The sequence below is a fragment of the Burkholderia territorii genome (assembly GCF_902833055.1).
GTDB classification, from domain to species: domain Bacteria; phylum Pseudomonadota; class Gammaproteobacteria; order Burkholderiales; family Burkholderiaceae; genus Burkholderia; species Burkholderia territorii.
Window position 1 is genome coordinate 972,747 of the sequence record NZ_CADFEJ010000001.1, and the last position, 81,873, is coordinate 1,054,619.

At 62.9% G+C, this 81,873-nt stretch carries 69 protein-coding genes and 4 pseudogenes (1 of these 73 cut by a window edge); 28 read left to right on the forward strand and 45 right to left on the reverse strand.

The genetic code is table 11. The annotated features are described in order from the left end of the window. Positions 1 to 749, reverse strand: partial view of a LysR family transcriptional regulator gene (locus HW466_RS04235; protein ID WP_059808188.1) — the 5' portion only. Its footprint begins 205 nt before the window's first position; only the first 749 of its 954 coding nucleotides appear in the window; its start codon is at positions 747 to 749; the stop codon falls past the left edge of the window. A gap of 157 nt (positions 750 to 906) precedes the next feature. Between HW466_RS04235 and HW466_RS04240 the strand changes: the two genes are divergently transcribed. The 3 genes from HW466_RS04240 to mmsB all read left to right on the forward strand — a co-directional run bounded on the left by HW466_RS04240 (position 907) and on the right by mmsB (position 4,882). Then, positions 907 to 2,226: an MFS transporter gene (locus tag HW466_RS04240; RefSeq protein ID WP_151006022.1), complete on the forward strand. Its 1,320-nt coding sequence runs from the start codon at positions 907 to 909 to the stop codon at positions 2,224 to 2,226. A 125-nt stretch (positions 2,227 to 2,351) separates the two neighbouring features. Beyond that, the gene (locus tag HW466_RS04245) at positions 2,352 to 3,878 is read left to right on the forward strand and encodes a CoA-acylating methylmalonate-semialdehyde dehydrogenase (RefSeq protein ID WP_059869433.1); all 1,527 of its coding nucleotides are present in this window, start codon (positions 2,352 to 2,354) and stop codon (positions 3,876 to 3,878) included. Positions 3,879 to 3,991: 113 nt separating this feature from the next. Beyond that, entirely contained in the window at positions 3,992 to 4,882 is an 891-nt protein-coding gene (gene mmsB / locus HW466_RS04250) for a 3-hydroxyisobutyrate dehydrogenase (RefSeq protein ID WP_174905635.1), read from the forward strand. A 96-nt stretch (positions 4,883 to 4,978) separates the two neighbouring features. Here mmsB and HW466_RS04255 read toward each other — a convergent pair whose 3' ends face one another. Together HW466_RS04255 and HW466_RS04260 are read right to left on the reverse strand one after the other, a co-directional pair. Beyond that, positions 4,979 to 5,311 (reverse strand): hypothetical protein, encoded by a 333-nt coding sequence (locus tag HW466_RS04255; protein WP_059450859.1) that lies wholly within the window; start codon positions 5,309 to 5,311, stop codon positions 4,979 to 4,981. 108 nt (positions 5,312 to 5,419) lie between these two features. Next, entirely contained in the window at positions 5,420 to 5,869 is a 450-nt protein-coding gene (locus tag HW466_RS04260; protein ID WP_174905636.1) for a hypothetical protein, read from the reverse strand. Between the two features lie 310 nt (positions 5,870 to 6,179). Between HW466_RS04260 and HW466_RS04265 the strand changes: the two genes are divergently transcribed. Continuing rightward, positions 6,180 to 6,944: a DUF4397 domain-containing protein gene (locus HW466_RS04265; protein ID WP_059450857.1), complete on the forward strand. Its 765-nt coding sequence runs from the start codon at positions 6,180 to 6,182 to the stop codon at positions 6,942 to 6,944. A gap of 51 nt (positions 6,945 to 6,995) precedes the next feature. On the opposite strand, the gene HW466_RS04270 is transcribed toward HW466_RS04265, so the two are convergent. Then, positions 6,996 to 7,553, reverse strand: a complete 558-nt coding sequence (locus HW466_RS04270; protein ID WP_151006514.1) for a DUF3005 domain-containing protein — start codon at positions 7,551 to 7,553, stop codon at positions 6,996 to 6,998. A gap of 180 nt (positions 7,554 to 7,733) precedes the next feature. Here HW466_RS04270 and HW466_RS31800 point away from each other — a divergent pair, with 180 nt between their 5' ends. The 4 genes from HW466_RS31800 (at position 7,734) to HW466_RS04290 (ending at position 10,946) form a co-directional block, all read left to right on the forward strand. Continuing rightward, a complete protein-coding gene (locus tag HW466_RS31800; RefSeq protein WP_239006117.1) occupies positions 7,734 to 7,913 on the forward strand; it encodes a hypothetical protein in 180 nt (59 codons plus the stop codon). A gap of 298 nt (positions 7,914 to 8,211) precedes the next feature. Next, on the forward strand, positions 8,212 to 8,358 hold the full coding sequence (locus tag HW466_RS04280; RefSeq protein ID WP_170296770.1) for a hypothetical protein: 147 nt from the start codon (positions 8,212 to 8,214) through the stop codon (positions 8,356 to 8,358). Positions 8,359 to 8,523: 165 nt separating this feature from the next. Continuing rightward, complete coding sequence (locus HW466_RS04285) at positions 8,524 to 9,696, forward strand: LysR family transcriptional regulator (protein ID WP_174905637.1); 1,173 nt, start codon at positions 8,524 to 8,526, stop codon at positions 9,694 to 9,696. A 251-nt stretch (positions 9,697 to 9,947) separates the two neighbouring features. Then, the gene (locus tag HW466_RS04290; RefSeq protein WP_174905638.1) at positions 9,948 to 10,946 is read left to right on the forward strand and encodes an ABC transporter substrate-binding protein; all 999 of its coding nucleotides are present in this window, start codon (positions 9,948 to 9,950) and stop codon (positions 10,944 to 10,946) included. A 72-nt stretch (positions 10,947 to 11,018) separates the two neighbouring features. Here the strand turns inward: HW466_RS04290 and HW466_RS04295 are convergent, their stop codons facing one another. Then, on the reverse strand, positions 11,019 to 11,411 hold the full coding sequence (locus tag HW466_RS04295; RefSeq protein ID WP_059950599.1) for a phage protein NinX family protein: 393 nt from the start codon (positions 11,409 to 11,411) through the stop codon (positions 11,019 to 11,021). Positions 11,412 to 11,612: 201 nt separating this feature from the next. Between HW466_RS04295 and HW466_RS04300 the strand changes: the two genes are divergently transcribed. The 6 genes from HW466_RS04300 to HW466_RS04325 all read left to right on the forward strand — a co-directional run bounded on the left by HW466_RS04300 (position 11,613) and on the right by HW466_RS04325 (position 17,476). Then, positions 11,613 to 12,680, forward strand: coding sequence for an ABC transporter substrate-binding protein (locus HW466_RS04300; protein WP_059507188.1), 1,068 nt, complete (start codon positions 11,613 to 11,615; stop codon positions 12,678 to 12,680). 14 nt (positions 12,681 to 12,694) lie between these two features. Then, positions 12,695 to 13,537 (forward strand): ABC transporter permease, encoded by an 843-nt coding sequence (locus HW466_RS04305; RefSeq protein ID WP_059773283.1) that lies wholly within the window; start codon positions 12,695 to 12,697, stop codon positions 13,535 to 13,537. Positions 13,538 to 13,570: 33 nt separating this feature from the next. After that, positions 13,571 to 14,395, forward strand: a complete 825-nt coding sequence (locus HW466_RS04310) for an ABC transporter permease (RefSeq protein WP_151005934.1) — start codon at positions 13,571 to 13,573, stop codon at positions 14,393 to 14,395. Between the two features lie 39 nt (positions 14,396 to 14,434). Further along, a complete protein-coding gene (locus tag HW466_RS04315) occupies positions 14,435 to 15,277 on the forward strand; it encodes an ABC transporter ATP-binding protein (protein WP_151005936.1) in 843 nt (280 codons plus the stop codon). Between the two features lie 144 nt (positions 15,278 to 15,421). Continuing rightward, entirely contained in the window at positions 15,422 to 16,366 is a 945-nt protein-coding gene (locus tag HW466_RS04320; RefSeq protein ID WP_059507184.1) for a TauD/TfdA dioxygenase family protein, read from the forward strand. 162 nt (positions 16,367 to 16,528) lie between these two features. Continuing rightward, positions 16,529 to 17,476, forward strand: coding sequence for a TauD/TfdA dioxygenase family protein (locus HW466_RS04325; RefSeq protein WP_059847333.1), 948 nt, complete (start codon positions 16,529 to 16,531; stop codon positions 17,474 to 17,476). Between the two features lie 72 nt (positions 17,477 to 17,548). Here HW466_RS04325 and HW466_RS04330 read toward each other — a convergent pair whose 3' ends face one another. Continuing rightward, positions 17,549 to 19,210, reverse strand: coding sequence for an ABC transporter substrate-binding protein (locus HW466_RS04330; RefSeq protein WP_151005938.1), 1,662 nt, complete (start codon positions 19,208 to 19,210; stop codon positions 17,549 to 17,551). 354 nt (positions 19,211 to 19,564) lie between these two features. Here HW466_RS04330 and HW466_RS04335 point away from each other — a divergent pair, with 354 nt between their 5' ends. After that, the gene (locus HW466_RS04335) at positions 19,565 to 19,972 is read left to right on the forward strand and encodes a DUF427 domain-containing protein (protein ID WP_059507181.1); all 408 of its coding nucleotides are present in this window, start codon (positions 19,565 to 19,567) and stop codon (positions 19,970 to 19,972) included. 209 nt (positions 19,973 to 20,181) lie between these two features. After that, positions 20,182 to 21,174: a sulfonate ABC transporter substrate-binding protein gene (locus HW466_RS04340; protein ID WP_059507180.1), complete on the forward strand. Its 993-nt coding sequence runs from the start codon at positions 20,182 to 20,184 to the stop codon at positions 21,172 to 21,174. Between the two features lie 12 nt (positions 21,175 to 21,186). Here HW466_RS04340 and HW466_RS04345 read toward each other — a convergent pair whose 3' ends face one another. The 4 genes from HW466_RS04345 to HW466_RS04360 form a co-directional block, all read right to left on the reverse strand. After that, positions 21,187 to 21,771, reverse strand: a complete 585-nt coding sequence (locus HW466_RS04345) for a putative glycolipid-binding domain-containing protein (RefSeq protein ID WP_151006345.1) — start codon at positions 21,769 to 21,771, stop codon at positions 21,187 to 21,189. Between the two features lie 151 nt (positions 21,772 to 21,922). Further along, positions 21,923 to 23,080, reverse strand: coding sequence for an iron-containing alcohol dehydrogenase (locus HW466_RS04350; protein WP_151006346.1), 1,158 nt, complete (start codon positions 23,078 to 23,080; stop codon positions 21,923 to 21,925). Further along, a complete protein-coding gene (locus HW466_RS04355) occupies positions 23,077 to 23,412 on the reverse strand; it encodes a putative quinol monooxygenase (protein ID WP_060105186.1) in 336 nt (111 codons plus the stop codon). Before HW466_RS04355 ends, HW466_RS04350 begins: the two co-directional genes overlap by 4 nt. A 266-nt stretch (positions 23,413 to 23,678) precedes the next feature. Further along, entirely contained in the window at positions 23,679 to 24,395 is a 717-nt protein-coding gene (locus HW466_RS04360; RefSeq protein ID WP_151006341.1) for an SDR family oxidoreductase, read from the reverse strand. Between the two features lie 134 nt (positions 24,396 to 24,529). Between HW466_RS04360 and HW466_RS04365 the strand changes: the two genes are divergently transcribed. The 4 genes from HW466_RS04365 (at position 24,530) to HW466_RS04380 (ending at position 28,045) form a co-directional block, all read left to right on the forward strand. Beyond that, the gene (locus tag HW466_RS04365) at positions 24,530 to 25,543 is read left to right on the forward strand and encodes a LysR family transcriptional regulator (protein ID WP_174905642.1); all 1,014 of its coding nucleotides are present in this window, start codon (positions 24,530 to 24,532) and stop codon (positions 25,541 to 25,543) included. 204 nt (positions 25,544 to 25,747) lie between these two features. Continuing rightward, positions 25,748 to 27,136 (forward strand): nucleobase:cation symporter-2 family protein, encoded by a 1,389-nt coding sequence (locus HW466_RS04370; RefSeq protein WP_151006339.1) that lies wholly within the window; start codon positions 25,748 to 25,750, stop codon positions 27,134 to 27,136. 97 nt (positions 27,137 to 27,233) lie between these two features. Beyond that, positions 27,234 to 27,656, forward strand: a complete 423-nt coding sequence (locus HW466_RS04375; RefSeq protein ID WP_059944044.1) for an NUDIX hydrolase — start codon at positions 27,234 to 27,236, stop codon at positions 27,654 to 27,656. Between the two features lie 86 nt (positions 27,657 to 27,742). Then, on the forward strand, positions 27,743 to 28,045 hold the full coding sequence (locus HW466_RS04380; RefSeq protein ID WP_174905639.1) for a hydrogenase maturation factor: 303 nt from the start codon (positions 27,743 to 27,745) through the stop codon (positions 28,043 to 28,045). Between the two features lie 50 nt (positions 28,046 to 28,095). On the opposite strand, the gene HW466_RS04385 is transcribed toward HW466_RS04380, so the two are convergent. From HW466_RS04385 to HW466_RS04460, 16 genes are all read right to left on the reverse strand, one after another. Beyond that, positions 28,096 to 28,308 carry a hypothetical protein gene (locus HW466_RS04385; RefSeq protein ID WP_151002924.1) on the reverse strand — a complete coding sequence of 71 codons (213 nt, stop codon included), beginning with the start codon at positions 28,306 to 28,308 and terminating at the stop codon, positions 28,096 to 28,098. A gap of 506 nt (positions 28,309 to 28,814) precedes the next feature. Continuing rightward, entirely contained in the window at positions 28,815 to 29,942 is a 1,128-nt protein-coding gene (locus HW466_RS04390) for a porin (RefSeq protein WP_239006118.1), read from the reverse strand. 194 nt (positions 29,943 to 30,136) lie between these two features. Beyond that, positions 30,137 to 31,078, reverse strand: a complete 942-nt coding sequence (locus tag HW466_RS04395) for a DUF1177 domain-containing protein (protein ID WP_151002926.1) — start codon at positions 31,076 to 31,078, stop codon at positions 30,137 to 30,139. Between the two features lie 47 nt (positions 31,079 to 31,125). After that, a complete protein-coding gene (locus HW466_RS04400) occupies positions 31,126 to 32,751 on the reverse strand; it encodes an OPT/YSL family transporter (protein ID WP_203385195.1) in 1,626 nt (541 codons plus the stop codon). Positions 32,752 to 32,941: 190 nt separating this feature from the next. Then, a complete protein-coding gene (gene pepE / locus HW466_RS04405) occupies positions 32,942 to 33,694 on the reverse strand; it encodes a dipeptidase PepE (protein ID WP_414127690.1) in 753 nt (250 codons plus the stop codon). Between the two features lie 56 nt (positions 33,695 to 33,750). Then, positions 33,751 to 34,419: an AroM family protein gene (locus HW466_RS04410; protein WP_059773256.1), complete on the reverse strand. Its 669-nt coding sequence runs from the start codon at positions 34,417 to 34,419 to the stop codon at positions 33,751 to 33,753. A gap of 98 nt (positions 34,420 to 34,517) precedes the next feature. Beyond that, entirely contained in the window at positions 34,518 to 35,291 is a 774-nt protein-coding gene (locus HW466_RS04415) for an IclR family transcriptional regulator (RefSeq protein ID WP_059869408.1), read from the reverse strand. Positions 35,292 to 35,465: 174 nt separating this feature from the next. Further along, positions 35,466 to 36,266, reverse strand: a complete 801-nt coding sequence (locus HW466_RS04420; protein WP_151002974.1) for an ABC transporter permease subunit — start codon at positions 36,264 to 36,266, stop codon at positions 35,466 to 35,468. A 5-nt stretch (positions 36,267 to 36,271) separates the two neighbouring features. Beyond that, positions 36,272 to 37,237 (reverse strand): ABC transporter permease subunit, encoded by a 966-nt coding sequence (locus HW466_RS04425; protein ID WP_059773246.1) that lies wholly within the window; start codon positions 37,235 to 37,237, stop codon positions 36,272 to 36,274. Then, the gene (locus tag HW466_RS04430; protein WP_151002928.1) at positions 37,234 to 38,388 is read right to left on the reverse strand and encodes an ABC transporter ATP-binding protein; all 1,155 of its coding nucleotides are present in this window, start codon (positions 38,386 to 38,388) and stop codon (positions 37,234 to 37,236) included. Before HW466_RS04430 ends, HW466_RS04425 begins: the two co-directional genes overlap by 4 nt. A 61-nt stretch (positions 38,389 to 38,449) precedes the next feature. After that, positions 38,450 to 39,931 carry a DUF3138 family protein gene (locus HW466_RS04435; protein WP_151002930.1) on the reverse strand — a complete coding sequence of 494 codons (1,482 nt, stop codon included), beginning with the start codon at positions 39,929 to 39,931 and terminating at the stop codon, positions 38,450 to 38,452. Positions 39,932 to 40,024: 93 nt separating this feature from the next. After that, entirely contained in the window at positions 40,025 to 41,143 is a 1,119-nt protein-coding gene (locus tag HW466_RS04440; protein ID WP_151002932.1) for an extracellular solute-binding protein, read from the reverse strand. Between the two features lie 12 nt (positions 41,144 to 41,155). Then, positions 41,156 to 42,736 (reverse strand): hydantoinase/oxoprolinase N-terminal domain-containing protein, encoded by a 1,581-nt coding sequence (locus HW466_RS04445; RefSeq protein WP_151002976.1) that lies wholly within the window; start codon positions 42,734 to 42,736, stop codon positions 41,156 to 41,158. Continuing rightward, positions 42,733 to 43,824 carry a DUF917 domain-containing protein gene (locus tag HW466_RS04450; RefSeq protein WP_151002934.1) on the reverse strand — a complete coding sequence of 364 codons (1,092 nt, stop codon included), beginning with the start codon at positions 43,822 to 43,824 and terminating at the stop codon, positions 42,733 to 42,735. Before HW466_RS04450 ends, HW466_RS04445 begins: the two co-directional genes overlap by 4 nt. Positions 43,825 to 44,059: 235 nt before the next feature. Further along, positions 44,060 to 45,631 carry a PucR family transcriptional regulator gene (locus tag HW466_RS04455; RefSeq protein ID WP_170296598.1) on the reverse strand — a complete coding sequence of 524 codons (1,572 nt, stop codon included), beginning with the start codon at positions 45,629 to 45,631 and terminating at the stop codon, positions 44,060 to 44,062. A 385-nt stretch (positions 45,632 to 46,016) separates the two neighbouring features. Continuing rightward, positions 46,017 to 46,658: a response regulator gene (locus tag HW466_RS04460; RefSeq protein ID WP_151002938.1), complete on the reverse strand. Its 642-nt coding sequence runs from the start codon at positions 46,656 to 46,658 to the stop codon at positions 46,017 to 46,019. 386 nt (positions 46,659 to 47,044) lie between these two features. On the opposite strand from HW466_RS04460, the gene HW466_RS04465 reads away from it, so the two are divergent. Further along, positions 47,045 to 47,368: a flagellar transcriptional regulator FlhD gene (locus HW466_RS04465; RefSeq protein ID WP_151002940.1), complete on the forward strand. Its 324-nt coding sequence runs from the start codon at positions 47,045 to 47,047 to the stop codon at positions 47,366 to 47,368. Beyond that, positions 47,365 to 47,976: a FlhC family transcriptional regulator gene (locus HW466_RS04470; RefSeq protein ID WP_151002942.1), complete on the forward strand. Its 612-nt coding sequence runs from the start codon at positions 47,365 to 47,367 to the stop codon at positions 47,974 to 47,976. Before HW466_RS04465 ends, HW466_RS04470 begins: the two co-directional genes overlap by 4 nt. Positions 47,977 to 47,987: 11 nt before the next feature. Here the strand turns inward: HW466_RS04470 and HW466_RS04475 are convergent, their stop codons facing one another. Beyond that, positions 47,988 to 49,799 carry an ATP-binding protein gene (locus tag HW466_RS04475; protein ID WP_151002944.1) on the reverse strand — a complete coding sequence of 604 codons (1,812 nt, stop codon included), beginning with the start codon at positions 49,797 to 49,799 and terminating at the stop codon, positions 47,988 to 47,990. 1,119 nt (positions 49,800 to 50,918) lie between these two features. Between HW466_RS04475 and HW466_RS04480 the strand changes: the two genes are divergently transcribed. Continuing rightward, on the forward strand, positions 50,919 to 51,788 hold the full coding sequence (locus tag HW466_RS04480) for an alpha/beta hydrolase family protein (RefSeq protein ID WP_059847569.1): 870 nt from the start codon (positions 50,919 to 50,921) through the stop codon (positions 51,786 to 51,788). 89 nt (positions 51,789 to 51,877) lie between these two features. On the opposite strand, the gene HW466_RS04485 is transcribed toward HW466_RS04480, so the two are convergent. Together HW466_RS04485 and HW466_RS04490 are read right to left on the reverse strand one after the other, a co-directional pair. Beyond that, positions 51,878 to 52,141 (reverse strand): hypothetical protein, encoded by a 264-nt coding sequence (locus HW466_RS04485; protein ID WP_151002946.1) that lies wholly within the window; start codon positions 52,139 to 52,141, stop codon positions 51,878 to 51,880. A gap of 270 nt (positions 52,142 to 52,411) precedes the next feature. Beyond that, positions 52,412 to 53,302, reverse strand: coding sequence for a LysR family transcriptional regulator (locus tag HW466_RS04490; RefSeq protein ID WP_059773215.1), 891 nt, complete (start codon positions 53,300 to 53,302; stop codon positions 52,412 to 52,414). A 341-nt stretch (positions 53,303 to 53,643) separates the two neighbouring features. On the opposite strand from HW466_RS04490, the pseudogene HW466_RS04495 reads away from it, so the two are divergent. Together HW466_RS04495 and HW466_RS04500 are read left to right on the forward strand one after the other, a co-directional pair. Further along, positions 53,644 to 54,186 (forward strand): annotated as a pseudogene (locus tag HW466_RS04495) (recombinase family protein); the annotation flags it as partial. A gap of 423 nt (positions 54,187 to 54,609) precedes the next feature. After that, on the forward strand, positions 54,610 to 55,887 hold the full coding sequence (locus HW466_RS04500; RefSeq protein WP_151002948.1) for an MFS transporter: 1,278 nt from the start codon (positions 54,610 to 54,612) through the stop codon (positions 55,885 to 55,887). Positions 55,888 to 56,037: 150 nt separating this feature from the next. On the opposite strand, the gene HW466_RS04505 is transcribed toward HW466_RS04500, so the two are convergent. The 12 genes and pseudogenes from HW466_RS04505 to HW466_RS04555 form a co-directional block, all read right to left on the reverse strand. Further along, entirely contained in the window at positions 56,038 to 57,204 is a 1,167-nt protein-coding gene (locus HW466_RS04505) for a porin (RefSeq protein WP_151002950.1), read from the reverse strand. A gap of 369 nt (positions 57,205 to 57,573) precedes the next feature. Next, positions 57,574 to 58,278, reverse strand: a complete 705-nt coding sequence (locus HW466_RS04510) for a response regulator transcription factor (RefSeq protein ID WP_059773203.1) — start codon at positions 58,276 to 58,278, stop codon at positions 57,574 to 57,576. A gap of 69 nt (positions 58,279 to 58,347) precedes the next feature. Next, positions 58,348 to 60,252, reverse strand: a complete 1,905-nt coding sequence (locus HW466_RS04515; protein WP_151002952.1) for a tetratricopeptide repeat protein — start codon at positions 60,250 to 60,252, stop codon at positions 58,348 to 58,350. Further along, positions 60,249 to 60,638, reverse strand: a complete 390-nt coding sequence (locus HW466_RS04520) for an H-NS histone family protein (RefSeq protein WP_170296599.1) — start codon at positions 60,636 to 60,638, stop codon at positions 60,249 to 60,251. The genes HW466_RS04515 and HW466_RS04520 overlap by 4 nt, the downstream gene beginning before the upstream one ends. Continuing rightward, positions 60,635 to 61,810 carry a DUF2827 domain-containing protein gene (locus HW466_RS04525; RefSeq protein WP_239006120.1) on the reverse strand — a complete coding sequence of 392 codons (1,176 nt, stop codon included), beginning with the start codon at positions 61,808 to 61,810 and terminating at the stop codon, positions 60,635 to 60,637. Before HW466_RS04525 ends, HW466_RS04520 begins: the two co-directional genes overlap by 4 nt. Beyond that, a complete protein-coding gene (locus HW466_RS04530; RefSeq protein WP_151002957.1) occupies positions 61,807 to 62,364 on the reverse strand; it encodes a hypothetical protein in 558 nt (185 codons plus the stop codon). The genes HW466_RS04525 and HW466_RS04530 overlap by 4 nt, the downstream gene beginning before the upstream one ends. Positions 62,365 to 62,369: 5 nt before the next feature. Beyond that, positions 62,370 to 63,500, reverse strand: coding sequence for a DUF2827 domain-containing protein (locus tag HW466_RS04535; RefSeq protein WP_151002959.1), 1,131 nt, complete (start codon positions 63,498 to 63,500; stop codon positions 62,370 to 62,372). Next, positions 63,500 to 64,639, reverse strand: coding sequence for a DUF2827 family protein (locus HW466_RS04540; protein WP_151002960.1), 1,140 nt, complete (start codon positions 64,637 to 64,639; stop codon positions 63,500 to 63,502). Before HW466_RS04540 ends, HW466_RS04535 begins: the two co-directional genes overlap by 1 nt. Before the next feature lie 257 nt (positions 64,640 to 64,896). Beyond that, the gene (locus HW466_RS04545; RefSeq protein ID WP_151002982.1) at positions 64,897 to 65,577 is read right to left on the reverse strand and encodes an OmpA family protein; all 681 of its coding nucleotides are present in this window, start codon (positions 65,575 to 65,577) and stop codon (positions 64,897 to 64,899) included. 93 nt (positions 65,578 to 65,670) lie between these two features. Then, positions 65,671 to 73,092, reverse strand: coding sequence for an ESPR-type extended signal peptide-containing protein (locus HW466_RS04550; protein ID WP_481968795.1), 7,422 nt, complete (start codon positions 73,090 to 73,092; stop codon positions 65,671 to 65,673). Next, positions 73,075 to 73,836, reverse strand: a pseudogene (locus HW466_RS32390) (ESPR-type extended signal peptide-containing protein); the annotation flags it as partial. The gene HW466_RS04550 and the pseudogene HW466_RS32390, both read right to left, overlap by 18 nt. 650 nt (positions 73,837 to 74,486) lie before the next feature. Further along, positions 74,487 to 75,518 carry an EAL domain-containing protein gene (locus HW466_RS04555; protein ID WP_170296600.1) on the reverse strand — a complete coding sequence of 344 codons (1,032 nt, stop codon included), beginning with the start codon at positions 75,516 to 75,518 and terminating at the stop codon, positions 74,487 to 74,489. Between the two features lie 585 nt (positions 75,519 to 76,103). Between HW466_RS04555 and HW466_RS04560 the strand changes: the two genes are divergently transcribed. Beyond that, complete coding sequence (locus HW466_RS04560) at positions 76,104 to 76,661, forward strand: recombinase family protein (RefSeq protein WP_059771867.1); 558 nt, start codon at positions 76,104 to 76,106, stop codon at positions 76,659 to 76,661. 353 nt (positions 76,662 to 77,014) lie between these two features. On the opposite strand, the gene HW466_RS04565 is transcribed toward HW466_RS04560, so the two are convergent. From HW466_RS04565 to HW466_RS04580, 4 genes are all read right to left on the reverse strand, one after another. Further along, complete coding sequence (locus HW466_RS04565) at positions 77,015 to 77,674, reverse strand: hypothetical protein (protein WP_151002964.1); 660 nt, start codon at positions 77,672 to 77,674, stop codon at positions 77,015 to 77,017. A gap of 55 nt (positions 77,675 to 77,729) precedes the next feature. Next, positions 77,730 to 78,050 (reverse strand): hypothetical protein, encoded by a 321-nt coding sequence (locus HW466_RS04570; protein WP_059794568.1) that lies wholly within the window; start codon positions 78,048 to 78,050, stop codon positions 77,730 to 77,732. Positions 78,051 to 78,101: 51 nt separating this feature from the next. Beyond that, complete coding sequence (locus tag HW466_RS04575) at positions 78,102 to 78,851, reverse strand: hypothetical protein (RefSeq protein WP_151002966.1); 750 nt, start codon at positions 78,849 to 78,851, stop codon at positions 78,102 to 78,104. 222 nt (positions 78,852 to 79,073) lie between these two features. Next, positions 79,074 to 79,664 carry a DUF4189 domain-containing protein gene (locus tag HW466_RS04580; RefSeq protein WP_151002968.1) on the reverse strand — a complete coding sequence of 197 codons (591 nt, stop codon included), beginning with the start codon at positions 79,662 to 79,664 and terminating at the stop codon, positions 79,074 to 79,076. Positions 79,665 to 79,979: 315 nt separating this feature from the next. Between HW466_RS04580 and HW466_RS04585 the strand changes: the two are divergent. Together HW466_RS04585 and HW466_RS04590 are read left to right on the forward strand one after the other, a co-directional pair. Continuing rightward, positions 79,980 to 80,204 (forward strand): annotated as a pseudogene (locus HW466_RS04585) (xanthine permease XanP); the annotation flags it as partial. Positions 80,205 to 81,566: 1,362 nt separating this feature from the next. Further along, positions 81,567 to 81,873, forward strand: a pseudogene (locus HW466_RS04590) (type II secretion system secretin GspD); the annotation flags it as partial.

Sequence of the window (81,873 nt, forward strand, 5' to 3'; positions counted from 1 at the left end):
CACGGCAGGATCGCGAGCGCGCCGCCCTGCAGCGCGGCGAACACCTGCGCGATCACGCTCGTCGTGCGCAAGCCGGCGGCCGCGCCCGGCACCGCGCGCTCGAGGTACAGCAGCTCGCTGCTGAACGCGAGATCGTCGACGTAGCTGATGAACGCATGCTGCGCGAGATCGTCCGTGCAGGTGATCGGCGCGTGGTTCGCCAGATAGTCGCGCGTCGCATAGAGCCGCAACTGGTAGTCGCACAGCTTCGTGGCCACGTAAGGCCCGCGTTCGGGCCGCTCGAGCGTGATCGCCAGATCGGCCTCGCGCTTCGGCAGGTTGACGAAATGCGGGACCGGCAGCAGATCGACCGTCACGTGCGGATGCGCGACGCGAAACCGCGCCAGCTGCGGCGCAAGGAAAAAGCAGCCGAACCCTTCGGTCGACCCGATCCGCACGTGGCCCGACAGCGCCTCGCCGGTATTCGCGACCTGGTCGCACGCGGACTGCACGGTCGTCTCCATCGCGTCCGCATACGCGACGAGCCGCTGCCCCTCGGCCGTCAGCGTGAAACCGCCGGAGCGCGACTTGTCGAACAGCAGCGTGCCCATCGCGGTCTCCAGCGCGCGAATGCGCCGTGCGACGGTCGTGTAGTCGACCCCCAGGCGCTTCGCCGCCCCGCTCGCGCGCTGCGTGCGGGCGACTTCGAGAAAGAAGCGCAGGTCGTCCCAGTTCAGGTTGCCGGAAACCGGCTCGGTGGCGTGTCGCATCGGCGGGAAAAAGGGGCAGGAGTCTCCGGGCCGGCCGTCGATATGCAGAAATGCACATCCAACCGGTTTTCTTGTCGGTACATCGTGGATCTGCGCATAACTATACTCGACCGTGACCTGCGGACCATGAGCCGCGGGCAACAAATACGGAGACACCATGCAGACGCGATCCACCCTCGATGAGCATGCAGCCATCGCGACGCCGGCGCCCGCCCGCACCGCGAGGCACTACCTGCTGGCCGGCTGGGCCAGCATGGCCGGCACCACGATCGAGTGGTACGACTTCTTCCTCTACGGCACCGCAGCCGCGCTCGTGTTCAACCGCATCTTCTTTCCGTCGCTCGACCCCGTCGTCGGCACGCTCGCCGCGTTCGGCACGTTCGCGGTCGGCTTCATCGGGCGGCCGATGGGCGGCATCGTGTTCGGCCATTTCGGCGACCGCATCGGCCGCAAGTCGATGCTGATGATCACGCTGCTGCTGATGGGCGTGCCGAGCATGATCATCGGGCTGATCCCGTCGTACGAGCGCATCGGCTACTGGGCCGCCGCGCTGTTGATCGCGATGCGCTTCCTGCAGGGGATGGCGGTCGGCGGCGAATGGGGCGGCGCGGTGCTGATGGCGGTCGAACACGCGCCCAAGGGCCGCAAGGGGCTGTTCGGCAGCCTGCCGCAGACGGGTGTCGGGCTCGGGCTGATCCTGTCGTCGGCCGCGATGGCCGCGGTGGCCGCACTGCCGGAAGCCGACATGCTGTCCTGGGGCTGGCGCGTGCCGTTCCTCGCGAGCATCGCGCTCGTCGGCCTCGGCTGGTTCATTCGCGCGAAGGTGCCGGAATCGCCGGACTTCGAGAAGGTGCAGCGCCAGGGCAAGGCCGAGAAGTCGCCGGTGACGGCCGCGCTGCGCCGCCATCCGCGCGAGGTGCTGACGATCGTCGGCGCGCGCGCCGCCGAGAACACGTGGTTCTACATGGTCGTCACGTTCGCGCTTGCGTATGCGACGCAGCAGCTGCACTTGCCGAAGGCCGAGATGCTGCACGCGATCACGGCCGGCGCGGCGCTGTCGCTGGTCACGATGCCGCTGTGCGGGCATCTCAGCGACCGCATCGGCCAGCGCCGGATGTTCGCGATCGGCCTCGTGCTGATGTGCGCGTTCGCGGCGCCGTTCTTCATGATGCTCGGCACGCAGCAGACGTCTTACGCATGGTGGGCGATCGTGCTCGGCCTCGGCGTCGTGTTCCCGATTCTCTATGCGCCGGAGTCGCTGCTGTTCGCGCAGCAGTTCCCGGCGGAAATCCGGTACAGCGGCATCTCGCTGTCGGTGCAGCTGGCCGGCGTGATCGGCGGCGGCTTCGCGCCGATGATCGCGACGTCGCTGCTCAAGGCCGGCGGCGGCCAGCCGCACTACGTGATCGCGTACCTCGTCGGCTTCGGCGTGTTCGCGCTCGTGTGCACCGCGCTGATGCGTCCGGCACGGACCTGAGCGCATCGGCCGCACGCCGGCCCGCCTTTACCCGTTTTCCATTCGACCTGCCGTCCGCCGTCGCCCGACGCGCGACGGACGCAGGCCACCCTTTTTCCTCGCATCACCGTTTCCCGGAGATTTCCATGAACGCCGCAGTTCCCCAGACCACCCTCGCCCTGCCCACCGCCAAGCTGCTGATCGACGGCGCGTTCGTCGAGTCGCAAAGCACCGAATGGGGCGACATCGTCAACCCCGCGACGCAGGAAGTGATCGGCCGCGTGCCGTACGCGACGCTCGACGAGGTCGATGCCGCGATCGCGTCCGCGCAGCGCGCGTTCCAGACCTGGAAGACGACGCCGATCGGCGCGCGGCTGCGCATCATGCTGAAGTTCCAGGATCTGGTGCGCCGCAATCTCGAACGGATCGCACACACGCTGACTGCCGAGCAGGGCAAGACGCTGCCCGATGCGCAAGGCGACATCTTCCGCGGGCTGGAAGTGGTCGAGCACGCGTGCTCGATCGGCACGCTGCAGCAAGGCGAGTTCGCGGAGAACGTCGCGGGCGGCGTCGACACCTACACGCTGCGCCAGCCGATCGGTGTGTGCGCGGGCATCACGCCGTTCAACTTCCCCGGCATGATCCCGCTGTGGATGTTCCCGATGGCGATCGTGTGCGGCAACACGTTCGTGCTGAAGCCGTCCGAACAGGATCCGCTGTCGACGATGCAGCTCGTCGAGCTCGCGATCGAAGCCGGCGTGCCGCAAGGCGTGCTGAACGTCGTGCACGGCGGCAAGACCGTGGTCGACCGCCTCTGCACGCATCCGGACATCAAGGCGATCTCGTTCGTCGGCTCGACGCGCGTCGGCACGCACGTGTACAACCTCGGCAGCCAGCACGGCAAGCGCGTGCAGTCGATGATGGGCGCGAAGAACCACGCGGTCGTGCTGCCCGATGCGCATCGCGAGCAGTCGATCAACGCGCTGGTCGGCGCGGGCTTCGGCGCGGCCGGCCAGCGCTGCATGGCGACGTCGGTCGTCGTGCTGGTCGGCAACGCGCGCGACTGGCTGCCCGATCTGGTCGAGAAGGCGAAGGCGCTGAAGGTCAACGCCGGCGCCGAAGCCGGCACGGACGTCGGCCCGGTCGTGTCGAAGGCGGCGAAGGCGCGCATCCTGTCGCTGATCGACGCGGGCGTGAAGGAAGGCGCGACGCTGCTGCTCGATGGCCGCGACGTGAAGGTGCCCGGCTACGAGCACGGCAACTTCGTCGGCCCGACGATCTTCTCCGGGGTGACGACGGACATGTCGATCTACACGGAAGAAATCTTCGGACCGGTGGTGGTCGTGATGGAAGTCGATACGCTCGACGAAGCAATCGCACTCGTGAATCGCAACCCGATGGGCAATGGCGTGGGCCTCTTCACGCAGAGCGGCGCGGCCGCGCGCAAGTTCCAGAGCGAGATCGACGTCGGCCAGGTCGGCATCAACATCCCGATTCCGGTGCCGGTGCCCTACTTCAGCTTCACCGGCTCGCGCGGCTCGAAGCTCGGCGATCTCGGCCCGTACGGCAAGCAGGTCGTGCAGTTCTACACGCAGACGAAGACGGTCACCGCGCGCTGGTTCGACGACGACGCGACGGCTGGGGGCGTGAATACGACGATCGCGCTGCGCTGAGTGCGACGGATGGCGCCGGGTCGAGTGTTGGAGCGCTGGGGCCGGTCGACCGCGAAGCATGGGACCGGACTAAGCGCTAAAGCGCCAAGTCCGGTCGACACAGGAACCTGTACATGGAAATTGCATTCATCGGACTCGGCAACATGGGCGGCCCCATGGCCGCCAACCTGCTCAAGGCCGGCCACGCATTGACGGTGTTCGACCTCGACAAGAACGCAGTCGACACCGCCGTACACGCCGGCGCGACGGCCGCTGCATCGCAGCGCGACGCGGCCGCTCGCGCATCGCTGGTGATCACGATGCTGCCGGCCGCGCAGCACGTGCGCGAGGTTTATCTCGGCGACGACGGCGTACTGGCCGGCGCGCGCGCCGGCGCGACGTTCGTCGACTGCAGCACGATCGATCCGGGCACCGCCTGCGCGGTCGCCGACGCCGCCGCGCAGCGCGACTTCCCGCTCGCCGATGCGCCGGTGTCCGGCGGCACCGGCGGCGCGCAGGCCGGCACGCTGACCTTCATGGTCGGCGCGGAACGCGCGCTGTTCGAGCGCATCCGCCCGGTATTGCTCGACATGGGCAAGAACGTCGTGCACTGCGGCGGCACGGGCACCGGGCAAATCGCGAAGATCTGCAACAACCTGCTGCTCGGGATCTCGATGATGGGCGTATCCGAAGCAATGGCGCTCGGCGCCGCGCTCGGTATCGAGCCGGCCGTGCTGGCCGGCATCATCAACACGTCGACCGGCCGCTGCTGGAGCTCGGACACGTATAACCCGTACCCGGGCGTGAATGACGCGGCGCCCGCCGCGCGCGGCTATTCGGGCGGCTTCGCGGCGAACCTGATGCTGAAGGATCTCGGGCTCGCGACCGAAGCCGCGCGTGGCGCACGGCAGCCGGTGTGGATGGGCGCGCTCGCGCAGCAGCTTTATCAGTCGATGAGCCAGCAGGGGCTCGGCACGCTCGACTTCTCCGCGTGCGTGAAGCTGTACGAAGCGCAGCCCGCGTGACGCGGCCCACGGACGTGCGCCGACCCGCGATGCCCGTCAACGGCATCGCGGGTCGATTCACTTCCGTAACAGCGCGGGGAGCTGGCGGCGCGGCGGTTATCCGCGCGGGTTCGACGCCGTCTCGAAGGTCGGATGGCACTCGAACGCGAGTTCCGAGCGCGCGTCGACGCGGCTGCCGCCGGTCACCGACTCCTGCTTCAGGCTCGCGCGCATGCCGCGCTGCGTGCAGTAGTTGGTCGCTTCGTTGACCGCTTTTTCATGGGCGTCGGCCCATGTCGTCGACACGCCGAGCGTGCGGGTCGTCACGGTGAAGACGTTCGGGTTCGACGTCGCGGTCACGTCGGAAGCGGTCGAACACGCGGCGAGCAAGCATGCAGCGGCCGCGATGGTCAACCCTCGCAGGGATCGAAAAGGTACAGGGATGGACATGGGGGCAAGCGCGCGTCGATTCGACGGCATTGAGCAACATAGGCGACAGTATGCCTGCTGAATCGCCGGAGATCATGCCCTTTTCGGTGAACACATTGTTTCGAATGGTTAAACGATCGCTGCATCGGGGCAAAATGTGCGGCCCGAAAACGCGACCATGCGCCCGTTCTCATCGGCCAATACGGGCGCGCGGCCGCAGCGATGCCAGTCGCCTCGCGGATTGGCGCCGACGTTCCCGACGGGCTCGACCGCAGCCGGCGGAATCGCGTTCGCATGCGCAATCGCTGACGTCGGCGGCTTCGCCTTCGCTTGCTTCATCGGCTGGCTGCGCGACACGCTCGATGCGATAAGCGCGGGCCCGCATGGCTTCGTCGCGTGCATGCCGATCCCTCGTGCGCTCGCGTATCCGGCGAAACTGCTGAACCGCTGATTCACACCACGCACCGCGCGTTGTACTGCGATGCACGCCGCGCGCGATTGAACGGCCACCTTCATATCGATGCGCACGCAACGATATGCGCGCAGAACGTCTGCCCCATCCTCGCGAATCGCGAGCAACGCACAACGGACCGCGTTTGAAACGGTTTGCTGCGCGTGTCGCTCTCTTCATCGCTGCGCCGCCTTTTTTACAAGCGCGCCGTCTCGACTCACACGATCGGACGCCGCACGCAACTGCGGCTCCTGTTCACACCTCGGCCATACGGACGCCTGCGCCGAATTCGCCATGCGGGCACGTCGCTTGCGTCATCCATGCGCCCGCCGCCCCGGCGGACGGCAATTTCTTCCTTCAATCCGGCGCTGCGTACCGCGCGATCCGTCGCGCGGCGACACCGCATCGCAATCAGGTTCCCTGAACGAGAGGACGACAATGAAATCCATTCGAACGATAGCGGCCCTGTGCTCGGTCATTTCCGTGCTCGCGGCCTGCGGCGGAGACGGCAACGACGTCGGCACCGAACTCGGCATCTCGAAACCGCAGGCGCGCTTCATCAACGCGGTGCCGGCCGGCCCGAATCTCGACTACTACCTGAATGCGAAGGTCGATGCGTCGGGTGTCGCGTACAAGGGCGTGACCCGCTATCACGACATCGACTCCGGCACGCAGACGGCGAGCTACGACGTCTCCGGCACGACCGCGACGGTCGCGTCGCAATCCTTCGGCGCGGCGAACGGCCATCACTACACCACGATCGCGTTGCCGAGCACGTCGTCGGCGATCTCGGTGATCGACGATCCGTTCGACAAGAAACTGCTGTCCGACAAGGCGCGCGTGCGCAGCTTCAACGCATCGCCGAATGCACAGAACCTCGACGTGTACGTCGTGCCTCCCGGCACCGACATCAACTCGCAAAGCCCGACGCTGGCGGGCGCCGCGTACCAGAACGCCGTGCCCGCATCCGGACAGGACTCGGTCTACCTGAACGGCGGCAATTACCAGGTGATCGTCACGACCGCCGGCAGCAAGACGCCGATCCTGACGACGGCGCCGGTCAACATCGGCAACAATGCCGACTGGCTGCTGGTGACGATCCCGTCGGGCGGTATCGGTGACGTGACGCCGAACGACGTGCACGTACTCGTCGCGCAAGGCAACGATGCGGACACCTCCGCGCAGGAACTCGGCCCGCAATAACCGCCAGCCGCGGGCCGCCGCCCGGCGGTCCGCGCGGCGGCCCTTGGTATGTCAGTCGATCCGCTCCAAGCGGATCACGTGCTCGGCACGCGTGCCGTCGCCGTGCTCGACATCGACGTCGCCCACATGCCGGACGCGCCAGCCCGGCCGCGTCGCGATCTGCGGCATGTTGCCGCCCGGCCGGCTTTCGATGCCACCGAGGCCTTCGTCCGGCGTGTCGACAGCGTCGTCGAGCGATGCGTTCGAATAGATCACGTTGTCGTGCCACTCGGTCGCGCCGGTGCGCGCCTCCATGCCCTTGCCGTCGACGTCGACCGTGTTGTCCGTCATCGCCATGTTGGCGTTGTCCAGCGTGACGATCCGGCCGGCCGCACGACGCACCGGGTCGCCGCTGTCGACCGCATGCGCGTCGACGTCGATCGGCGGCAGGCCGGTCGGCGTTTTCCCAGCAACCGCCTCCGGCGTCAGCGGCCGCTTCGCGGCCTCTGCGGTCTCTGCGGCCTGGGTCGCCGCGTCCGGCATGTCGCCGGCCGCCGGCGTCTTGACTGGGCTCTTCTCGATCTGTTTGCGCTGCTGTTCCGGGATTGGATTCGATTCCGCGTTCTGCATCGCACCTCCTGTTCCCCACCGCGTGCGCCGGCATGATGCGGCCGGCGCCGCTCCGGGAATCGCTACAAACGTCCTTGCAAATCTTTCACGCGCAGCGCACCGGCCCGCGCGTCCGCGGACGCACCTACCGGAACGCCGTCACGGCGGCATGCGGGCGAACTGCCGCGCACGCCGCCCGCCGTGGTCAATCAGCCGCCGCTTGCGCCGGCCGGCCCGGATGCCGCGCCCGGCATGCTCGCCGCACTGCCGGCCGCGCCGCTGCCCGGCATGCCCGATGGCGCAGTCGACGGCGCCGGCGCCATGCCGCCGGTGGCGCTCGTGTCCGAGCTCGCGCCGGTGCCGGTGTCGCTCTTTTTCTGACAACCCGCCCCGGCCGCCAGACCGGCGATCAGGATGCCGGCGAAGACGGCCCGCGATACGTGACGAATGGAATATCGCTGCATGACACCTCCGCTGATGTCGATGTGGATGGAGCCCTTCAGTACGCAATTCGCATGCCGCGCGGTCAATCCTTCCCCATTCATTTTTCAAATGACATTCAGCCGAATATTTAATTTCCCATCGCCGCGACGGCCGCCCATACTCGCGAACATATCCGCGACATAACGCCTGCGGCCGCGCCGCCGGTTCGCGCCGCGTAAATGGAAGGAGACGACGCGTGCCGCCATTCAGCGCGAGGACGCCGTTCCGCCGGCTGCTCGACGCGGCCAGCACGGGCAACGTGTACCGGCTGACTGCCGATCGCAAACGGCAATACGACGCGTGCCGGGACGATCACATCGGCGTCGCCTGCGCTCGACACTGAACGCCGCATTTGGAGTGCGCTCGATGAGAATCCTTGCAGTCAACGCCAACACGACCGGGTCGATCGCCGACGCGATCACCGCGCGGGCGCGCGCCGCGTCCGAAGCGGATCGTCAGCCGGCCGGTCGCCTTCGCCGAATGACGGCCCGCGCAAACGCGTAGCGACATGCGGGACGCTCCGGGGCCGAACGGCCCTCCGCTCGACGCGTGCGACGCCACAGGCGCGCTCGACGTGCTGGACGCGCGGCTGATGCGCATCCTGCTCGTGCTGCTCACCGAGCGCACCGTATCGCGCGCGGCCGTGCGTCTGAACATGTCTCAGCCGGCGACGAGTGCCGCGCTCAAGCGCCTGCGCACGCTGCTCGGCGATCCGCTGCTGGTGCGCAGCCGCTACGGGATGGTCCCGACCGAGTTCGGCGCGCGGCTGATCGAGCCGCTGCGCAACGCGCTGCGTGTGATCGACTTCATCCGCAACCAGCAGCCGACCTTCGATGCGCGCACGTCGGTGCGCACCTACCGGATCGGCTGCCCCGACTACCTGAACGTGCTGTTCGTGCCGAAGCTCGTCGCGCTGTTCCGCGAGCGCGCATCGAACGCGCAGCTCGTGTTCCATCCGCTCGGCGACGGTTTCGACGACGAGCGGGCGCTCGCCGACGGCGAACTCGACGTCGTGATCGACAACCGCCCGGCCCGCTCGTCGCGGTTCCGGCAGGACGACCTGTTCGACGATCGCGTCGTATGCCTGATGCGCGCGACCCATCCACTCGCACGACGCGGCGCGATGACGCCCGCCGAATTCGCGCAGGCGCCGCAGCTGTGCCCGACACCGTCGTGGCTCGAAGCATCCGGCGCGATCGACCGGCAGCTCGAACGCGTCGGACTGCAACGGCGGATCGTCGTCACGCTGCCGCACTTCGAACTCGCCGCGCATGCGCTGGTGCGCTCCGATCTGATCCTCACCACCACGTACCGGCTCGCGCGGCACTACGCGAAGCTGCTGCCGCTCGGCGCGGTTGCGCTGCCGATAGAGCCACCCGACATCGTGTACCGGATGACGTGGAACGAAGCGGGAACTTGCGTGGAGGGCGTGCGCTGGTTGCGCGCGCTGATCGTCGAAGCGACGCGCGGCTGGCTCGATGCGGAAGCCGCACGACCGGCCGTCGCGGCGGTCGCCGCGAACGCGGATGCGCTCGCGCGAACGAATGCGCCGCTCGCCGATGCCCCGGCCGAACCGACGCGGCGCGCACGCCGCCGGCAAGTGACGCATTGCGGCGCATCGCGGCGACCGCACGTCGCGCGTGCGGCACGCATCCATCGCGTCGCAACGAAGTCGCGCTGAAATCGCGGCTTGCGTCACGCATCGCGCATCGGTTGCGCAAGCAACGTGTATGCAACGACGGCGGCAGCGTGCGCGAGCACGCCGCTCATCGTCAGCGCGGCGGCGAATCTTGTCGCGAAAGCCGCGGGCGCCGCACTGGCGCGAACGAGCGAATAAGCATTTCGCGATTCGATGTTTGCCGGCGCGAAACCGATTCCGTAATCTGCCGGCAACCGCGCGGCCTGCGCGCGGCTCACCGAGGACCGCCGCCGATGACTTCTCCCGCCGCCCCGGCTCGCCGCCGCGCCCTGCTTCGCGTGGCCGCGCTGGCCGCCGCACCGCTGGCCGGCACCGCCGCACTGCCCGTGCGCGCGGCCGGCCCCGACCTGTCGAACGTCACGCTGGTGCTCGGCGACCAGGCCGGCGGCCTGCGCGCGCTGGCCGAAGCCGCGCGCGTGCTCGACGGCGTACCGTACCGGTTTCGCTGGGCGAATTTCCAGGGCGCGGCGCCGCTGTTCGAAGCGCAGCGCGCAGGCGCGATCGATCTCGCGCCGGCCGGCGACCTGCCCGTGTTGACGGCCGCGCTCGGCGATCCGGCGCTGCGGATCGTCGCGACGCGTGTCGGCTCGCCGACGTCCCTCGGCATCGTCGTGCAGCCCGATTCGCCGGTGCGTACCGTCGCCGATCTGAAGGGGCGCACCGTCGTCGTGTCGTCGGCGCGCGGCAGCATCTCCCAATACCAGCTGTACGGCGCACTGCGCGAACACGGTCTCGCACCGGGCGACGTCGACGTGCGCTTCGTGTTGCCGGTCGATGCGTTCGCCGCGTTCGAGGCCCGGCAGATCGGCATCTGGGCGACCTTCGATCCGTACTACGGGCATGTGGTGCGACGCGGTGCGCGCGTGGTGCGCGACGGCAGCGGCATCAACTCGGGACTCGCGTTTCTCACGTCGCCGGTCGATACGCTGAATGAACGCGCGAAACGCGCTGCGCTCGCCGACGTGCTCGCGCGGCTCACGCGCGCCGGCCAGTGGGCACTGGCGCACCCCGTCGATTACGCGGCCGTCTATGCGTCGCTCACGCGCCTGCCGCGCGATGCGGCCGCCGACATCGTCCGCCGCGCGCCGCTCGCGCAGCGCGGCGTCACCGGCGCGGACATCGACGTGCTGCAGCGCGTCGCCGACCGCGCGGCGGCGGATGCGATCCTGCCTAAACGGGTCGACGTCGCATCGATCGCGATCCGGAATCTGGCTGCGCCTGAGGCGGGCTAGGACGGCAAGCGGACGCTTCGGGTTCGCGCGATTGCCACCATGGCGTCAATGACGGATGTCATGTCGAGTTCGTCATGCCGGAGGCGCCGCGCCGCGCGGCCGCGTCATGTCCAGATCCGGCACGTCGTCGCCGAACGTCGAGGCGACCAGCGTGCGCATCGCGGCGATCAGCAGCGTCGGCCCCGACTGGTTGAACGTGCAGCGCTCGCCCGCGGCCGGCACCGCGCGATGCAGCACGGCGCGCCACGGACCGTGCGCACCGTCGCGCTCGAACGCGGCGAACGGCAGCCGCTCGACGATCGGGCCGCCGTCGACCCACGACAACGACGGCGCAAACGGCACCGGCGCGCCGCCCGGCTCGCGAACCACCGTGCAACCCGACGCGTCGACGCGCGGCCCATCGTAATCCTCGGCCATCGCCACCCAGTAATCCAGCGCCGCGCCTGTCAGGTCTTCGACTTGCATGACCGCCTCCGCTTCATATTGGGCCGCGACATCGCAACCGCCGCGCGCGTCGCGTTTCCTCGCCGCCGTCTTTGATCCGCCGCGTCAACGCGATAAGCATAGTTCAAATCGTTGCTTGTCCGCGCCGGGAGCGTCCTCGAGAATGACTGAACGGGCTCGCGCCCGGTTTCGTTTTCCTAACGTTTCCACTCCGATCGATCCATGCTTCCACTGCGTCTGCTGCGATCGCTGCTGATCGCCTCCGTCTTCACGCTGCCGGCCGCCGCCGCGCACGCGGACAAACCCGCTCTCATCCGCATCGGCGTCGCTCAGCAAGGTGCCGGCGATCCGCCGACCTTCGGCGGCTCGTCCGCCGCGACCGTGCAATTGCAGCAACTCGTCGAAAAGGAATTCGCGGCCGACGGCATCAAGGTGCAGTGGCTGTTCTTCAAGGGCGCCGGCCCGGCCGTCAACGAAGCGATCGCCAACAAGGCACTCGACTTCGCGTACCAGGGCGACCTGCCCGCCGTGCTCGCGCGCGCCAACGGGCTCAAGACGCATCTGCTGCTCGCCACGAGCGTCCGCTCGGGCGTCAAGATCGCGGTGCCGCCCGATTCCGACATCAAGTCGATCAAGGACCTGAAGGGCCGTCGCGTATCGATCTTCCGGGGTACGAACCTGCAGCTCGTCGCCGACAACGCGCTCGCGAAGAACGGGCTCGACGAACGCGACCTGCGCGTGACCAACCTCGACACCGCGAGTGCGCTGGCCGCCCTGGCGTCGAAGGGCATCGACGCGTCGGTGAACGACTATCAGCTGTACAAGCTGCGCGACGCGGGCCTCGCGAAAATCATCTACGAATCGCAGAACGACGGCCCGCAGTTCACGCGCCAGACACACCTGCTGGTGCTCGACGACTTCGAGCGCGCGCATCCGGACATCGTGCAGCGCGTGGTCGACGCGGTCGTGAAAGGCGCGCACTGGTCGTCCGACGAAGCCAACCGCGATGCGCTGTTCAGGCTGTGGGCGAAGAGCGGCGTGCCGGTGTCGTCGTGGCAGGCCGACTATGCGAACCAGCGCCTGAAGGATCGCCTGTCGCCGCTGATCGACCCGTTCCTGGTCGCGCGCTACAAGGCTGTCGCACAGGATGCGTTGCGACTGAAGCTGATCCGCCAGCCCGTCGACGTCGACGGCTGGTTCGAGCCGAAGTATCTCGACAACGCGCTGCGTGCGCAGAAGCTCGAACAGTACTGGCCGCGCTACGACGCGTCCGGCAAGCCGCTGTCCTGAACCGGAATCAGCCGATGAGCGACACCGCGATCCCGATCCCGTCGTCCGACCCGCATGCGCTCGGCGCGTCGTCGCGCCGTCGCGCGGCCGTGAAGCGGCTGGCGTGGCTGCTCGCGCCGTGGGCGCTGCCGGCGCTGCTGTTCACGCTATGGAGCGTCGGCAGCGCGCGCGGCTGGATCGCGCCGCAGATCCTGCCGCCGCCCGATCAGGTCTTTCAGGCACTCGCCGAACTCGCGGCGAGCGGTGATCTCCTGCGCCATACGCTGATCAGCCTGCAGCGTGTGCTGGTCGGTTTCGCGGCCGGCACGCTGCTCGGTTTCGCGATCGGCGCGGCGCTCGGCCTGTCGCGCACGTTCGAAGCATACGTACTGCCGAGCTTCAATGCGCTGGTGCAGATTCCGGTGCTCGGCTGGCTGCCGTTCCTGCTGCTGCTCGTCGGCGTCGGCGAGCCGCTCAAGTACCTGCTGATCGCGCATGCGGCACTGGTGCCGGTCACGCTGAGCACGTTGCAAGGTTTTCGTCAGGCGCCCGCCGCGCTCGACGAGGTCGCGCGCGGATTCGGCTACACGCGCCGCCAGCGCATCGCCCACGTCGTGCTGCCGGCCGCCGTGCCGACGCTCGCGACCGGCGTGCGGCTCGCGTTCACGAAATCGTGGCTCGCGCTCGTCGTCGTCGAGCTCGTCGCGTCGTCGGAAGGACTCGGCTACCTGATCGTGTACGGCAGGCAACTGTTCCAACTCGATCTCGTGATGGCCGCCGTCGTCGTGGTCGGCGCGGTCGGCCTGCTGATCAACCGGCTGCTCGACGCGCTCGAAGCACGCCTGCGTCGCGGCGTGCCGTCCGCGTTTCGCGGCTGACGCTGCACGTCCCGCTTCCCGAGGAGTCCTGTCATGCCGCATTCTGCGACGCCGATACCGCACGAAGCGCAGCGCGCCAACGTCGAGACACGACGCCGCCACGCGCCTGACTGGCGCGGCCTCGTGCTGCCGCTGGCCGCCGTCGCGATCTGGTGGGCGATCGCGTCCGCGCATCTCATCAACAGCGGACTGCTGGTCAGCCCCGCCGACGTGCTGCGCACCGCATGGACGCAGGTCGCGAGCGGCGCGCTGGTCCGCGCATTGTCGGCGTCGCTTGCGCGCGAAGCATGCGGTTTCGCGATCGGCGCGACGGGCGGGCTGCTGCTCGGTGCCGCGCTGGGGCTGTCGCGTATCGCGACGCGCATCGTCGGCCCGAGCTTCGACACCTTCAAGCAGATCTCGCTGTTCGCGTGGATCCCGCTGATTTCCGTCTGGTTCGGCCTCGGCGACATCGCGAAGGTCGTGTTCCTGTCGCTCGCGGCGCTGCTGCCGGTCGCCGCGCATACCTGCGACGGCATTCACGCGATGCCGCGCGCGTATGTCGACGTCGCCCGCGCGCTGCGCTATTCGCGGCTTCAGCTCGTGCGCCACGTGATCCTGCCCGCCGCGCTGCCGTCGATCTTCACCGGGCTCTACCTCGGCCTGATCTATTCGTGGCTCGCGACGCTCGGCGCCGAATACCTGCTCGTTGCGGGCAGCGGTATCGGCAACACGCTGATCGACGGCAGCGAGCAATTCCGCATGGATCTCGTGCTGTTCGGGATCGTCGTCGTCGGCGCGACCGGGTGGGCGCTGAACGCGCTCGCCCGCGCGATCGAGCGCAAGGTGCTCGCGCAGCGCGGCGACCTGAGCGCCTGATCGTCCTTTTTTCCCGTGACTTCCTACGCCTGCTCCGCCATGACGACCCTTGCCTCCGATTCGCTCGACATCCTTCACGTGAGCAAACGCTATGCGCAGCGCGGCGCGACGCTCGCCGTGCTCGACGACGTCTCGCTGCACGTGCGCGCCGGCGAGTTCGTCACGATCGTCGGCGCGAGCGGTTGCGGCAAGTCGACGCTGCTGCGGCTGATCGCTGGTCTCGACACCGACTACGCGGGCGAGATCCGCGCGGGCGACGAGGTCGTGCGCGACACGTCGCTGCAGCGCGGCATCGTGTTCCAGGACCATCGGCTGTTCCCATGGCTTACCGTCGCGCAGAACATCGAGGCCGCGTTGCGCAACGCACCGCTGGATGCGCGGCAGAAACGCCGCGCGGTTGCCGATCACATCGCGCTGGTCGGGCTGGATGGCTTCGAGCACGCGTATCCGAACCAGTTGTCCGGCGGCATGGCGCAACGTGTCGCGATTGCGCGCGGCCTCGTGAACCGTCCCCGCGTGCTGCTGCTCGACGAACCGTTCGGCGCGCTCGACGCGCAGACGCGCGCTCGCATGCAGAACGAACTGCTGCGCATCTGGGAACAGGAGCGCATCACGATGATCCTCGTCACGCATGATGTCGACGAGGCCGTCTATCTCGGCGATCGCGTTGTCACGATGGCGCCGCGCCCCGGCCGCATCGAGCGCATCGTCGAGGTCGCGCTGCCGCGCCCTCGCCGCCGCGATTCGCCGGAATTCGCGCGGCTGCGCGCCACGGTGCTCGCCGATTTCGACGACGGCGACGACGATCGGCCGGGCGGCACGCCCGCGTGGGCCGATACGCCGCATGCGCACCGGATCGGCGCATGGCGGCTCGCATGGTAGGCGCACGCGCACGCGTCGTTGCATCGCACTTCCGCGCATATCGATCGGTCACGCACGCTAAGGTTGTGACGATTGATCGGTTCCGGTTCCGCGCGGTCCCTGCTTGAATGGAAGCCCGAACGCCCTCACCTCAGGAGACCCCCGATGTCCGAAGTCCAGCACGCCGCTCACCCGTCATCGCACGCCGCGCCGCGCACGGCCGTCGCCCCGCTTCAGCTTCGCCAGGTCGCCGGCCGGATCGGCGCCGAAATTTCCGGCGTGCGGCTGTCGGCCACGCTCGACGATGCAACGTTCGACGCGATCCACGCCGCGCTGCTGCGCCACAAGGTGCTGTTCTTCCGCGGCCAGCGCCATCTCGACGACGCCGCGCAGGAAGCGTTCGCGCGCCGTTTCGGCGACACGGTCGCGCATCCAACCGTGCCGTCCGTCGACGGCAGCGCGCATCTGCTCGAACTCGATTCCGCGCACGGCGCGCGCGCCAACTCGTGGCACACCGACGTGACCTTCGTCGACGCTTATCCGAAGATCTCGATCCTGCGCGGCGTCGTGATTCCGCCGGTCGGTGGCGACACGGTGTGGGCCAACACGGCCGCCGCGTATGCGCATCTGCCCGACACGCTGCGTACGCTCGCCGATACGCTGTGGGCCGTCCATACCAACGCGTACGACTACGCGTCGACGCACGTGCATGCCGATGAAACGCAACTGAAGCGCTACCGCGAAGTCTTTACGTCGACCGTCTACGAGACCGAGCACCCGGTCGTGCGCGTGCATCCTGAAACGGGTGAACGCACGCTCGTGCTCGGCCACTTCGTGCAGCGGATCAAGGGCCTGTCGACGCAGGATTCCGCACATCTGCTGCAGGTCTTCCACGAGCACGTGACGCGCCTCGAGAACACCGTGCGCTGGAGCTGGCAGGAGGGCGACGTCGCGATCTGGGACAACCGCGCGACGCAGCATTACGCGATCAACGACTACGGCGATGCGCGCCGCGTCGTGCGCCGCGCGACCGTTCATGGCGACGTGCCGGTCGGCATCGACGGCCGGCAAAGCGTCGTGCTGAAAGGGCCCGGTGCCACGCTGCAGTAATGCATGTCGGGCACGAACGGCAACGCGTCGCCGTACGTGCCCGAGCGGCGGCCCACGCCACGTTACCGGAAACCAGACCATGCATCCTCGCCCGCCGAACCGGCTCGCCAGCCTGTCGCGATGTCGGCCGTTCGTTCCGTCCACTTCCGCCAGGAGCGTCGCATGAGCGCCCTACTCGAACCCGCCGGCCAGCCGGTCGACGTGATTCCGCTGTCCGCCCACATCGGCGCGGAGATTCGCGGCGTCGACCTGACCCAGCCGCTGACCACCCCGCAGATCGCCGCGATCCGCCACGCACTGCTGAAATGGCGCGTGGTTTTCTTCCGCGAACAATTCCTCACGCACGAGCAGCACGTCGCGTTTTCCGCGCAGTTCGGAGAGCCGACCGTCGGCCACCCGGTGTTCGGGCATGTCGAGGGATACCCCGCCGTCTATTCGATCGGGAAGCACCGCAAGGCGACGCGCTTCGAAGGCGAGCCGGTGCGGCGGCCGTGGACCGGCTGGCATACCGACGTCACCGCGGCCGTGAATCCGCCGTGGGCGTCGATCCTGCGCGGCGTGACGATCCCGCCGTACGGCGGTGACACGCAGTGGACCAATCTCGTGCGCGCGTACGAGACGCTGTCCGCGCCGCTGCGAGGCTTCGTCGACGGGCTGCGCGGCATTCACCGCTTCACGCCGCCGGCCGGCGCACGCGCGACGGGCGCCTTCGACGAAGCCATTGAGCGCCGCCCGCTCGTGACCGAGCACCCGCTCGTGCGCGTCCATCCGGAGACCGGCGAGCGTGCGCTGTACGTGAGCCCGAGTTTCCTGAAATCGATCGTCGGGCTGACGCCGCGCGAAAGCCAGGCGCTCCTCGAACTGCTGTGGGAACACGTGACGCGGCCCGAATTCACGATCCGCTTCAAGTGGGAAGCGCGCAGCATCGCGTTCTGGGACAACCGCGCAACCGCGCATCTCGCGCCCGTCGACATCTTCGATCTCGACTTCGATCGCCAGCTTTACCGCACCACACTGATCGGCGACGTGCCGGTCGGCCCGGACGGACGGCCATCGGTCGCGCTCGAAGGCTCGCCGGTGGAAACGGCGGCGGCGGTCGCGCTCAACTGACGCGCGACGCACACACGGACCGGCACGCCGGTCCGTTATCGCGAGCACATCGATACATCGACCCGCCGCGCCTCACTCCAGCCACACACCATCGAACCGATGCCCGCCGAGCGGCGAGAACGTCACGCCGTGCACGCGTTTCGAGATCGGCAGCGATACGATCGACGTCGCGATCGGCGTGAACGGCACCTGATCCTTGAACACGACCTGAGCCTGTTCGTAAAGCGCCGTGCGTTTCGCGACGTCCGCGTTCGAGCGCGCCGCGTCGACCAGCCGCTCGAAATCCGCGTTGCACCACTTCGCGAGGTTACTGCCGTGCACCGCATCGCAGCCGAGCAACGTGCCGAGCCAGTTGTCCGGGTCGCCGTTGTCGCCCGACCAGCCGTACAGGATCGCATCGTGCTGCCCGTCGTGTTTCGCGCGGCGGTTGTACTCGCCCCATTCGTAGCTGACGATCTTCGCGCGCACGCCGATCCTCGCCCAGTCCTGCTGGATCAGTTGCGCCATCAGCTGCGCGTTCGGGTTGTACGGGCGCTGCACCGGCATCGCCCACAATGTCAGGTCGAAACCGTTCGGGAATCCTGCATGCGCGAGCAGCGCCTTCGCGGCGGCGAGGTCGCGCGGCGCGTCCTTCAGACGCGGGTTGTACGACCATTGCGCCGGTGGCATCGGGTTCGTCGCGATCGTCGCGTCGCCGTTGAACACGGTCTTGATGATGGCCGCCTTGTCGATCGCGATGTCGAGTGCGCGCCGCACGTCGACGCGATCGAGCGGCGGATGCTGCGTGTTGTACGCAACGAAGCCGACGTTGAAGCCCGTCCCCGAAAACAACGTGAGCGCCGGGTCGCGCCGCACCGTCTCGAGATCGGCTGGCCGCGGGAACACCGACACCTGACACTCGCCGGCCGTGAGCTTCTGCAGGCGCACGGCGGGATCGGGAGTGATCGCGAACACGAGATGCGCGAGCTTCACGTCGTCCGGCTTCCAGTAGTCGGGGTTCGCGTCGTAACGGATCGTCGCGTCCTTCTGGTACGCGCGCAACTGGAACGGCCCGGTGCCGACCGGAAACTGGTTGATGTCGGCTTCGCGATGGCGCGCCGCCAACCGGGACGCATATTCGGCCGACAGGATCGACGCGAATGACATCGCCAGATTGCGCACGAACACGACGTCCGGCGACTTCAGCACGAAGCGCACCGTATCGTCGTCGATTTTCTCGATGCGCTCGATGTTGCGGTCGAATCCGAGATCGCTGAAGTACGGGAAACTGACCGGATAAGCCTTGCGGAACGGGTCGTCGGGGTCGAGCATCCGGCGAAACGTGAACACGACGTCGTCCGCCTGGAACGGCCGCGTCGGCTTGAACCATGCGGTCGTCTGGAACTTCACGCCGCGGCGCAGGTGGAACGTGTAGACGCGCTGGTCGGGCGACGCGTCCCAGCTCGTCGCGAGCGACGGTTCCAGATCGAGCGTGCCGCGCTTGAACTGCACGAGCCCGTTGTAGATCGTGTACGTGCTCGCGTCGAAATCGGTGCTGGTCGTGTGCTGGCCGGGATCGAATCCGGCCGGGCTGCCTTCGCTGCAATACACGAGCGTCTTGCCGGCCGGCGCCGCGAAAGCGTGCGTGTGCGCGCCGGCGAGCAGCAGCAACGCGGCCATGCCGCGCAGCGCTGCAATGGCAACGGATGCGCGCCGCGCACGATGCGCGGCGAACGGGATAAATGGACTGTTCATGATGGCGGTCGAGAAAGACTGTCATGCGAATGACGACCGCCGATCTTCGCGCGCCATCCGCCAATCGCTTACCAATTAATTGCGCGTTGCTTATCGCGGTGGATGCATCCCGCTGCCGCTGCATGGAAATATCCACGCGAGCGCCGGGGACATGCGGGCGACGCCGGCTGCCGCGCGCCGCTGCGGGCCGCGCGGCGACGCCACTCGCGGCACCGCCTTCCGGCCCTCTGCAGGTTCTCCGGAATTGGCGCATCGTATCGGCTTGGTCAACGCCGCAATGCGCGCGAGCAACCCGCGCGCACGTTGCGACGCGGCGTGCTTGTCGGCGCGCTGCACCTTCCTGGAGGATCCACGATGTCGATCAACCCCGATACGCCCTCTCGTCCCGTGAAGTCGCCGGGCCCCGATCATCCGATCACGATCGAGCCGCACCCGTTGCGCGTCGTGGTCAAGGTGGCCGGCAAGGTCGTCGCCGATACGCGCCGTGCGCTGGCGCTGCGCGAGGCCACCTATCCCGCCGTGCTGTACGTTCCGCGCGAGGACGCCGACATGGCGCTGCTGCAACGCACCGACCATGCGACGTACTGCCCGTACAAGGGCGATTGCGCGTATTACTCGATTCCCGCCGGCGGCGAACGCGCGACCAACGCAGTGTGGACGTACGAGCATCCGAACCCGGCCGTCGAACCGATTCGCGCGCATCTCGCGTTTTACCCGGATCGCGTCGACTCGATCGAGGAAAGCCCGCTCGGCGCCGATTGAGCGCGGCGGCGCGCTCGCGGCCCGTCGTTCACGTATCGTCCCGCCGCTGATTTGCATATGCGGATTCGTTGGTTGGCCGCCGATTCGCGCGGCCTTATCGTCGTGCATCCGGCGCGGGCCGGCCGGATGCGTGCATGCCTGCATCCAGCCTCGCCCGTGCCAAGCGCGCCGCAAGCGCAGCCCCGTGAACCCGCCAGCAGGACGCCTCGATGAACGACACACAGCACGCAGATCTTGAAACGCCCCCGGCAAATCCGCGCCGCCGCCAGTGGCTGCACGGCGCGGCCGCCGGACTGGCCGGGCTCGCGCTCGGCCCGCTCGCGGGCATGCCCGCACTGGCCCAGGGCAACGACAAGCGGCTGCGCATCGGTTTCCAGAAATACGGCAACTTCGTGGTCCTCAAGGCACGCGGCACGCTCGAGAAGCGGCTCGCGAGCCAGGGCGTGACCGTCCAGTGGCTCGAGTTCCCGGCCGGGCCGCAGTTGCTCGAAGGGCTGAACGCGGGCGCGATCGACGTCGGCACGGTCGGCGAGACGCCGCCGATCTTCGCGCAGGCCGCGGGCGTCGATTTCGTCTATCTCGGCAACGAGCCGCCGGCGCCTCACGGCGAGGCGATCGTCGTGCTGCCCGATTCACCGATCCGCACCGTCGCGCAGTTGCGCGGCAAGAAGGTCGCGTTCAACAAGGGTTCGAACGTCCACTATCTGCTCGTGAAGGCGCTCGAGCATGCCGGCCTCGCGTATGCCGACATCCAGCCGATCTATCTGACGCCCGCCGACGCGCGCGCCGCGTTCGTGCAGCGCAGCGTCGACGCGTGGGTGATCTGGGATCCGTATCTGGCGGCCGCCGAACGGCAGCTCGGCGCACGCGTGATCGCGAACGGCGACGGCCTCGTGCGCAACACGCAGTACTACCTCGCCGCGCGCAAGTATGCCGCCGCGCAGCCGCAGGTGCTGCGCACGCTGCTCGACGAAGTCGACGCGCTGGATCGGTGGGCACGCGACCATGTTCCGGAAGTCGCCGCGCAACTGTCGCCGCTCGTCGGCCTCGACGCGCCGACGCTCGAAGTCGCGCTCAAGCGCACCGGCTACGGCGTGCAGCCCGTCACCGATGCGACGCTCGCGTATCAGCAGAACATCGCCGACGCGTTCAGCGCATTGAAGCTGATTCCGGGCAAGGTGACGGTCGCCAACGCACGCTGACGCGCCGCCGCGTTACGGTGCATGCGCCGCGCCGATGCGCCGCCACTCGTCGTAATCGGTGACGAGGCCCGCGTCGTCCACCGCGATATCGGCCGCGTACGCGCCGCTCTCGTAGCGGTAAACACGCTCCGCCGTGCGCGCATAGCGTTGCTCGCCGCGCACGATCTCGAACGCCGGAAATCGCAGCCAGGCCGTGTGGATGACGGCCGACGCACCGACCGCCAACCGGAGACGCCGGATCGGCAGCGTATTGGTCGACGGACTGAAGCCGAGATCGATGTCGGTCGCGCCCGCGAGGGCCGGCGCGTCGACGCCGTCGATCGTCCAGCGGCCTGCGTTGCATTCGATCGAGAGTCGCCGGGGCGCCGCCGCGCCGAGCCAGTACGCGACGTGCACCGATCGCGTCAGCCAATCGGCGCCGCATGCGATCGCATAGTCGACGCGAAACGGCGTGCCGTCGATCGCGCCGGCGACCGCGCCCGACAGGTCGATGCCCGTGCGCGTCTCGACGAGCCGGCACCATTCGGCCGCGTGCCAGGCCTGCGTGATCTGCCATGCGACGCATCGCGTGCGCGCTGCTTCTTCCCATTGCGTCATGTCGTCTCTCGTCGGTTTCATCGGTCGTTGGTGCGCGCTTCCGGATCGATGCGCACCTTCGGTATCGCTGCCGCCGCCTCGGCTCCCGCCAACGATCGGCATCACGGGCGAGATTTCAACGAGCACCCGGCGCGCAGTCGCGCGCGGCGCGTCACCACGCCTGCCGATAGATCGCCAGCGCGTCGGCTTCCGTGACTTCGCGCGGATTGTTCACGAGCAGGCGCGTCTGCAGCATCGCGTCCGACGCCATCCTCGGCAAATCGCCCTCGCCGATGCCGACTTCGCGCAGCGTGCGCGGAATGCCCGTCGCGACGATCAGTCGGTCGATCTCACCGATCAGCGCCTGCGTCCTCGCTTCGTCGCTGCCCGTCGCGGACGGCGCGACGATGGCCGCGAGCTCGGCATACAGCGGCGCGGCAGCCGGCGCGTTGAAGCGCAGCACGTGCGGCAGCACGAGCGCATTCGACAGCCCGTGCGGCACATGGAAAATACCGCCGACCGGGTACGCCAGCGCATGCACGGCCGCGACCGGCGCGTTCGCGAATGCCTGGCCGGCGAACATCGCGCCGACCAGCATCGCCTCGCGTGCGTGGCGATCGCCACCGTAGTCGCAGGCCTTCAGCAGATTGCGCGACAGCAGCGTCAATGCCTGCACGGCCAGCATGTCGGATACCGGATTCTTGAGCCGCGACGACGTATAGGCTTCGATCGCATGCACCATCGCGTCGATGCCGGTCGCGGCCGTTGCCGCGCGCGGCAGTCCGAGCGTGAGCGCGGCGTCGAGGATCGCGACGTCCGCGAACAAATGCGGCGACACGACGCCCATCTTGCGCGCCTCGCCGACCGTGACGATCGACACGGCCGTCACTTCGGAGCCGGTGCCGGCCGTCGTCGGCATCTGCACGAGCGGCAGCCGCGACGTTGCAACCTTGTCGACGCCGTACATGTCGGCCAGTGCCTGCCCGCCCGGCGCGAGCACCGCGATCAGCTTCGCGACGTCCATCGACGAACCGCCGCCGAGTCCGAGCACGATTTCCGCATCGGCCGCCACGGCGCGCGCGGTCGCCTCGAGCACAACGTGCTCGGGCGGATCGGCGATCACGTCGTCGATCACGGTCACCTGCCAGCCGTGCGCGGCGAGGCTCTCCAGCGCGGGAGCGAGCACGCCGCTGCGATGCAGGAACGCGTCGGTGACGACGCACAGCCGCACGAGCGCCGGAAAGCGTTCGCGCAACAGCGCGCCGAGCCGGCTCGCGGCGCCGAATTCGACGATCTGCGTCGGAACGGTGCGGAATTGAAACGGGTTCATCGGGCGTCTCCGGGTGGTGTCGCCGTGCCGGTGTCCGGTTGCACCATGTAGGACGTCACGTCGCGACGATCGAGCAACGGAATGATCGCGCCGACGCCGATGCGCTGGAAATGCGGCGTTTCCCGATGCACGTCGAGGCCGTCGGCATCGCGGTAGCGCTCGAGGATCACGATATGGTCGGGATCGACCGGCGACCGGAAGTACGCGTAGTCGATGTTCTTCGGCTCGGTACGCGTGGCTGGCGCGAGTTCGGCCAGCAGTTCGATCACGCGATCGCCGTTGCCGGGTTTCGCGAAGAAATGCGCGATGACCTGCAGGTAAGGTTCGTTCATGCTGCGCTCCGTATTCGCCAGCGGCCCGTCATGACGGGCCGTCAATCACAATGCACGGGTTGCTCGTCGAAGATCGCGGTCGGTCGCCCGACACGGTAGCGATACCCCGACGTCGCATTGTATTGATTCGGCGCCGCGCGCGCAGCGCGTCGTCACGCACGCGGCGGCAACGCTCCGCGAACGGCACGCGCCAGCCCCGCCGAATGCCGGCGCGGCGCCCTGACCGGCCGGCTTTCCTCACGTCGCGGGCCCCGCTGCGCAGGCCGCTACCACGGCACGGTGCGCCCCAGGTAATCGAGGTATTCGAGCCCCGGGCGCCGTTGCTTGCCGATCAACACGTTCACGAGGCTCGGCACGCTTTCGTCGATCGTCAGCCTCGCATCCGGGCCGCCGAGTTCCGTGCGCACCCAGCCCGGCGCCATCAGGACCATCGCGCGCGGCGTGCCGGCCTGGCGCGCCGCGAAACTGCGCATGAACTGATTCAACGCGGCCTTGCTGCCGCGGTAGACCTCGCGCATTCCGGTCACGTTGTTCGCGACGCTCCCTTGCCCCGACGACATCGCGCCGATAAGGCCGTCCGCGACCACGAGATCCTGCAGCACCTCGATCACGCGCATCGGCGCCAGCGCATTCGTGATCATCACGCGCACGAATTCGTCGACCGCGACTTCGCCGATCGTTTCGTTCGGATCGTTCGTCGTGCCGGCGTTCACGAACAGCATGTCGAAGCGCCTGCCCGACAGGCGCGCGCGCAGCGCGGCCAGTTGTTCCGGCTCGCAGATGTCGAGCGTCTCGATCTCGAGCCGTCCGTCGAAGCGTTCGGCGAGCGCGTGCAATTGCGTGCGCCCCGATGCCGCGCGCACGGTGCCGGTCACGTGCCAGCCCTTGTTCAGGAATTGCTCCGCCATCGCGAGCCCGAGGCCGCGCGAGGCGGCAACGAGCAGGATCGATGGTGTATTCGGATTCGATATGGTCGCTTGCATTGGACTTCACCTTTGCCGGAGTTCGTCATCCGGCGACTATAGGCGCGCATCGTCACATGCACCAGACGCATCGAATGCAATCGATAGTTGCACCAAACGCGCTGTCATGTCGCGCGATGTCGTATGCTGTCCGGATGGAAGACATCGACCTGAACCTCGTCACCGCACTCGACGTGCTGCTGACCGAAGGGAGCGTGACCGGCGCCGCGCGCAGGCTCGGGCTGAGCACCTCCGCGATGAGCCGCACGCTCACGCGACTGCGTGCCGCAACGGGCGATCCGCTGCTCGTGCGCGCCGGACGCCGGCTCGTGCCGACACCGCACGCATCGGCGTTGCGCGATCGCGTGCATGCGATCGCGAGCGATGCGCGTGCCGTGCTTCGTCCGGCCGCGGCCGACATCGACATGGCCACGCTGTCGTCCACCTTCACCATCCGTGCGGCCGCGTCGTTCATGGACATGCTCGCCGGCCCGGTGGTCGCCGCGATCGGCGAAATCGCACCCGGCGTGCGCGTGCGTTTCGTCGCGAGGCTCGACCGCGATCCGGGGCCGCTGCGCGACGGCACGGTCGATCTGGAAATCGGCAAGCGCGGCGACGACGCGCCCGAGCTGCATACGCGCGAGCTCTTTCACGACGAACACGTCGCGGTGGCGCGCGCCGAGCATCCGCTGTTCGCGGCGGCCAGGATCACGCCCGCCCGCTACGCGGCCTGCCGTCACGTCATTGCATCGCAGCTCGGCGATTTCAGCGGGCCGGCGAACGATCCGGCACACACGCCTACGGCCGCCCATAACGTGCAGGTCGTGGTGCCCGGCTATCCCGATGCGATGCGCGTCGCGGCCGGCACCGACCTGATTGCGCTCGTCCCGCGCTCGAGCCTCGGCAACGCATTCACGCCGGGGCTCGCGGACGCGCTGGGGCTGCGCAGCTTCGCGATACCGGTCCGCATGCCCGAGATCCTGATCTCCGCGCTCTGGCATCCGCGGATGCAGCACGACCCCGCGCATCGCCGTCTGCGCGACGTCGTCATCGACGTGTGCAAGCGCGCGTATCCAGCGACCCGCGCACCGCGCGCACCGGCCGGCGGCACCAAAACGCACGCCGCAGGCAACACCCGGGGCGCCCATCAGCCGGCCCGGCGTTCATGATGGAGCGGATTCCCGCACCGCCCGGCCCGCGGACGGCCTGGCACGCGCCACGCCGCACGCGCTGACGAACCGGGCGCCGCCGCGTATTCGACGACACGGCTTCCGCACGGCGTTCCCCAATCCGGCCATTGCGTCGCGCCGGGGGGCGTCGGCGAGCCCTTCGGCTAAAATGCCGCACTTTCCATCCTGTCCGGCCCGCTCGCCATGCAACCCGCCTCCTCCGCCCGATCCGCCTCCCACGGCGCCGACGACGCAGAGTCGTCGCGCGACCTCGTCTATGGCCCCAATGACCGGCCTGCGCCGATGGTCGCCTTCGTCGCCGCGCTCCAGCACCTGTTGGCGATCATCGTGCCGATCGTCACGCCCGGCCTGCTGATCTGCCAAGCGCTCGGCGTATCGAGCCGCGATACGACCCTTATCGTGTCGATGTCGCTGGTGATTTCCGGTATCGCGACCTTCGTGCAGTGCAAGCGCTTCGGCCCGCTCGGCGCCGGCCTGCTGATCGTGCAGGGCACCAGTTTCAACTTCGTCGGCCCGCTGATCGCCGGCGGCAGCGTGATGGTCAAGCAGGGCACGCCGGTCGAGACCGTGATGGCCGCGATCTTCGGCGTCGTGATCGCCGGTTCGTTCGTCGAGATGGGCGTGTCGCGCATCCTGCCGTTCGTGAAGCGACTGATCACGCCGCTCGTCACCGGCATCGTCGTGTTGCTGATCGGCCTTACGCTGATCAAGGTCGGGCTCATCAGCATGGGCGGCGGCTACGGCGCGATGGCCAACGGCACGTTCGCGAGCGCCCAGAACCTGACGCTGTCGTGCCTCGTGCTCGGCACGATCATCCTGCTGAACCGCGTGCCCATCGTGTGGGTGCGCAGCACCGCGCTCGTGATCGCGCTCGTGATCGGCTATGCCGCGGCCGCCCTGCTCGGCCGCCTCGACTTCACGGGCGTACGTCAAGCCGCGCTGTTCCAGGTCCCGACGCCGCTGCACTTCGGCATCGGTTTCTCGTGGTCGCTGTTCGTACCGATGCTGATCATCTACCTCGTCACGTCGCTCGAGGCGATCGGCGACGTCACGGCCACCAGCAAGATCTCGAAGGAGCCGGTCGAGGGGCCGGTGTGGATGCGGCGGATCAAGGGCGGTGTGCTCGTCAACGGCGCGAACTCGCTGCTGGCCGGCGTGTTCAACACGTTCCCGAGCTCGGTGTTCGCGCAGAACAACGGCGTGATCCAGATCACCGGCGTCGCGAGCCGCCACGTCGGCATCTGGATCGCGGGCATGCTCGTGGTGCTCGGGCTGTTCCCGGTCGTCGCGGGCGCGCTGCAGGCCGTGCCGGAGCCCGTGCTCGGCGGTGCGGCGATGGTGATGTTCGGCGCGGTGGCCGCATCCGGCATCAACATCCTGTCGGGCATCCACCTCGATCGCCGGGCGCTGCTGATCATCGCGGTGTCGCTCGCGCTCGGCCTCGGCGTGTCGCAAGTGCCGGACATCCTGAACAGCCTGCCGCATGCGCTGAAGAACGTGCTGGAATCGGGCGTCGCGACGGGCGGCATCTGTGCGCTCGTGATGAACTGGTTCCTGCCGGAACGGAAGTAACGCTTCGGTCTCCATGACGACGCGGCCCGACGGCGGGCCGCGTCGCACTCCACGGCCGCTGGTTGGCCGGGCGCCCGACTGTCGCTAGAATCGGGTCATGCCTCAAGCCCCCGTCTCCACGAATACGCCGGAAGCCAGCGCGGTCCCCTTCAAGGAACGCGCGACCATCGTCTGCTACCGCGAAGAACAGGTCTTGCTCGTTGCGCGCGTATCGTCGCGCTGGGCGTTGCCCGGCGGCACGATCAAGCGCAGCGAAACGCCGCTCGAGGCTGCCCATCGGGAATTGCTGGAGGAAACCGGCATTGTCGGCCAGAACCTCGTCTATTCGATGCAGTTCACCGGGCTCGCGAAGGTGCACCACGTGTTCTTCGCAGAAGTCGGCGCGGAGCAGACGCCCCAAGCGAGCAACGAGATTGAAAGGTGCAAGTGGTTTCGGATCGACAACGTCGATGCGCTGCGGGCGAGCATCCCGACGAAGCGCATCGTCGAACTCGTCTATCGGCACGAAATCCTCAAATAGGTAGACACCCCACCCCCAACCGCTCGCGCGAGCCGATATGATGCGCGCACGGTCCGTCGTCGCGTTCCCTTTCGAGCGAGCTGCAGATGAACAGTGCGTACACCTACCGCGGATACACGATCGATGTCCGCTGTGAATTCCGGCTGGACCCGCCGCGCGAGCACGCGCCGCCGCCCGGCGCGCTGCGGTTCGGGTTCGTCGCGATCGTGCAGGTTCGCGCGGCCGGCGTCGCGCCGCGCCTGCTGGCGCCAGTACGGCTGGGCGACGAGGGCGGCCGCCTGTTCGACGACACACGCGAGGCGTTGCGCGCGGGTCGCGCGGCCGGCGAAATCATCGTCGACGACCTGTTGGTCGATTCCGGCTCGGTCGACGGGCGGGCGCACTCCTGAACCGGCGTATGGTCTGGGACGTTCTGCGCGGATCGACGGTGCGACGATGCTCAGTTCGGGCGCTTTCGGCGTAGTTCGTGCGTGGAATAGACGACGAGGAAGATCCCCAGCATCGCGACGCCGGATGCGAGAAAGTCGTTTGCGGTTCCCGCGCTGTTCAGCGATTTCGGGAAAATACCGAGACTCAGTCCCGCGGCAGCCAGGAGCACGCCCGCCGCCACACCCCATACCGGTCCGGTGGTCTTTTCGATTGTGTTTTTCATACAGCATCCGTCTACAGTCGTTGCCTGAACGGCGGCGGCGCATCGCGCACGCGGCTATCGCTCTTGCTTCGACTATAGCCGCGAAATAATCGGGGCGGATTCAGTGCTTTCACCGATCAAGTTTTCGCCGATTGCGAAATGGACCCTGGACCAGCGACTGGCCACGTGCTTCGCAGATCCGGAAACCGACTCGTTCTCCGTGTTCCGGAATGCGCGCCATTGGGTCGCGAATAGCGAGCGGTCGAGAAGCCTGGCGCCTTACGGTCGGGCGCGGAGAGGCAAAGAAAAGTAATTGTGACGGTACGAGGCCTGCGTATGCGGGCTTTGTCACAATCTCTGCACGACGGGCCTGGCGCTGGAGAAGGCCGCCAGCTCCCCCAAACATCGCTCACGTAGCCCAGGTCACTCGCCGTCGATCAAAGATGGCTCCTGACAGACGGCCACCCATATCGGGCCCGCTGCAAGCAGACCCGCACCGTTCGCGCGATGCGGGTCTCCATGCACACTTAGAAATCGTGGCGCAACCCGATACGTGCCGCAGTTTGCGTACGACCTGACGACGGCGTGAAACTGTAGCCGATCACCGCATCGACACCCTCGGACGCGCGAACCCAATCCACACCGGCGTAAATATCCGTTGCCTTCGAAAGCAGGTAGTGTGCCCCAGTGGCTACCTGATGCCAGTGATGGCCTTCGAATGTCGTGTACTGGTAACCTGCGATGAGAGAAAGCGGCGCACTGACCTGATAAATACCGCCGCCTTCATAGACCAGCATCGAAGACGAGTTGCCGTAGCCTTTAAAGACGGTGTCACTGAAGTCGCCCTTGACCGTGAGACTACCGAACGCATATTGAGCGCCAATCCCGAAACTTGACTGTGAGTCGACCTTGAACGGCGTGCTCGAGTACTGGCTCTTTACCGCACCGGTCGCCGGATCGACCGTCGCGACCGGCTGCCCGAGCATTGTCTTGACGCCGATTTGTGCGTAAGGATCAAGGCCGGCAAGACCTCGCGGCGAGTTCAGGCGCGTGTAGTTGCCTCCTGCCGAAAAATCGCCGGCCGTATACGTCGCGCCCACGCTCCATGCACTGCCGTCACGGAAGTTGCCCGCCGTGTTGCTGAAGGAATACATCCCTCCGACAACGAATCCGTGAAAGTCGTTGCTCACGAATTTGACTGCGTTGTTCATATTGTCGCCACCCTGGCGATCGAAGTCGCCCTGATGCACGCCATAACCATTGGCAAACGCGCTGACGTTGTAATTCGACGTGAAGTCAAATGCGAAATCCCGTTGGTTTCCGAGCGTCAACGTACCAATGTCATTGGCCAGCCCGACATATGCAGCGCGCCCGAACAGCGCACCGCCCTGGCGAAGCTTGCCCGAGCCAAGCCCGAAACCGTTTTCGAGCCTGAACACGGCCTTGTTGCCTCCTCCGAGGTCCTCAGTGCCCTTGAACCCCAGACGATTGGCGTACGACACGCCATCGTCGAACAAATACGCATGTGCGCCCCCGGTGTTACTGACGTACGTCAGCCCGGCATCCAGGATGCCGTAGATCGTTACCGAACTTTGCGCGAACACGGGCACACTTGCCAGCGCGCACATGGCGCCGGCGATTGCATTCCTCTTCATCGTCATCCTCACCTTTTCGATCATCTGCTCAGGAGCAGCTTCTCCAAACCCGTTACAGTCGTTTGAAACTCGTATATTGATAAGTAGTATTGATTGATACACACGAATCTACATTAGTCTCCCCCACTTCCGAAGCGGATGCTCACGTCGTCATGTTCAGAGCAGCGCTCCGCCTGCCGCCAATATCCGGCACGCTATGCGTCGTTCGAAATTTTCAGATGCGCGAGGGATCCATATAGTTCGACAAGCCGGGAATACTCCGCGGCATCGTAGAAATTGCATTTTCCGCGGCCAAACTCCTTGGCCACTTCGACGATGAACTTGACGGTCAGAGCGATGTCGGTTTCGTGACTCGCCCCTGTCCCGCATCCCGGGACCATACTTTCCGTCGTGATCGCGACGCCGACGACCGGCGCACTCGTGGCGACCGAGGGCTGCAGAATGCTGTTGAGGTGATATACCCCATTGCCATACGGCGTGATGTCCTGCGTCGTGACTGGAAACGTCACGGCCGGTCTCCCGCTCGTGATTTCCATAATCCGGAGCAAGTCTTCCGATACGCGCAGGATGTATCCGTCCTTCACCGTGGGCGAAATCGCGTAGCCTTTGTGATTGATGATGCGATTTCCCTTCGTCGTGTCGACCGACAGCACTGCGTCCATCTCCGACCACACCTCATGGGCATTGAACACTTCCGGAGGAACCGGCGAATCCATGAAATCCACAGGTTCGCGAGGCAGCGTCGGCGCATTCGGGCAAATGTGCGTGGTAACGAACACGTCGCCATCGAGCTCGTCTTCATGCCCGCGCATCTTGGCGAGCTTGAGTGCCGATGCAACCGCGGCGATCGCCCCGTCGGCGTCGGAGACCAGCCCGATGCGCGACGGCCGCGCACCAATGCCGCCCAATCTCCCGACGATGCCCAGACTTGGCGCAGTTCCGCCTTTACGTTTTCCGCGTTTTCCCGGGATGGTGATCTTGACGAAGTCCGTTGATCCTTTGTCGCCAGTGAATTTCGAGGCCTCCACGACGACGCCATGACGGCAATACTGCGCGAACAGATCGGTAACCGTTTGGCCCGACGCGTGACCGCTGTCCAATGCTTCAAAGACTTCCAGGGTTTGGGTGAGACTCATCGAACTTCTTCCATTCAGGTTTCTTTCAAGGATTTTTCTTCAAAGGCTCAGCCTGCACGGCTCGCGATCAGCGATTCGCCAAAGCTGTAGAGCGCGTCGCCCGCGATCATTCCCGCCGCGAAGACTTCCATCCGTTTCTGCGTCTCCACGCTGGCTTTCCGCTCGATGACGATTCGTACCGCAAGGCCGACCAGTACGGCCCAGCCGGCCGCCGGGTAGGCGATCAGCAAGCCTGTCGCAAACAGCACACCCAACTGCCGTTTCGGGCCGCCCAACAGTTGAAGGGCTGCGCCAGAGAGCGACCACAGAATCAGCGCGTGCATGACCGTGGGTGCAATTCCCGCCTTGATCGTGGCGACATAGACCTTCGCAACGGGCGGCACCTGACCATGCGCAAAGAAAATGAAATGGGCGACGTAGGCCACAGGAATTGCAATCACGAACGCGATCATGGCGGCCAGCAGCTGCTGACGCCGCCCTGCAAGTTCGAAAGCGGGGTCTTTTCCTTCACCACGCAGCACGAATCCGGCTTTCAGGTCGAAGCCCATATCTGCGAATGCGGGACCCGTCGCCGCCGAAAAGCCGCAGAGCACGACGAGCGCGACAGGAGGAAATCCGATCAGCATGCCCACGAGCAGCGTAATCAGTGCGACGGCAAAGGCCGGAAACCAGCCCGAGTGCATCGCCGCGATACCCACGATCAACTCGTGTACGAAGGCTGCAAAAGCAGCATAGGCGATGAATGCAACCAGCATTCCGGGCGACATGCCTGCATAGAGGCCACTTCCCAACGAGATGAGCGCGGCGAGACCAACGTAAGCGATTCCCCCGAATTCAATGGCGCTGCGAAAGCTTGGGACGGAAACAGCGGAAACGCGACCACCGGCTTCGCGCGTGGACGACTGCGGCTTCTTGTCTCGGATCACCAGCCAGAACACCTGAAGCAAGGCGACGAGACCCGCTCCGATCATGATGCCGTGCGGGATGTATGCCTTGCCGATCTCCAGTCCAAAGAGTGTCTGCGAGTATCCACCGACCAGAAAGCCGACTCCCAGCATGGCGAGCGCCCAGATGTTTCCGATGAATGCCGTGCCGAAAACCGACATAGGAATTCCCAGCCACGAGCCGAGCAGCCCGACTCCCAGCCCGGCACCCAACCAGCGCGCCTGCTTGCTGTCCGGATCGCCAGCCTTGATCGCCTCGGCCGCTGCGACGCCAAGAGGCCATGCACCGGCCTCCGGGAAGATCTTGGTGCCGAACATTCGGTAAAGCATGTATCCGTCCAGCAGCATGGCGAGTGCGACACCAAAGAACATCGGGACGATGAGATCAGTCCTTCCCATTACGAACGGAATGGCAATCGGCAGCAACAGGCTGTTTGCAGCACCAAAGGTGGCCGAGGAAATGGCGCTCTGCGCCAGGTTCTGGACGTGCAGCGACTTGTAACTCGAGAACATCTGCAACGGGATGCGAGCGCAAATCATCGCGACAAGCGCGCCGATGATCGACGTGACCGGCGTGACACCCACCTTCACCAGCAACTCCATGCCGATCACGGCACCAAATACACTTAAAACTACAATCAGGACGAGCGTTGCAGGCGACAACGCCGATGGATGCCGCATCTGATTTTCACCGTCATCCGGTGCGGTATCGATTGTGGTTGTTTCCATGATGACTTTCCAAAGTTGAAGGACAAATTCGACAGGAACACCGTCTTGCGTGGAGACGGCATCCAGAATGTATTTGGTCGACGTACTATATGGACTGCAAAGTAATATGCATACGATTTCGAAACTGCCGGGACCGCTCACCTGAAATGGAAAAACCGCTTCTCGTTCCCGTCAATGGAAGACACGCCCATCACCTCTGCGAGATCGACCAGCTTCCGTCGATCACCGGCCCCTTGATGTAATTGAGATTAAATATCTCCTGCGCCGGCAGCACGGCGACTCTCCGTTGATCGAGGAAATGCTGAGCGCCTTGATCACCGATCACCATACCCGCGGCACCATCGACGAGCAGTGCAGTGCCCTCCGGCAGTGCAACGACATGCTCGTTCGGATTGATCGCAAGAAACTCGGCGATTCGCTCCTCCCGGCTTTCGCCGTTGTGCCCCGCGATCTTTCCGCTGATGAAATGCGGATTGACCTGAAAATGAACCAATCCAAGTGCACGCAACGTCGGCGGCTGGACAATCGGCATGTCGTTTGTCGTGCGGATCGTCGGGCAAGCAACATTGCAGCCGGCACTCCAGCCGACGTACGGCATGCCGTTGGATACACGCTCCCGAATGACGTCAACGATGCGTTCGTCATACAGTCGCTTGAGCAGCGCGAACGTATTGCCGCCACCGATCACGATCGCCTCAGCCTCGGAAATCGCCTGGAGAGGTTGCCTTCGATGAATCGATTCGAGTTCGAAGCCCCATTGTTCGAAAACGGGCCGGACCATTTGTTCGTATTCGTCGTAGGTCGACGTAATGCCACCGGCATAGGGCACAAACAGGACGCGCTTCGCACGTCCGTTCAACAGCAAGCCGATCTGCTCACGCGCATGCTCGAGATACCCGAGTCCACCCTTACGCGAACTGCTCATCAACAGAAGATGTTTCAATTTCGTTTTCCTAAATTAGTACGTCGCCCCATGAGATGCATGGACAGCATCCATACTCACAACATTTCGGCGATGCATTTTGCCACCAGCGTATTCGATAAAATCACCGGGCACCCCGCCTCTCGCGCCGCATGCGTACGATGACGCTGTTCGTATCCCATGCAGTCGAGCACGAGAATCCGGGCGCCGCGTCCACGCAACGTACGTGCAGCGATGGACAATTCCCGGAAGTCGTCGGTATAGGGAGACGCTGCCGCGTATTCGGCTGGCGTCGACAAAATTCGCCACTTCGACCCTTCCGTTTCGATCTGCTCGGGAAGCGGCACGACGACCCCGACCTTTTCGGATCGTGCGAGCGCGCCGACGATCGGCGGAATCATCTTGTCCGGCTCGAACAAACGCGCCCGCTTGCACGAAAGCCCATCGAACTCACCCGTGCAAAGCAACAGGATTGCGTCGCATCCCTGCTCTTCAAGCCGCATGATCTTTTCCTGCAGTGCGTTGCCGACGGCCTCCTTGTCAAGGACCACGGCCGTACCGTCGGCAATGCGCGTCACCAGTTTCCGCCCGCTCCCGCACGGTGCGAAGCGCGCATCTATTTCATCTTTCGTCAGTCCATCCAGGGCCCCGGCATGGACGCACTTCACGCCGCGCGGCATTGCCGCCTCAACGATTGACGCGATATTTGTCCGCGGCGCCTGGCCGATCGTCACCGTAGCAAGCATCCAGTTACCCAATCGTTCATCAACCAAAGGAGCATCGTTTCCGGATTAGTTCGACCCCCGAAATGCGCAGAGCGCTTACAGGGAGGAGCCTCCCGCCGCTAAGCGGCCGATACCGATCGTGTCGACCAGAACGGGTCTCCCACGGTGCGGCCAAGCTGGGATGCCTGCTCCCGCGCCATCGCAGCCAGGCGGTCAACCTCGGTCGGCGAACTCATCGTGAGCGGAAACGCGAGACTGAACGCCAACGACTCGCCACTGGACGGATCGCCGACTGCGCATCCGACAGCCCCGATCCCGGGTAACGATTCGTCCAGCGCGACCGAAAAACCGGTGCGCCGCGTTTCCGCGACCCGCCGCATGAGTTCGTCGATGGAGTTCGGGGCGGCAGACGAAGCGGGGGGCAACCCATCGGGGAACAAGCGCACGATGGATTGGTCGGTCTCGCGCGCCAGGAGTGCCCGGCCCGTCGAACCGGCCCAAGCGGGACCGCGTTGCCCCGGAAATGTGACCATGCGCAGCGGATGAATACCCGGATGGACACGCAGCACGACGACTTCCTGCTTGTCGAGCACCGAGATGTAGCCCGTGTGCCCCGTCTGCTCGCACAATCCGCTCAGCGCCTTGTCCATCATGCTGAGTAATGGCGTCGACGCCCGGACCATATGCGCGAGCTCGAGCAACATCAAGGCGGGACCGTAGGCAAGCGTTCCCGGGTCGCGCTCGAGGAGCATCTGCTCGCCCATTTGCTTCAACAAGCGCGATGCCGAACTCTTCGGCATACCGAGGTGCTGAACAACATCGCTGACCGTGACGGCCCGGCGCAGCCGAGTCAGTAGCTGCAGGATCGCGCTGGCGTTTTCGAGAGAGCTCATCTTTGGTTCCGTATTTTGGAACTACGTTCCACAATAAGAAACATAATGGCGAGAACCTCCCTAGACAACCAGTAGTAGTTTCCCGAACGGCCGGCACACGGTCCGACCTTGCTTCGATCCCGCGTCTGAATGGAGCCTCGGCGGACCCATCGACACATGAATGCGTCTACCCTTTCATCGCGCAAATCGACCCTGCTTGCGCTTGATGCCACTCGCCGTCAACACGATCAGCGATACGACAACGATCATCACGGTAGCCAACGCGTTCATCTCCGGATTCATGCCGAGACGTACGCGCGAGAACACCACCAGCGGCAGCGTGGTCGCACCCGGCCCGGAGAGAAACGCCGACAGAATGAGGTCGTCGAGCGAAATCGTGAACGACAGCAGCCATCCGGATACGACCGCCTGAACTATCGCCGGCAGCGTCACATGGAAAAAAGCGGCGACCGGCCCTGCCCCCAGATCCAGCGCGGCCTCCTCGATCGCGATATTCAGCTCCTTCACGCGCGACTGAACGATGACCGCGACGTATGAAACGCACAGCACCGTATGCCCGATCGCCATCGTCACCCAGCCTCGTCCGGGCGGCCAGCCGAAACACTGCTCGAGCGTGACGAACAACAGCAGCAATGCGATGCCGAGTACTACTTCAGGGATGACGAGCGGTGCATTGATCAGCAGCGAGAACGCGGGCCGCCCGCGAAAGCGGCTGAATCGCGCGAGAGCGAAGCCCGCCCATGTACCGATCAGGATCGACAGGCATGCAGTGGTCAGTGCGATCTTCAGCGAAAGACCGGCCGCATGCAGCAGTTCATCGTCGTGCATCAGCGCGGCATACCATCTCAACGATGCGTGGGACCATACGCTTGCCAGCTTCGAATCGTTGAACGAGTAAACGATCACGCTCGCGATCGGAGCGTACAGGAATGCAAATCCGAGAACGAGCACGAGCACGCTCGCCTTTCCAGTCAAGTTCTTCACGCCGTACCTCCACGCTCGCGGCTCTGATAATGCTGAAATGCGGCGATCGGCACGAGCAGCAACACCATCATCGCAACGGTAATGGCTGCCGCCGCCGGCCAGTCCATATTGTTGAAGAACTCGTCCCACATCAACCGCCCGATCATCAACGTGCCCGATCCACCGAGCAGCTCCGGAATCACGTATTCGCCGACCGATGGAATGAACACCAGCAGGCTGCCGGCAACAATGCCGTTTCGAGCAAGCGGGATAGTGACGCGAAAGAACGCCTCCACCGGCCCGGCGCCGAGATCGTAGGCCGCCTCGAGCAGGCGCATGTCCATCTTCATCAGGTGCGCGCACAACGGCATGATCATGAACGGGAGGTACGAGTACACCATTCCGATATAGACGCCGATATCGGTGTGATAGAGCCGTAGCGGCGACACGATCAGCCCGATTGCCATCAGGGTTCGGTTCAGTATGCCGTCGTCCTTGAGAAGGCCGCTCCATGCATAGACCCGCAGCAGGAACGACGTCCAGAATGGCAACATCACACCAAGCAGCAGGACGTTCCTGCGCGCCGGCGACGCTCGCGAAATGCAATACGCGAACGGAAAACCGAGCACGAGGCAAAGCGCGGTTGAGATCGCCGCGATTTTCAGCGAACTGAAGTAAGTCGAAACATAGAGACTGTCCGCCAGCACGTCGGCGTAATGCCGCAGGCTCAATACGATCCGAACCAACGAATCCGACACGACGAACGTGTCCGTATAGGGCGGGCTTCGAAGCGCGACGTCCGAAAAGCTGATCTTGATGACCAGCAGAAACGGAATGGCGAGCGCCGCAGTGAGCCAGGCCGACGGCACGGCGATCGCGATGCTGCGCCGACTCGGCACAATCGATCCAAGCCACGCCGGTACGCGTTGCAGTGCGCCCGGCAGCCGGCGGTGCCACGTCAATTGAATGCGGGAAGTATTCATGCCGTCAGCACCATTACATCGTCGGCGTCCCAGCATATGGAGACCTCTTGCCCCACGACGGGCAGGGGTTCTCCCGTCACGCCCGCGACTGGCACATGCGACACCACGGTCTTGCCGCCTGGCAGCGCGACATGGAAGCTCGAATAGTCGCCCATGTAAACCGCATCGACGATCGTACCGTCAGCACAGTTTCGTTGACCGGCGATCCGACGACGCGAGATTCTGACTCGGGGCGGCCGTATCGAAACGGCGACCGCCATGCCACGCGTTCCCGCGATGCCGTGGTCGACGTAGATTTCCGACTCGACTTGCTCGCAGCGGATCACCGCATGATCCGGGCCGAGCTCGCGCACGGTCCCTTCGAGAATGTTGGTCGTGCCGATGAAAGTCGCCGTGAACCTGCAGTTCGGATACTCGTAGACGTCGCGAGGCGTTCCTGTCTGCACGATGTTTCCGGTGCTCATGATCGCGAGGCGGTCAGCCATCGCCATGGCCTCCTCCTGGTCGTGCGTCACCATGATGCAAGTCACGCCGACCTTCTCGATGATCTTCACGAGTTCCAGTTGCGTCTGCTGGCGAGTCTGCCGATCCAGTGCCGACATCGGTTCGTCGAGAAGCAGAAGCTTCGGCTGTTTTGCCAGCGATCGCGCAAGCGCGACACGCTGCTGCTGCCCGCCGGACAGCTGGTCGGGCCACCGGCTCGCGAACGAAGTCATCTGCACCAGCTCAAGCATCTGCATGACGCGCTCCCTGCGGGCAAGCCGGGTCATCTTTTCCCATTTCAGACCGAATGCGACGTTCTGCGCGACGCTCAGATGCGGAAACAGCGCATATGACTGAAACATCATGTTGACTGGCCGCCGATATGGCGGACATTCCGTAATGTCCGTTCCATCGACGAGAATACGGCCCGAAGTCGGTGTCTCGAAGCCGGCCAGCATGCGCAACAACGTCGACTTTCCGCATCCGGAACTGCCCAGCAATGCGAACAGTTCGCCCTTGCCAACGCAGAGATCGACTTCGTGCACGGCAACCGCATCGCCGAACTTCTTGACCAGTTTCTCGATGCGGACGAAACCCGCGTCGCTGCGCGGCGGCTCGCTTATGGTGGTCGGCCGCTGAAACAGCGGTGCGGCATCGGTGAGATTCATGGAGTACCCGTTTAACTGAAAATGAAATCGGATTGGGTCGGTACGCGTGTCATGCGCGATGTCAGAACGTATAGACCAGCGTCGTGCCGATCACGTCATTGCTCTTTCGCCAAGAGCCGTCCGCGCGCTGGAACACGCTCTTGTTTGCCCAGTCATGGCGGTATTCGACCTTGATCGTGTAGTTCACGGCCGGGTAGAACATCAGGTCGAATGCGACGTCCTGCCGATTCGCCCCGCGACATTCGAGTCCGTTGTCGCTCGACGCGGCCAGACAGGACGGGTCGATCCCAAAGCCGTTCAGCCCGTCGGTTCCGGGCGAAGCGACGCCTGCCAGCGCGCTGCCGCCAACATAGGTGTTCCCGCCGCCGCCACCGTTGCGACTGTCGTTCAGATAATCCCAGCGCAATGCGACGCCCATCAACCCGATCGTCGGTAGGTGCCACTTACGCGTGTACAGCATGGAAAGCCCCCACCACGTCGCGTCCCGTCCGTTCCATGCGGCATGCTTCTGCTTGCCGACGTCGATTTCCGCGTTGAACGTGGTGTCCGCGACCGCATAGGTCGCATCGATGTCCATGAACATGTACGTCGAAAACGGCGACGCAGTCGTACAGTTGTAGCCGAAGCCCCCGGACGCGCAATCCCCGCCGGCATTGCCCGAATAGATCGCCTGCCGACCGATCGCGCCTGCCCAGCCAACGTCCCAGGCCCCCTTGCTGCGATCGATCCGCCAATTGATCATCGGCGTGAGACTCGTATGCAGGCGTCCGCTCGAATCGGAGGCGGTGGCCGCGTGCGTCAGGTTCTGTGCATTGCCGATGATCACCTTCCAGCTGTAGTCGCCCTTGGACCCGTTATATCCGGCGCCGACGAAATAACCCGGGATGCTGAAGTCGTACAGGAGGTTGTGCGTCAGCGTGGGCAACAGGTTGGATTGCTGCGATTCATAGCCTGCGACGCTCGGCATGAGGCCGAACAGGAACTGATTGGTGTCATCGTGCGGGATCGTTACAAACGCCGTATTGAAAATGTTGTTTCCCTTGGCGCCGTCGAGCGTCGTATTGCCGGCGCCGCGATTGGGCTGAATCTGGATTTCGGCTGAAGGTGCGGTAGGCCCGACCCCGAACGTCTTCTTGATGTCGAGGTACACATCGCCCATGTTGCCGCCATAGTACGTATACCCGCCGTTGTGATCGAGAAACGAGACACCGCCGCTGCGCGCATTCCGGTTGTACAGATACATCGGATCCAGATAGCCGGTGATCGACAGGCCTGCGATCGGCCCCTCGCTCGCCGCCGTACTCAGCGTCTCGACCTGCAGGTTCTGTCTGGCCACTTGCTGCTTGAGGTCGGAGAATTCTTCCTCGGAAACACCACGGTTCGCGTCGCCTGGCTTCACAGGGGCATCCTTCGCGGCACGCTCCAGACTCTCGACCTTTCTTTGCAATACCTGCAACTGCGCCTTCAACTCGTCGACGACCGTGTCCGCGTGGGAAACGGCCGGCATGCAGGCCATCAGCAGCGCTCCAATCCGCTTCTGCATCTCGTGCCTCCTCACCCTTAAATTATTTCGTTATGCGTATTAACAAGCATGGCATTCATTCCGTGAGACGCCGTCATGCGGCGTCGCGTCTGCCTATCGCCCGGCCTTCAGTTCGAGGTAGTCCCGATTGATCTGACGCATCAGCGAAATCGGCAGCGGCTTCTCGAGCGTCACCCGCTTCATGTCCTCGGGTGGTGGAAAGATGGCCGGATCATTCATGATCTTCGGATCTATCAGCGGACGCGCGGCGCTGACCGAGGTCGGATACTTGATCTCGTTGGTTTGCGCCGCCGATACATCCGCACGCAACATGAAATCGATGAACTTCATCGCGTTGTCCTTGTGCGGCGAACCCACGGGAATGGCGAACATGTCGACCCACAGCGGCGCGCCCTCCTTCGGAATGACGAAGGTCAGATCGAATTTCCGCCCCGCGGCCTTCGCCTGGAGCTTCGCCGTTTGCGCGTCGCCGGAATACGCCACGGCAGCGCACACGTCTCCGCCTGCGAGATCCGCGATATAGCTGGACGAACTGAACTGCGTAACGTACGGGCGAATCGCCTTGAGTTTGTCCAGCGCGGTCTTGAAATCCTTCGGATCCTGCGTACCGGGATCGAGTTTCGCGCCGAACAACGCGTCCTGGAAGGTCTCGCCACCGTTGTCCTGCAGCGAGACTCCGCACGACTTCAGCTTGGTGGCCCACTTCGGGTCAAAGATCATGTCCCAACTGTTCAGTGGAGCGTCCGTACCCGCGCGCTTCCTGACCTCGGTCAAGTTGTAGGCGAGCCCCGTGATCCCCCACACGTACGGCACGCCATATTCGCCCTTGGGGTCGTTGACCTTGATCAGATTGACGATCTGCGGATCGAGATTCTTCAGGTTCGGCAGCTTCGCCGGATCGAGCCGAGCAAACAGGCCGGCGTCCTTTTCCTTCGCGAAGTAGTTGTTGCTCGGCACGACGATGTCGTAGTCCGACCGCCCGGCAAGCAGCTTGGTCATCAGCGTATCGTCGGTGTCGTAGACGTCGTACGTCACCTTGATGCCCGTCTCCTTCTCGAACTTCTCGACGGTGCCCGGCGCGATGTTTTCCGAGAAGTTGTAGACATGAAGCACCTTGGCCTCGTCGGCGTGCGCCGTCGTGCAGCAGATCGCCGCCGTGATCGCGCATGAAACTGCCGCAAGGTTCGCCTTCAGACTGAATCGAGTATGCATGGCTGTCTGGACCTATTGACGATGTGAAGGGTTCGCCGACGACACAAGGCGGCCGGCCACCTTGAACCGGATTCGCGTTGCATTGCCCGGGAGATAGGAAAGCGGCACATCCTCCTGCTCGAGGATCTCCACCGTGGCCGGATCGGCACCCGCATGAACGGCGGCCCGAATCGCTTCGTCGCGCAAGGACGCCAGCGTCTCGTCGCGGCTGTCGTCGCGCATCGTCACGATGCGATCGACCTCGCCGCTGACATCGCCGATCGCGACGCCGATTGCGTTGGCCGCACCGAAGTTGGCCGGGCGGATAACTTCGTCGGCACCGTCGATGCGGTCGGGAAACAGCGCGCTTCCGCCGCCGACCAGAATGACCGGCAGCGGCGCACCGCTGGTCCTGATCCGGTCAACACCGCTCGCCAGTTGCCACAGCACCGTGTTGAAGGCAGTGCGGCAGAAGCCGACTGACACGTCGGGCACTCGGTCGCCGATGCAAAGTCCGGTGCCGAGAACCGACGCGACATCGGTCAACGTCAGCGTCGATCCGCCGAACACCATCGCTTCGCTGGTCAGGCGATAGCCGACACTTTGCGGGCCGATCACCGGTACACCGTCCGGGCCGCGCCCGATTACCGTGCCGCCGCCGATGCCCAGCGAAATGATGTCAGGCATCCTGAAGTTGGTCCGCACGCCGCCGATGTCGACAGCGAGCGCGGACTGTCGCGGGAATCCCTTCGTCAACATCCCGATGTCCGCCGTGGTGCCGCCGACATCGATGACGATTGCATCCTTGCGCCCCGACAGAAACGCCGCGCCCTTCAGCGAATTGGTCGGCCCGCATCCGATCGTGAGCACCGGAAACGCACGGGCGACATCGGCCGACATCAGCGTGCCGTCATTCTGTCCGATCATCGCGCGCGCATGGTCGAGTCGCGTCGCCTTGAGCGCGTTGCCGAACCCGGCGATGACGTCCTCGATCACGTCGCCCAGCGCCGCATTCAGGATCGACGCGTTCTCGCGAGGCAGGAAACCGACCGATCCGGTCCGGTGCGAAAGCGTCACCGGGATCGCGCCGAGTTCATCCGCTACCCACTGCTCGACCAGGCGCTCCTGTTCGGGATTGATGTTGGAAAATACGCCGCAGACGGCAATCGCATCGACGCAGCCGCGCCATTGGCGAACGGTGCTCCGAATCTCGCTCTCGACGAGCCTGCTGAGGAGACGGCCGTCGTATTCGTAACCTCCGCCCACGATGCGCCATTGCAAACCGACGGCCGCCGCGAGATCGCGCGGCCAGTTGGCCAGCGGCGGCACGGACGCGGACGATGGGCCGGCCAGCCGAAGCAACCCGACCCGCCGCAACCGCTTGCGCTCGACGATCGCATTGGTGCAATGCGTGGTGCCCAGCATCGCCAGCCCAATCTCGCCGCTCGCAATGCCGGTCTCCGACAGCAACTGCTCGATGGCGGCGCGCACGCCGCCGAACACGTCGACGGTCGTCGGCACCTTCGCCGTCGCGATGCAGGTCAGGTTTTCATTCAGGATGGCGGCGTCCGTATTCGTGCCGCCGACGTCGATTCCAATTCGATAGGCGGTCATGCGCGCCTCCTTGCGATCGATTCGACCGGCTCGTAATCCACTTCGTAGCCGAAGTACCGGGGGCCGGTCGTCCGGACGCCCTCCTCGGTGCGCCATTGGTCGTGACACGGGCAGGCAAGCAACGCGACACGCATACCGTACGTCAGCGTTTCAGTGGGAATGGCATGTCCGGTTTCATGATCGACGAGCGTGATCAGGTCGGGCGTGGTCGCCAGCACACCTCGCGCATCCCGCGCGACCAGAAACTCGTTCTGGAAATTCACGGTCACGCTGCGCCCGGTGTCCTGCTCGATGCCCGCGATCTCCATCGAGCCGCGCGTAAATCCGCCCGTCGTGCGACGCTTCAGGTCGACGATCTTCCCTTCGATCAGCAGGTAGCCATTCAGCGCGTCGGCCAGACCGGTCGCGACGTTGCCACCCTGACGGTCTCCTGCCCGCGAAATCAGCCGACCGATCTCCTCGGCCAGCGTGATCGTGCCCGGTATCGCGCACCGGCGCACTTCCTCCCCGGTCAGGGGAAAATCGCACGCGGTTGCGTTCGCACCCATTGCGTCCACCAGCGGACGGCACAGACGCTCCCCCCATTCGCCGTCGCTCGGATACACGGTCACGCGATTGCCACGTTCGTCGGCGAACGTGGCGATGCGTGCAGCGAGACCATGCAGATGAAATGACACCATCTGATATTCCGGAAAGGCGCGCCCCATTGCATCCGCATCGATGACTGGCAGCCGGCGTCGCGCCGCCAGGATAAGCGGCACCAGCGAATTGCCGCCGCCGATCTCGACGGGCATCGTCGCGAACGCCCGTTTGCCGAGCGCGGCCTGCATATCGTCGAACACGATGTCCAGCTCGCGCCCGGACGGGAGTTTTTCGATCGAGACCGAGGGGGCGCCCATCATCGATGTCGGCAGAATCAGCGCGCCGGCTGGTACCTCGTTCACGTCCAGCAGTTCGATCGGGCCGCTGCGGCGAATTTCGTCGAGCGCGATGTAAAGCCCGATCGCCGTATCGCCACCGCCGCCGGTACCCAGGACTGCTGCCCCCAGCGCGATGTTTCTGACCGCGTCTTCATCAAGCTGCCGCATGCATGCCCCCTGCCGCAGCGCCCCGTCGACTGCTCGGCTCGCCTGTTTGTCGTTCCATTTCTTGAGTGCCCCTCTGGTTCTCGGTTGAATCGCCACGCTGGATGCAAAGTGCATCCGACAGCGTGGAACCGAGAATCGGGCGCCAAATTACGACGGTCACTAGACAAGATGTGCAGCGGGATGCCGATCGTTTATCCCTCGGGGATAACGGTCAAACTTGCGGGGCGCAGCCGAGTCAGCCGGCGTTGCGAGACAGCTTCAGCGCGAAGTGCAGCGCGAATTGCGCACCGTCCCGGATGGGCACGGAACCGAGGATCTGCTCGATCTTGTCCAGTCGATATTTGAGCGTCTTCGGGTGAATACCGAGACGATGGGCCGCCAGTTTATGCGACTGCCCCGCATCGAAGAATGTTTCCAGCGTGCGCACGAGTTCGCTTTCCTGCGCCCGGTCGTGACTTGCGAGCGCGCCGACCATGCTGTCGACCCAGCGTCGCGCGGCCGGCTGCGCTGCGACCTGGCGGAACAACACGTCGAGCGCAACATCGTCGTACGCGACCGGGCCGTCGGCCAACGCGGCGGCATCGAGCGTCAATACCGACTGCGCATCGAGCACGCTTCGATACAGATCCTGCGCAGAGTCGACTGGTGCGCCGCACGCGATCCGCCAGTTGTCGCGGCCGGTATCCGCGAGGCCCGCCCATATCCGGCGAAGCAGCAGATCGATCGCCTGCCGCGCACCGCCGAACGATGAACCGCTCGGAATCGATGGTAGCCAGAGCAAGCGTCCGTCCCACTCGAACACGAGCGGCTTCGATTCGATTGCATAGATCGCCCGCCAGATCGCCCGGCCTCTTGCGTCGAGCGGTGTCGACGTATCGATCGATGGCAGCGCCGGTTCGAACAGAACCGCAACGCTCAGCGACGACAGATCGAGAGACTTCGCCAACGCCAGCGCGTTCGCCCGCTCAACATCGCCCGCGGCAAGCTGCACGAGCCACTCCCTGAACGGTTCGGCGTAGGCTTCGTCAGCCACACGCTGTTTCGTCAGTTCCATCGTCAGAAGTGCCGCCGCCTGTTCCATCGTTGCAACTTCCAGCGGGCTGGGCTCCAGGCCGTCCGGCACATTCACGATCAGGTAGCCGTCAACCGGCGCATCGGGCCTGCGGCCAAGGGCGACCATCCACGCGGCGCTCCGGACGACCGGCCTCGTCGGGACGATGGATGCCGGCAGATTGGCGGCGATGTCGGCGGCATTCCATTGGTCAGACGATGCATAAAGCACGCCACGATCATCCAGCACGGCGACCGAGCGTCGCAGAACACGCGCGAGCAACGACACGAGTGTATTCAAACCGCCGCCATTCAACATCTCCTTCAACAGTTGCTGCTGAATCGCACCGGCTTCGCGCGCGACGTAACCGTCCTCGCGTTGAACGGCGCAGACGAGCGGGGTCAGGATTTCCGCGTAATCCACGCTGAGCGGGAGCTCAAACAGCGGCATCGAGAGTTCGTCCGCCATCCGCAGCACAGCCGGTTGCAACGGATCGATCAAGCCGACCTGAACCACGAGTGCCGCACAACCGCCGCGGCTCAATTGCCTGATCAGCGCAACCTGCCGATTCGTATCGCCGTCCGTAAAACTCAATGTCGTCAGAAACAGATGCCGGCGAATATCCCAGTCCTCTTCATGCTCGGTGACCGTCTCGAGTACATTCACATGATTCACCACATTCGCCAGGCCGCGCTGTCCGGCGATCAGGCGCGCCTCCTTCATCCCGCCGATGCGAGACGCCTCGTCGACTGTCATTCCCATATCGTTCCCCCATCTGTTCCGGTTCGGATTGCTGCGGCTTCTGGAGAACCGGTGCTCCGCCGCGAAGTGCCGGCATGATACCGAGCCAATAGGCGTTTGAGGACTCTCCGGGCGTTGGGTACCGGAATCTGGAACCAGAGTGGCTCAGGGCAGGCGGGCGCAAGCGAGCTTGATGCCCGAGGCCACCGACATGCGGATGGTCGATTGCGCGGACGAGTGACTGTGCAACAAGACGACTGGGGGATGCGCCGGCGGGGGCATTTCCGGGACCCGGTTCCGAATTCGCGGATTGCAGTCAAATGAACAGCAGGCCGTTACATGCAATTCCGAGCGATACGCCCTGAATCCGCGATGTCCCGAAGATGCAACTGCGCGGGCCTCACAGGAGACCGGCCTTTCTCGCAGCAGCCGCTGCCTGCGTGCGGTTAAGCACGTTCAGTGCCCTGAATATGGCCGTAACGTGAGCCTTGACGGTCTTCTCGGATAGATCCAGCTTGTCCGCGATGACCTTGTTGGGGACGCCATCGGCGAGATACCGGAGTACTTCTATCTGTCGCTGTGTGAGCAGGCCACTGGCGGGGGACGGCGCCAAATTCCGCGAGTCGTCGGCACTCGGCGAAAGCAGTTCATCGAGCACGAGCGGCGGCACGTAGCGCTCGCCATTCAACACCATCTTGATCGCAGACAGCACCGTATGCGGGCCGGCCGATTTCGGAACATAGCCAAGTGCCCCGCGCGCGAAAGCGGCGCGCACATCGCCCGGGTCTTCAGACGTCGACAGAACAATAATCTGCACTTCCGGACGAATACCTGCAATCGTAGAGATCGCTTCCAGGCCATTCATCCCGGGCATCCTCAGGTCAAGCACGACAGCGTCTACCTCGCTATCCTGACCGAGAATTTGCATGGCTTCGTCCGCATTGCCGACCTGAGCGACAGTCAGGTCTTCATCGTTCTGGCACAGCAGGGCCGCTACACCGTCCCTGAGGACAGGATGATCGTCGACGATGAGTATCTTCATTGCAATCGATCAGACGAATAACCGATAGAAGGAAAGGTCTTAAGACCTTCGCCCCATTCAGACCTTCACTATTAATCTTAGAGGCTAAAGTCGTAATGCCTCAGTCTTATTTCAACTTCTTTCTTCGTTAGCCCAACGTCGCGTTTACATTTTCATGGAAATTGACAAAACTGAATCTCGTCAGTGCCTAATGCGAGTCGACTTGTGCCCAAACCGGGGAATATCGATAGCCCATGCCATTTCGCAAATGCAACATCAGGCGCCGAACATGCCGCGCGGTGCGGAAACCGATCCGGCTACTTGTCACCTATGGACTCCACGACGACGGCCTCAGGTTTACCGGCCGAACGCCATTGCCTCGATATTCAATTCAATAGGAGCGAATCGTGACCATTATCGACGCCGGCGACGCAGTATGCGAATTGAATATGTCGTATCTGTGGCTTGCGCAGCGCCTGCTGCAGGAAGATCGTGCGACAGGCATGTTTCGCCTCGGTGTGACGGCTGATATGGCCGCCGCGCTGGGCTCGCTATCAATGAAGCATATGATCGACCTTGCGTCGTCAGGACAGTTGGTTTGTGTGCCGCGCCCGGAGACGCACGATGTGGTGCGGGCACTGACGCGGCCCGCTCCTCCCGTCGACATCGGGCGCCTGCATGTCGCCATGACGCTGGCAAGCAGTTGGCCGGACGCCGAGGACGCTGCATGAGTCGCAAGGTCGAGCTGCCGAAATTGGCCGATGACGCGAAGTTGGTGATGGACGCGGTCGTACTGATCCGGCTGGGCGCGCGCCTCCCGATGCTTCAGACGGAGATTGCGCTTACGCATAATCGGCTTGCTCGCCTGTATCGTGAAGTAACGGGTAACTTCGCGACGAAGGGAATGCTGCCGTTTTCCACCGACTGGTACATGACCTGGATGGCGAATCTCCACTCGTCTCTCTTCTTCGGGATTTACCGGTTTCTCCTGAAGGAAGCGGGTTGCCGCCGACTCGATGCACTCGTCAAGGCGTACCGCGAGTACACGACTTGCTGCGAGATGATCCGATCCGGGCCAGTGCTTTCAGTGACGCGTGCATGGATGCTGGTGCGCTTTGTCGACGGCGGCGTATTGGATACCGTTCGGCGTGTCGAATGCGGCGCCCGATTCATCGCGTATTGCCACGGCGTTCGCCATCGTCCGCGCTGTATTGGATGCCATCTGCCGGCGCGTGCGGGCAAACGCGCTGGTGACGTGTGCCGGCGAACTGATGGAGACGGGCAAGATCGGTCAACCCGGCCTGCACGCGAACGCGGGCGTCGCTCAGCGAGCGATTAAGGTGTGTTTCGCTAGCATTCGTCGCTCCCGGGCTCCGCGCGCACGCCGGCCGCGATGAGATTGCCGATCGCGGCACGCAACTTGCCGTTCGGGATCGGTTTGTGCAATAGCAGGCAACCACTGGCATGCGCCTCGGCAAGCCGCTCGGCCCCCGTGTCACCACTGATCAGCATTGCGGGAATTTCCGCGTTGTATTCGGTGCGCAGTCTTTCGATGACTTTCAGGCCGTTGGTGCCACGGAGGCGGAAGTCGCAAACGATCAGGTCCGGGCGCTTGGAACAGGCAGATAGTTGCTCGACTGCGTCTTCATCGGATTCCGCGGCAATCGTCTCGTAACCCCACATGCCGAGCAGTCTTGACATCCCCTCGCGAATCGCGGGCTCGTCATCCACGATAACGACGAAGCCGTCAGCCTGAGTGAAATCGCGGGAAATTGCGGGGGACGTACTCGGTTGCCGGGGTGTCTCGTTCGAGCGATCCAGCCACAATTCGAAGCAGGACCCTCGACCGGGCTCCGAGCGGACGGCAAGACCACACTCCATCAGATCGACCATGCGACGAACTATTGCCAGACCCAATCCGAGGCCTTTACCGCGATCACGCTCGGGATTGTCGATCTGGTAATACTCCTGAAATATCAGGTCAAGCTGATCGTGTGGAATACCCCGACCGGTGTCCCATACTTGTATCGCGATGCGTGCTCCTCGACGGCGACAGCCAACGACTACCCTGCCCGAATCCGTGTAGCGTATTGCGTTCGACACGAGATTGCGCACGACACGTTCGAGTAGCACCGGGTCGGTATCGACGATCGCTCGGCATGGCACGCGCGATAGCCGGAGATTTTTTTCCGATGCGTCCAGTGCATGGTCGTTGCATACGTGCGCAAGCAACGGATCGAGCCGGAACGGCCGCCTGTGCACCTCGATTACTCCAGCATCGAGTCGTGAGACATCGAGCAGAGCACCGAAAAGCATGTTCAGTGTATCTGTCGACTGCTCGATCCGAAGGAGAATTCGCTCCTTTTCGGACGCGGTCGTCGCACCGCGCAGCGCGCCGACCAGCAGACTCAGCGCGTGGGACGGTTGACGCAGATCGTGACTCGCCGCTGCAAGAAAGCGCGATTTGGCCAGATTCGCTTCTTCAGCGATGTGCTTCTGGCGCAGCAAATCGTTCGCAAGCTGCTTCGCGGTTTCGTTGCGCGCACGCAAATCGGTCGCAAGCTGCTCGGCCTGGAAGCGCAAGCGGATGTTTTGGGTCGCACTTCGGTTGGCAAGCAATCCGAGGTAGGCGATGACACAGATGAACAGGAACATCATCGGAGTGGTCGCCTGCTGGACCTGATTGACCGAAAACGCAGCGACAAGGACATACGGAACGGTGGCCGGCAACAGGAATGCAAGAAACGCGGGAAAATAGGTGCCAAAGACCGGCACCGCGCCAGCGACGACGCCGAGTGTGGCGGTCACGGCAAGACTCTCGACCTCGAAACCGCCTCCGCTCGCGAGCTTGATCGACGACCAGCCCCAGCCAATGCCAGCCGCGGCACTACATGCAGTGAAGGCCATCGCCCATCGTGATCGAAGACGTGCCTTCATCGTCGAGCGGAAATAACGCCAGGCCAAAATCGCATGGACGACGGAACAGCCAACGATGTACGCAACCCACGCGGGGCCGGCAAACGGGTCGAGGTGTCCCAGTCGACTCAGCGAAATCGCGAGCGTGGCGGCAAGGAGCGTTCCGCCGGACACACTCAACGTCACAGTGCTATAGACGATCCTCACTTGCTCCGCAGCGATCTGATTCTGTGGATGCGTCTCCATTTGATGCGCTCCGTTCCCTTCATGCCGGATTCCATGCATCGCTTCCACGAACAGCGTCGATCAACACGCCTTGCCCGACGGCTCGCGCCAGTTCAGCCCTGCGATCAGTATGGTTCGCGCAACCCGACTGATCCCCGGCGCTGCGTTCCAGTACACTAAATCACATCGGCGTACAAGAAAAACGCAACGACGATAGCCAGTACTGCGATCCAAGTTATATTGACAACGATCAGGATATTGCGTCGCCGCCACGCCACATTCCCGATCGGATCAACACGGCGACATCTGGGACACGGTTCCATCGTTCTCGGGTCCAGCAAGTGGTGACATGCCGGGTTCGGACAGTACCTTGCATCGCTTCGTCTATTGCTCATACTTATACTTCCAACTCGGATCCGATTCGCAACCGTATCTTATTCACCTCACATTCTTTCTATTGCTCGAGAACACACTGTCGAGCACGACATTTCATGCGATCCGAAATTTGTCTGGATATTCGAACGTTCGTATGGACAACGAATGTGAGAGAAGACTCAGTGAACCGGCCTAACATCAGTGTGCATCGAAAAACATGAATATCCAAAAGCTCCTGCGGTTCGCGGACGACAAGGGCGGGACACTCTCGGTTTCCAGACAGCCTTCAAGGCCGTCGGACACGTCGATGGATAATGAAAGCCGAACGTGACAATTCATGACAGTCGGCCTGCGATCCGAGAGGTATGCTTGTCCTTGCAATGATCCCCCATCGTTGCATGTCCATGTGGTGTGTGTCCGTGAACCACCGAACCTTCCCCCGGGTTCGGTGGTTCTTTTTTTGCCGCGTCGACTATCCGCGGCCGGGCAAGCGGTCGCTCGGGTTCACTATGGCCTTGCACGCACGAGGGCCGGACCGTTGACTCGTGCAATGGAAAGACTGCGCGCTGGAAATCGATGGACCATATTTCAATAGCCAACTTGAATGGCACGTTTGCATTTTTCCGAAGTCAACATCACGTGGCAGTCACCATCCAGTTCTACCGGCTCAGCGGCCTCTTGCGCCGCCAAGTCGAGACCTTCAGGAGGGATAGGACAGTGCGGAAAGAACTTCGGAGTCCATGGCAGAAGCGAATCGGAACGGCTCTGGCAGCCATGCTCGCCGTCTGTGTCGCACCTTGCGCTTCGGCGGCCATCGATCGGCAGGACGTTCGGCCAACAGCCACCGACAGTACAATTACCGCCGGTATCCAGCCGCATATCGTCTATTCGCAGCGTGGAAACGCACCGGGGCCGCTTCTGGTCTTTATTCCCGGAACCGGCGGGAAGACGCCTAAAACGGCGGAGACCGAACAGGCATTCATCGGGGCAGCGCTCGCCCACGGCTATCGGGTGATCATTCTGTCGTACATCGATACACCAGCGATCGCGCAGGTCTGCACCAAGCGCGTTCTGGCAGATGACCCGTCCTGCGCGGAGCACGTACGCCAGAAGCGCGCATTCGGTGACGACACGACGTCGCGAATCGACGATGCGCCGCAAGATGCCATCGTTCATCGCTTGACTGCCCTGATTCGATATCTTGCCGCGCGCAATGCTGGCGAACACTGGGAGCAGTATCTCGCGGGCGAACGGTTGAACTGGCGCGCGATCGTGCTGTCCGGGCAATCGCAAGGCGGGGGAATGGCGGCCTACATCGCGAAACGTATCCCGATCCGCGGGGTGATCGATTTCTCGGGCGGTTGGGACATGCGCTCCGACAACGATATTGCGTCGTGGTATTCCGCGCCGAGTGCAACGCCGCCGGACCGCTGGTACGGAACCTACCATGCTGACGAAAGGTTCGCGTCGGCGATTGCGGCGTCATATCGAGCGATGGGTATACCGGTATCGCATCAATTCTCGCTGAGCGAACCCGTTCGTCGTCCTGATGGAAAAAACCCGGGGCACGGCGAGGGAGCAAGCAATCCGGTATACCTCGGGATCTGGGAAACGATGCTGACCGGGCTCGAGTGACGCTAGCGACGCGGGCGACATCGCAGCATCCGCGCTCGGGCTTCCAAAGCTTACCGGCCATCGTGTCCGGCGAATAGAGTGGGCGCCAGTCACTTATCGCAGCCAGCCACCGGCACCGGTCGATCGTGTCCGATTCGCATGCAACGGATGCCGTGTGATTCGATATGTTGCTCGATCCACCAGCCAGGAAACAACGCTCCCGCCAGCGAATGCGGCATCACGAATCGAACCGTCCGATCCGCCGCCGACATCGAATCGCGCGCTTGCGGGCGGCTGCCGTACAACTCGTCGATGACGCGCTCCGCCACATCCGGTAACTGCTCACCGGTCTCGCGCCCGGACTGAAACGTCAAGGCCGGCAACGGACGCGGCTATCGCACCGGGATAAACGATTCACGTTCCGTTATCCATCTCGTCTAGTGACTCTCCAAGTCGAATGATCGATTCTCGCTGCTGGGCGCCACATGCGATGCAGGCCGGCGCAATGACACCCATCACGAAACAGAGAGACGCTCGAACAATGGAACAACCGAAGAACGGACCGGGAAATCGACCTCAGACCACGCCCCCGCGATCCCGATCGGACAATTGCCGGCGCGGCGTCCATAACATCGGCAGACCAGTCAATCGGGGTCGCGCAACCGGTCGTCAATGAATGGGCGAATGATCTTGGACGCCATGGGCAATGTGCGCCCCTTCAGCGAGACCCACGAAAAATGCGCGTCGATATTCAACGCCGGCTGAGTGGGAATTTCCGCCAGCCCCGGTGCCGCATGACGCACGCCAATGACGATGGTATCGCTCAAACGCGCCAATTCGAGCAGATTGCCCAGCTCCCCGCATTGCAGATTGAACAACCGGTCCGGGTGGCCATCCGGACCGAATCGTTCCATCAACGCACGCCGCGTCGCTTCGGGCACGATCGTGCTGGCGATCTGGTAGCGCTTGAGGTCGGTCAAGGTCGCGGGCAGATTGCCTTTCAGGATCGGATGCCCCGGACGACACATGATCGCCCCTCTCATGATGCCGATGGGCTCGACGGTGAGATCGTGATCCGCGGGAATCGCTCGCGAATCCGCGATCAGAATGTCGAGCGAACGTTCGCGCAAAGCCTTCAGCAGTTGCTCCGGTTCCGTTCGCATGATCTGCAGCTTCAAATTCGGCTGATGTTTCGCAACGTATAGCAGCAGTGGCGTCATGAGGATAGCGCCCGGCCCGGGCCCCATGCCGATCGACAGACGCCCCAGCGACCCCTCGATCATCTGGGCCGCGGAGTCGGTCAACGCATCCGCATTGGCGCAAATCACGCGCGCCTGCTCGAGGACGAGTTGCCCGAGCGGCGTCACCTCGACCCGATGACCGATGCGATCGAACAACGCACCGCCCAGCTCCTCTTCGAGTGCGCGAATGCTGCGGCTCAGCGCGGGCTGGGTCAAAAAAGCGGCATCGGCGGCACGGCTGAACGAACTCAGTTCAGCGAGCAGGATCACGTGCCTCAATTGGGTGAGCGTCATGACGGTCCACCATAACTCAAACTCATCATATTTCGCAAAACAATGCATTGGACGTCAATTTTGCCTCACCGTAAGCTTGCCCTGCCCTCGGGAAATACACGGAGACCACGACGCATCATCCTTGGGGACAGAGCTCGAGTACGCCGTGGATCTTGCGATGACGGTTGACGCTCATTGCCGAAACAGGTCCTGTCCGTTTCATGATGTTCGTGAAACGGCCATTCGCGATCGATACCGGATTCTCCGGCGACGACGTCAAGCGAGAAGCGGAATCCGAACTAGCGGGGTACTCGGTCGTGAACTCTGCTCGGTATCGAACGGACAATATTCAGGATATCGAAATGAAAGTAGGTTACGCCCGGGTATCGACGGACGAACAACATCTCGACCTGCAGTTGAACGCGCTTCAGCAGTCTGGTTGCGACCAGATTTTCTCTGACCGCGGCATTTCCGGCGCCCGAACCGACCGCCCGGGGCTGCAACATGCATTGGCGGCGCTGCGCCCCGGCGATACGCTCACCGTCTGGAAGCTCGATCGTCTCGGGCGCTCGCTCAGCCACCTCGTTTCAGTCATCGGTGAATTGAACCTGGCCGGTGTGCGTGTCGTCTCGCTGACCGAAGCAATCGATACGCAATCGTCGGCAGGCCGATTCACGTTTCACCTGATCGCCGCCCTCGCCGAGTTCGAGCGATCATTGATCAGTGAACGAACCCGGGCAGGTCTCGCCGCGGCACGCATGCGCGGCAAACGGCCGGGGCGACGAGCAATACTTGACGCAGAAAAACTCGAGCAGGCACGGGCGATGTTGACGCATCAGTCGGAAGCCGCCGTCGCACGGCGATTCAAGATTCATCAGCGAACGCTGCAGCGCATGCTTAAAGCCACGCGCGACATACGCGGTGCAACGGCGCTGCCGGGCAATGCGAATCGTGCAGACTGTGGCGCACCCTTTTACGAGTGCCCAATCTGCAAGCAAGCGATCATGAAAGCGGAAAACATTGAGTCATCTGGGTACACACGGGCAAAAGGCCTGCGACGCAAGACAGAATTGCCGTTGTCCGGCATATCGGTCGCGGGCGTCGCCGTTCGGACACGCCTTGAATGCGGAGCCGCGTCAATATGCGGCTCCCCGTCGTGTGTCGCTGCGATCACGTGACCCGACAGGGCCTACACCAATACGATGGCGAGCAAGCGCAAAGGCAGCCGACCGCCGCTCCTCTTCACGACGTCCATTTAGCCGGTTACGCGCCGTACACCTGCGTTCGCGGCATACCACGCCGACCTGATCCGATTCAAGACAGTCACCATGGCCCATTCCGTATCGTCCCCGCAGTTCGCACGTCGAGTCAGCAAGAAACTCGTCGTGGCCACGGTCGCCGGCAACGCGATGGAGTTCTACGACTTCGTCACCTACGCGTTCTTCGCGATTTATATCGGCAAGACCTTTTTCCCGGCGTCGACGCCGTCGGCAAGCCTGTTGTTGTCCGTCGCGGTATTCGGCGTCGGCTTTCTTGCCCGCCCGTTGGGCGGTGTTCTCATCGGCGCGTTCGCCGACCGTGCGGGACGCAAGCCGGCGATGCTACTGACGATCGGACTGATATCCATCGGCACGCTGGGTCTTGCACTCACGCCGGCCTACTCGTCCATCGGCATGGCCGCTCCGGTCATCGTGGTTGCGTGCCGACTCGTGCAGGGCCTCGCCCTTGGCGGCGAGGTCGGTCCATCCACGGCCTATCTGATCGAGATCTCCCCGCCGACGCACCGGGGACTCTACACCAGTTGGCAACTCGCGAGCCAGGGCATGGCAGTACTCATTGCCGGAGTCATCGGGTTGGCGGTGATCCTGTGCCTGACGCCGGAACAAACCCAGGCATGGGGATGGCGATTGCCGTTCGCCGCAGGTTTGCTGCTCTTGCCGATCGGGCTGTTTCTGCGCCGGTATCTTCCGGAATCGCTGCCGCGTGACGCGCACGTTGCAAACGAAGCCGGACTCGCAGCGCTCAAGCAGCACCGCAACATCATCGTGCTCAGCATGTTGGCCATCCTCGGCGGCACGATCGCGACCTACGTGATCAATTTCATGACCACATTCGCAATTTCCTCGTTGAAGCTGTCTCCCGCTGTCGCGATGAGCGCAACGATCGTCAACGGTCTTTTCACGCTGGTATTCAGCGTGCTGGGCGGATGGATGACGGACCGATGGGGACGCAAACCCGTCATGCTTTGGCCGCGCCTGATCGCTTCGTTGCTCGCCGTACCGACGTTTCTATGGATGACCGAAGCGCCATCGCTCGGATCTCTGCTCGCTTCGACGGGTTTGCTGACGATGCTTTCCTCGATGAGCGGATCCGCAGTCATTATCGGCATACCCGAAATGCTGCCGCAGCGCATACGCGCAACAGGATTGTCGGTCGCCTACGCGCTCAGCGTCTCGGTATTCGGCGGATCCGCTCAATTCGTGGTCACCTGGCTGATCAATATCACCGGAAACGCGATGATGCCTGCATGGTACATGTTCGCCTCGGGCCTCATCGCCGTCGCCGGCACGATCGCGCTGCCTGAATCACGGGGTCGTTCGCTTTGACCTCGCGAGCGTCTTCCACGCGCCGGCCGCGTTGCCTTCGTTTCATCTGGCGATCGGAATTGGTTCGCGCAACAAAAAACCCTGATGCACAAGATGCGCATCAGGGTCACGCATGACACGACGCGATCAACGCGTCGCATCGCCATCACATCAGAATTTGTGTCGGATACCGACACGTGCCACGACCTGCGAAGTTCCCGTGGAATACCCGCCGGCGCCCGAGACACCAACAAGGCCGTCCGTCCCGCTTGAACCTTTCTGATAAACCGCCTGCGCATACAGATCGGTGCGCTTGGACAGGAAGTAGTCGGTCATCAGGCCGACCGTATGAAAATTCCCGCCGGCCCGATCGCCGTTCGCACTAAGCGTCAAGCGCGTGTAATCGTACATTGCCCCAAGCGCCAACGTAGGCATCACGAAATACTGCACATTTCCTTCCACGTTCAGGAATCGAGCATACGCCGTCGGCGTCTGCATCAACGACTCGCTCGCCATCACGCCTAGGGTCGCCGGACCCACTGCATAGCTTGCGCCGATTCCGCCTGTACGCTGATTCGCGAACGCGACAGTCACGGCTTTCCCGGCCGCGGCGCTGGCGAGGCCACTCAACAAGCCCGCGAACGGAATACCGTCGGTCTGCGCGCCCGCCGAATTGATTGTGGCCCCGTTCTTCAGATCGAGATAGGCGGCAGCAACCGTGAACGGGCCGTTCGAATAGCGTGCACCGACGCTCCATGCACGATTGTTCGAGAACTGCGTCGAATTGCTGAAGCCATACAAGCCGCCGAACTGGAAACCGCCGTAATTCGCACTCGTGTACTTGACCGAGTTGTTGATGCGGAACGAGTTGTCCGTATTGTCGTTGTCGAACGGATGCGAGAAGAACGCGCCGCCCCAATTTCCGTTGGCGGTCATTGGTCCGAGGTAATCGACGACCGAATCGTACTGGCGACCCAATGTGACCGTGCCGGCGTTCGCCGACGAGAGGCCGACATACGCCTGTCGGCCGAACATGCGACCGCCTTGACCCAGTGCACCGTTGCTGGCATTGAACCCGTTCTCCAGCTGGAAAATAGCCTTCATGCCGCCCCCGAGATCCTCGGTACCCTTGAGTCCCCAGCGGCTGCCTTGCAACACACCGCTCTGCAGCGCAAACACGTTGCCGCGAGTCACGTCGCCATTCGCGCCAGCCACCGCGACGTTGTTCGTATAGCTCAACCCCTCGTCAATGATGCCGTACAGGGTGACGGAGCTTTGGGCGTGCGCGAGACTGGAAAATGCCCCAACGGCCGCCAGCGCGATAATAGACTTATTCATGATGATACGGTCTCCGAATTAAGTATCCGACTCGATGCAACAGAAATGAACCTGACTAGGCGGAACCGATGTTAGCAAAGACAATTCCGCTTCCAAACCGGCCCGTTGCACGCGAGCATCGGACTGTCAAACATTGTCACGCTCGCCTTCTGATCTGGAGATCAAGATCGCGCTGCCGGATAATCAACCCACCGAAGTCACGCGCTTTGGTGCGCGACGCTCAAGTGCGAGCGGCGTCGCGTGCGTTATCTCCAAGTTGAATCCGCGGCAACTCATGTTGCTGCGGCTTTTTCTTCGCGCGTGAGATTCGAATAACCGCGCGCGGCTCGGCCTGATGCACGCCCCCCTCGTCGTGTCCCGGGACGCCGTTCAATCCGGTTTAACTTTAATCGCCCGCTCCAGCCGATATCCGTATCCATAAAGCGATATAAGCCGATAGCCGCATTCCGGCCGCAGGCCGAGTTTCGTTCGCAATGAAGACATGTGTGTGTCGATTGTCCTCGACGATACGTCGGTGACTTGTTTCCAGACGATGTCGATTATGTGTGCGCGCGACAGGGGCCGATCGAAAAACTGGAACAACAGCAATGCGAGATCGAACTCCTTCTGCGTGAGGGCCACGGCGGTGTCACCGACATACGCCTGCTGCTGGTTCATGTCGAAACGAAACTGATCGAATTCGCGCGTCGCATTGTCAGTGTCGACCGAATATGTTCTGCGCAATAGCGAGGCAATTCGTGCGCGCAGAATCGTACCAGACACCGGTTTGACGACGTAATCGTCGGCACCGGCATTGAGGATATGTGCAATGCCGTCTTCCTCGCTCCGACAGGTCATGAAGATGATCGGCAGCCTTGCTCCGAACGGTTTCGTGCGCACCCATCTCAACACGTCCTCTCCGGACACGTCCGGAACGTTCCAGTCGAGCACCAACAGGTCAAACGTCTCGCGCTGAAGACGCCGCATCAGCGCCTTGCTCCTGGAGAATTCGTAGCAGGTATGTCCTTCGTCCGACAGGGTGCGATTGACGAACTCCGTTTGCATCGGATCGTCATCGAGGATGGCAATTCTCATGGCGATTTGTAAAAGCACACGATCTCTTTCTGCATGATCCGTCAGGTTTCCGGATCATGCGCATTTGGTTCAAGAAAACAAATGACGTACGCCATACAACAACCATCTCGCCGCACTCGTTTTCGGCTCCATCGTCGATTCGTCAGCCGATGATCGCGCATCGCGCAACCGTGATTCGCCTCGTCTAAATTCGGAGAGATGCCGAAGGTCGTTCGCCACCCGTTCGATGACGGGTGCCCACTTCCGGTACTCGGTCTGCCGATATAACGTCAGGCTCGGATACCACGGGCTGTCCGCACGCTCCGTCATCCATACCCAGTGCGGATTGACGTCGAGCAATAGCCAGGTCTGCACGCCTAGCGCCCCGGCCAGGTGAGCCACCGACGTGCACACCGTAATCACGAGATCCAGCGTCGACAGCAACGCAGCCGTATCGTCATATGAATGCAGCTCGACGGTCGGATCGGTGATGGCCATCCCCGCTTCACGCATCGCGCGGAGCTCATCGGATGCATCCAGTTGCAAATTGACGAATTCGATTTCGTCGATGTCCTTGAATGCGTTCGCGTAAGCGAGCGGCTCGATCGAACGCAGCGGATTGCGTCGGTGAATCCGATTTCCGCTCCATACCAGCCCGACACGCAACCGGCCATCGTTCGCCCCACGGCATCGCCCGCGCTCGAGCGCGCCGGGATCCGGCTTCAGGTAATGCGTTGCACCGGGCAATCGGTCCATCGTGACACCGAGTGCCCGAGGCAGACTGGCAAGCGGCAATTCGAAGTCGAATACGGGTAGTACAGACACATCGTGCGGAACGATCGCATCGACGATGCCCTCGAGGGTACGACTGAACAGCGACAGGAATTGCGCGAAACAGCAGTACACGAGCTTGCCGCCTTCTGCATGAACACGTTCCGCGAGTTGCGGCACGAAGCGCATGAACTGAATCGCGTCGCCGTTTCCCTGCTCTCCCCAGACAAACAACGTCTTGCCGTTCAGCGATTCACCGGTCCACCGCGGCACCGGCAGGTCCGGCGACACGTCGCGCAGCTCCGGCGAGCCAAGCCAGCGCGCTTCGTGGTTCGCCCATCCCTGCACGTAATCACCTTGCAGCAATTGCAACATCGCCATTGCCCAGATGATCGACGGATTATTCGGATCGAATTGATGGGCACGGTGAATCGCATCCAGCGCCGCGCTCCACTGCTGCCTCTCTTTAAGTACCTGAACGTGGGTAAGCAGCGCGACCGGATAGTCGGGCGCCAATGCACAGGCTCGCTCCGACGCCACTTCGCTGCCGGCCAGATCATGCTGCTCGAGCAGGGCGAGCGACAGGTTGTTCCATGCCAGCGCATTCGACGGTTCACGCGCGACCAGTGCCTCGAGCAAGGGCTGCGCATGCAAAAAGTCGCCGAGTTCGATATGCGCGGCCGCAATGTTGTTTTGCAGCATCGGCATCGCCGGGTCGAGTTGCTCGGCGCGCGCGTACGCTGCCAACGCTTCACGGTGCCGTCTTGCACGCTGATGCAGCAATCCGAGATGGAACCATCCCGACGCGCTATGCGGCGCCGCCTCGCAGAATCGCTCGGCCAGGTCGACCGCGTTCGTTTGGTCCAGATGCCGAGCCAACAATTCGATCCACTCGAGAATCCACGGCTCGCCCTCTACCCCGCTCTGATAAGCCCGTGCATACCACCTGCTTGCCTGAGCCCAATCCTCCGACGCAGCGGCCTGTCTCGCACGTTCCACCCACGCCGGTGCATAGTCGGGGTCCAGCACCAACGCGCGTTCAATGAGTGCATCGGCGTCGGCCTCGCGTCCGCGCATGCGCATGACCCGGCTCCCGGCGATCAAAAGCGGCGGATCAGACACGTTTGTCGCGGCGACCTCATTGAAGAGACGCGATGCACCGATCAGGTCGCCCTGATCGAGCAGTCGGTCGATCAGCGCTGAAAGCGGTTCATGTGTCGTCATTGTTCCTCCCTGTTGTGTGCACGTCGCAGAGCGTCGGGGTCATCGTCAATCAGACTCGCATTCGGCGTCGCCCCCTGCTCGTCGCCGGTACCGGGAATCCGGTATCGTTCGCGATCCTCGCCGACCATCCAGGCCGGCGGCCGCCCTCGTCCGCTCCATGTTTGTCCCGTCGCCGGATTCCAGTATTTCGGTGCCGGTCTTCGGCTTCTATCGAGCGTGCGTGCATTGCGTGGTATCACTTCGAAGTCGAAGCCGAACTCCTGGAGCACCGCACGCACGCGCGCGGCCACGAGATTCTCCAGACGGTCCTTTTCCATCGCACGCTCGCGCTCGATTTCGCTCTTCAGCTTTTCGTATCGTTCGAGCAAAGTCCGATAGCGACTCATGATGTCCCCTTCATCAAGCATTCGGTTCCGGCAACTTGCAGCAACAGTTCGTCGTAGCGCGCCACCACCTGGACATCGGTCGACAAAAAGCGCCCGATACATCGTCTTTGGCGAGCCCGGTATTCCTCCCACTCCCGGTCGTGATGTCGAATCGCCCGTACGAGTTGACGCGCGCCTTCGTCGACATCCTGACCGGCGTAGTAATAGCCCAGGTCCCGGCACAAATGCGCGTTGTGCACGAACGGATAGCCTTTCCAGCACACGTCGAAATAGAAATAGTTCAGCGCGAGCCCCCACTGATGGGACACGACGATGTCGGTATGCTCGGCAAGAAATCGTGGCGTTTCGAACAGGCCGACGAAGCTGGCCTTGCGATCGCGCACGATATCCAGGTAATTCGCGACGCCGATGAATTCGGGACGATGCAGCGCCAGATGCTGCGCGTTCGTCACGTGAAGGTGGCCAATCTCCTGCCCCACGGCACGATAGGCGTTTTCGACGATCAGTATCGGATACAGGCAGAACTTGAGTACATCGATGTTCGCCTCCATCACGGACAGCCGTCGCGGTCCGCTGGCCGGCCGGTATTCGCCATCGTTCGGCAGATCGCGCGTACGGGCATCGATACACATCGGGTCCCAAACGAACGGCACTTCCCGGATCGGACATCGACGCAACGTCTTGAAGAAATGCAGGCTCGTCTCGACCACCTGCGGGATCACCCACACCTCGTCATAGCGCTGGTTGATAAAGACGGAATCGCACATCCGGCGATCGAAGATCATCGCCTCCATCATCTGCACGTACTCCGGGCCGCAACAATAACTGACGAGCCTGGTCCCGCGCGCCTTCAGATAGTCGGTCTGGTCGGCATTGATCTGGCCACCCAACTCGATCAGAACGTCGAGATCATCCTTGACGTCCTCGAAGTGCCTTACCGGGTAGCGTTCGAGGTCCCATGGCAGTTTCGACGTGATCGCGACGGACGTCGTGTTGACCAGCATCACACGATGACGCAGCGGCGAGTGCTGGAATACGCGCATCAGATACAGTGCGTTCTGCTTGATGCCATTGACCCAGAGGCTTTCCGCCTCATCCTGCAGGCCGATCGTGACGCCGATGCGAAGCGATCCCCGCATACTCCCGCGATGCGGCGACGTTGTCGTGTTCATTGCGCGGCCCCCCACTGGAATTGCACCTGACGGCGCAAGATGAGGCAGGAAGGCGGAGCATCGACAAGAACGACCGTTTCTTGCGGATGCGACGAATCGGTATAGACCGTGACGGATTTGACGAGAGGAGTGGCCCGATAACCGGCCAGCTCGGCGCGTGCGACCTGCGCACAGGACAGCGGTGCACTGGAAATCCGCTCGGCCAGCACCGAACAGCCTCCCGTCACACCCGGAACCGTGACAAGCGACAACAGCGCCGAGGATGTCGGAAATTCGATGCCCGACAGCGAAAAGAACGGCCCGATGTCGGGATTCGTGCGCTGCCAGTCGAGCAGCACATCGGCCCGGTGCGCGTGATCGAACACCCGCGCCGACACCTGAGCGACAGCGTCGTAGCAGCGACGAACGCCGATTTCCTGCGCGGCATGTGCAAGGACCGTGACCGGCGCAGCGGGCGGCGGCACGGCAGGCGCCGGCTGCGCGAGTACTGCAACCGCACCCCCCGACACAGCGAGCGCAACGACGACCAGAGTAAATAAAGTGCGGGTGGCCATGTGTATTACCCTCCGCTGAAGACCGACTCGATCGCCGCTGTGTATTGCTCGACGTTCGCGGGCAGTTCCGGGTCCAGCGATGCCAGAAACGCTCGTGCGGTGCGCCGATAGTCCTCGAGCCGCAAATCGTGCTCCGCGAACGCGCGACGCAACGCGAGCGCGCCCTGTCGACAATCGAAGCCGTCATAGCGGTACCCGCAATGGCCGAGCAGCGTCGAGTTGTGAATCAGCGGGAAACCACCGTGCAGTGCCTCGTAGTACAGATAGTTCTGCGCGTTCTCCCACTGATGCGAAACGATCGCGTCGGCCTGGGCGGGCAAGATGTCATACACCGGCAACCTCGGTTCGAAACTGGCGCGCCCCTGCCGGGTCAAGTCGAGACCGAGGGCAAAGCCGACAAACGCCGGATCCTCCTTCAGCGTCATTGCATTGAAGACGCGCAAGTAATCAATGAATTCAGGATCCTGTCGATGTGCGACATCGGCGATCAGCATCGCGAGATGCGCGGTCTTGACCATGCAGATGTTCGGTTCGAGCACGGCAATGCGCCAGCGAGCACGCCCGGGCACGTAGTCCAGCGTTCTGTCGACGTCCACGCCCTTCATCGATTGCTCCAGCAGCACCGGGCTCCACAAGTGTTGCATCGCTTGTACGCGTGCCCGCGAGCCGGCCTCGTAGTAGCCGGTGCAGGTCTTCTCGAAAGCCGGCAGCGTCCAGACCGCGCTGTACGGCGTGCCCGACAGCGACAGCCCATGTGGCTTGCCGAACATCATCCGTTCGATGTCGATGACGTAATCGTTTGCGACACGCATGCCGATCACGCGACCACCTCGATCACGAAATGACCGCGCCCAGTCGGGATTCAGCTGCGCGCTCAATTCGATCACCACGTCGAGCTTCTCTCTCGCGGTATCGAGGTCGATCACCGGTGCGGGCGAAAGCGCGAGGAACGAGGCCGCTTCCGCCGGGCTTCCATCGCCGCCGTTGACCAGATATACCTCGTCGACCAACGGCGAGCGCCTGAGCAGCATCGCGAGGAAATAGACATTCTGGAAGATGCCGTTCTCCCAGATCGATTGCTGGCCGGTCCGCAGAAAAATCGTGACGCCGACCTTCACCCGCATGGGATGGGACATCACGCCTCCCTGCCGCGACCACTCGCGGTCACGTTCAGCAACTGCTGGAAGTAGCGCGCGCCGTTTTCTGGCGAGTGCGGATGGAGTCGCGCCAGGAATGCGCGCGCGCCACGCACGTAGTCGGCATGATTCGCGTCATGCTGTAACGCCGCGCGGACAAGCGCGTGGGCCCCGGCCGACACGTCGAATTCCGGGTAGTAGTAGCCGAGCGCGCGCAGCCACGTCGAGTTGTGAATCAACGGATATCCACCATACAGCGCATCCAGATACAGGATGCTCTGATCGTTCTGCCACTGGTGCGCGACAACCGTGTCGGACAACCGACTCATGTAGCCCGCGAAATCCTGCCGATGATCGACGTAGACGCGCTCCTCGCGGTGGAGATCCAGCGCGTTGCGCATGAACGAGAAGGTCGGATGCTGTTCGAGATGAGCGGCATTAAGGACCCTCATCTCGGCGATCGCGCCAGGCTCGGCTCGAAACGCCGCGTCGCAAATCAGCATTGGCACCATGCAGCACTTCATGACGGAAACATTGGGCTCGAAGATCGCCACACGCAGCGCCCGCGGCGCGGCATGTTGAGTCTCGACCGGCACGTATCCGAATTGCTGCCCCACCGCATTCAATGCGTTCGCGCGATGATCGACGAACATCGGATCCCACAGGAACGGCACTTCATGGACCGGACACCGATGCACGGCTTCCAGCATCGGTCCGAAAATGCGGTCTTTCGGGAATATCCAGATCTCGTCACATCGATCGGCGCGCGCGACATATCCGCCGCGCTGAAAGATGCTCGGCTCGATCAACCCGACATACGGTTGCCTGCAACACAGATGGACGACCTTCTTGCCGCGCGCGCGCAGATGGTCGAGCCATGCGATGTCGAGGCCGGCGCTCATTTCGATGACGACGTCGACGAGCTCCGTTGCTTCGTCTGGACGCACCATCGTCAGGTCCGGCATCAGTGCCTCGCCGTCCGCCGGCATGCACGGCTCGAAGCCACAATTGAGCAGGATCACATCCCGAACTGCCGGCAGCCCACGCAACAGCTTGGCCAGGAAGAATACGTGCTGCGCCAGTCCGTTGGCACAAATGGTGTCGCCGGGCCGGGGGGCCCATGAAATTCCAATTCGCATCGTGTTTCGTCTCGCCCTCGTGGGGCGTCCTCGTGTTTTTCTCGAAACAATTTCTACAGCGATACCGCTACTTCAACTTCCGACTGAATCGCGCGTCACCATTGCGGCGACCGGCAACGCCCGAGCACCGACGCCCTCGTCTCGTCGGCATCGAATAAAAAGGAGGATCGGATCGGGGAAATCCGATCCTCAAGCCCCAAACATTCTCCGGAACGCACGAGGATTCGTCCGGAAACAATCCAGCCCGGGGCAGCACATCAGTTTTGTTGCAATACGATCTCGACACGACGGTTCCGCGCGCGACCGCTGGCCATGCTGTTCGTTGCGACGGGATTCGCCTTGCCATATCCGTGAACCTCGAATTGCTTCGCGTTCAACCCGTGCGCCTGCAGATAGCGCGCGACCGTCTTCGCACGCTGCTCGGACAGCCGGACGTTGTATTCACTCGAGCCGACGCCGTCGGTATAGCCATTGACGGTGACCGTGCCGAAGACAATGCCCTTCGCCTCCGAGGCCAGTTTGTCGAGTTGCGCGGTCGCGACCGGTGTAAGCGACGCGTTGCCGGTTTCGAAGTTCGCATCGCCCGACAACGTCATCTGCCGCGGTGGCGTTTGGTCGACAGGCGCGGATACCGGTGCCGGTGTCGAGGCGCTCGCACCGCACTGGAACGTCAGCAGACGGGTGTTCGGCTTGCCGTCCGACGTCGTGGATGCGAGCGGCGCATCATCCTGGACCGGCCGCATCGGCTGATCGCGACAGATCTCACGCGCCTTGCTGTAGCACGTTCCTGCTCCTTCAAGCAGTCCGTAGCAACTTACCCGGTAGGTCTTCTGCCCGTCCTGCCGATCCACCGACCACGCGCTGAAGGTCGGGCCGGACGATGACGAGCATCCCGCCAGGGTAGCCAGCGCCGCAATGCAGAACATTGCCTTATACATGTCGTACCTCATGTTTCATGTCTTGTTTCGGCGATTCCCGATCGCTCGCATGCGCGACGGGACCCGAGCAATGCTCGGCCCCCGCCGATCGCATCACCACTGATAGCCCAGTCCAACGCCGTAGGTGCGACCCGCGCTACTGGCCCCGACCCCGCCCTTGAGTTTCAGGTTCTCGGTAATCCGTGCCGTGAATCCGAGAGCAACGGCACCGTAGCCTTGATACGTCGCAGCACCGATGCCGACAGAGATCGTCTTGCCCAAGTCGACGTCCGGAATCATCGTCAGCGCGGTTGCGCCGGCGACGCCCGCGTAGGCCGTCCGCGCCACCGTGTTGATCGATCCCTGCACCGCATTGAGCTGCGACACGTTCACCGCGTCGGTCGGATTGACACCCGGCCCGACATTGGTGATGCGGCGCTCGCTCCCCGACGCACCGACCGATACCGTGTTGGCCTCGCCTGCGATCGAGCCTGCGCCCAGAGCGACCGAATTCGGTGCGGTGGCGTTCGCGCCGGAGCCGAGTGCGACGCTGTTCTTGCCGCTGCCCAACGCATTCGCACCGATCACCGTCGCACCGTCTCCGGAAGCGTTCGCACTGGCGCCGACTGCCGTCGCATTCGCGCCCGATGCCGTCGCGTTGACCCCGGCCGCCATCGCATTGATACCGGTCGCGCCATCGTTGGCGTAGTTGCCCTGCTGCGTCCCGTTGTCGTTCACGCTGTAGTAGTGCGCCCGCGTCGACGTAACCAACGTCGACAGCGAAGTCGCTACACCCACGGCCGAGCTGACGCTCGTCGACAGTGATGAAAGGTTGCTGTCGGTCGTGGAAAGTCCCGTCGACAGCGAACTGACCGCGCTGTTCGTCGTGCTTAACCCTGTCGACAGCGAGCCAACCGAGCTCGACATCGACGTCGACAGCGATGTCACGCTGCTGTTGGTCGTACTCAACCCCGTCGACAGCGAACTGACCGCGCTCGACGTCGACGTGGACAACGACGCGACGTTGCTGTTCGTCGTCGACAACCCTGTCGACAAGCTGCCGACCGCGAGATTGGTCGCGTTCAATTGCGAGCCGTTGACCGCGTCCGTGCTCGTCGCACTCACCCGACCGGCAGCGACGTTGGTGATCTGGCGTTCCGCGCCCGGCGCACCGACGCTGACTACACTGGTCGGGGTGGCGCCGGCGTAGGAATACACATTTCCGGCCACGATGCCGCTGGCAATCGGGTTCGGTGCCGAGGTAATCGACCCGGAACCCAGCGCAACGTCACCCGGATTCGCAGTGGCGGTCGCGCCGTTGCCGATCGCCACGCTTCCGGTCGTCGCTCCCGCCGTGCCCGCCACCGCATTCTGGCCGAGCGCAACCGAACCCGTGCCTTGTGCCGTGTTCGAATTGCCGATCGCCAGCGCACCGTTGCCGCTCGACGTATTGTTCGCGCCAACCGCCACCGCACCGGTTCCGGTGGCCGTGTTCGGATCGCCAAGAGCAACCGCTCCGCTACCGTTGGCCGTCTGACCTTCACCCAATGCGATCGCACCGGTCCCCGAAACGACCGTCGAGTTGTGACCGCCGACGATCGAGCCCGGGCCCGCCGCAGCCGACACGGTGTTGCCGTCGCCGATCGCCACGGTCGACGCCGCGGACGCCGTCGAACCATTGCCCACCGCCACGCTCTGCGTACCCGCCGCATTGGCTGCGTTGCCGATGGCGGTCGCGGCTCCGCCGCTTGCCGTCGCGCTCGTGCCGGCTGCCATCGCGTTGATGCCGGTCGCGCCATCATTCGCATAGTTGGCCTGCTGAACGCCGTTGTCGTTCACGCTGTAGTAGTGCGTGCGTGTCGTCGAGACCACCGTCGACAGGGAGGCCACGCTGCTATTCGTCGTGGACAGGCCCGTCGACAGCGAGCTGACACCGGTGGACAGCGAGCTTCCGATCGTCGAGGTCGAGGTCGACAGCGACGCGATATTGCTGTTCGTGGTGCTCAGGCCCGTGGACAGCGAGCTTGCCACCGTCGACGTCGAGGTCGACAGCGACGCCACACTGCTGTTCGTCGTGGACAGACCCGTCGACAACGAGGCGACGTTGCTGTTGGTCGTGCTCAGGCCGGTAGACAGTGAACTCACTGATGTCGAAGTCGACGTGGACAGCGAGCTGATCGAGCTCGTTGCCGAGGACAAACCAGTCGACGTCGAAGTCGACAGCGAAGCCACGGTGCTATCGGTTGAGCTCAGACCCGTCGACAGCGAGCTGATGCCGGTCGAAGTCGATGTGGACAGCGAACTGATCGAGCTCGTTGCCGAGGACAGGCCGGTCGACGTCGAAGTCGACAGCGAAGCCACCGAGCTATCGGTCGAGCTGAGGCCCGTGGACAGCGAGTTGATACCCGTCGAGGTCGACGTGGACAGCGAGCCAATCGAGCTGGTAGCCGACGACAGGCCGGTCGACGTCGAAGTCGACAGCGATGCCACCGAGCTATCGGTCGAGCTGAGGCCCGTCGACAACGAGTTGATACCCGTCGAGGTCGACGTAGACAGTGAGCTGATCGAGCTGGTAGCGGACGAGAGGCCCGTCGACGTGGAAGTCGACAGCGAAGCCACCGTGCTGTCGGTCGAGCTGAGGCCCGTCGACAACGAGTTGATGCCGGTCGAAGTCGAGGTAGACAGTGAGCTGATCGAGCTGGTAGCCGAGGACAGGCCCGTCGACGTGGAAGTCGACAGCGAAGCCACCGAGCTATCGGTCGAGCTCAGACCGGTCGACAACGAGTTGATACCCGTCGAGGTCGACGTAGACAGCGAGCTGATCGAGCTCGTTGCCGACGACAAACCAGTCGACGTCGAAGTCGACAGCGAAGCCACTGAGCTATCGGTCGAGCTGAGGCCCGTCGACAGCGAGTTGATGCCAGTCGAGATCGACGTAGACAGTGAGCTGATCGAGCTGGTTGCCGAGGACAGACCGGTCGACGTCGAAGTCGACAGCGATGCCACCGTGCTATCGGTCGAGCTGAGGCCCGTCGACAGCGAGTTGATGCCGGTCGAGGTCGAGGTGGACAGCGAGCTGATCGAGCTGGTAGCCGACGACAGGCCCGTCGACGTGGAGGTCGACAGCGAAGCCACCGTGCTATCGGTCGAGCTCAGACCCGTCGACAGCGAGTTGATACCCGTCGAGGTCGACGTCGAGAGCGACGAAATCGAGCTGGTGGCCGACGACAGGCCGGTCGACGTGGAGGTCGACAGTGAAGCGACGGTGCTATCGGTCGAGCTGATGCCCGTGGACAGCGAGTTGATGCCAGTCGAGGTCGACGTGGACAGCGAGCTGATCGAGCTGGTTGCCGACGAGAGGCCGGTCGACGTCGAAGTCGACAACGACGTCACCGAGCTATCGGTCGAACTAAGTCCCGTTGACAGCGAGGCAATGCTGCTCGTCGTACCCGATACCGTCGTAGACAGGCTATCGACAGCAAGATTGGTCGCGAACAACTGAGACCCGTTGATCGCATCAGTGCTCGTTGCGCTCACCTGGCCCGCGGCGACGTTCGTGATTTGACGCTCCGCGCCCACCGCACCGACACTCACCACGCTGGTCGGATTGGTGCCAGCATAGCTGTATGTCACGCCGCCCACAGTGCCGGTCGCGGTCGGATTCGGTGCCGCCGTCACCGAACCGCTGCCCAGTGCCACATCACCCGGGCTGGCCGTCGCGATCGCGCCATTACCAATTGCCACGCTTCCGGTCGTCGCCCCGGCCGTACCAGCCACCGAGTTCTGACCCAGCGCGACCGACCCGGGACCTTGCGCGGCGTTCGTACTGCCGATCGCCAAAGCGCCATTACCTGCTGCCGTGTTATTCGCGCCCAGCGCAATCGCGCCTGCCCCGGTCGCCGTGTTCGGATCACCGATCGCTACAGCACCGTTACCATTGGCCGTTTGACTCTCGCCCAACGCAATCGCGCCCGTGCCGGACACGACGGACGAATTGTGGCCGCCGGCAATCGAGCCGGCACCGGCCGCTGCCGATACCGTGTTGCTGTCGCCAATTGCCACTGTCGAGGCCGCGGCCGCGGTCGAGCTATTGCCGATTGCAACACTCTGAATCCCCGCTGCGTTCGCGGCATTACCAACCGCGGTGGCCGCGTTGCCACTTGCCGTTGCATTGATTCCGGACGCGAGAGCGTTGACCCCCGTCGCGCCATCATTGTTGTAGTTGCCCTGCTGGACACCGTTGTCGTTGACGCTGTAGTAATGAGTGCGCGTCGCCGAGACGACCGTCGACAGCGAAGCCACCGAGCTATCGGTCGAACTCAGACCGGTCGACAACGAGTTGATACCCGTCGAGGTCGACGTGGACAGCGAGCTGATCGAGCTGGTAGCCGAGGACAGGCCCGTCGACGTGGAAGTCGACAGCGAAGCCACCGAGCTATCGGTCGAGCTCAGACCGGTCGACAACGAGTTGATACCCGTCGAGGTCGACGTAGACAGCGAGCTGATCGAGCTCGTTGCCGACGACAAACCAGTCGACGTCGAAGTCGACAGCGAAGCCACCGAGCTATCGGTCGAGCTGAGGCCCGTCGACAGCGAGTTGATGCCCGTCGAGATCGACGTAGACAGTGAGCTGATCGAGCTGGTTGCCGAGGACAGACCGGTCGACGTCGAAGTCGACAGCGATGCCACCGTGCTATCGGTCGAGCTGAGGCCCGTCGACAGCGAGTTGATGCCGGTCGAGGTCGACGTGGACAGCGAGCTGATCGAGCTGGTAGCCGACGACAGACCGGTCGACGTCGAAGTCGACAGCGATGTCACCGAGCTATCGGTCGAGCTGAGGCCCGTGGACAGCGAGTTGATACCCGTCGAGGTCGACGTGGACAGCGAGCTGATCGAGCTGGTAGCCGACGACAGGCCGGTCGACGTGGAGGTCGACAGCGAAGCCACGTTGCTGTTCGTCGTGCTCAACCCAGTGGAAAGCGAACTAATACTGCTCGTCGTACCTGAGACTGTCGTCGAAAGGCTATCGACGGCAAGATTGGTCGCAAACAACTGAGACCCGTTGATCGCATCAGTGCTCGTTGTGCTCACCTGGCCTGCCGCGACATTCGAGATCTGACGCTCTGCACCAGGCGCACCCACGCTTACAACGCTCGTGGGTGTCGTGCCGGCCACCGAATAGGTTGTTCCGGCAACGGTCTCCGAGGAGGTCGGATGCGGCGCGGCTGTCACTGAACCCGCCCCCAGGGCAACATCCCCCATGCTGGCGCCTGCTGTAGCAAACCTGCCAATGGCGATCGACCAGTCTTGCGCGGCCGTCGATGCGGCACCGAGCGCCACGGAAGCAGCGCCAAGCGCACTGTTTGACGAGCCAATCGCGATTGCATTGTTGGCAGCAGCGTTGTTGTATGCACCGATCGCCACCGCATCCGTAATAGAAGCGGAATTACCCAGGCCCATAGCCACCGCGCCATTGCCGCTCGCCGCCGATATTTGACCGATTGCTATGGCGCCAACTCCGTTCGCGTTGGCACGTTCGCCAACCGCGATACTTCCAGTTCCAGCCGTAGTTGCCGAATCTCCGACCGCCACACTTTGATCACCGCCTGCATTCGTGGCATTACCAACCGCCGTCGCGGCCATGCCTCCGGCCAACGCGTTGGTTCCCGCAGCAAGTGCCTGAGCACCGGTCGCTCCGTCGTTGTTGTAGTTGCCTGTATGGACACCGCCGTCGTTGATGCTGTAGTAGTGAGTGCGTGTCGCTGAAACCACCGTCGACAACGACGTCACGTTGCTGTTCGTCGTGCTCAAGCCTGTCGACAACGAGCTGGCCGTCGTCGACGTCGAGGTCGACAGCGAGGCGATCGAACTGGTCGCCGACGACAGACCGCTCGACGTGGACGTCGACAACGACGTCACGTTGCTGTTCGTCGTGCTCAAGCCCGTCGACAACGAGCTAGCCGTCGTCGATGTCGAAGTCGACAGCGACGTGATCGAACTGGTTGCGGACGACAGACCACTCGATGTAGACGTCGACAACGACGTCACGTTGCTGTTCGTCGTGCTCAAGCCCGTCGACAACGAGCTGGCCGTCGTCGATGTCGAAGTCGACAGCGAGGCGATCGAACTGGTCGCCGACGACAGACCACTCGATGTAGACGTCGACAACGACGTCACGTTGCTGTTCGTCGTGCTCAAACCTGTCGAAAACGAGCTTGCCGTCGTCGACGTCGAAGTCGACAAGCTGGCAATGCTCGACGTCGTAGTGCTGGCAACTGCATAGAGCTGACTACCATTGATCGCGTCCGTGCTGCTCGCGCTGACGAGGCCCGCTGCGACGTTCTGAATTCGGCGCTCCGTTCCAGGCGCGCCAACACTCACCACACCTGCGGCGGAACTGGCACCAGCATACGAACCGAATGTTTGACTTCCGATCGTCGTGCTGCTGACTGTACCGGTGCCACCTGTTGCAGCGGTCGCAGTACCGGCAGTGACCGCATTTTGACCGAGCGCGACGGAACCCGCCACGTTGGCCGTAGCGGCATTCCCCAACGCAACGGTGCCTACCGTCGAGGCCGTACTGGAATCACCTATCGCGATCGACGCTTGACCCGTAGCCGTATTGGCATTGCCGATCGCGACCGCGCCTTGTCCGTTCGACGAATCATTTGCACCAAGTGCAACCGCGCCCGTACCGATCGCCGAGTTCGGATCACCGATCGCGACGGCACCATTACCCGTCGCCGTTTGACCACGGCCAATCGCGACAGCACCGCCGGTCGTCGTCGAGCTATTGGCCGTCGTTCCGCTGGAGCCGATAGCGACGTTCTGCCCCGTCGCACCGGAGATAACACCGTCACCTTGCGCAATCCCGAACGCGCCGCTCGTCGTCGCACCGCGTCCGATTGCGATACCCGATGTCGCGGTCGACGCAACATTCGATTGACCGCCAATGGCAATGGAATCCGACGCAGCCGCCTGCGCGCCCGAAGTGGCATTGCCGCCGAGCGCGACTGCCCCGGCTCCGCTCGCGGTCGTTGCTGGACCAATCGCTGTCGCATTGGTCGCGTTGGCAAGCGAAGATGAACCGATCGACGTCGCGCTATTGGCAACAGCCTTCGACTGGTAGCCGACCGCTGTCGCACTCTGGGCCGATGCGGTGTTGAAATTGCCAATCGCCGTAGCGTTGGATGCGCCCGCTGTATCTACAAGCCCGACAGCGAGCGCGCCCAATGCCGTTGCGGTCGAATTTTGGCCCAGTGCATTCGCCCCTTCGGCCGATGCATTCGACAGAAACCCCAACGCCATGCTGTTGGCTGTCGTCGCCGTAGCGGCCTGCCCAATCGCGATACCGCCTCCCTTCGCTGACACATCGCTTGCGGCTGAAGCATACGCAGCGGTGCCAATCGCAATGCTGCCGTCCTGAACCGTTGCACGTGCGCCGTCACCCATGGCGATACTCGACGTGGATGTCGCGGTGGCTAGCGCGCCAACCGCCACTGACTTTACGCCAGATGCAGTCGCCGCTTCGCCCAGTGCACTGGCCGACGTACCAGACGCCAGCGCTCCTTGGCCGAAGGCACTTGAAAATCCAGCCGACGCCGTGCTGAAATCACCAACTGCAACTGAATCGCCTCCGGTCGCAGCTGCATGGCTGCCGACCGCGGTGTCGCGAGTGATCGATGAACCCGAAACGCCGGCGATTGAAGCCGTGCCGATGGCAGTATCCTCGGTGTTGTACGATACCGCTGCGCCGACGCCCCCGTTCTGATTGACGCCACCAATTGCAATGGAAGCATTTCCGGCAGCACTTGCTCCGTAGCCCAATGCGCTGGCTCCCAAGCCGCTAGCCGTCGCGTCCAGGCCGACTGCTGTGCCCCATTTGGTGGAATACGCGCTCATACCCAATGCAACCGCACCGTTACCAACGGCGGTCGTAAACGAGCCAAAGAGGGTCACGCCTAAATAGGAGGCCCCTCCACCGTTCGCATTACATCCAGCCACGGTCGAATACGTGCCGTTTCCGTCGATCGCGCCTGTATTGGTTGGCAACGAGCGCGAACCATCCGGACTCGTCCCGGTACCACTACTGCAGACCCCACTCGTGAAACCCGCGATCACGACGGCGTAGCTCCCTTGCCCCGCAGCAAGAAGCAATGCGGCAATCATCAATTTGGCAACAGACGACCGTTTGCTTTTGCCGCGCGCGGTGTCCAGTTCAGATGCTGCGACCCACGTTCCCAGGGCCTCGTTCCAGACGGTGCGATATGTATGATTCATGGTATGTCGATGCTTGGTAGACTCGAACAAGAAGGCTTGCCGGTCTGTATGCCGTCATGTCTTCAAAATTATTCAAAGCAGTACGAACTATTTGTTTCCGTTCGATCTTATTTTTGACGACTGTTAATCGAACCTCTCGCCAGCGGACTTAACTATTCACGCCCAACGAGCTCGCAGTTTCGCCAGAGCGCCACGTATCGACGGAACGACATTTCATTCCAGCGTCACGGCCGATACCGATCATTTCCTGAAGCAGAACCTCATCTTCCCTGCATCGCATACCTCGCACGCACTGGAGCTTTCGCGTCAGACCTTGCGCGATGGCCGATCCCGATCCGTAGAAGCCGGCCGCCATTCCCGCGTCGCAAGCTGCCTTCACGATCTCCGTATCCCCATCGGGCATACAGCATTCAGCAATCGCATGCAGACACGATCGAATGTTCATCATCAAGCGTTCACGCCGTACTTCGTAGCAACGTGATTCCAGACAGTCGCATTCAGTGCCATCGGACTCCGGATCTCCCGAAAATCCGAGCCTGGCTTCAATATCAGGATCCACTCCACTGCCCTCATCACCGTTACGCGAATTTCCCGCTCATGTCGGTCGACCACCGAATGGGCAAGCGGCTTATTCGGCAACCTTCACCGATTCAATCACCTTGCATCCATTTCGCCCCGACGTCGCAAACCAGCGCCTTGTCGACCGCGTCTCGCACACCGAGCACCACGACGTCATGCGCCATGCTTGCGCCGAGTTGCACGAGATGCCGAAGGCGGTCGCGTGCCGACTGACTCCATCGGGCCGACGCGATGAACGCCGGCGCGATCTTCACGATGTCCGGCTCGGGAATGACCATTCCCACATCGACGCCGTAAGCCACCCCGTAGTCGTCGATTGCGATACGGCAGCCAAGCACCCTGAGCCGATCTAGAAAGGTACGCGCGCTTCTGCCGGCCACTCGCGCCCCCTCGCTCACCTCCACAACCAGGCGCTCGGCAAGTTCCGGCGAGCGAGTGAGCCGCTCGAGCAAGCTCTCCCACAGCAATCCCGATACGAGGCTCTGCTCCGACAGATTCACGCCGATGCTCAATTGCGGCGAGCTCGCGAGCAAGTCCAGTGCGCGCGCTACCACATAGCGATCGAAGCAACCCATCCGTCCCGCGCGCGCCATGCTCGGCAGATACACTTTCGGTGACGACTTTCCTTCGCTGAATGCACGGCACCAAGGCACGCACTTGAAATAAAGCACCTTGCGACTGTCGTTGGGCGCGTGCACCGCCGACATCACCAGTGAAATCGCATCGCTCTTCATCGCACGCAACACGGTGTCCACCGTCGCCAAATCGGCTCGCGTCGGCACCCCCATACTGGGTTTGACGCTCCGTGCCTCGGCCATTCGCGCGACATCGTCATCGACCCACGTCGCGCGCAAGTTGGCGAGCCATGCTGCTTGCGAGTGCGGCGTCGTTCGCCCGCTCAATCGAAGCAGCCAGCTTTCCGTTGGAGCCTCCGCCGTCAAACGATCGGCATCGGGGTCGTGCAACACAATCTCGGATATCAACAGATGTCCATCATCTGTCTTGCGCACCCGTGCAACGTCGCCAAACAGTTTCCGCGCCCGCTCACCGAGTTCCAGATCGATGGCCTCGACAAACGAACGCCCGAAACGGCTGACCAACATAGGTCGATTGACGACCCTTATGAACAATGCGCAACCCATCTCCCTACCTCCCCGACGATGCCGAGCCTCTCATAGACCCTCATTTGTTATCCGATGCATGCGTTGCCTCGCCGCATCCGCGCTTAACTGAAAGCAATGAAAGACACAAACGGACGTTTGCATCAGAGTTACAAAAAAAAATACCGATCTGCGCAAACGCCCGTGGTTGCAGGGTCGAACTTCTGTAAGCCTTGTCGGACAAAAACGTCCCTTTCCGTCCAGTAATATTTGCCCGAAGACGCCGGAATTCACCATTCTTTGCAATCTATGGCCAGTGACGGCGCGCCGGCGGCCACAATCGCCGCCTTTCATGAAATCAACTTCCGCCGACGCACAAAGGAATACGGGCTGTGAAGAAGCATGTTTGTTGTGTTTTCCCGACCCAGCGGGAATCTGGGTATGTTCGTCGGATGATATTGACCGCGTGTCTCGTCTCCGCCATGCCTGCTTGGCTGTCATCGTCGGACGCAACGTCATGATGGGCAGAGCACATGTAAGTGAATGCACGGACACACAGACGGCGAATGAAGCATGCGGAGCCCGGTCATGAATATCGGGTATGCCCGTGTGTCAACGGACGAACAGAGTCTCGGACTTCAGATCGATGCGCTCACGCGCGCGGGGTGCGATGTCGTTTTTTCCGACCAAGGTATTTCGGGTGCCGACTTTCAACGCCCCGGCCTTGACGCGGCTCTGGCAAAAGTCATGAAAGGCGACACGCTCGTCGTGTGGCGCCTCGACCGGCTAGGCCGCTCATTGAGCAAGCTCATTGATCTGATCAACTTCCTGGCCCGTCGTGGGGTGGACTTCAATTCGTTAACCGAATCAATTAATACGGCGTCGCCCGGCGGGCGATTGGTCTTCCACATGATGGGCGCTCTTGCGGAATTTGAGCGCAGTCTCATCAGCGAGCGTACACGTGCCGGATTAGCTGCCGCGCGCGCGCGAGGCAAGCAACTCGGACGTAGGAGGCATATGACGCCTGATCAATGTGCTCACGCAAGCGTACTCCTCGAGACACAAACGATCATGGAGGTCGCGGCGCACTTCAACGTTCATCCTCGGACGCTCAAACGCGCGCTCAACGCAAATGTCGACAGCTGAAGATTTCGCGCACACACTCGAGACGTCGATCGCGCTCGGTCCTGGCGACAGGCACGCATTTTCGTCGACCGAAATCGACGATTTCGTTTGCTGGCGAGCGGGTGCTCGCAGTAGCGTATTGACTGAAGCTGCCCCGTGATGAAGACGGTCGATGAGCGGCGTGTCCCATGACGTACGCACCGGCCAGGGCTGCCGGATTCGTTAAAGGGAGAAATATGAGAATCGCGTTACTGGACGACGATCCAAATGAGATTGACTTCGTCAATCGAATGCCGGTCGCAGATGTCGAATGCAACAAGGCAATTGATTGCTATCGGGCGAGTGCGTTGCCCCGGCCCGCCGTGTTTCGTCCGCTAGATGCGTTCATACCAGGGAAAGATCTGCGCGCCTGCCGCTAAGGACTCGCCACGCTGTTCCGCGTTCCGCATAAGGATCGTGAGTTCACGCAGCCTCTCGGAGGAAACTCTGCCCTCTTCCGAATGCTCACTGCAATCGCCTCGGGCCTCGCCCCAAAACTTCGTGCGGCGGGGTCCATCGATGGAAATGTCAGATGCAATCCCGCACACTACCGACTTCAGATTTGACGTAGACGGTAGCGCGTTGTCTGTCCCTTTCGTCTGCATACGTGAGAGCCAGCGAATGGCTGTCGCGTCACTGTCGCTTCGATTCACCACACTAAAAATGTAATGCGAATCGTCCGACTCGCCTGTCCGGAGCAGCACGGTGCTCAGAAACCCTTTCGCAAAGCCAATGGTCGTGAACTGCCAATCGGCATCGTGATCAACGAGATCATCCGTGACGGTTTGCAGCATCGAGTTGCGATCCGTATATCCCGCATAGCCCTTCGGCGCGCCGGGGTAGTAGTGAAAACTCAGGGTTGGCGCCTTCACCGGCCTCGATTTGAGCGCTGTTGCTCGCCTTTGCTGGATGTATCCGCTGATTCTCAAGGCACCGACAAACGCAATAAGTCCCGCGCTTGCCCCGACCAGGATGACGACAATCGTCTGCTTCATGGTTGCGTCCCGGATGTCGAGTTCGTCGGTTTCGCCGCACGATCTCCGGACAAGCTCATTTCTGACTCGCCGCGCGTTGCTCGTTCGGGGCGCTTCGATTGTTCAATGAGCGCGCGTACGTATCGTCTGCCCCAAGATTCAGGGCAATGGCTGCGTCAAAGAGTGACGAGAGGGCTGCTTGATCGTCGCCCGCCGCGCAGGTTTTTTCGATTTCGCCGATGCGCCGTTGCTGATCGTCATAGACCCGTTGGTCAATGGTCTTGTCACCAAGCGCTTGGTCCACCTGGATTTTGTACGTCGCCAGGCTCGCCGTACATTTGGGTTTCGCGCACGCAAAATTGAGCAGGCACAGTAAAAAAATCCAGTAAGGTTTCATCGACCGACAACCTCCGACATCCGGAAATAATTTTCACCGCCTCGCGAATGGCTACAAGGACTGGTCATCGATAGCCACCAGTTGCCAGCATGATTCCGATCGCTGGAAGAGATAGCGGACCTTTTTGTCGGAATCCGATCCAGAATAATCGACATGACCGGTTGTTTTGCTATCCTGGGCAATACGAACCAATTTCCCTTCCCGCCTGGCACGTTCCATGTCCATCATCAGCGGAAAGGGCATCTTGTTCTCGGTGACTTGCTTCGTCACAGGTTTTGGCTCCGGCTGAGCGGCGGCATCGATGCTGGTGACCGCAACAGGCCAGCGCGTAAAGTGAGACTGGATGGATATTCTGCTCGCGAATTTCCTGGCGAAGGTTTCGAATTCGCCGGAGGGGCACGTTCCCGGGTCAAGCAGGGGCGGTGTTTGATTGACGTGTCGAGTCGAGCGTCCATCCTTCGAACCGGCAACCCGCCTGACCGACAACACCTTTTCGACGATGCGGCTATCGCCTTCCATTCTCGTTATTGCCGTGGCGTCACACTCCGAGTTCTGACCGCATTCGCGTTGCATTTTGGCTTCCGCGTCGGTATCCGCCTCGAAGAAGCAGGTCGGCTTTCCGTCCTTTTCCAGCGAGGAGCCAGCCATACCAGAGCCGGAACTGAAGACGCCGCTGCAAGTGAAGCGCGTCGATTGAGGCGCAGCCACCGCTGCCCCGATCAGTCGAGGGCCGACCGCGGCTGCTCCGACAACGAACGAGAACGTGAAGGCGGCGCCGACCAGAAAGCGAGTACGTTGCATTACATTGACCCTCTCTATTGTTTTTTTTACTCTCACCGAAAACCAGAGATGCTCTTGCAGAAGATAGGCAAGACATAAGGTGTTCCAACAATGCCGGGCATGTTTTCCACCTTGTACCCTTCAGTCGCTCTACTTCTCGAAAGAATCGAGTGTCGACCCGGATCACCCTATTTCGCTTCCAAAAAATTCTCGTTCGGGATGCAGCAGGAATAATTTTTCCTGTCAATAAGACGGCAGACTACAAGAGGTGTTTCTGACCGAGCAGTCCACATCTCCTGCACTTTTACACAAATTCATCGCCCCTCTTTCGACCGTCTGCAATCCCAGCTTCTTCGGGTCGTGCGCGTTCATGTCTGCGATCGTTCGATAATAGTATGTACTCCTTTTTCCATATGCCACCCCCCAACAGCCATTGCGCACTTCGATTTTGATTTTGCAGTCTTCATGTCCGCAATCGCGCAACGCTTCATTTCTTGCAGCCATTGCACTACTGCTGTCCTCGGATCGGCCGCCATTTCCTTTTAGTCCTTTGCCGTCGTCAGCAAAGGCTCCGAAGCTCTCTTCCCAGACGCCCGTCTCATAGCGAAGCGCACCGCTTCCGCTCTCGGGTACTTGACGTGCAGCCGAAGGAGACCTTTGCCTCATTGATGAGGAAAACTCATCATCGTCCGGGACTCCACCACATCCAGGCTGTCCCGGCACCGACCCCGCGGCACAACCCGGAAATTGCAGCACGCCACCCTGCGACGTAGGTTGTGCAAAAGTAATGGAAGGAAGCACCGAAAGCAGCACGATAAACAGAAAATTCTTCATGTCGAATCGTCTCCACCTGTATTTGAAAGGCAAGCCGTATCATATTTTGTGTCGGCCCTGTGCCAAAGGATTCACAATACGGCAAGTGATAGCCCCGGCTCCATCGATGCTTACAAACAGTAGCATCGGCTCGGGCCCCTTGAAAGCAGTCTGACAATATTTGACTGTCAAAATCGATGGCCGGATTTTTAGCCATGCCGTCCGGGCAAACGGTCGCCGTTCGTCGTCGAATGACACGTTACGTACGCACCCGTCGTGGCAACAAGGTGAAGCCGATCAAATGCCGCACTTTCCATCCTGTCCGGCCCGCTCGCCATGAAACCCGCCTCCCCCGCCCGATCCGCCTTCCGCGGCGCCGACGACGCAGAGTCGTCGCGCGACCTCGTCTATGGCCCCAATGACCGGCCTGCGCCGATGGTCGCCTTCGTCGCCGCGCTCCAGCACCTGTTGGCGATCATCGTGCCGATCGTCACGCCCGGCCTGCTGATCTGCCAGGCGCTCGGCATATCGAGCCGCGATACGACCCTTATCGTGTCGATGTTGCCTTTCCTCAATAAACGGGAGAACGAAGTGAAGAAAGGGGTTATCGCATTGCTCGCAGCAGCGAGCGTGGTCGGCGCGCTCAGCGGATGCGTCGCATACGTTCCGGGCCCACCGGTCGTCGTCGCGCCGCAAGGCGGGCCGGGGAACGGGTTCTGCCCGCCCGGACAGGCAAAGAAAGGCAATTGCTGATTGCATGAGGCCCGCGTAAGCGGGCCTTCCATTTTCAACGGCTCGGCAACGGGTACGAGGCGAGTCCGATCAACGCCGCGCCAGCCACGATCGCCGGTTGGGACAAAGGATATGCGGTCTCGGAGCACGTCCGGTTCGGTTCATCGCGCGCTACCCTTTGCGTCAGACCTCAACGGCGAACGGAACGTGCTCGAAATACTCCATGCAATGTTGCTGCCTACGAAGCGTAGCGCCCGTAATCGAGACTGCAACGATGACTTGTTCCGCAGGCGCTGATTGCCATCGCGCACGCGGTGGCCAAATCGCCGAAAACCCATGTGGCGGAAGGCAGCAGACCGCAACCATCGCTCGCGGAGACCGCCAAGTGAGACTCCCGCAGTTGCAGGTAGCCTCCTACCCACAATCCTGCCCAAGTTTGGCTCCCCGGCATTCCGATATGAGCGGGAACGCGTAACCGCAAAAGGATGCGAGCGGTTTCCACCAAAATGTCGCCTAACAGTGCCCTTCCGGGACCCGGCTGCATTCGGGACGCTCGCGACGAGCCACCACGATGCCGGTATGTGTCCCCGCTAAGTTCAATTGTCGGGTTTCCCCTGGAATGCGTGTGGTGTTGCCTGGGTACTGAATGCCTCGGCATCCGCCACGGTATTTTTTGGACAGCCGATTCAGCACCCTTATGAAACGTTCCCTAATGGTCCGCTTCCAGCTTTCACAAACGAAAATTTGTCGAACTGAACGGGATAGTAGCTCGACAGCACGCCGACGCGTGACTCAGGCAAGCTACAGTTGATACAGCAAATGGACATCTTCGCCTTCCTTATACGACCACCGGTGAGTGCAGATCCGTTCAAATCGATGAAACCCGCAGGCCGTCCGTGCAAGCGGACGCTTCAACAACAAGAGCCTCGACGCCTTGACCTGCATCCAAAGAACGTTCGTCACGCACACCATTTGCGGATGAGTCGAATCCATCACCATGCGGACGGAAGTTATCCTGCCCTAGGTCGCTATTTTTAAATATATTAAATCTGATTTCATTTTTCCCATCATCTCCCGTTACAGCATCAATTAGATCTTTCCAAACGCATAGTCATGCTAAGCTCTATCGCGTCTCGTGATTAGCTCGATACTCTCCTTTTGTTTTGATAACGCAAGGCAAGGCAACATCCAATGACAACCAAACGTCGCCCTTTGCGCCGTATCGCAAGGATACTTTCGTCTGTTTATGTAATCGCGATATCTCTTAACCCGCTCCCAAGTAATGCCCAGGTCACGCTCAATTTCGTGAATGCGGATATCGGTCAAGTCGCGAAGGCGATCGGCGCGACGACCGGCAAGACCATCATCGTCGCCCCCCGCGTGAAGGGGCAGCTCAATCTCGTGGCAGAACGGCCGGTGCCGGAAGACCAGGCGCTGAAGACGCTGCAGTCGGCGCTGCGCATGCAGGGCTTCGCGCTCGTGCAGGATCACGGCGTGC

What these genes read in the sequence shown, in the direction of transcription:
- HW466_RS04570 (WP_059794568.1), bottom strand. Translation starts at nt 78,050, where the DNA reads ATGAAACCTTACTGGATTTTTTTACTGTGCCTGCTCAATTTTGCGTGC.
- HW466_RS04505 (WP_151002950.1), bottom strand. Translation starts at nt 57,204, where the DNA reads ATGAATAAGTCTATTATCGCGCTGGCGGCCGTTGGGGCATTTTCCAGT.
- HW466_RS04255 (WP_059450859.1), bottom strand. Translation starts at nt 5,311, where the DNA reads ATGTCCATCCCTGTACCTTTTCGATCCCTGCGAGGGTTGACCATCGCG.
- HW466_RS04400 (WP_203385195.1), bottom strand. Translation starts at nt 32,751, where the DNA reads ATGGAAACAACCACAATCGATACCGCACCGGATGACGGTGAAAATCAG.
- HW466_RS04350 (WP_151006346.1), bottom strand. Translation starts at nt 23,080, where the DNA reads ATGAACCCGTTTCAATTCCGCACCGTTCCGACGCAGATCGTCGAATTC.
- HW466_RS04565 (WP_151002964.1), bottom strand. Translation starts at nt 77,674, where the DNA reads ATGAAGCAGACGATTGTCGTCATCCTGGTCGGGGCAAGCGCGGGACTT.
- HW466_RS04310 (WP_151005934.1), top strand. Translation starts at nt 13,571, where the DNA reads ATGCCGCATTCTGCGACGCCGATACCGCACGAAGCGCAGCGCGCCAAC.
- HW466_RS04530 (WP_151002957.1), bottom strand. Translation starts at nt 62,364, where the DNA reads ATGGCCACCCGCACTTTATTTACTCTGGTCGTCGTTGCGCTCGCTGTG.
- HW466_RS04580 (WP_151002968.1), bottom strand. Translation starts at nt 79,664, where the DNA reads ATGAAGAATTTTCTGTTTATCGTGCTGCTTTCGGTGCTTCCTTCCATT.
- HW466_RS04425 (WP_059773246.1), bottom strand. Translation starts at nt 37,237, where the DNA reads ATGAATACTTCCCGCATTCAATTGACGTGGCACCGCCGGCTGCCGGGC.
- HW466_RS04510 (WP_059773203.1), bottom strand. Translation starts at nt 58,278, where the DNA reads ATGAGAATTGCCATCCTCGATGACGATCCGATGCAAACGGAGTTCGTC.
- HW466_RS04365 (WP_174905642.1), top strand. Translation starts at nt 24,530, where the DNA reads ATGGAAGACATCGACCTGAACCTCGTCACCGCACTCGACGTGCTGCTG.
- HW466_RS04390 (WP_239006118.1), bottom strand. Translation starts at nt 29,942, where the DNA reads ATGAAGAGGAATGCAATCGCCGGCGCCATGTGCGCGCTGGCAAGTGTG.
- HW466_RS04270 (WP_151006514.1), bottom strand. Translation starts at nt 7,553, where the DNA reads ATGCAGAACGCGGAATCGAATCCAATCCCGGAACAGCAGCGCAAACAG.
- HW466_RS04335 (WP_059507181.1), top strand. Translation starts at nt 19,565, where the DNA reads ATGTCGATCAACCCCGATACGCCCTCTCGTCCCGTGAAGTCGCCGGGC.
- HW466_RS04470 (WP_151002942.1), top strand. Translation starts at nt 47,365, where the DNA reads ATGAGTCGCAAGGTCGAGCTGCCGAAATTGGCCGATGACGCGAAGTTG.
- mmsB (WP_174905635.1), top strand. Translation starts at nt 3,992, where the DNA reads ATGGAAATTGCATTCATCGGACTCGGCAACATGGGCGGCCCCATGGCC.
- HW466_RS04330 (WP_151005938.1), bottom strand. Translation starts at nt 19,210, where the DNA reads ATGAACAGTCCATTTATCCCGTTCGCCGCGCATCGTGCGCGGCGCGCA.
- HW466_RS04320 (WP_059507184.1), top strand. Translation starts at nt 15,422, where the DNA reads ATGTCCGAAGTCCAGCACGCCGCTCACCCGTCATCGCACGCCGCGCCG.
- HW466_RS04430 (WP_151002928.1), bottom strand. Translation starts at nt 38,388, where the DNA reads ATGAATCTCACCGATGCCGCACCGCTGTTTCAGCGGCCGACCACCATA.
- HW466_RS04375 (WP_059944044.1), top strand. Translation starts at nt 27,234, where the DNA reads ATGCCTCAAGCCCCCGTCTCCACGAATACGCCGGAAGCCAGCGCGGTC.
- HW466_RS04455 (WP_170296598.1), bottom strand. Translation starts at nt 45,631, where the DNA reads ATGACAGTCGACGAGGCGTCTCGCATCGGCGGGATGAAGGAGGCGCGC.
- HW466_RS04345 (WP_151006345.1), bottom strand. Translation starts at nt 21,771, where the DNA reads ATGACGCAATGGGAAGAAGCAGCGCGCACGCGATGCGTCGCATGGCAG.
- HW466_RS04410 (WP_059773256.1), bottom strand. Translation starts at nt 34,419, where the DNA reads ATGCTTGCTACGGTGACGATCGGCCAGGCGCCGCGGACAAATATCGCG.
- HW466_RS04525 (WP_239006120.1), bottom strand. Translation starts at nt 61,810, where the DNA reads ATGAACACGACAACGTCGCCGCATCGCGGGAGTATGCGGGGATCGCTT.
- HW466_RS04435 (WP_151002930.1), bottom strand. Translation starts at nt 39,931, where the DNA reads ATGCAGAAGCGGATTGGAGCGCTGCTGATGGCCTGCATGCCGGCCGTT.
- HW466_RS04415 (WP_059869408.1), bottom strand. Translation starts at nt 35,291, where the DNA reads ATGAGCTCTCTCGAAAACGCCAGCGCGATCCTGCAGCTACTGACTCGG.
- HW466_RS04515 (WP_151002952.1), bottom strand. Translation starts at nt 60,252, where the DNA reads ATGACGACACATGAACCGCTTTCAGCGCTGATCGACCGACTGCTCGAT.
- HW466_RS04380 (WP_174905639.1), top strand. Translation starts at nt 27,743, where the DNA reads ATGAACAGTGCGTACACCTACCGCGGATACACGATCGATGTCCGCTGT.
- HW466_RS04500 (WP_151002948.1), top strand. Translation starts at nt 54,610, where the DNA reads ATGGCCCATTCCGTATCGTCCCCGCAGTTCGCACGTCGAGTCAGCAAG.
- HW466_RS04535 (WP_151002959.1), bottom strand. Translation starts at nt 63,500, where the DNA reads ATGTCCCATCCCATGCGGGTGAAGGTCGGCGTCACGATTTTTCTGCGG.
- HW466_RS04240 (WP_151006022.1), top strand. Translation starts at nt 907, where the DNA reads ATGCAGACGCGATCCACCCTCGATGAGCATGCAGCCATCGCGACGCCG.
- HW466_RS04265 (WP_059450857.1), top strand. Translation starts at nt 6,180, where the DNA reads ATGAAATCCATTCGAACGATAGCGGCCCTGTGCTCGGTCATTTCCGTG.
- HW466_RS04385 (WP_151002924.1), bottom strand. Translation starts at nt 28,308, where the DNA reads ATGAAAAACACAATCGAAAAGACCACCGGACCGGTATGGGGTGTGGCG.
- HW466_RS04450 (WP_151002934.1), bottom strand. Translation starts at nt 43,824, where the DNA reads ATGCGGCAGCTTGATGAAGACGCGGTCAGAAACATCGCGCTGGGGGCA.
- HW466_RS04370 (WP_151006339.1), top strand. Translation starts at nt 25,748, where the DNA reads ATGCAACCCGCCTCCTCCGCCCGATCCGCCTCCCACGGCGCCGACGAC.
- HW466_RS04520 (WP_170296599.1), bottom strand. Translation starts at nt 60,638, where the DNA reads ATGAGTCGCTATCGGACTTTGCTCGAACGATACGAAAAGCTGAAGAGC.
- HW466_RS04490 (WP_059773215.1), bottom strand. Translation starts at nt 53,302, where the DNA reads ATGACGCTCACCCAATTGAGGCACGTGATCCTGCTCGCTGAACTGAGT.
- HW466_RS04305 (WP_059773283.1), top strand. Translation starts at nt 12,695, where the DNA reads ATGAGCGACACCGCGATCCCGATCCCGTCGTCCGACCCGCATGCGCTC.
- HW466_RS04245 (WP_059869433.1), top strand. Translation starts at nt 2,352, where the DNA reads ATGAACGCCGCAGTTCCCCAGACCACCCTCGCCCTGCCCACCGCCAAG.
- HW466_RS04445 (WP_151002976.1), bottom strand. Translation starts at nt 42,736, where the DNA reads ATGACCGCCTATCGAATTGGAATCGACGTCGGCGGCACGAATACGGAC.
- HW466_RS04460 (WP_151002938.1), bottom strand. Translation starts at nt 46,658, where the DNA reads ATGAAGATACTCATCGTCGACGATCATCCTGTCCTCAGGGACGGTGTA.
- HW466_RS04540 (WP_151002960.1), bottom strand. Translation starts at nt 64,639, where the DNA reads ATGCGAATTGGAATTTCATGGGCCCCCCGGCCCGGCGACACCATTTGT.
- HW466_RS04545 (WP_151002982.1), bottom strand. Translation starts at nt 65,577, where the DNA reads ATGTATAAGGCAATGTTCTGCATTGCGGCGCTGGCTACCCTGGCGGGA.
- HW466_RS04555 (WP_170296600.1), bottom strand. Translation starts at nt 75,518, where the DNA reads ATGTTGGTCAGCCGTTTCGGGCGTTCGTTTGTCGAGGCCATCGATCTG.
- HW466_RS04315 (WP_151005936.1), top strand. Translation starts at nt 14,435, where the DNA reads ATGACGACCCTTGCCTCCGATTCGCTCGACATCCTTCACGTGAGCAAA.
- HW466_RS04575 (WP_151002966.1), bottom strand. Translation starts at nt 78,851, where the DNA reads ATGCAACGTACTCGCTTTCTGGTCGGCGCCGCCTTCACGTTCTCGTTC.
- HW466_RS04395 (WP_151002926.1), bottom strand. Translation starts at nt 31,078, where the DNA reads ATGAGTCTCACCCAAACCCTGGAAGTCTTTGAAGCATTGGACAGCGGT.
- HW466_RS04295 (WP_059950599.1), bottom strand. Translation starts at nt 11,411, where the DNA reads ATGCAAGTCGAAGACCTGACAGGCGCGGCGCTGGATTACTGGGTGGCG.
- HW466_RS04285 (WP_174905637.1), top strand. Translation starts at nt 8,524, where the DNA reads ATGCGGGACGCTCCGGGGCCGAACGGCCCTCCGCTCGACGCGTGCGAC.
- HW466_RS04325 (WP_059847333.1), top strand. Translation starts at nt 16,529, where the DNA reads ATGAGCGCCCTACTCGAACCCGCCGGCCAGCCGGTCGACGTGATTCCG.
- HW466_RS04300 (WP_059507188.1), top strand. Translation starts at nt 11,613, where the DNA reads ATGCTTCCACTGCGTCTGCTGCGATCGCTGCTGATCGCCTCCGTCTTC.
- HW466_RS04360 (WP_151006341.1), bottom strand. Translation starts at nt 24,395, where the DNA reads ATGCAAGCGACCATATCGAATCCGAATACACCATCGATCCTGCTCGTT.
- HW466_RS04475 (WP_151002944.1), bottom strand. Translation starts at nt 49,799, where the DNA reads ATGGAGACGCATCCACAGAATCAGATCGCTGCGGAGCAAGTGAGGATC.
- HW466_RS04560 (WP_059771867.1), top strand. Translation starts at nt 76,104, where the DNA reads ATGAATATCGGGTATGCCCGTGTGTCAACGGACGAACAGAGTCTCGGA.
- HW466_RS04440 (WP_151002932.1), bottom strand. Translation starts at nt 41,143, where the DNA reads ATGCATACTCGATTCAGTCTGAAGGCGAACCTTGCGGCAGTTTCATGC.
- HW466_RS04355 (WP_060105186.1), bottom strand. Translation starts at nt 23,412, where the DNA reads ATGAACGAACCTTACCTGCAGGTCATCGCGCATTTCTTCGCGAAACCC.
- HW466_RS04340 (WP_059507180.1), top strand. Translation starts at nt 20,182, where the DNA reads ATGAACGACACACAGCACGCAGATCTTGAAACGCCCCCGGCAAATCCG.
- HW466_RS04290 (WP_174905638.1), top strand. Translation starts at nt 9,948, where the DNA reads ATGACTTCTCCCGCCGCCCCGGCTCGCCGCCGCGCCCTGCTTCGCGTG.